The organism is Janthinobacterium sp. LM6 (assembly GCF_002002885.1).
Taxonomy (GTDB): Bacteria; Pseudomonadota; Gammaproteobacteria; order Burkholderiales; family Burkholderiaceae_D; genus Janthinobacterium; species Janthinobacterium kumbetense.
This window is the reverse complement of sequence record NZ_CP019510.1, coordinates 4,464,497-4,579,839: the sequence shown is the minus strand read 5'-3', so window position 1 is coordinate 4,579,839 and position 115,343 is coordinate 4,464,497. Positions and strand designations below refer to the sequence as shown.

Here is a 115,343-nt window from a genome sequence, read left to right as displayed (position 1 = left end):
AATGTCATTCTTTTTCTTTCGTGAAAATCAGCGTTCTTGCAAAAAGCAGAACGCAAAATAGCAACGCCAACCAAAACGAAATGACTCAACTAGAAAGAAATTTCGGCACAAAAGCTTTGCGCCGGGACGGTGTCAGGTGCGACACACAAGGCGGGAGGGCTTTATTAAGCGGCATCCTGTGGATGCGCTAAGGCTTGCGAAGCTGCTAAGTTTGTAGTGCATGTAACTGCGGTGTTGCCATCGCTTCAAGGAAACATATTGCAGCGCACAACGACACTATACCGTATTTGCTGCCGTTTTGCACGGCTTAAATGGGAAGAAACGACAGTCCTACCACGTTTTGATCATGTTTCCTACGTGAAATCAGTAAGAATACGTAGTTTTCTTCCGTTTAATGGAGCATGGCCACGATGTCGGCGGGCAGCGGCGGCGCCTGTCGCGTTTCCCTGGCCAGGTTGATTTGCCGGGCCGCTTGCGCCACGTCGACCAGGTGCCAATTACTCTACTTCGGGATTGACGGCCATCACTTGCGAAAAGCCGCCATCGACGTAGGTAATCTCGCCCGTGATGCCGGAAGCCAGGTCGGACAGCAGGAAGGCGGCCGTGTTGCCCACTTCTTCGATGGTGACGTTGCGCCGCAGCGGGGCGTGTTCGGCCACAAAGCCCAGCAGCTTGCTGAAATCCTTGATGCCGGAAGCGGCCAGGGTCTTGATGGGGCCGGCCGAGATGCCGTTGGCGCGGATGCCGCGCGGGCCCAGCGACTCGGCCAGGTAGCGCACGGACGCTTCCAGCGACGCCTTGGCCAGGCCCATGGTGTTGTAGTAGGGCACGGCGCGCATGGCGCCCAGGTAAGTCAGGGTCAATACGCAGGCGCCCGGATGCAGCAGGGGCAGAGCGGCCTTGGCCATGGCGGGAAAGCTGTAGGCGGAAATGTCGTGCGCGATGCGGAAGCTGTCGCGCGACAGGCCGTCGAGGAAGTCGCCGGCAATCGCTTCGCGCGGCGCGAAGCCGATGGCGTGCACCAGGCCATCCAGGTGTTCCCAGTGGCGTGCCAGGTCGCGGAAGACGGCGCTGATCTGTTCATCGCTGGACACGTCGCAGTCGAAGACCAGTTCGCTGCCGAATTCCGCCGCAAATTCCGTGATGCGCTCCTTGAAGCGTTCGCCCACATACGTGAAGGCGAGGGTGGCGCCTTCGCGGTGGCAAGCCTTGGCGATGCCATAGGCGATGGAACGGTTCGACAGCAAGCCCGTGATGAGGATTTTTTTGCCTTGCAAGAAAGCCATGACGACTCCTGTCTGGGTAGGTGGGCGGGTAAGGCGGATGTGCAACCGGCCGCGACAGCAAGGCTGTGGCGGCCGGTGAGGTAGGTCAATACAGCTCAGGCGATCAGTGGCGGGCCTTGGCGCGACTGTTGCCGCCGCCGCGCTGGATGCGCGGTTTCACCAGGGAAATTGGCGCGGCTTGCACCTTGCCGCCCTTGGCGGCGCGGCGCAGTGCCTTGGCGGCCCGTTCCGGACGGTCCGCTTCCAGCAGCATGGTGGCGCTGTCGGCGATTTCCTGGGTGATGTCCTTGTTCATCGTCGCCGAGGTTTTCGGCACGAGGATGGTGGAACCGGCGCGCAGGCTGGTGCGCTGGGGAATGTTGTTGGCCTGGCGCAGCACGTCGGCCGTGGTGCCGAATTTCGACGCCAGGGTTTCGATGCGTTCGCGCGCATTCGTGATCTTGTGCGTCGTCCAGCTCGACAAGGCATGGCCCCATTGCGCCAGGTTGGTGGTGAACTTGGCAGCGTTTTCCTGTGGCAACAGAATCTTGGTCTTTTCGCCGCCGATGATGACGGGGCGGTTGAATTGCGGATTCAAGGCCTTGAATTCATCCATCGACAGCTCGGCCAGCTGGGCGGCGACGGTGATGTCGATGTCGCTGGTCTTGTCGATGGCCGTGAAGTAGGGCTGGTTGTCGACCACGGGCAGGGTCAGGCCGAACTGGGCCGGATTGGCGATGATGTTCTTGACCGCTTGCAATTTCGGCACGTAGTTGCGCGTTTCGGCCGGCATCAGGTCGGCCAGGCTTTCGAAGTCGGTCGGCTTGCCCAGCGCCTGGTTTTTCTTGATGGCGCGCTGCACCGAGCCTTCGCCCCAGTTGTAGGCGGCCAGGGCCAGTTGCCAGTCGCCAAACATGTCATACAGGCGCTGCAGGTACGTCAGGGCCGCATCGGTCGAGGCCAGCACGCCGCGGCGCTCGTCCTTGAACATGTTTTGCTTGAGGTTGAAATCGCGCCCCGTGGCGGGCACGAATTGCCACATGCCGGCCGCATTGGCGCTGGAGAACGCTTGCGGGTTGAAGGCGGACTCGATGAACGGCAGCAAGGCCAGTTCCGTCGGCATGCCGCGCTTTTCCAGTTCCTGCACCACGTGGAAGATGTAGCGCGAGGCGCGCGCCGTCGTGCGGGCGATGTAGTCGGGGCGGGTGGCATACCAGTTGACGTGGTTGGCCACCAGCTGGTTGTTGATGTCGGGAATCGCATAGCCGCTGCGGATGCGGCCCCAGACGTCGGCTTCGCGCAGCGGATCGGAATTGTCGCTGAGGTTTTTCAGCAGGCGGTCGGTCTTTTGCAGGCGGTTGTCGAGGGTGGGGAGTTTCGCCGTGACCTGGGCGGTCATCGGGATCAGGGCGGGTGCGGCGGCGGCGACTGGCGCGTTATCGCTCTCAACACCGGCTTCGTACGCCTGGCTGAGGGCGGGCGCAAGCGCCAGGGCCAACGCCGCCAGGACGGTAGATTTAAAGGAGTTTTCGTGCATAGTGTTCCATTGTTGTCGTCGGAGAAACATCGGACAGACCCATGATTCAGGTGCGAGTGTACGTATATCCACATGCAGGAGTCAAGAATTATGTCAGCATGATGACAGGAAATAAGCGGCAATAAGCGGGTAACGGCTGAGTTTCCATTCGCAAATGCTGTCATTATTGCAAATTTAATTTGCCCAATGCGTGATTCGGCCGCTGTTATAGCATACATGGCGTAGAGGCTGGCGCAAGCTTGGCAGCCGTCCGGTATGAGACTGCGCAAAGAGTGCGTACAATTTGGCTTTGGCCGGCCATTCGGCTGCCGGCCGCCTTATTGATAGAGAGTCAAGCATATGAACACCCCGCCGCGCCACGACGACGACAACGCCGTCATCATCGACAATACCGTTGCCTGGCTGGAAAAGGCCGTGATCGGCCTGAACCTGTGCCCGTTCGCCAAGGCCGTGCACGTCAAGAAGCAGATCCGCTACGTGGTGTGCGAATCGGGCAATCCCGAAGATTTGCTGGCGCTGCTGATGGACGAGCTGCAAATCCTGGCCGACACGGACCCCGAGCAGATCGACACGACCCTGCTGATCCATCCATATACCCTGAACGATTTCCTCGACTACAACGAGTTTCTCGACGTGGCCGACGCGGCTGTGGAAGACATGCACCTGGCGGGCGAACTGCAGGTGGCCAGTTTCCACCCGAACTACCAGTTTGCCGAGACGTTCGAGGACGACATCAGCAACTACACCAACCGTTCGCCCTACCCGACCCTGCACCTGCTGCGCGAAGACAGCATCGAGCGCGCCGTCGAGGCCTTCCCGGAAGCATCGGAAATTTTCGACAAGAATATTGCCACACTGGAAGCGCTGGGCACCGAAGGCTGGGAAAAACTCGGCTTGCCGAAGGTGTCTTGATGGCGGACAAGGAATTGCCGCTGCGTCCAGACACACCCTGCGTGGCCGTGTGCTCGACGACCTTCGATGAAATCTGCCGCGGCTGCGGCCGCAGCGTGGTGGAAGTGGCCCACTGGGTGTCGATGACGGATGAAGAGAAGGAAGTGGTGTGGGTGCGGATTCTTTCTCAAGGGTATCCGCGCCGGAATACTTGAGTCGACCCAACGGCAACTGCTGGGGTCAGACCCCCTCACATGTCGGCGATGACTTTTGTGTCAACGGCGTTGAGGGTCTGACCCCGGTACTTTTGACGCTAGCGATTAATAGCTGCCAATGAAATCTTTCTTGCCGACTTCGATGCCGTTATGGCGCAGGATGTCGTACGCCGTCGTCGCGTGGAAGAAGAAGTGCGGCAGCGCGTAGTGGAATAGATAGGTCTGGCCCGTGAAGTGCTTGGTCTTTTCGCCGCTGCCGGTGGTGATGGCGCGCGTTTCGCTGCCGTCGATGTCCGCTTGCGGCAGGCTTTCCAGGAAGGCGATGGTTTTCACGATGCGCGCCTTCAGCTCTGCAAAGCTCTGTTCGCTGTCTTCATACGGCGGCACGGCCACGCCGGCCAGGCGCGCGCCGCAGCCCTTGGCGAAGTCGCTGGCGATCTGGATCTGGCGCACGAACGGCAGCATGTCCGGGAACAAACGGAATTGCAGCAGGGCGTTCGGGTCGATTTTCTTGTCTTGCGCGTGCGTTTCCGCCTTGTCCAGGATGGCGGCCAGGCTGCCCAGGATCTGTTTGAAGACGGGGATCGAAGCGGAGTAGATGGAGAAGGTCATGATGGTTCCTCTAGGTAAAGTGGCGCGATGATAGCAAGCTGCGCGCTTTTCTGCTGGCGCCGGCCTGGCGCGCCTGCCCGCGTGTGGTTTTTCAACCCTGTTTATATGACATCAGGTAGCCGCTGGCGCGTGTTTGTTGGTGACTTTCCCCGCTTTTTGCATGCATAATTGCTCCTGATAAAGATTCGTCCCGCCTCGCCACCCGATTCCCCTGTAAAGTCAATGATCGCCCGCCTGATCCCTGTTGCCCTGTTGCCGCATGTTTAATTCACCTTCTCAGCGCCTGCGCGCCAGCCTGCGCGTGCTGTACGGCTCGTCGATCTATGGCGCCTTGCTGCTGGTGGTATTTGGCGGACTGGTCGTGCCCGCCATCTTCGGCAGCTATGTGCTGGTCGGCGTGCATGAGCGCCAGTCGGCGCGCACCAGCCTGAACGAGGCCTTGCAGCGCAATGCCGACATCCTGGCGCTGGGCATGCAGGAGTCGTTGTGGAACATGAATGCGGAATCGGCCCACTCGCTGGTCGAGTCGGTGATGCGGGACCGCTCCGTGCTGCTGGTGAAGGTGCTGGGGCAGGGCGACACGGAATTCATCCGCCTGCAGGCGCCGCAGCGGCCCGTGGGCAATCTGTACCGCGCCGAGCGCGACATCCTCGTGCGCGGCGAACGCATCGGCCACGTCGTCGTCGAAATGGACGATGCGCGCAGCCAGCAGGAGCTGCGCGAAAAGCAGATATCCTATATTTTCGTGCTGGGCGCGCAACTGGCCGTGTCGATGGCGCTGATCGTGCTGTTCCTGAACCGCCGCCTGCTCAAGCCCCTGCGCCGCTTGACGCGCTTTTCCGACCGCCTGTCGCACGGCGATTTCGACACGCCCCTGGCTTCGCACAGCAATGACGAACTGGGTCGCCTGACGGCCCAGCTCGAGCAAATGCGCGCGGCCATCGGCCAGCTGTTCGAGGACGTGGGCCAGCGCGAAGAACGTTTCCGCACCATCGTCACGCAGGTGCCGGGCGCCGTCTTCCGCTACCGGCCAGACGGCCCCATCGATTTCGTCAGCGATGCCATCGAGGAAATTTCCGGCTATTCGGCGCGCCAGTTCATGCGCGGCACCACGCATGCCTGGGCTGACCTGATCTGCCCGGAAGACCGCCGCGAGCACCGCCGCGCCGTGCGCCAGGCGGTGCTTGAGGTGCGGCCGTATGCGCTGGAATACCGCATCGTCGACGCTTTCGGCATCGAACGCTGGGTGGCCGAGAATGGCCAGCCGCAGGCGGGCGAGCAGGGCGTCATCTGGGTCGACGGCATCATTGCCGACATCAGCCAGCGCAAGCACCACGAGATGCGCATCGAAGCGCTGCTGACGGAGCAGAGCGCGATTCTGGACAACGTGATGTTCGGCGTGATGTTCGTGCGCCACCGCCGCATCATTTCCGTCAATCGCCGCTGCGAGGAGCTGTTCGGCTACGACCATGCCGAGATGACGGGCCGTTCGACGTCCATCGTGTTTGCGAGTGCGTATGACTTCGAGGACGCGGGCGAGCGCCAGTATCCGGCGCTGGCCCAGGGCGGCGATTTCAGCGAGGAGCGCCAGTACCAGCGGCGCGACGGCAGCCTGTTCTGGGCGCTGGTCAGCGGTTGCGCGCTCGATCCGCTGCGCCCCAATGAAGGCAGCATCTGGGTGTATGCCGACATCACGGCGCGCAAGGAAGCCGAGGAAAAGCTGCGCCTGTCGGCCACCGTGCTCGAACATATCGCCGACGGCGTGATGGTGGTCGATGCCAGCGGCATCATCGTCACCGTCAATCCCGCCTTCACGCAGATCACCGGCTATGCCGAGACCGAAGCGGTGGGCCGGCACTCGTCGCTGACACGCTCGGCGCGCCACGATGCGGCGTTCTACGAAGCCATGTGGGACGAATTGAAGGCCAGCGGTTTCTGGCGCGGCGAAATCTGGCACCAGCGCAAGAACGGCGAACTGTACCTGGAGTGGCTGACCATCAGCGCCGTGCGCGACACGCACGCCACCACCACGCATTACGTGGGCGTGTTCAGCGACATCACCCTGATCAAGGAATCGCAGGAAAAGCTCGACCACATGGCCCACCACGACCCGCTGACGGCGCTGCCGAACCGGCTGCTGTTCCACGACCGCCTGCAGCACGCCTTGCTGCGCGCCGCGCGCGACCAGGAGCAGCTGGCCGTGCTGTTCATCGACCTGGACCGATTCAAGAACGTCAACGACACCCTGGGCCACCATGTGGGCGACGAATTGCTGCAAAAGGTGGCCGGCCAGCTAGCGGCCCGCCTGCGCGAAGGCGACACCCTGGCGCGCCTGGGCGGCGACGAGTTCATCGTCCTGCTCGAGCGCGTCGACGGCGAATATGGCGCGACGCAGGTGGCGGAAAAGCTGATGACCATGTTCGACCAGCCGTTCACGGTGGCCGACCATGAATTGTTCGTTACCTGCAGCGTAGGCATCAGCCTGTATCCGGACGATGCGCTGGACTTGAACATGCTGATCCGCAATGCCGACGTGGCCATGTACCAGGCCAAGGCGCGCGGGCGCAACGGCTACCGCTTCTATGCGCCGTCGATGACGGGCGAAGGCGTCGAACGGCTGCGCCTGGAAACCTTCTTGCGCCGCTCGCTGGAAAAGAACGAGATGTTCCTGAATTACCAGCCGCAGGTGGAAATCGACACGGGCCGCCTGGTCGGCGTCGAGGCGCTGGTGCGCTGGAACCACCCGGAACTGGGCCTGGTGCCGCCCGTGCGCTTCATTCCGCTGGCCGAGGACAGCGGTTTCATCAACCAGCTGGGCAAATGGGTGCTCGACGAGGCGTGCCGTCAGATGATGCGCTGGCAGGCGCAGGGCTTGCACGTGCCGAAGATGGCCGTCAACCTGTCGGTAAAACAGTTCGAACGGGGCAGCATTGCCGGCATGGTGGCCGATATCTTGAAGGAAACGGGGCTCGAACCGCAGCGGCTGCAGCTGGAAGTGACGGAGTCCGTGATCATGAACACGGGCGACGCCCTGGGCTTCATCAACGATTTGCACGCCATCGGCGTGGGTTTGGCCATCGACGACTTCGGCACCGGCTATTCCTCGCTCGCGTATCTGAAACAGCTGCCCGTGCAGACGCTGAAGATCGACCGCTCCTTCATCAAGGATATCTCGACGGACGTCAACGACGAGGCGATCGCGATTGCCATCATCCAGCTGGGCAAGAGTATGCAATTGTCGGTGATCGCCGAAGGCGTGGAAACGGAAGAGCAGGCCGCCTTCCTGCTGCGCCATGGCTGCAAGCTGGCGCAAGGTTATTTTTATAGCCGTCCGGTGCTGGCACAGGATATGCTGGAGCGCTGGACCGATCCGCTGGATCGACCACTAACTAATTAAAGGGTATCCCATGGCCGGAGAAAAAAACACGTCGCGCCGCCGTTTCCTGCTCGGCGGCCTGGGTCTCGGCGTGGCCGGCGTGGGCGCCCTGGTGCTGGGCTGGGGCGTGCTGCCGCCGCGCCAGCGCCTGCATGGCAGCGCGCCGCTGCCGTTGCGCGATGGCGCCGTGGCCTTGAACGGCTGGCTGGCGATTCAATCAGACGGCACGGTGCTCCTGGCCATGCCGCGCAGCGAGATGGGGCAGGGCGTGCATACGGCCCTGCCGATGCTGGTGGCCGAGGAACTCGACGTGCCTTTGAGCAGCGTCAAGCTGATCCAGGCGCCGATGGATAAAATCTTCGGTAATGTCGCCATGCTCAAGGACAGCCTGCCGTTCCACCCGGACGACCAGGGCCGCCTGAAGGCGCTGGCGCAGTGGACGGTGGCCAAGGCCGCGCGCGAACTGGGCGTGATCGTCACGGGCGGCTCGTCGAGCGTGAAGGATGGCTGGGGGCCCATGCGCGAAGCGGGTGCGTCGGCGCGCGCCATGCTGGTAGGCGCCGCCGCTGCGCAGTGGCAGGTGCCGCCCGCGCAATGCCGCACGGAAAATGGCGCAGTGCTCCACCCGGACGGACGGCGCGCCAGCTACGCCAGCCTGGCGCAGCGCGCCGCCGGCATCGATCCGGGCACGCCCGTGCTTAAATCCCCCAAGGATTTCAAGCTGATCGGCCAGCCGGCGCCGCGCCGCGACACGCCGTCCAAAGTCAATGGCAGCGCGCGTTTCGGCATCGATGCGCGTCCGCCCGGCATGCTGTATGCGGCCCTGCATCTGCCGCCGCGCCTGGGGGATGTTTTGGCCGCGTTCGATGCGGCACCCATACTCGCCATGCCGGGCGTGAAAAAGGTGGTGGACCTGACGCCGCAGCTGCCACAGCGCGGCACGTCGGTCACCTCGTGCGCCGCCGTGGTGGCCGACACCTGGTGGCGCGCGAAACAGGCGGCCGCCGCCTTGCCGACGCAGTGGAGGGCCGGTCCGCAGGCGAACTTGTCCAGCGCCGGCGTGTATGCGGAGTTTGCCCGCCTGCTGGACACCGAAGCGGGTTATGCCTACCACGCCAGCGGCGAGGTGGAGAGTAAAGCCGTGCAGGGTTTGCGCAGTATCAAGGCCGAATACCGCGCGCCCTTCCTCGCGCACGCCGCCATGGAACCCGTCAACTGCACCGCGCAAGTCAAGGATGGCAAGGTGATGCTGTGGATCTCGACGCAGGCGCCCGGCATCGCCGTCGACGTGGCGGCGAAAGTGGCCGGCGTCGATGCGCAGGATGTGACGATCGAGGTGCTGCTGCTCGGCGGCGGTTTCGGCCGCCGCCTGGAAGTGGATATGGTGGCCCAGGCCGTCGCCATCGCGCTGCAGTGCGGCGGCGCGCCCGTGCAGCTGGTGTGGACGCGCGAGCAGGATACGCAGCACGATATGTACCGTCCCGCCGCGCTGGCGCGGTTTGCGGCCCGTCTCGACGAACACGGCCGCATCGCGTCCTGGGACAACAAATCCGTCAGCGGTTCCATCACGCACCAGTTTCTGCAGCGCAATTTCGGCTTGCCCGGCGCGGGGCCGGACAAGACCACGGCCGAAGGCGAATTCGACATGCCGTATGAAATCGCCAACCAGCGCATCGCCCACGTGATCGCCGACAGTGCCGTACCGGTAGGTTATTGGCGGTCCGTGGGGCATTCGCACAATGCATTCTTCAAGGAAAGCTTTATCGACGAACTGGCGCACGCGGCAGGGCAGGACGGCGTCGCCTTCCGCCGCGCCATGCTGGTGCAGCATCCGCGCCACCTGGCCGTGCTCGATGCGGCCGTTGCCAGGGCGGGCAGTCCTCCGCCCGGCCATGCGCATGGCGTGGCCTTGCACCAGTCGTTCGGCAGCATCGTCGCGCAAGTGGCGCAAGTGTCCGTGGAAAATGGCGAAATCCGCGTGCAGCGCGTGGTGTGCGCCATCGATTGCGGCATCGCCGTCAATCCGAACATCATTGCCCAGCAGATGGAGTCGGCCGTGCTGTTCGGCCTGTCCGCGGCGCTGGGCGGCGAAATCACGTTCCAGGAAGGCAAAGTCGAGCAAAGCAACTTCCACGACTATCCCGTGCTGCGCATGGGGCAAACGCCCGAGGTGGAAACCGTCATCATCGCCAGCGCCGAACATCCGGAAGGCGTGGGCGAGCCCGGTACACCGCCGATCGCGCCGGCCGTGGCCAACGCCGTGTTCAGCTTGACGGGGAAACGGCTGCGCAGCCTGCCGCTGCGCCTGGGGTGATGTTTAATCGGCCAGGGTGGCGGCCAGTAAGTGGCGCAGATTGCAGTCGCGCTGCCAGTCGCGCCGCTCCTGCGTGCTGCCGGCCAGCGCCGCCAGTTCCTGCGCGCTGAGCGCCTGCTGCGCCTGCACCATGCGGTGCGCCAGGCCGCCGTCGGGCAGCACGGTGCCGAAGAAGGCCACGTTGTCGTCGTGCTGGATCAGCAGGGTGGGGAAGTTGTCGATGTCGAGGTCGCCCACCACGTCGGCCTGGTCTTCGATGTCGACCCAGACGAAGACGGTGTCCGGGTGGCGCGCGGCCAGTTCCTCGAACGTGGCGCGGTAGCTGCCGCAAGTGCCGCACCACAGCGCGCACAGGCAGGCCACCGTCCAGCGCGGGCCGGCCAGGGCTGCCGCGACGTCGGCGCGGTTATCGGTCGTGAGGGTCAGGCTGTGCATGGTTGTATCTATTCAGTAGGGCGATGGGCGCCGGGCGCCCGATGCGCGTATTCTACCGCGCCCGGCGACGCCAGTCGCGGGAATGCATGAGCTTGTTTATCCGTGTTTTTTGATGCAACGCACCTTTCTGGTGGATAATGCTGGTAATTGCGCGCTGATTACGCTGGTCCATGCTGTTTCCTGGCCCCGCAGCCTGACCCCTCCAGTCTGTTTTCATGCCCTGCCCGGTGTCAGCGCTCCCGCCTTTATTTATTTTTATTATGGAATTAGCCAGCTTATGTTGAGTTACCGCCACGCCTTTCACGCGGGTAATCACGCCGATGTGTTGAAACATTATGTGCAGATTCAGTTGTTGCAATATCTGAATCAAAAAGATACCGCCTATAGTTATATCGATACCCATTCCGGCGCGGGCGTGTATGCGCTCGACGGCGGTTATGCGTCGAAAAATGCCGAGTACGAAACGGGCATCGCGCCCCTGTGGGACCGCACGGACTTGCCGGCCTCGCTGGCCGAGTACATGAAGCTGATCAAGGAAATGAATCCGAGCGGCAAGATGCGCTATTACCCGGGTTCGCCGTACTGCGCCGACAAGGTCAGCCGCGAGCAAGACCGTCTGCGCCTGTTCGAGCTGCATCCTGCCGATGCAAAAATTCTGGCCGACAACTTCCGCAAGGTCGAGGCGCATGCGCTGGCCCAGGGCGAGCGTCCCACCGTGCGCGGCAAGCGCGTCATCATCACCAAGGCGGACGGCTTCCAGAGCCTGAAAGCCCTGCTGCCGCCGCCATCGCGCCGCGCGCTGGTGCTGATCGACCCGCCATACGAAGACAAGATGGATTACCGCAAGGTCAAGGATACCCTGGCCGACGCCCTCGTGCGCTTCCCGTCGGGCATGTATGCCGTCTGGTACCCGGTACTGCAGCGCATGGAATCGCGCCAGTTCGCCGACAAGCTGAAGCAACTGCCCAGCTCGGACTGGCTGCACGTGACCCTGACGGTGAACACCCCGTCGCCGGACGGTTTCGGCTTGCACAGCAGCGGCATGTTCATCCTGAACCCGCCATACACCTTGGAACCGATGTTGCGCGAAGTCATGCCGTACCTCGTGAAAGTATTGGGCCGTGACGATGGCGCCAAGTTCGTGTTGGAAACGGGCAAGGGCGGACAGAAAAATACGGGAACAAGAAGAGTGTAATCCTACTTGTCTTGGTAGGGCTGTAATAAAAAACGCCACGGGTAATTGCCCGTGGCGTTTGTGTTTACTGTCCTAACAGCAAGAACACGGTCGGTTTCTTGTGGAAGTCAGGTGCCTTGCCGGCAGCCAATTGTTTCTTCCACTGTCCGCCATTCCACGTTTGCACGCTTTCCGTGTCCAGGCTCAGGTCGGTGGCGACGCAGATCAGGGTCGATGGCGCGCATTGGGCTACCAGCGCTTCGAGCATGGCGGCGTTGCGGTACGGCGTTTCGATGAACAGCTGGGTCTGCTTTTCATTGCGCGAACGCACTTCCAGTTCCTTGATGCGCTTGGCGCGCAGGGCCGCATCCGTGGGCAGGTAGCCGTTGAAGGCGAAGCTCTGGCCGTTCAAGCCGCTGGCCATCACGGCCAGCAGGATCGACGACGGGCCCACCAGCGGGCGCACTTTAATGCCGTGCTGATGCGCCAGGCGCACCAGGTCGGCGCCGGGGTCGGCCACGGCGGGCACGCCCGCCTCCGACACGAGGCCCGCATCGCGCCCTGCCAGCAGGGGTGCCAGCAAGCCGGCCAGCGCTTGCGCGGGGGTATTCACGTTGAGTTCGGAAATCGTGATTTCCTGCAGCGGCTTGGCCAGCGGATGCTGGTTGCCGATCAATTTCAGGAAGGCGCGCGCCGTCTTGGCGTTTTCCGCAACGAAATAATCGAGCTGCGACGTGATCTGCCGTACTTGCTCCGGAATGATGCGGGACAGCGGGTCGATGGCGCCATCGGACAGGCCGAGGTGGTTGGGGATCAGGTACAGGGTGCCGGTCATATTCTTCTTGTCGGTAATTTAAATGGTGAAAAACGCCACGCCCGCCTTGCGCAGCATGCCGGTGAGGGCGATCAGCGGCAAGCCGGTGAGGGCGGTCGGGTCGGTGCTGTCGATGCGTTCGAGCAGGGCGATGCCCAGGCCTTCGTTCTTGGCGCTGCCGGCGCAGTCGTACGGCTGCTCGATGCGCAGGTAGGCGTCCAGCTCGGCATCGGGCAAGTCGCGCACGGTGACGAGGGTTTGCACATCTTCCACTTGCGCCACAGGCGCCGCCTGGCGCCCGTCCAGCAGGCATAGTGCCGTGTGGAACACGGTCTGGCGCCCGCGCATGGTTTGCAGTTGCAGCAGGGCATTCGCATGGTTGCCGGGCTTGCCGATCTGCGCGCCATCCAGGGTGGCGACCTGGTCGGAGCCGATGACGAGGCTGCCAGGATGGCGGTCGAGCACGGCCTGTGCCTTGGCCTGGGCCAGGCGCAGGGCCGTGGCGCTGGGGCTTTCGCCTGGCAGGGGGCTTTCGTCGAGATCGGGCACGGCGACTTCGAAAGGCAGGCGCAGGCGTTCCAGCAATTCCTTGCGGTAGGTCGAACTCGATGCAAGAATCAAGCGCAATGGGGCGGAAGTTGGTATCATTCGGTAGTAGATGGCGGCCGGCATGGCCGCGCTGGTCGATGTCAGTGGAATTTCACGCAAATTCCAGGGCGCAGAGCCCCTGACTGAGGCTCCATGCGGCATGACGGTGTTAAGGAAGTTGTCATGTTGATGGCAATGATTGCGTCAAAAAAGATGCTTAGCCTTTGACTCCGTGCTAAAAACCCTGTTATTATCGCAGGTTTTCCGGGGAAATTTTCTACCAATGAATGCTTTTGTGATCGACGCCTTTGATTTTTGTCGTATCAGCGGGAGCCGCGAGGGTGTAACTCCTGTCGCTGAAATGACCCGGTTGACCAAGGATTGTGCAGATAATTCCGGCGAGATCGCCTGGAAGATCGTCGGCGGCACCAGCAAGCTGGGCTACCCGCAACTGACCTTGTCGGTCAACGGCACCGTTCAGCTGGTTTGCCAGCGCTGCCTGACTCCGTATGCTTACGCGATAGATTCTTCGACTGTTCTGATGCTGGGCAAGGATGACGAGCACGCGGACGAGATCGAAGAAATCATCAACGATGAATCGATCGACGTGATCGTCGGCAGCCGCAGCATGGATGCCGCGGCCCTGATCGAAGATGAAGCCTTGCTGGCCCTGCCGCAGGTACCCAAACACGACGTCTGCCCCGATACGGCGCAGCTCGATGCTCTCAAGACTGAAAAGAAGTCGCCGTTTGCGGCACTGAAAGACTTGAAGCCAGAATAAGTTAAGAGAATAAGTTAAGTAGTAGTGGTAGTTTGTAGGGGGCCTCAAAAACCGTAGCGAGCGGCCCAATATCGTCTTGAGTAGCGCAAGCGTACGGAAGTACTGAGCGCCGCCGAGGCGATAGTGGGACGCGCAGTAGGTTTGTGAGGTCCCGTTTAGAGAACGTGTCAAACGCGTGTAGTAATCGAGTATGGCAAGTGTAGTGAAATGTAATTGTAATAAACGATGTCGGTCCGGGCTATTTTCGGGTAGTCTTTGCCGCTGGGATACTCGATTCGCATGTATTTGCTAATCGATTGTGCTAAAATTTTAGAACTTATGTATTAGGAGTCATCATGGCAGTTCAACAGAACAAGAAAACCCCTTCCAAGCGCGGCATGCACCGTTCGCACGACTTCCTGGTCGCGCCGCAATTGAGCGTCGAGCCAGTTACCGGCGAAACACACATGCGTCACCATATCAGCCCTAACGGCTTCTATCGTGGCCGTAAAGTGTTGAAGACCAAAAACGACGAGTAATCGACGTTTTTGTTGGGTAAGATGAAAGCGGTGTTGCGTGGTTATTCGGCGTGGCGCCGCTTCTTCTTTTTTATCGGCTGCAATTCATCTTGCGCACCCGTCATTTTGAATCAAGCTTGCTCAGGCGGTGCATGACATGCTGCGCCCTGCATATGCTCCAGTCCGATTCACATCTTGCCGCACGCCCGCAGCGGTATTGAATCAACACAAATGACAATCAAAATTTCTATCGACTGCATGGGCGGAGATCACGGTCCCTCAGTCACTATCCCCGCAGCAATTTCCTTCGTAAAACATGAGCCTGAAGCCGAACTGATCCTTGTTGGATTGGAAGACGTGATCCGTGCCGAACTGAAAAAACATAAAGCCGACACGCATCCGCGCCTGTCGGTATTGCATGCCTCCGAACAAGTTACCATGGACGATCCCCTGGAAGTGGCCCTGCGCCGCAAGAAGGATTCCTCCATGCGCGTGGCCATCGAACAGGTCAAGAACGGCGTGGCGCAAGCCTCCGTTTCCGCCGGTAATACGGCAGCCCTGATGGCCGTGTCGCGCTATGTATTGAAAACCATGTCCGGCGTCGACCGCCCGGCCATCTGCAGCATCTTGCCGAATCAAAAGAACGGCCCCACCTACATGCTGGACCTGGGCGCCAACGTCGATTGCGAACCGCATCACTTGCACCAGTTCGCCATCATGGGTTCCGTGCTCGTGTCCGCCATGGAAGGCATCGCACGCCCCACGATCGGCTTGCTGAACGTGGGCACGGAAGATATCAAGGGCAATGAAGTGGTGAAACTCACCTCGAAGCTGCTGCAGGCCGACCACGAGCGTGGCGCGCTGAACTTCTACGGCAACGTGGAAGGCAACGATATCTTCAAGGGCACGACCGATATCGTCGTCTGCGACGGTTTTGTCGGCAATGTCACCCTGAAAGCCATCGAAGGCCTGGCGCGCTTCATGAAAGACGTGCTCACTTCCGAATTCAAGCGCAATCCGATTACCATGCTGGGCGCGCTGATCGCCCGCGGGGCCCTGAAAGCCATCGGCAACCGCTTGAATCCATCGCGTTACAACGGCGCCAGCCTGCTGGGCTTGCGTGGTCTCGTCTTCAAGAGCCATGGCAGCGCCGATGCCTATTCCTTCGAATGGGCCTTGCGCCGCGCCTTTGATGCGGCAAAAAATGACGTGCAAGCGCACCTGGCCAGCCTGATCGCCGAGCTGATGCCGCGCACGCCAGTACCGGACGAACCTACATCAACAAGCTCTACCATTTAGTGGACGGGTATTTGCATGACTGTTTTTAGCAAAACTTACAGCAAAATTATCGGTACCGGCAGCTACTTGCCGGAGAAGCGCGTCACCAACCAGGATTTGACCGAACAGCTCGCCGCCAAGGGCATCGAGACGTCGGATGAATGGATCGTGTCGCGCAGCGGCATTTCGGCGCGCCATTACGCGGCGCCGTCGCAAAACTCCTCGGACCTGGGCGTGGAAGCGGCCAGGAAGGCCCTGGAAATGGCTGGCCTGAACGGCAACGACCTGGACCTGATCATCGTCGCCAGCTCGACCCCTGATTTCTTCGGCAGCTTCCCCAGCACCGCCTGCATCGTGCAAAACAAGCTGGGCATCACGAACAACTGCGCCGCCGTCGACGTGCAAGCCGTCTGCAGCGGTTTCGTGTATGCGGTGGCCACGGCCGACAGTTTTATCCAGTCGGGCATGCACAAGAACGTGCTGGTGATCGGCGCCGAAGTGTTTTCGCGCATCCTCAATTTCGACGACCGCGGCACTTGCGTGCTGTTCGGCGACGGCGCCGGCGCCATCGTCATGACGGCGTCAAAAGAACCGGGCATCCTGGCTACCAAGCTGCACGCGGACGGCCGCCACTCGAACATCCTCAGCGTGCCGGGCAGCCTGGCTGGCGGCGCGCTGGACGGCAGCGCCTTCCTGTACATGGATGGCCCGGCCGTGTTCAAGCTGGCCGTGTCCGTACTGGAAAAAGTCGCGCACGAAGCCCTGGAACATGCCAACATGACCTCGGACCAGATCGACTGGCTGATCCCGCACCAGGCGAACATCCGCATCATGAACAGCACGGCCAAGAAACTCGGCTTGCCGCTGGACAAGATGGTCGTCACCGTCGACCAGCATGGCAACACCTCGGCCGCCTCGATTCCGCTGGCGCTCGACATCGCCGTGCGCGACGGTCGCGTCAAGAAGGGCGACAACGTCATGATGGAAGGCGTGGGCGGCGGCTTTACCTGGGGCGCCGTGCTGGCGCGCATGTAATCCCGCAATACTATTAAAAAAACGGAGTCACCATGACACAATTTGCATTTGTTTTCCCAGGCCAAGGCTCGCAAGCGATTGCGATGCTCGACGGTTTCGCCGGCAACCCCGTGGTTGCGCAAACCGTCGCCGAAGCGTCGGACGCCCTGCAATTCGACCTGGGCAAGCTGATCGCCGAAGGTCCGAAGGAAGAACTGGACCTGACTACCAACACGCAACCGGTGATGCTGACGGCGGCCGTGGCCTTCTACCGCGCCTGGCTGGCAGCGGGCGGCCCCGTGCCGACGGTCGTGGCCGGTCACAGTCTCGGTGAATACTCGGCGCTGGTCGCCGCCGGCGTCATCTCGTTCAAGGATGCCGTGCCGCTCGTGCGTTTCCGCGCGCAAGCCATGCAGGAAGCCGTACCGGTAGGGCAGGGCACGATGGCTGTCGTGCTGGGCCTGTCGGACGACGACGTGCGCGCCGCCTGTGCGGAAGCAGCGGCGGAAAACCCGGCCCTGGTGGTCGAGCCCGTCAATTTCAATGCACCGGCGCAAGTCGTCATCGCCGGCCACACGGCTGCGGTCGAGCGCGCCTGCGAACTGGCCAAGGCCAAGGGCGCCAAGCGCGCCATGAAGCTGCCCGTCTCCGCGCCATTCCACTCGTCGCTGCTGAAACCCGCATCGGACCGCTTGCGCGAATACATGGCTGGCCTGACGTTCGCCGCGCCGCAGATCGCCCTGATCAACAACGTCGACGTGGCCATCGTCAACGACGTGGCCGGCATCAAGGATGCGCTGGTGCGCCAGGCGGCCAGCCCGGTGCGCTGGGTGGAAACCATGCAAAAGGTTGCCGCGGATGGCATCACGCAAGTGATCGAATGCGGTCCGGGCAAGGTCCTGATGGGCCTGGCCAAGCGCATCGATCCGGTGCTGGTGGGCGACGCCATCGTCGACCAGGCTTCGCTGGAACGCATTTTGACGCAGCTCAAATAAACATCAGATCGCGGCAGGCTGCCTGCCGCGGTTGCTCTTAAGGATACTCATGAATTTAGCAAATCAAGTCGTGCTGGTCACGGGCGCCTCGCGCGGCATCGGCCGCGCCATCGCCACCGAACTGGGCAAGCAGGGCGCTACCGTGGTCGGCACGGCCACCTCGGAAAGCGGCGCACAAGCGATCACCGATTACCTGGCCGCCGAAGGCGTAACGGGCAAGGGCCTGGTCCTGAACGTGACCGATGCGGCGCGCTGCGCGGCCGTCGTCGATGAAGTGCAGAAAACCTACGGCAGCCTGTCGATCCTCGTCAACAATGCGGGCATCACGCAAGACCAGCTGGCCATGCGTATGAAGGATGAAGAGTGGGACAGCGTCATTTCGACGAACCTGTCGGCCGTCGGCCGCCTGTCGCGCGCCGTACTGCGTGGCATGATGAAAGCCAAAACCGGGCGTATCATTAATATTACGTCGGTGGTGGCTTCGTCGGGCAATCCGGGGCAAATGAATTACGCGGCGGCCAAGGCCGGCGTGGAAGGCATGAGCCGCGCGCTGGCGCGCGAAATCGGCAGCCGCAACATTACCGTGAACTGCATCGCCCCGGGTTTCATCGATACCGACATGACCAAGGCCCTGAGCGAAGAGCAGCATGCAGCTCTGTTGACGCAAATTCCCCTGTCCCGCCTGGGCAAACCGGAAGACGTGGCAGCGGCCGTGGCCTTTCTGGCCTCGCCGCAAGCGGCGTATATCACGGGCACGACCCTGCACGTGAACGGCGGAATGTACATGAATTGATGTGAAAGGTAGACAGGGCGGGCGTTTGTGGCATGATTCAACGGTCGTTTTTGTCTATAATCGCATCTTTTAGCAGCAGCTTCGGTTGAATTAGCAGCAGACACCGAAATTAGTATTCGGACGCGCAAACCTGATAAAATGCGCGCACTTTCCGTAACACACACTTTGGAGCCATAACATGTCGGATATCGAACAACGCGTTAAGAAAATCGTCGCTGAGCAACTGGGCGTTGCAGAAGCAGACATCAAAATCGAATCCTCCTTCGTCGACGACCTGGGCGCCGATTCCCTGGACACCGTGGAACTGGTGATGGCCCTGGAAGACGAATTCGAAATGGAAATCCCTGACGAACAAGCTGAAAAAATCACCACCGTGCAACAGGCGATCGACTACGCCACCGCACACGTCAAGGCCTAAGCCTGTCTGACCGACTTCAGGAGAATCGCTTGAGCCGTTCTAAAAACCGTCGTGTTGTTGTCACCGGCCTGGGCTGCGTTTCACCAGTCGGCAATACTATTGCCGAGGCGTGGGGCGCAATCATTGAAGGTAAATCCGGCATTGCCACGATTACCAAGTTTGATGCACAGCCATTCACCACGCATTTTGCCGGTGAAGTCAAAGGTTTCAATATCGAAGAGTACATCTCCGGTAAGGAAGCCCGCCACATGGATACCTTTATCCATTACGGCATGGCTGCAGGCATCCAGGCGATGCAGGATTCCGGCCTGGAAGTGACCGAAGAAAACGCCGAGCGTATCGGCGTGATCATCGGTTCCGGTATCGGCGGCTTGCCGCTGATCGAGGAAACCAAGTCCGAGTACGAAAAGCGCGGTCCGCGCCGTATCTCGCCATTTTTCGTGCCTGCCTCGATCATTAACATGATCTCTGGCAACCTTTCGATCAAATATGGTCTGAAGGGCCCGAACCTGGCGATCGTTACAGCGTGCACCACCGGTTTGCACAGCATCGGTGCCGCAGCGCGCATGATCGAGTACGGCGATGCCGACGTCATGATCGCCGGCGGCGCCGAATCGACCGTGTCGCCGCTGGGCCTGGGCGGTTTCGCCTCGGCACGTGCCTTGTCGACCCGCAACGACGATCCGGCAACGGCATCGCGTCCGTGGGATACCGACCGCGACGGCTTCGTGCTGGGCGAGGGCGCTGGCGTCATGGTGCTGGAAGAGTACGAGCACGCGGTAGCCCGTGGTGCCAAGATCTATGCCGAAGTGCATGGTTTCGGGATGAGCGCAGATGCTTATCACATGACCTCGCCGCTGGAAGATGGTAGCGGCGGCAGCAAATCGGTGATCGCGGCCCTCGACAACGCAGGCTTGAACGCGGATCAGATTCAGTACCTGAACGCGCACGGCACGTCGACCCCGCAAGGCGACGTGGCGGAAGTGATGGGCATCAAGCGCACCTTCGGTGATCACGCCAAGAAACTGGTCGTCAACTCGACCAAGTCGATGACGGGCCATTTGCTGGGCGGCGCGGGCGGTCTGGAAGCGGTGTTTACGGTCCTGGCATTGCACCATCAGGTGTCGCCTCCGACCATCAACATCTTCAACCAGGATCCGGCGTGCGATCTCGATTTCTGTGCCAACACGGCGCGTGATATGAAGATCGATTATGCAGTGAAGAATTCGTTCGGCTTCGGCGGCACGAATGGCACGCTGATTTTCGGTAAAGCGAAATAAGCAGGAACTTTCAAGCGCTCGCTACGGTCAAATCGTAGTGAGCGCTGATTCGCCGCCAACGTTCGTTGGCGGCTGAATTTGCCCGGCATGGTGCCGGCGCGCCTTTTTTTCCCATGAAATATGTCGATCGCGGTAGCGGCTGTCATTCGCACGCCTGTCTGTTTGCGCCTGTTGCAAGCGGTGCTGGGACTGTGCGCCTTGCTGGCCGCCTGGCCCTTGAGCGGTCTCTGGCGCAGTCTGCCCGCGTCCGGCCAGCTGGTGGGCGGCTATGCGCTGGGCTGGAGCGGTGCCTTGCTGAGTGCGGCTGGCGGCGTGTTTTTGCTGGCTTTGCTGCGTCGGCGCAGAAAGCCGCAGGCGCTTGATATTTCGCCGGTCGGGCAGTTGCGGCTGGCGGTATATCTGGAGCATGGCGCGGCGCCGGACGCCGGTGCTGCCGGGCTGGTGCAGCCGGCCGGGCCGGGGCCTGTGGCGGCGCCGGGGCTGCGCCTGTTGCCGGGCTCGACCCTGTGGCCGTCGCTGCTGGTGCTGTGCCTGGCGGATGCCGCCGGACGGCGCACGGCGGTGCTGGTGCAGCGCGGCAGCAGTTGTGCCGCCTTCCGCCCGCTGGCCGTGGCTTGCCGGGCTATCGCGGCGCGGAACAGGGAAGAATAAAAGTGGGACGAACACTGAACTTCTTGCAGCGGGCCAACTCTATATCCATACAGGCGCCCACGCTGCATGACTACAGGGACATCGGGCGTGAGGACAGAGCGCGAGTATGATCAGTTACTGGTCGAGCGGGTGCAGGCTGGCGACAAACGGGCATTCGATGTGCTGGTATCGAAATATCAGCGCCGCTTGATGCGCCTGGTGTCGCGCCTCGTGCATGACCCGGCGGAGGCTGAAGATGTGGTGCAGGAAACCTTTATCAAGGCGTACCGGGCGCTGCGCCATTTTCGCGGCGAGGCCGCCTTTTATACCTGGTTGTATCGCATCGGCATCAATACGGCCAAGAATTATCTCGTCACGCAGGGACGGCGCGCCGCCACATCCAGCGATGCCGACGCCGAGCAGGCGGAGTCTTTCGATGACGGCAATAAATTGCGCGACAACAATACACCCGAATCGGTGCTGGCCAGCAAGCAGATTGCCGCCACCGTCAATGCGGCCATGGATGTGCTGCCCATCGAATTGCGCACGGCCATCGTGCTGCGCGAGATCGAGGGCCTGAGCTATGAAGAAATATCGGAGATCATGGCGTGCCCCATCGGCACCGTGCGCAGCCGGATTTTTCGCGCGCGCGAAGTGATTGCGGAGAAATTGAAACCGTTGTTGGACATGCCGATTGACAAGCGCTGGTAATCTGGAGAGTATGAGGTTGGCATGGCTGCGTCCGGTTTACGCACCGATCCTCTTGAAATGGCAGGACCCATCATGGATACGCATACACGATTGCACGAGACTATTTCCGCGCTGGCCGATGGCGAGCTGGCGGCGAGCGAACTCGAACTGGCGTTTGCCGCCCTCGATACGCCATCGGGACGGCAAGCCTGGGATGCCTATCGCCATATCGGTGAGGTGCTGCGCTCGGAGCAGTACGGCCATGCGCTGAGCGCCCAATTCGATGCGCGCCTGGCCAGCCGCCTGGCCGCGGAGCCGGCACCCGAAGAGTCCGCTGCCCATGCGGAACCGCTGCCGCCGCTTGCCGCCGGCATCGTGCCGCCTGGCGTGGCCGAGCCGCTGGAGGCGGGGCCGCTGGCGCAGCGCTAGCTGGCGCCTCGTCCATCTTATGCCTGGCTTAACCTTCCCGTCGCCCCCTTGACACTGGCCTTCCGTACGATTGACACTGTGCGCAGGCAATATCTTGCTTTTGCGATATATTGTTGCTGCCATGCGCGCTGTCAGGTGGGTTTGTCCCTGGATTTCCGTCATGACGGCCAATCATGCGCGCAGGCAATCGCCTGATCCGCGTTTTGAACCGTTTATATACTCGAAAAGATCCTTTCCATGAAAAAAAACATGTGTGCCGCCAGCAAGTCGTTTTCAGTGAAGACGCTTTCCGCCTTATTGTTCGGTACGGCTGGCGTCTTCCTTGCTCCCACCATGCTGGGCCTGGCGCCGCAGGCGCAGGCCGCCGTGCCGGCCGTGAAGCTGCCTGATTTCTCGGACCTGGTCGATGCCGTCGGCCCGGCCGTGGTGAATATCCGTACCACCGAACGCCTGAAAATGGGCGGCGCCGGGGCTGGCGTGGGTGGTCAGGATGAGCAGGAAATGCAGGAATTCCTGCGCCGCTTCTTTGGCGGCGCCATGCCCGCGCCGCGCCAGCAGGCGCCCCGTGGCGGCCGCCGCGCCGTGCCGCAGGAGCAGGAAGTGCAGCGCGGCGTCGGTTCCGGCTTCATCATTTCGGCCGATGGCTACGTGCTGAGCAATGCCCACGTGGTCGACGGCGCCGACGAAGTGTATGTGACCCTGACGGACAAGCGCGAATTCAAGGCCAAGGTGATCGGTGCCGATGCGCGCACCGACGTGGCCCTGCTGAAAATCGAGGGCGCCAACCTGCCGCGCCTGACCATCGGCGACTCGAACAAGATCCGCGTGGGCGAGTGGGTGATCGCCATCGGCTCGCCATTTAACCTGGAAAATACCGTGACGGCTGGCATTATTTCCGCCAAGTCACGCGATACGGGCGACTACCTGCCGCTGATCCAGAGCGACGTGGCCGTCAACCCCGGCAACTCCGGTGGTCCGCTGATCAATATGCGCGGCGAAGTGATCGGCATCAATTCGCAGATCGCCACCCTGTCCGGCGCCTACAACGGCATTTCGTTTGCCGTGCCCATCGATGAAGCCATGCGCGTGGGCGAGCAGCTGAAAAAGACGGGCAAGGTCGTGCGCGGGCGCATCGGCGTGCAGATCGGCGAAGTGAGCAAGGACGTGGCGGAATCGCTGGGCTTGCCGAACGCCAAGGGCGCGCAGGTATCGATGGTGGAGCCGGGCGGGCCGGCCGACAAGGCGGGCATCAAGCCGGGCGACATCATCCTGAAATTCAACGGCGCCGCGATCGAGCGCTCGTCCGACCTGCCGCGCCTGGTAGGCGGCGCCGCCGTCAACGGCAAATCCACGGTCACCGTCTGGCGCAAGGGCGCGCAGCAGGATATTCCCGTCACCGTCGTCGAGCTGGAAAGCGAGAAAACGGCGAAGAAGGGCGTCAAGGAGCCGGAAGCGCAAGCCGTCAATGCGCTGGGATTGAAAGTCAGCGACGTGCCGGCCGCGAAGAAGCAGGAATTGAAGATCGACGCGGGCGTGCTGGTCGACGATGCCGATGGGGTGGCGGCCCAGGCCGGTCTGCAGCCTGGCGACGTGATCTTGCAATTGAACAACGTTGCCGTGAAAGATGCCAAGCAGTTCAATGCCCTGGTGGCCAAGCTCGATCCGAAAAAGTCGTCGGCCGTGCTGGTGCGCCGCGGCGACGTGGCGCAATTCGTTTCGCTGCGTCCGTCGGCCAGGTAAGTTTCTGATTCACCTGTATCCCGGCTCCGGCCGGGATGCCTTTCCCTTTTCTTCATGCACTTCACCCTCTATTCCCGCAGTTATTGCCATTTATGCCAGGATATGCTCGACGCCTTGCTCCTGCTGCAGCCGCTCGGCAAACCGTTCACGGTGGACGTGATCGACATCGATGCGTCGCCCGACGCCTCGCTGCTGGCCCGTTTCGACGAGCTGGTGCCGGTGCTGTTCGGCGACCTGGCGCAGCCCGAGCTATGCCATTATTTTCTCGATGAAGCAGCGGTACGGCGCTGCCTGATGTAGCTTAAATGGCAATATTGACACTGCATTGCACCATTCTGGTGCTGAAAACAGCCGAAAATGTCGGCTTGGCCCGGTGCCGGCCTCATAAGACGGGCTTTCTACTCTGAAATCCGGTAAAATGGGGAGGTCGAAAAAGCTACTGTCCGAGGCAGCAGCTTCTGTCGCTTCAAAAGCGCTCGCCTGGGCATGCAGATGTCCTGCTCGGAGCGCTTTTTTCATCATGAGTGGGGCGCCTGGTTCTGGCCCTGTTTGGCCCGGACATGATTCCCCTGATTCCTGTTAAAGCAGTGTCGTCAACTTCGCACTTATATTAGTTAATGAACAACATACGCAATTTCTCCATCATCGCCCATATTGACCACGGTAAATCGACCCTGGCTGACCGCATCATTCAATTGTGCGGCGGCTTGTCCGACCGCGAGATGGAGGCGCAGGTGCTCGATTCGATGGATCTGGAGCGCGAGCGCGGCATTACCATCAAGGCGCAAACGGCGGCCCTGCACTACAAGGCGCGCGATGGCCAGATCTACAATCTGAACCTGATCGATACGCCAGGCCACGTCGACTTCAGCTATGAAGTGTCGCGCTCGCTGTCGGCATGCGAAGGCGCGCTGCTGGTCGTTGACGCATCGCAAGGCGTGGAAGCGCAAACCGTGGCCAACTGCTACACGGCGCTGGACCTGGGCGTGGAAGTGGTGCCCGTGCTGAACAAGATCGACTTGCCGAACGCGGATCCTCCGAGCGCCATTGCCGAGATCGAAGACGTGATCGGCATCGACGCGGGCGACGCCGTGCATTGCTCGGCCAAGACGGGCTTCGGCGTGCTGGACGTGCTCGAGCAGCTGATCGTCAAGGTGCCGCCGCCGAAGGGCGACCCCGATGCGCCGCTGCAGGCGCTGATCGTCGACTCCTGGTACGACGCCTATGTGGGCGTGGTCATGCTGGTGCGCGTCATCAACGGCACCCTGAAGCCGAAAGACAAGATCCGCCTGATGGCCACCGATTCGGTGCAGCTGGTGGAAGACATCGGCGTCTTTTCGCCCCGTTCGCAATCCCTGCCGCAGTTGTCGGCCGGCCAGGTGGGCTTCATCATCGCCGGCATCAAGGAATTGAAAGCGGCGAAAGTGGGCGATACCGTCACCCTGGCCAACCGTCCTGCCGCCGCGCCATTGCCTGGCTTCAAGGAAGTGCAGCCGCAAGTGTTCGCCGGCCTGTTCCCCGTGGAAGCGAACCAGTACGACGCGCTGCGCGACTCGCTGGAAAAGCTGAAACTGAACGACGCGGCCCTGATGTACGAGCCGGAAGTGTCGCAGGCGCTGGGCTTCGGCTTCCGCTGCGGCTTCCTGGGCTTGCTGCACATGGAAATCGTGCAGGAACGCCTCGAACGCGAATTCGACATGGACCTGATCACCACGGCACCTACCGTGGTGTACGAAGTGATCCAGCGCGACGGCACCATGATCAACGTCGACAATCCGTCGAAGATGCCCGATCCGTCGCGCATCGAGGAAGTGCGCGAGCCTATCGTCACGGTCAATCTGTACATGCCGCAGGAATACGTGGGTTCCGTGATCACCCTGTGTATCGGCAAGCGCGGCATCCAGATGGACATGAGCTACCACGGCCGCCAGGTCAAGCTCGTGTATGAAATGCCGATGGCCGAGATCGTGCTGGACTTCTTCGACCGTCTGAAATCGACGTCGCGCGGCTATGCCTCAATGGATTACGAGTTCAAGGAATACCGCGCGGCCGACGTGGTCAAGGTCGACATGCTGATCAACAGCGAAAAAGTCGATGCGCTGGCCATCATCGTCCACCGTTCGAACAGCCAGTACCGCGGCCGCCAGGTGGCTGCCAAGATGCGTGAACTGATCCCGCGCCAGATGTTCGACGTGGCGATTCAGGCGACCATCGGCGCGAACATCATTTCACGCGAGAACGTGAAAGCCTTGCGCAAGAACGTGCTGGCCAAGTGCTATGGCGGCGACATCAGCCGCAAGAAGAAATTGCTGGAAAAACAAAAGGCGGGTAAGAAACGCATGAAGCAAGTGGGTTCCGTGGAGATCCCGCAAGAAGCATTCCTGGCAATTTTACAAGTGGACGGTTAATACATGAACCTGCAAGTGATTTTAGGAAATTTCGCTTTAATCCTGTTCGTGCTGATGGTGTTGACGGGCCTGGTCTGGTGCCTGGATGTGTTTTATCTGTCCAAGCAGCGCCGCAAGGCGGCCGACCTTGCCCTGGCCGAGTTCGATGCGCGCCAGTCCAAGCTGGCCGCCGAGGGCATCAAGTCCGATGCGGGCGGCAGCCGCGCCACCATCGAGGCGGCCCTGTTGCGCCAGCCGACCTGGGTCGAATATTCGGGCAGCTTCTTCCCCGTCATCGCCCTGGTGTTCTGCCTGCGCTCGTTCCTGTACGAGCCGTTCAAGATCCCGTCGAGCTCGATGGTGCCGACCTTGCTGGTCGGTGACTTGATCCTGGTCAACAAGTTCACCTATGGCATTCGTTTGCCGATCGTCAACAAGCGCATCATTGAAGTCAACGATCCGCAGCGCGGCGACGTGATGGTGTTCAAGTACCCGAAAGATATGTCGCAAGACTATATCAAGCGCGTGATCGGTGTGCCCGGTGATAAAATCACCTATGAAAACAAGCGTTTGACGGTCAACGGCAAGGAAGTGCAATACACGCCGCTGGACGACTACCTGGACGATGAAAGCACGGTTTACCACAAGCAGCTGGAAGAAAACCTGACGGGCGTGAGCCACCGCATCCTCAACGACGAGCCTGCTCCTACGTTGAACTTGCGCGAAGTCAAGGATTTCCCGCACAAGGAGGCTTGCGACTACAACGAAGACGGTTTCACTTGTGTGGTACCAGCAGGTAACTACTTCATGATGGGCGACAACCGCGACAATAGCGCGGACAGCCGCTACTGGGGCTTCGTGCCGAACGAGAACATCGTCGGCAAGGCTTTCCTGGTGTGGATGAACTTCAGCAATCCGAAACGAGTGGGCGGCATACACTAAGCCGTCCCTATGGCTGCCGCGCCGATTCCCCGCGCGGCGGCCAGCCGAATTACTCAGATGACACAGAAACAACAATGAATCTTCAGTTATTGCAAACCCGTTTAGGCTATACGTTCCAGGATGCTGGCCTGTTGCAGCAAGCCTTGACGCATCGTAGCCACAGCAGTTTGCATAACGAGCGGCTGGAATTCCTCGGCGACTCCATCCTCAACTGCGTGGTCGCTTCCATCCTGTACGAACGCTTCAAGTCCATCGACGAGGGCGACCTGTCGCGCCTGCGCGCGAATCTGGTGAAGCAGCAGTCGCTGTATGAAATCGCGCAAAAGCTGGAACTGTCGCAATTCCTGCGCCTGGGCGAAGGCGAGCTGAAATCGGGCGGTTTCCGCCGTCCGTCCATCCTCGCCGATACCCTGGAAGCCTTGCTGGGCGCGATTTTCCTCGACACGGGCTTCGACGCCGCCAGCACGGTGATCCGCGCCTTCTACATCCCCATCCTCGACTCGGTCGATCCGCAAACCCTGGGCAAGGATGCCAAGACCCTGCTGCAGGAGTTTTTGCAAAGCAAGAAAATTTCGCTGCCACAGTACAACGTGGTGGCCACCCATGGCGCCGCCCACAGCCAGGAATTCGAGATCGAATGCCTGGTGCCGAAATTGAACATCCAGGTCTACGGCCGTGGCGGAAGCCGCCGTGCCGGTGAGCAAGCCGCCGCCAAACTGGCGCTCGACGTGGCCGAGCAGGCGCTGTTGAAGTCGCCTGCAGCCAGCCGCAAGCCGAAACCGCGCGCCGCCCAGCTCAAGCTGGCCGGCATTGCCACCATCCAGAGCGACGACGCGGCAGCCCCTGCTGCCCCGGCGATCGCCGCTCACACTAAACAGAATCGACACTAGCATGACAGCCACCAAAATGCCCGACAACTTCCGCTGCGGCTATATCGCCATCGTGGGCCGCCCGAACGTGGGCAAATCGACCCTGATGAACGTGCTGATCGGCGCGAAGGTCAGCATCACTTCGCGCAAGGCGCAAACCACGCGCCACCGCATCACGGGCATCCAGACGGTGCCGGACGCGCAATTCATCTACGTCGACACGCCCGGCTTCCAGACGCGCCATTCGAACGCGCTGAACAAGACGCTGAACAAGACCGTCACCAACACCCTGATTTCCTCGGACGTGATTTTGTACGTGATCGAGGCGGGTACCTTCGGCCCGGCCGACCAGCAAGTGATGGACCTGCTGCCGAAGGAAGTGCCGTGCATCCTCGTCATCAATAAATCGGACCGCGTCAAGGATAAGGCCGTATTGTTGCCGTTCGCGCAAAAAATTGCCGCCATGCGCGACTTCGCCGCCATCGTGCCTGTTTCGGCCAAGCTGCATTTCCAGCTGGAAGGCTTGCAGAACGAGATCAAGCGTTTCCTGCCGGAAAATCAACCGATCTTTGGACCGGACGACATCACGGACCGCAGCGAAAAATTCCTCGCCTCGGAGATCGTGCGCGAAAAACTCTTCCGCTTCGTGGGCGACGAACTGCCGTACACGAGCACCGTGCTGATCGAGAAATTCGAGCAGGAAGGCGATCTGCGCCGCGTGTTTGCCGCCATCCTGGTCGAGCGCGATACGCACAAGTCCATGATCATCGGCAACAAGGGCGCGCGCCTGAAGGAAGTCTCCACCCAGGCCCGCCTGGACATGGAAAAGCTGTTCGGCGGCCCTGTGTACCTGGAAATCTGGGTCAAGGTCAAATCGGGCTGGGCCGACAACGAGGCGGGCTTGCGCGCCTACGGCTACGAGTAATCCGCAACACGGGGGCGACGCCACACGCATGAGCACCACCACGCCAGCGCTGCACGATCTTGCGCCAGCTTCATCTGCAACTGTAGCAGTCCCCGCGCTGGCGGCCATCGCGCCGCCGGCCGCAGCTCCTGTAACTCCTGCCGCGCCGCGGCGCGGCCGTCCGCCCGCGCGCGACGGACGCATCACGGGCCAGCCAGCCTTCGTGCTGCACAGCTATCCGCATAAAGAAACCAGCCTCATCGTCGACGTGTTTACGCGCGAATACGGCCGCATCGCGCTCGTCGCCAAGGGGGCCAAGCGGCCCCATTCGCAGTTGCGCGGCGTGCTGCAGACGTTTCAGCCGTTGCAGGCGGGCTGGACGGGCAAGTCCGAGCTGCGCATCCTGACGGGCGCGGAATGGGTGGGCGGCATGTTGCCGCTGGAAAAGACCGCCTTGCTGTGCGGCTTTTATCTGAACGAATTGCTGGTCAAATTGCTGGCGCGCGACGATCCGCACCCGGTCCTGTTCGACCACTACGTTGCCACCTTGAATCAACTGGCGCACAATGAGCCGCCGCCCATCGTGTTGCGCAAGTTCGAGCGCGCCCTGCTCAAGGAAACGGGCGTGGCGGCCGACCTGACGTGCTGCACGGGCACGCGCCAGGCCGTCGAGGCGGGGCAGGTGTACGTGGTCGATCCGGAACGGGGGCCGCGCCCGGCGCGCGCCAGCGATGCCTGGCCCAGGATCACGGGCAAGACCCTGCTCGACATGGAGCGCGAAGATTATCTTGACGTGGCCACGCAGGCGCAAAGCAAGCTGCTGATGCGCTTTTTGCTGGCCCATCAACTGGGCGGCGCCACCTTGAATACGCGCCAGATACTGATCGATTTAATGCAGCTGTAGCTGCGGTTTGCAGCACGACAGCACTTTACGGATACCATCACTATGAGCTTTTTGCAGCCTTCCGGCCCCGTCATCGACCTGGGCGTCAATATCGACCACGTGGCCACCTTGCGCAATGCGCGCGGCACCGCCTATCCTGACCCGATCCGCGCGGCCCTGCTGGCGGAACAGGCGGGCGCCGACGCCATTACCCTGCATTTGCGCGAAGACCGCCGCCACATCAAGGATGCGGATGTGATCGCCATCGCCCCGCAATTGCTCACCCGCATGAACCTGGAAGCGGCCGTCACGGCCGAGATGATCGACTTCGCCTGCCGCATCAAGCCGGCGGACGTGTGCCTGGTGCCGGAAAAGCGCACGGAAGTGACGACCGAGGGTGGCCTGGACGTGGTGCGCTACTTCAAGGAAGTGCAGGCGGCCGTGCAGCAGCTGCAAGGCGAGGGCATCCGCGTGAGCCTGTTCATCGATGCCGATGAGCAACAGATCGCCGCCGCCGCCGAGCTCGGTGCGCCCGTGATCGAGCTGCACACGGGGCGTTACGCCGATACGCAAGGCGCCGAGCAGCTGGCTGAACTGGAACGCATCAAGGCCGGCGTGCTGTTCGGCGTGGGCCGCGGCTTGAAGGTCAACGCCGGCCACGGCTTGCATTACACCAACGTGCAAGCGATCGCCGCCATTCCCGATATTGCCGAATTGAACATCGGCCACGCCATCGTCGCGCATGCCGTGTTTGTCGGCTGGGAAAATGCCGTGCGCGAAATGAAGGCCATCATGGTGGCCACGCGCCTGGGCCAAAGGGCCTGACAAGGGAGCTCAGCATGATCTACGGCATCGGTACCGATATCTGCAAGATTCCCCGCATCGAGGCGGCCCTGGCGCGCCACGGCGAGCGTTTCGCGAAAAAGATACTGGGACCGCAGGAGCTGGAAAAATTCCGTGCCCGCAGCGCCAAGAATGCCGTGCGCGGCGTGCGCTTCCTCGCCACGCGCTTCGCGGCCAAAGAGGCGTTTTCCAAGGCCATCGGCCTGGGCTTGCGCATGCCGATGACCTGGCCCGCCGCGCAGATGCTGAACCATCCCAGCGGCAAGCCGATGATCGTCTGCAGCGGCGTGCTGGCCGAGTTCATGGAGCAACACCGGCTGAGCGCGCAAGTGACCATCAGCGATGAAGAAGAATATGCGGTCGCGTTCGTGATCGTGGAACAAGCAGGGTAACTATAAGTGCGCCATAAGTGCGCAATGAGCCAGCAATGACCGAAGCAAGCCCAGAATCTTCCTTGGCGGAAACGCCGCCCGACCCGCGCGCGCAGGTGCTGGCCACCGTCGCCAAGCTGCCGAACTTGCCCGGCGTGTACCGCTATTTCGATGCCGCCGACAAGGTGTTGTACGTCGGCAAGGCGCGCGACCTGAAAAAGCGCGTCTCCAGCTATTTCCAGAAAAACCTGGCCAGTCCCCGCATCGCCATGATGGTCGAGCGCATCGCGCGCCTGGAAACGACCGTCACGCACAGCGAAGCGGAAGCCTTGATCCTGGAAAACAACCTGATCAAGGCGCTGCAGCCGCGCTACAACATCCTGTTCCGCGACGACAAGTCGTATCCGTACCTGAAGATCACCAATGGCGATGCGCCGCGCATGGTGTATTACCGGGGCGCGGTGGACAAGAAAAACCAGTATTTCGGGCCGTTCCCCAGTTCCTGGGCCGTCAAGGAATCGATGCAGATCCTGCAAAAGGTGTTTCTCATCCGCACCTGCGAGGACAGCGTCTACGCGAACCGCACGCGGCCTTGCCTGCTGCACCAGATCGGCCGCTGCAGCGCGCCGTGCGTGGATCTGATCAGCAAGGAAGACTACAAGAACGACGTGGAAAACGCGGCGCGCTTCCTGCGCGGGCGCCAGAGTGAAGTGATGGCCGACCTGGAAAAGAAGATGCACGCCTTTGCCGCCGAGCTGAAATTCGAGCAGGCCGTGGTGGTGCGCAACCAGATCGCCTCGCTGTCGCGCGTGCTGCACCAGCAAAGCATGGAAACGACGGGCGACGCCGACGTCGACATCCTCGCCGTGCTGGTGCAGGGCGGGCGCGCCTGCGTCAACCTGGCCATGGTGCGCGGCGGGCGCCACCTGGGCGACCGCGCCTATTTCCCCAGCCAGCTCAGCGATGCGGCGGCGATTGCCGAGGAACCGATCGAGGTGGAAGTGCTGGCCGCCTTCCTGGCCCAGCACTACACGGAAAAATTCATTCCCGGCACCCTGATCCTGAATATCGAATTCGACCAGCCGGCCCTGATGGTGGCGCTGATGGAGCAGTGCGGCCACCGCATCAACCTGATCTTCCAGCCGCAGGGGCAACGCCGCCAATGGCTTGAGATGGCGCAAAAGGGCGCCGAGATTTCGCTGGCGCGATTGTTGTCCGAGCAGGGCTCGCAGCAGTCGCGCACGCGGGCGCTGGCCGAGGCGCTGCGCCTGGAAACGGAAGACCTCGACAGCCTGCGCGTGGAGTGTTTCGACATCAGCCACACGCAGGGCGAGGCGACGCAGGCGTCGTGCGTCGTGTTCCATCACCATGCCATGCAGAACGGCGAGTATCGGCGCTACAACATCAACGATATCACCCCCGGCGACGATTACGCGGCCATGCGCCAGGTCCTGATGCGCCGCTATGAAAAGGTGGCGAATGGCGATGGCGTGATGCCCGATGTGGTCTTGATCGACGGCGGCAAGGGCCAGATCGAAATGGCGCGCCAGGTGTTCGCCGAGCTGGGACTCGATATCAGCTTGATCGTCGGCGTGGCCAAGGGGGAAGGGCGCAAGGTGGGCCTGGAAACCTTGCTGTTCGTCGATGGCCGCGCGGCGCAGGAGCTGGGCAAGGAATCGGCGGCCCTGATGCTGATCGCGCAGATCCGCGACGAGGCGCACCGCTTCGCCATTACCGGCATGCGCGCCAAGCGGGCCAAGACGCGCCAGACCTCGCGCCTCGAGGAAATCGAAGGCATCGGCGCCAAGCGCCGCCAGAAACTGCTGTCGCGCTTTGGCGGCTTGCGCGGCGTGGTCGACGCCAGCGTCGAAGACCTGATGTCGGTGGAGGGGATTTCCACGCAACTGGCAGAAGAAATCTACAAGCAGCTGCATTGATGAACAGTTGGCCTGGTCCGGCGCTGCGGCAACCGGACTAGGCTAATACCCCGGGGCCATGTAGACTAGTGGCGCTTTCTTCACGCTTTCCTCATGTTCAATTTACCCGTCGGCCGATTGCTCTCTTATGCCTTTTAATATTCCCATCCTTTTGACCTGGCTGCGCGTGGCCCTGATACCGCTCGTCGTCGGCGTGTTTTATTTGCCGCCGTCGATGCTGCTGCATGGCGACCAGAACCTGGTTGCCACCCTGGTCTTCATTGTTGCCGCCGTCACCGACTGGTTCGACGGCTTCCTTGCGCGACGCTGGAACCAGACTTCGGCCTTCGGCGCCTTCCTCGACCCGGTCGCCGACAAGCTGATGGTGGCGGGCGCCTTGCTGGTGCTGGTGCAGCTGGACCGGGTCAATGCCGTGCTGGCCTTCATCATCATCGGCCGCGAAATCACGATTTCCGCGTTGCGCGAATGGATGGCGCAGATCGGCGCCTCGAAATCGGTGGCTGTCAGCTCGATCGGCAAGATCAAGACGGCCGCGCAAATGACGGCCATTCCCTTGCTGCTGTACCACGAAGTGATCTTTGGCGCGATCGATACCCATGTGTGGGGCGAGAAGCTGCTGTGGATCGCCTGCGTGCTGACGGTGTGGTCGATGTTCTATTACTTGCGCCTGGCATGGCCTCTCATCAAGGAAAAGGCGGGAAATTTGCACTAAGAACAGGCAGGCGGCTGCTTTGTGCGGAATATTTTGCAAAAGACCAGATATTGCCCGTTGACAGCCCCTGTAATCCCTCTATAATGCTGGCCTGTTGTTGATGACGCGGGAGTAGCTCAGTTGGTAGAGCGCAACCTTGCCAAGGTTGAGGTCGAGAGTTCGAGACTCTTCTCCCGCTCCAGTTTTCTGGATCGTGTCATAGGTAAAAACAGCAGATGCAGTAAAAAGTAGTACTGGCGATGTAGTAGAGCTTCTGATACAATGTTGTCCACTGCGGGAGTAGCTCAGTTGGTAGAGCGCAACCTTGCCAAGGTTGAGGTCGAGAGTTCGAGACTCTTCTCCCGCTCCAGTGAACACTGGATCAGCAGTAAAGCAGCACTGGTAAACAGTAGCAAAAAGCAGTAAAATAGCGGTTCGTATGCGGGAGTAGCTCAGTTGGTAGAGCGCAACCTTGCCAAGGTTGAGGTCGAGAGTTCGAGACTCTTCTCCCGCTCCAGCGAAAGCTGAAGCAGTACAGCAAGAATGGCAGTAGCAGAAAATAGAAGCTCCAATGCGGGAGTAGCTCAGTTGGTAGAGCGCAACCTTGCCAAGGTTGAGGTCGAGAGTTCGAGACTCTTCTCCCGCTCCAGAATTCTAAAGGGAAGCTAAGCTGGCTTCCTTTTTTTATCCGTCGCGGTAGGTGGCGTGATTAAGCAGTAACCAAGCTCCAATGCGGGAGTAGCTCAGTTGGTAGAGCGCAACCTTGCCAAGGTTGAGGTCGAGAGTTCGAGACTCTTCTCCCGCTCCAGTTTCAAGGCGTGCCGGAAGGCACGTCAAGTAGTACCTCAGGCGAGGTAGCAAAGAGGTTATGCAGCGGCCTGCAAAGCCGTTTAGACGGGTTCGATTCCCGTCCTCGCCTCCAGATAATCAAAGACTTGGCGAATACATCGCTATTTCTTCATCATATCGCGCCTCCCATATGGGAGGTGCCGCCAAGCATTCATCTCGCTGCTTATTGATGTTTCTGTAGCGCCTGAGATGGCGGTTTCATGCATCGATCCAGCAAACGCCGTCCGGCGTATTTCAAATTCATAGTAAAAAAAGCTTTGCCAGCGATGCTGTGGGCGTCCTTCGACGCATTCCAGTAAGCTGATACGTATGCTGCACAGCTGGAAGGTTTGTTGGTGCAAGGTATCGCTCCTTCCAGTGCCCTGGAGTAGACCTCCCCAACGCGCGAGCTGTGGACTGCGCATGAAACTGCCCGATACGCTGCACCCAGCCCTGCTTGCCTGAGTGCCGACTACCTGAACTATGAATGGACGGTAGGCCGGGGCCGGCCCATGAAACGTTTGAGCAATCTGGCGCCTTCGACGATACGCCGTCGAGATGGTGTATGGCCGCCTTGTTTCAACTGGATGATGCGCAAGCATCCGGAAATCATGGCGCAAAATCGACTGCGTCTGCTCAAGCGTGGCCTTCGACATGCGCATGCGTGTATGCTTTCGCGTTACCGCAGCACCCCTCAATATTCTCAAGTAACCCGGTGTTGCACTTGCCGTTCGAAACCGTCCTGCTTGGTCCGGCATTAAACTTCCCATTGAAATTTCAGCGTCAATGACTTATTGGTGGCAGTCGGTTCGCGAGTCCTATCGTGCGAATAGCCAACCGACAGCGACCTTCCGTGGCGCCAGAGGTGACGGTACAGCAGCGAGCGGTGTACTTGCCGTTCCGCCCAAGGCTCCAGACCCGAAACTCCGTCGTCGCTGCGCGCCGCTGCGGTGTTTTGAGCCAGAAGCCGCAGTGAGTCGGTGGGCGTGAAATGCAGCATGCCGAGCCAACGCCAACTGTTGTCGACGAAGGCGGGCCGGCCGAGCGTTCCTTGCACCCAGGCACGATTCCAGCGCGGCTCAAGTTCTACCGCCCATCCGCGCGGCAGTGAAAAACGCAAGCCCAAATCGGCAGTAGCGTTGCCGCCACGGCCGACGCGGTCGGCGTCGACATCGAGCTGACGGCCAAGCGTCACCTCGGCATTGAGCTTAGATAGCCATGGCAACGGAGACGATGCGATGCCAAAGTGCAAAGCCGGCGTGTTGTGAAGCTGTCCCTCGCGATGCGCACGCTGCTGGTCGAAGCCGAGATTTGCCCAGAAGTCAGTCTGGCGCGATGCGCGGAGCGAGATCCCTGGCTGTACTTTACGTTCGATAATTTGGTTTCCATGTTGGCCTAGCGTAGGATCTGACAGTGCGCGAATCTCGTGCAGGCCAAGGTGTGCTTCCACCTCATATAAATCGAGCGACGCTGACTTCAGTTCAAGTCGATGCTGGCCGAGACGGCGATTGATGTTGATTTTGCTCATGACGACACCGGTTTGTGGTACGAAGCCGTTATCGTTAATAAAGCCGGGGCTGCTTGCCTCAAGTAGGAAGTCGTTCCACCAGGCGTCATTGATATGGTTGAATTTGGCTGAAAGGTATGTGCCGCTGCGGGTTGGTCCGCGTGCCGGGGCCGCAGATGCTTGTCCGGCCAAACTGGCGTTGGTTTTGGAATGCATTAACAACCACGCAGCCTGCTGGCCATCGCTGCGCCACTGGCCGTCGAAGCCGGCCACATGGTTTGATCCAGCGAGACCATAGTCGCGCTGTGAGACAAAGGCGCCCAATAGTGTGCCGTCACCGTGCCAGCGCGCGCGCACCAGGCTGGCAAGAGTACGGGACGTCTGGTCAAATTCGGAGGTTTCGTAGGCGCCACCGCGCTGGATGATTCCACCTTCCTGATCTCGCAGGCTCATCGCGGTGGCGTCAGCCTGGGCGGCACGCCAGGTCGCTCGCAGACCCCATTCCGGATCGGCTACCGTGCGTGAATAGAATGCGGCCAAAGGCAGTCCGAGTACGTCGGAGCTTTCCAGAAAAAATCCTCGTTTCTCGGGGAGGCTGAGTGCGATGCGGCTGGCTCCGTTGGAAGTTGGCGCATCGATTTCCACCTGTGAGTAATCGGGATTCAGGGTACCGTTGAAGACCCAGTCGGCGCGGGGCCTGGCGTTAATCTCCAGTCCTAAGCTGGTCTGGCTGGAGCGGTGCAGTCCCTCGTTATTCGCCTCGCGCTTCGAGCGCATGGTCAATTCCGGTTTTATTTCCAGAAAACTTCGGTCGCGCACCGCTAGCACTGTGTTTTCCATGCCGGTGATCTCTTGCAACACAGCGATATGGCTTAAGGCATCGATTGTAAGCGGGGTGCTGGTCAGCAGCAGGGCGCCGGCGTGAGGCACGCTGCGCTCGATCATGGCGCGCCACGTTTTGCCATCGGCGTATGGGAAGCGCAGATTCGACAACGGCCAGCGGATCTCCATGCTGTAGCCGTCGGGAAGACGGTGGACTGCCGCGTCGATAGGAAAATCGGGACCAAGGTCGGTCTCGTCCTCGTCGGCACGATAGATGCCGTCACTCACCACGCCAGCGATATTTACGCGGACAAACTGGGCTGCACGGCCATGACCGGTCGGATCGAGCCAGATGCCGATAAAGTCCTGATCAGTGCTGACCTTATCACGCCGCGCCAGCGAACTTTGCTGCTTCTCTGGCGCATCATCCCAAGCGCGTATGCCGAATACCAAGGCGTCGTCAGTAATAAGCAACTGCACGGTAGTGCGCAACTCTGGCCGCACAGGCCGGCCACTCTCAGGCATAAATTCATGAAAAGTTTCGAACAGAGGCGCACTTTTCCATGCCTCATCGAGCAAGAGCCCATCGATGACCGGCGAGGCAGTTTTAATTAGAAGTGCGTTCAGGTGCGCTGGTTCCTGTTTTTCCCCCTTGGATTGTGCTCCCGCTTCGGCGAAGGCCGCAAAGCTCGAAAAAATAAATGCGTTGATCAGTTTCTTTTTACTGCGGAACGTATTGAAAAAGGAATTCACTATCACCCTTAAGTCTGCATGTAGGCAGGCTGACGACGCCAGCACGAATATTGTTCGGGAGTGTAACCGAAGTTCGGATTTTTGAAAATTACATTGAGGGAAATGTATTTCCTATGCATATTTATCGTTAATTAATAACAATAGCCGTGCGCAAATTTAATTGTCAGAGCCGCATGGTTATATGTGCTAAATAATATTCATGATTTTTTGTTTGCCAGTCCGTGGGTGCCTGAATCAGCGTCAGGTGGTATGTTGCCCACTGCGAGATTTTGTCGTTATATATGGAAATCGACAATGCAACCGGTGATGTTGGCCTTTGCTTCAGTATGGCTGGCATATCGGCGTCTGCCACACGCGTTCCACTTTCAAGTTCAGGAAGAAGCGCTTGGCCACGGCTAATTCCAGCAGTTTCCTTGCGGCTCATGCTATACACGAAACCATAATGCGTCAGCATCTCCTGGTAAAGCGCACTGGCGTATCGGTTGCCCGACCCGTATCAATCCACGCAAGTTAAGCAGAATGTGGAGAGTAAGACCGTCCAATCAGTTAAATGGTATTTGACGCGAGACAGGCTTTGCGCAGCCGGTGGTCTTGCTGAAGTCTCTTTTCTCGACCACCGCAAGGCGACGGGCAATGAAGATTTTTTGAGTGCCATCTGTATTCGGACCAGTTCCGCCACTGTGCCCGGACATTCTGGTTAGACCCGCGCTGCCATGGGCTGTGCGGGGTGGTGCAGTGGATGGCGATCAGTTCGCGCTTGAATTCGCCGTGCGGGGGAGGATGGATCGCGTTGCAGATGGTTGCATGGGACACGGTTTCTCAGCTTGCTGCGACATGGGGGCTGCAGTGCGCGCGCTATTGGCAGGAGTGACCAAAACAAATTGAGCTGATGGAGGCCGGCATCAAGACGTTGTTGGCCGAACGGAAAAGGAGTTTGGCAAAGGATCGAATGGAGGGCAGGTCGTTCCATGGTCATCGCGACGGGTGGTGAAATGTTTGTGGATTCTCGACGTGGCAGTACCTTGCGGCAAAGATGTTGGACTTGGCTCTTGAGAACGGCAAGTATGAAATGAATCATTTAAGTCGTTCTTAATAATTATTATTAGAAACGTGACTATTGGATAGATTTAATGGCGATGTAAAGTGCAAGGAAATAGATGGTGGTGACAATCATTGATATTTCACATGTTGAAAGATGGAAAATAATCTTTACAATGTTGTTTTGTTAAAATAGTATATTGCAAACTTAAGGAGTGGCCGCAGGAGTTTCTATGGATTGAAATTTGTGTGCTCATGGAAATAGCAAAAATTCCGACATTTTGTATTTTTATATTCTGCACAGTTGGTAATTAAAATTACTCTGTTGAAACGTGGTGGCTTAATTGCTTGTCTGTGTTTTTCTGTGGAAAAAAGCGTAGCGTTTATTTCTTCCGTTTGATGCTTGCGTGAGGGGCGATTTGTTGGCAAGTAATTGTCTTCTCAGCCCGCCCTCTCATAGTTATAACTGTCGGTTTCAAATTTCAAGCCCAACACTGGTTTAATTAGCAGTGTTCGTCGAATATGTTAGTAGTGTGATGTGTCAAGTATAGGTAACGAACGGTAGGTGTTCTCGTTGGCAATGTGTTTGTTGCCGGATTGACGTAGCGGTTCTCTCGCGGCGCGATCTGAAAAGGAAGTCGGTATGGCATCCACGCATGAAGTGGAAATTGTCAGGAAAGTCAATGCTTTGCTTGGCGATGCTTTATTTTCGACTGTGCACAACAATCGAGCGGCTGTGGGAGCGATTGCTCTATTTTTGCTGCCGGATATGCACGGGTTTTTGTTTGGTGTCCGCATTGCGGACTGGTAAATAAATTCATAGTGAAGGCTTCATGAGCAGCTCGATACTTCCCCTTTTTCCCATGTCCTCCGCTCAGCAGGATATTATCTTTCACCAACTCCGTCAGCCTGAGGTCCCAATGTACAACATTGGGGGGTATGTCGAGTTCTGCCAAGCGTTGGATGTTCCTCTTTTGACGCAATGTGCTCAAGAGTGCATCAATGGCAGTGCGGGTCTGCACGTACGCCTCCATTTCAATGAGGATGGCGCATGGTTGCGTCAGGTAGCTGATACAGTAGAACTGACGCTGTTCGATGTCTCTCTCGCCCCCGATTCTGAACAGCAAGCACGCAGCCTGCTTGACACGCACTTCGCTCAAGTATTCAAACTTGATACTGGTCCGCTGTTGAGAGTCGGTCTGATCCGCTTGTCGCCTCAACGATACTGGTATTTTACGGTGGCACATCATCTCGTGATCGATGGCTGGGGATACACCAACTTACAACAGAAAATTTTTTCGCTTTACTCGGACCGCGCCTCTGGAACAGAGACGGGGCCAGGTTCCGCTCCAATTGAGGCGCCGATATTGACGCAGCCGCGCAATGGTGCCGAGGCGTTTTGGCGCGCTGAACTGGCGGAACTTCCACCTTTGCTGTTCTTTCCTGGGGTATCGGAGGGAAGCGGTAGCGATGTTGGACGAACCTCGCACCGTATCGAGCGCCCGCTTTCGGCTTCGTGGTTCGAAAAGGGCAAGGAGTCCGGCTCTTTCGGCGGAGGGCTGCCATTCTTCCTTGGAGCGCTCTTTGCCGCCATAGGCGGCCTCTACGGCCATGACGAGATGACGGTTGGTGTACCCATCCACAATAGACGCACGGCGGCAGAGCGAAAGCAGATATCGCTCGCGATGCAGGTTTATCCCACAAAAATTTCGGGACAGCTCGATCAGACGTTTGATGATTTATGTGTCGACATCGCGCGCCGGCTGCGCGGCATATACCGACATACCAATGTGCCTCTTTCCCGCTTGTTTGCCGAGCGGGATGTATCGCATGGTGAGCAACGCGTTGCAATTTTTGACATTATTTTCAACTATCAGAAGCTTGATTTCGACTTTGCCGGTTTGGGGCTGCAAGCATCAACGCATTTTCTGCAGAACGGGTTTGAGCAGACTCCCCTGACGTTTACTGTATGCGACTATGGGGATGCATCAGCTCCACTGTTGCAAATTGATTACCATGTCGGCTACTTTGACCAAGCTGAAGTAGAAGCTTTGGCCGATGTTTACTGCGGCCTGTTGCAGCAGGCGAGCGCTGCTCCTGGGCGGGCGCTCGGGCATTTCGACTTATTGACGTCCAAACACCGTGAGCAGTTGCAACTGTGGCATCCCACCCCCTGTCTCCCGCCCGCGGATAAAACGTTCTGGGCGTGTTTTGCGCAAGAAGCAGAGCGGGCTCCCGGCGAGTTGGCAGTGCAAGCCGGCGAGGTAAAGTTAAGCTATGCAGAGTTGGAAATCCAGGCTAGCTCGCTTGCGGCACGTCTCCAGGCGAGTGGCGTGGTGCGTGGTGATCGTGTTGCGGTGCTACTGGAGCGAAGTGTGGCACTCGTGGTGACTTTTTTGGCGACGTTAAAGGTCGGCGCGGTGTATGTGCCCCTAGACACCGCCTATCCATCGGCTCGGCTGCAACTCCTGCTCGCCGATGCCAACCCACAACTGGTGGTAACGACGAATAACTTGGTGCATTTGGCCGGGCATGCTACCAAAATATTTTTGCTCGACCAGCCAGTTGCTGAGTTTGAAGACGACGTATTGCCACCGGCCGCGAGCTGCCTTCCCAGCGATCCTGCCTACATGATCTACACGTCGGGTTCGACGGGCATGCCTAAGGGCGTTGTAGTAACACATGAAAATGTTGTGAGCTATTTGCATGCTGTGCGTGAGCGCTATAACGTGCAGGCGCCGCTACGTGTGCTTCAGTTTGCCAGCGTTGGTTTCGATATTTTCATCGAAGAGCTTTGTCTGTCACTTTTGTGTGGGGGCAGTCTGCATCTGCGTGACAGTGCTGCCGCGCCAGCGCCGGAGCAGTTGTGGGCAATGATCGAGTCACAGCAAATCTCTGCGCTTTCCTTGCCGACCGCATACTGGCATTTGCTTTGCGACGAGCTTTCCGATGCGCAAGTTTCGATTGCGAGCAGCTTCTTGCGTCTGTGCGTGGTGGGTGGCGAAGCCATGCGAGCAGACGCCGCAAGAGGATGGTTAGCGCGCATGCCAGGTGAGTTGGCACTGTTCAATAGTTATGGGCCGACAGAGGCGACGATCATTGCCTCAGCAGAACGCATCACTGCTGAACCCGCCAGCATGCTGACCATCGGTCTCCCCCTCAACAATACTCGTTGCTATATCGTCGATCGGAAGGGACGCCTGCTGCCGCCAGGTTTCAAAGGTGAATTGTGGATAGGCGGCGCTGGCGTTGCCTGCGGTTACTGGCAGCGTGCGGATTTGAATCAACAGAGTTTCCTCTTCGATCCCTTTAATGCGGAAGCCGGCGCCAGGATCTATCGCAGTGGCGACTTGGTGAGCTGGCGGGGCGATGGCCATATGCTTTTTCACGGACGCATCGATCAGCAAGTCAAAATTTTGGGATTTCGTATCGAAACGGGTGAAATTGCAGCCTCGTTGCGGCAACTGGCGCATGTGCGGGATGCTCATGTGACTGTCCAGGATGGCGCCTTTGGCAAGCAGTTGATTGCCTATGTTGTACTGGACGAACTCGATTGCCCTCTAGCTCAACTGGCAGAACAATTGAAAGAGTTGCTTCCCGAACAAATGGTGCCCAGACTTTATATGGCGTTGCCAGAATTGCCACTCACGCCAAATGGCAAGCTCGATCATAAGGCTTTACGCACCGCTGGCGCCGAGGCGATTCGGTCGGATATATTTGAATCGGCGCGCAATGAAAGCGAGCAGATATTGGCTGAGGAGTGGGGCAATCTGCTTGCAGTTGAGGCCGTCAGTCGTCGAGATAATTTCTTCTCTCTAGGCGGGAACTCCTTGCTCGCGATGCGCCTGGTCAGCCGTTTGCGCGAACGAGGACTAACGACCCGTGTCGAAGATGTGTTCCGTTCGGCGAATTTGGCTGATTTGGCGCAGGCGATGTCCCGTACCGCAGGTAATGAAGTGGCGTCCGGCCCCGTAATTGCTCCCGGTTGCCTGTCGCTCGACAGTGATATGGTGCCTCTAGCGGGCCTTAGCCAAAAAGAAATTGACCAGATTGTCAGCACCGTTCCAGGTGGCAGTGCCAACATTCAGGATATCTATGGTCTCTCGCCGCAACAAAAAGGTTTTCTTTTCGAACATTTGCTCGAGCCTGAAGCCGATCACTACGTGCTTTCCACTATCGTTCGCTTACCATCAGCCAGCCAGCTTGAAACGGTATTGCAGGCCTTGCGTACAGTGATTTGTCGGCAAGATGCGTTGCGCACTTTGTTTCTGTGGGAGGGATTGAACGCACCGGTACAGGTGGTATTGAGAGAAGCAGAACTGGCCGTTTTCCATGCGCCTGAGGGCAATGCGCTGCAGCAACTCCGCCAAAAGGCGCAGCCAGGCAGGATTTGCATTAACCTGCAATCCGCACCACTGCTGCAGGTACATGTGGCATCGGATGGCCCCCAGCAGCCAGTATATTTGCTGTTATTGGCCCACCATATCATCGGAGACCATTCGTCCCAGGACCTACTTGTGGCAGAGGTTCAGCAACTTGTTACACATGCGGGAGTGGAATTGCCTCGGCCTGCGCGTTATCGCGATTTCATTTCATCGCTGTACCACGCAGAGGCAGAAGAGCGCGCTCGCAGTCAGACGTTTTTCGAAGGTTTGCTTGGTGATTTCAACGAGCCTTCGTTGCCGTTTCGCTTGGCAGCCCTACGTAACAAGAAAAGTCGGGCGCCACTCGCCCACCGTGCGTTGGATTCAGAGCTGGCTAAAGCGATCCGAAACCGTTGCCGGCTGGAGGGCGTTACACCAGTGGCTTTATTCCACCTCGTGTGGGCGCTGCTGATTGCAAAGACCTCCGGGAGCACAGATATAGTATTCGGCACGGTATTTTCAGGCCGACTACGCAATGTGCCGGATATAGAGCGCATGTTCGGACCATTGATCAATACTTTGCCTTTCCGCTTGAGGCTGGATGGCATGTCGGTCGAGGATGGGTTGCAGCAGTCGCAAAATCTGCTGCGTCAGCTTATACCCCATGAGCATGCGAATTTGGTCGATACGCAGCGCTGCAGCTGCGTCGCCGCACCGATGCCCCTGTTTACTGCCGCACTCAATTATGTGCATACGCAAAGCGTACCTTCCACGCAATGGGAGGTTGTTGACCAAGTCGAGTTGAACGAATGGAATATCTATCCGCTTAGCCTAACGGTAGAGGACTTAGCGTCAGACTTTTCTCTTTATCTGCAATGTGATCAAGGCGTCGATACCCAGCAGGTACTCGATGCCATGCAAGCCACGCTGGAAGCCTTCCTTTGTGCGATCGAACGATCGCGGGCTACGCCTTTGCTGACAATCGGTGTATTGCCCCAAGCTGAGCGAACGAAGCTGCTTCAAGACGGCCGGGCGACGCTGGTGCCTGCGGAGGCTACGTGCCTGCATCAGGCGTTCGCGCTGCGGGCGGCATCGCAATTGGAGGCGGTGGCGCTGATCGATGGTGAACGGCAGTGGTCTTACGGCGAGTTGGAGCGCGCGGCGAACGGCCTGGCGCAACGCCTGCAGACGGCGGGGGTCATGCCGGGCACGCGGGTCGGACTGTGCCTGGAGCGCTCGGGCGAGGTGGTGGTGGGTATCCTCGCCATTCTCAAGTGCGGCGCCAGCTATGTTCCGCTCGATCCGATCTATCCGGGCGAGCGCATCGCCTTCATGCTGGGCGACGCGGCAATCAGCATCGTGCTGGCGCAGGCGTCCACGCGCCACTTGGTGGCCAAGGGATGCACGGTGTTGTTGCTGGATGACGGCGCCATGCCGGAACCCGACGGCGATTGGGCGCCTGTTGCGGGACATGCGGATGACCAGGCGTACGTGATCTATACCTCGGGTTCGACAGGACAGCCGAAGGGGGTGATGGTATCGCACGCGAATGTGGCGCGTCTGTTCTCCAGTACGGCGCCATGGTATCGCTTCAATGAGCAAGATTGCTGGTGCCTGTTCCATTCCTATGCCTTCGATGTCTCGGTCTGGGAAATTTGGGGCGCGCTGCTGCATGGCGGGCGCCTGGTGGTGGTGCCGCGCGCGGTGGCGCAATCGACGCCGGACTTCTACCAGCTGGTGCGGGACCAGCGAGTGACGGTGCTGAACCAGACGCCGTCGGCGTTCTATGCCTTCAGCGAGCAGGATCAGTTGACGCCGATGTCACTGGCCTTGCGCACGGTGGTGTTTGCCGGCGAGGCATTGGCCCTGGACAAGCTTCAGTCATGGTTCGAGCGACACAGCGACACGGCGCCGGAGCTGGTGAATATGTACGGCATCACGGAAACGACGGTGCACGTGAGTTACCGCCGGATCCGCCAGATCGACGCGCAGCGCAATCTGGGCAGCCTGATCGGTCGTCCCATTCCGGACCTGACGCTGTGGCTGCTCGATGCCTGGGGAGAGCCGGTACCGACCGGCGTGGTGGGCGAGCTGTGCGTGGGAGGCGCTGGCGTGGCAGGCGGCTATCTGAACCGTCCGGAGCTGACGGCGGAGCGCTTCGTGGCGCATCCGGAACTGGGTGCGGGCGAACGGCTGTACCGTTCCGGCGACCTGGCGCGCTACACGCATGACGGCGAGCTTGAATATCTGGGCCGCAGTGACCACCAGGTGAAGATCCGTGGCTTCCGCATCGAGCTGGGTGATATCGAATCGGCCTTGCGCGCCTGTACGGGCGTTGCCGACGCGGTGGTACTGGCCGACAGCTCGCCTGCCGGCACCCGCTTGGTGGCGTATGTGCAGGGTGCGGCTGATGGTTGCGACAGCGCTTCGCTGCGCACCGAACTGGCGGTACGCCTGCCGGACTACATGGTGCCGTCGCTGTACATTTCGGTGACGGTTTGGCCGCTGACAGCGAATGGGAAACTCGATCGCCGTGCACTGCCTGCTCCCGACATGAATGCTGTTACCGATGCAGATTTCGCCGCCCCGGAAGGGGAGGTGGAGAGTACCTTGGCCGCTATCTGGCAAGAGCTGCTTGGAGTGGGGCCCATCAGCCGTCATAGCGATTTCTTCGCATTGGGTGGCCATTCCCTGCTGGCCATGCGCTTGACATCGACCATTCGCGACACCTTCTATATGGACTTTAGCTTGAACAAAATTTTTGAACAAAGCGTATTGCATTTGCAGGCCGGAATGATTGCTACGTTAATTGAAGAAAATGCATTGAGCGTGCGTCTGAGCGCCAATGTTCAGGATACTAGCGAGGGGTTCTGGTTATGAAATTACATGAGTTACTGCAAGCGCTTGAAACGCGAAATATTTCAATTGGCCTCAAGGATGGGCGTCTGTTCATCGGCGCCAGGCCGCAGGAAATCGGTGATGACCTACTTGGAGAGTTACGTCTGCAGCGCGATGCGCTGGAACGGCACTTTGTGGAGCGGGCTGCCAGGGCGGCGCAACAGCTGATCACGGCGCACGTATCGAAGGGTGAATCTTGTCCTCTGTCATCTAGTCAGCAGGGTTTGTGGCTGATTGACCATTTTAATGGTGGCACCAGCACGCAGTACCACATGCCTCAGGTGCTGGAACTGGGCGGCGCGCTGAACCTGGAGCTGTTGCATGCGGCGCTGCTAACAGTGGTGCAGCGGCACGAGGTGCTGCGCACAGTCTACACCAGCGATGCCGGCACGGTGCGGCAGGAGGTGCGCGAGGTAACGGCGTTCGAGTTGCCGGTCGATGAAATCACGCCGCAAGCGCTGGAGCAGGCGGTCGAGGCGGAATGCGCGCGCCCGTTCGCCCTCGACAGTGATCTGCCGCTGCGGGGCCGCGTGTTGCGCTTGTCGGATGAGCGGCATGTGCTGGTGCTGGTGATGCATCACATCGCCTCGGACGGGTGGTCCAGTGCGATTTTGGTGCGCGAGTGCTGCGAGGCTTATGCGGCGCTGGCGCAGGGGCGGACGCCGGTGCTGCCAGCGTTGCCGGTCCAGTACGCGGACTACGCGTACTGGCAGCAGCAGGCGCCGCAGCAGGCTCGCCATGCGCAGCAATTGCGCTACTGGGAAGAAAAGCTGGCTGGCCTGCCGACGGTGCACAGCCTGCCGCTGGACTATCCGCGTCCCACGCAGCAAAGTTTTCGTGGCGGATTGCACCGCAGCCGTCTGGATGCGGAGCTGAGTGCGCGGCTGATGGCGGCGTGCCGCGTACAGGGCGCAACCCTGTTCATGGGCTTGCACGCAGCGTTCAGCGCGCTGCTGTCGCGCTACAGCGGCGCCGGTGATATCGTCATAGGCACGCCGATAGCCAATCGGGAACAGCCAGAGGTGGCCGCGCTGATCGGTTTCTTCGTCAACACCCTGGTGCTGCGGGCGCAGATCGACGGTGAGGGCAGTTTTGCGGATCTGCTGCGCCAATGCAGAGAGACTGGACTGGAGGCGTATGCGCACCAGCAGCTGCCGTTCAATGAATTGGTGGAGGCGCTCAATCCGGCGCGTTCGCTCAGTTATTCGACGCTGTTCCAGGTCATGCTGTCGTTGCAGAATAATGAACAGGAATCGGGCTCGCTGGCTGGAGTGAGCGTGACGCCGATGGAGTCGGCGCAGCGCACGGCGCAGTTCGACCTGACGCTCGATGTAAAGGACGATGGATCAGGCCTGGCCATGTCGTGGATTTATTGCAGCGACCTGTTTGCGCCGGCGACGATCAGGCACCTGGCCGACAGTTTTGTCTGCCTGCTCGACGCGGTATTGGCCGCCCCGGATGCGCCAATGGCCCGATTGTCGCTGATCGACAGAGGCAGCCGTGCGGCGTTGCTCGATGCCGGCCGGGCGACGCTGGTGCCTGCGGAGGCTACGTGCCTGCATCAGGCGTTCGCGCTGCGGGCGGCATCGCAATCGGAGGCGGTGGCGCTGATCGATGGTGAACGGCAGTGGTCTTACGGCGAGTTGGAGCGCGCGGCGAACGGTCTGGCGCAACGCCTGCAGACGGCGGGGGTCATGCCGGGCACGCGGGTCGGGCTGTGCCTGGAGCGCTCGGGCGAGGTGGTGGTGGGTATCCTCGCCATTCTCAAGTGCGGCGCCAGCTATGTTCCGCTCGATCCGATCTATCCGGGCGAGCGCATCGCCTTCATGCTAGGCGACGCGGCAATCAGCATCGTGCTGGCGCAGGCGTCCACGCGCCACTTGGTGGCCAAGGGATGCACGGTGTTGTTGCTGGATGACGGCGCCATGCCGGAACCCGACGGCGATTGGACGCCTGTTGCGGGACATGCGGATGACCAGGCGTACGTGATCTATACCTCGGGTTCGACAGGACAGCCGAAGGGGGTGATGGTATCGCACGCGAATGTGGCGCGCCTGTTCTCCAGTACGGCGCCATGGTATCGCTTCAATGAGCAAGATTGCTGGTGCCTGTTCCATTCCTACGCCTTCGACTTCTCGGTCTGGGAAATTTGGGGCGCGCTGCTGCATGGCGGGCGCCTGGTGGTGGTGCCGCGCGCGGTGGCGCAATCGACGCCGGACTTCTACCAGCTGGTGCGGGACCAGCGAGTGACGGTGCTGAACCAGACGCCGTCGGCGTTCTATGCCTTCAGCGAGCAGGACCAGTTGACGCCGGCGCCGCTGGCGTTGCGCACGGTGGTGTTTGGCGGCGAGGCATTGGCCCTGGACAAGCTGCAGCCGTGGTTCGAGCGACACAGCGACACGGCGCCGGAGCTGGTGAATATGTACGGCATCACGGAAACGACAGTGCACGTGAGTTACCGCCGGATCCGCCAGATCGACGCGCAGCGCAATCTGGGCAGCCTGATCGGTCGTCCCATTCCGGACCTGACGCTGTGGCTGCTCGATGCCTGGGGAGAGCCGGTACCGACCGGCGTGGTGGGCGAGCTGTGCGTGGGAGGCGCTGGCGTGGCAGGCGGCTATCTGAACCGTCCGGAGCTGACGGCGGAGCGCTTCGTGGCGCATCCGGAACTGGGTGCGGGCGAACGGCTGTACCGTTCCGGCGACCTGGCGCGCTACACGCATGACGGCGAGCTTGAATATCTGGGCCGCAGTGACCACCAGGTGAAGATCCGTGGCTTCCGCATCGAACTGGGTGATATCGAATCGGCCTTGCGCGCCTGTACTGGCGTTGCCGACGCGGTGGTACTGGCCGACAGCTCGCCTGCCGGCACCCGCTTGGTGGCGTATGTGCAGGGTGCGGCTGATGGTTGCGACAGCGCTTCGCTGCGCACCGAACTGGCGGTACGTCTGCCTGACTACATGGTGCCGGTAGCATTTGTGGCGGTGGATCACTGGCCCTTGACTGGCAATGGGAAACTCGACAAGGCTGCGCTACCCCGGCCGGAAATGTCGGCTGCGCGTGTCTATGTGGCTCCACGCGGGCAAGTGGAAGAGACCATCGCTCAAGTCTGGTGCACTATCCTGGGTCTGGAGCGGGTGGGACGCGATGAACATTTTTTTGCGCTGGGCGGGCACTCCATGCTGCTGGTGCGCATGACACAGTTGCTGCGTCAACAAGGTTTTCGCCTGGATGCTCGCGCCGTTTATGGCGCCGCCACATTGGCAGATTTAGCATTATTGGTGAGCAATTCGGTCGATCACGTGACAGCCGCGTGCGTCAGCGGAATTCCGGAAGGCTGCACCCACCTTGAGGCGGAAATGGTGCCGCTGTCTGACTTGACCGATGAAGAACTCGCGAGTATAGAACGCGCTGTCGAGGGTGGCGCGGAGGCGATCCAAGATATTTACCCCGTCTCTTCGTTGCAGGCTGGCATGTTATTTCATCACAGCCTGCAAACCGAAGGCGACGCCTATCAGATACGTTCGGTCTATGCCTTCAGCATGCGATCCACGCTCGATCAGTTTGTTGACGCATTGCAAACTGTAGTGGCGCGACACGATATTTTCCGTACTTCCTTCCACTCGACGGGCTTGCGTCAAGCGCAGCAGGTAGTGCAGCGGCGCGCTGTAGTACCCGTCCAAGAACTCGCATTGAGCCAGGGGGACGATCCCTTAGCCGCCTTGTTGGAAGCCACCAATCCTCAGCGGATACGTTTGGATCTGACGCGCGCGCCTCTTCTTAGGCTGCAAGTGACCTACGATTTCGATAATCGTCGGTGGCTACTCGCCATGCTGGACCATCATTTAATTAGCGACAACTACACGCTTCAGTTAATCAGTAATGAAATCGAGGCTGTGATGCTTGGGCGCGCACACGAATTGATGCCAAGCTGGCCGTATCGCCAGTTCATGGAGCAGATTCTGAAGCAGGACACCAGCCAGCAGGAGCTCCATTTCAAAGCACAATTGGCTGACGTGTTCGCTCCGACTGCCCCTTATGGCCTGATGGACATTCTGGGGGAAGGCGACAACCTGCAGGAAGTACGTGCTGTCGTGCCGGCCAGCCTGGCTGCCAGTCTCCGTGAGATGGCCAGTCACTGGCAAGTATCGACAGCCGTCCTCTTCCACGTGGCTTGGGCCTTGGTGGTGGCGCGCACTAGCGGGCATGAGGACGTAGTGTTCGGCACTGTTCTTTCTGGACGCCAAGGCGGATCTGCCGGCATTGAACACGCCATGGGACTGTTCATTAACACACTGCCCTTGCGTGTCGCATTGGACCGGCACAGCGCAGAGGAGGTTGTGACCGAGACAGCTGCTTCTTTGGCGCGATTGTTGTCGCATGAACAGACGGCCCTGGCGCTGGCTCAGCGCTGCAGTGGCATTCCGACCGGCCTGCCGCTATTCACCGCGTTGCTGAATTACCGTCATGTCCGCTTGATCGAGGGGCAGCGCGATCCCGCCGCTGCTGCGCTTTGGGACGGCATCGCCATGCTGCATAGCGAAGAACGCAGCAATTATCCGCTTGGCCTGTCGGTTGACGACCATGGGGACGGGTTCTTGCTAACGTTGCAAGTGCATTGCGAGCTTGATTGCGAGCGTATCCTCGGTTATGTGCAGGCAGCGCTCGCTGGACTCTGTCAGGCTTTAACAGAAGGTGGCAAGAAACCAATGCAGGCCATTGACATTCTTTCCTCGAGCGAGCGTGAGCAATTGCTATATGGCTTCAATTCCCATGTGGCGGATACGCCCCAAGCCGGACTTGTGCATGAAATGTTTGCGCTGCAAGCGCGACTGTCCCCTAATTCGCTGGCCCTCGATGATGGCGAGCGACAACTCACCTTCCATCAATTGGAATTGGAGATGAACTGCTGGGCGCAGGCTTTGCAGGAACGTGGTGTAGGGCCGGAGCGGCTCGTGGCTGTTTTCCTGGAACGGGGTATTGATATGGTGATCGCGATGCTCGCCGTGTTGAAAGCGGGAGGGGCATTTGTACCGATCGATCCACGCTATCCTTCACAGCGCATTGCCAACATGCTTGACGATGTCTCGCCGACCGTCCTGTTTTCCACTTCATCATTGGCGTCGCGTTTGGATCAGTCGGCGTTTCAGGTCCTTGCTATCGATATACCTCTGAACGGGGCGATGGCGATAGCATCCGCACCGGCTGTCGCTGGTGTTGGGCCCCGGTCATTGGCGTATGTTATTTTCACATCAGGATCAACAGGCCGGCCCAAGGGCGTGATGGTGGAACACGGTAGCGTGTGCAATTTGATTGCAGCGCAAGCGTTAGCGTTCGGCGTGGATGGACATAGTCGCGTGCTTCAGTATGCTTCGCCTAGCTTCGATGCCTGCGTTTCAGAAGTCTTCGTCACTCTCTGCAGTGGTGCATCGCTGCACCTCGTAGCGGCGGACGTTGTGCTGGCCGGTCCGTCCTTAGTCGATGTGGTGCATGAACGTCAGATTACGCTCGCGACTATTCCCCCTGCGGTGCTGAGTGCGCTAGATGATCCCGCGCCACTGGCCTGTATACGGACACTTGTCATTGCGGGAGAAGCTGCACCTTCTGGATTGGCGCAGCGCTGGGCGAAAGGACGGCGGCTGATCAATGCTTATGGTCCTACCGAGGCGACTGTATGCGCAAGCATATACGAATGCGAACCTGGCATTGAGGGCGTAGCGCCTATCGGCACGCCGATGGCAAACGTCAAGTTGTATGTGCTGGACGCATTGCTGCAACCGGTGCCACTCGGTGTGGTTGGCGAACTGTATATCGGTGGCGCGGGGGTGGCGCGCGGGTATCTTGGCCAGCCTGAACTGACCGCGGAACGATTCCTCGCTGATCCGTTTTCCGACCTGCCGCAGGCCCGTATGTACCGCACGGGCGATCTTGTCTGCCAGCGTGTCGATGGCAATCTTGATTACATCGGACGCAACGATCAGCAGGTAAAAATCCGAGGCATACGCATCGAATTGGGCGAAATCGCAGAGTGTCTGCGTATACACCCGCAGGTGCTCGATGCGATTGCGGTGATACATCGTTCGACGTCAGGTCAAACTCAATTGCTGGCATATTTCTGCGACCGACCAGGGGTAGCACCGGCGCCGCTTGACGTCTTGCGGATGCACCTGGAGCAGAACCTGGCTGCTGCTTCGCTGCCTGCGGCATTGGTGAGGCTGGCGGCGCTCCCGCTGACGGTTAATGGAAAGTTGGACCGGAGTGCTCTGCCAGCGCCCGAAGATGATGCGTTTGGCGACCGCAGTTACAGTGCTCCGATTTCGCAGACGGAAGAACACATCGTCGCCATCTGGTCTTCATTGTTAGGCGTGTCCAAGATTAGTCGTGATGATAACTTCTTCCAGCTGGGCGGGCATTCGCTGCTAGCTATTGAATTGGTCGCTCACCTACATCAGGCAGGCTTGGAGTGCAGTATTGCTCAGTTGTATAAAACCCCGACGCCGGCAGGAATAGCCGCCAGCTGCGTCTCGCAGGACGCAATGGCGCCGACCGCGCCGACGGCCAGCATCTTGACGGTGTTGAGCCAGCCTGACATGGCACGCATAGAGGCGCAGGTTTCAGGCGGCAGCGCCAATATCAAGGATGTATTTCCTTTGACGGCCTTGCAGGAGGGCATACTTTATCATTCAATCGCTGCAGAGCAAGGTGACGCATACTTGCTGCAAACCTTGCTGGCTTTCGATAATCGCGCTCGCCTCGACGGTTATCTCGACGCCTTGCGCCTGGTGATCGCCAGGCACGATGCCTTGCGTACGGCAGTCTTGTGGGAGGGGATAAACGAGCCTGTCCAAGTTGTGTTGCGCGAAGTTAAGCTGTGCGTGGAGGAGTGGCATGCCGGCAATGTTCCGGATGTGGAAGCCGCACTACGGCAACGCTACGATCCAGGCCATATGCGCCTGAACCTCAACCAAGCCCCGCTTATGCACGCGGCCGCCAGCTTTGACCCCGTCGGCGGACGGTGGTTGCTGGTCTTGTTGTGCCATCACTTGGTACTCGATCACACGACACTGGAAATCGTACTCGATGAGGTCCGCGCTATTCTGCATGGACAGGCGAGCGCGTTGCCCGCGCCGCCATCATATGGTGCCTTGATCAGCGCCACTTTGGAGGCTGCTCAACGCCCTGAGCACATGCATTTCTTTTCAAGTCTGCTAGGTACGTTGACCGAAGCCACTCTGCCATATGGACTCAGTGATATTCAAACGACGGGCAATACCTTGCGCTCTGCCAGTGTCAAGCTGGATAGTGGACGCGTGACGCGGCTGAAGGCCCAGGCTCAGGCGCTAGGAGTCAGTGCAGCAAGCCTGATGCATCTGGCCTGGTCCAGGGTCTTGGCGACGCTGGCTGACCGTAGCGACGTGGTTTTCGGTACGGTCCTGTTTGGCCGGTCGCGTGCCGATGGCGCACGTGCCGTGGGGTTAATGGTTAATACTCTGCCATTCCGGCTTGAACTCGCTGAACTGTCTGTGCGCGATGGCGTATTGGCTAGCCACGCGCTACTCGCGCAATTGATCGAGCGCGAAATGGTGTCATTAAGCAATGCACAGCGTTGCAGCGGTATGTCGGCTCAATCGGCGCTGTTTTCCTCGCTGTTTAACTATCGATATTCTGCGCCGGACAGCAGTGAAACCAATGCGACCGGGCTGGAGGGCGTCACCGCCCTGTCCTCTGCCGAATTCAGCAACTACCCACTGAATACGGATGTAGATGATCACGGTGACACCATGTCGCTGACCGTGCAGATCGTTCAGCCGTTTGACCCCCTGCAGGTAGTGTGCCTGTTTGATACATGCCTGTTGTCTCTGGTCAATGCGCTCGATCTCAGGCCGCAAACGACGTTACTGTCGTTAGATATCATTCCCTCCGCTGAGCGGGCGGTGCTTTTACAGGCAGGAAGTGGCGAAGAGGCGTTCGTTCCCATGCGTGGTTTGCACCATAGTTTTGAAGACTTTGTACGAAGCCAGCCACAAGCGATTGCAGTGCTCGATGGTGAAATTTCACTTAGCTATGAAGATGTGGACAGGCAGGCAAGGCTTATCGCCTCGGCTCTGCGTCGCAACGGTGTCGGCCACGGCGACCGTGTTGGGCTGCATCTCGAACGCTCGTGGCGCGTGCCAGTGGCGATACTGGGCATCCTCAAAGCCGGTGCCTCTTACGTGCCGCTCGACGTCGGTCAACCGCCAGAACGCCTGGCTTTCTATCTCGATGATTCGCGTCCAAGCTGCGTCCTGGTTGACGGCTTGCCCGGTGATTGGGTAGGCATCGTGCCTTGCCTGGATTTTGCGGAGGCCAGCGTCGAGACAGCGGATTCCTTGCTACTTGCAAATGCATGGGAAGGCGCGGAGCGAGCTGGCGACGCTTATGTCGTCTATACATCAGGAACGACAGGCAAACCTAAGGGCGTGGTAGTTGGGCATTACGCGATGCAGCATCGCCTGCTGGGATGGCAGCGCCGGCTTGGCCTGCTCGAGAAGCCGCCGCGCGTAATGCAGATGGCCGGTCTGTCGGTCGATATCTGTTTTGGCGACATGCTCAAAGCGCTGGGCACTGGCGGTGAGTTGGTGATCTGTCCCAATGCACTATTGCTTGACCCCGCCGGCTTATTCGACCTGTTCCAACGCACGCGCGCTTCCTTTGGCGATTTTGTCCCGGCAGTTCTGCGCGAACTGGTCACCTATACCTCTGCCAGAGGCCTGCGGCTGGACTATCTGCAACACATTTTGGTGGGGTCGGAGAGCTGGTATGGAGCCGACTTGAGCGCCCTTCAAACGGTACTTGCTCCCCAAGCAAGAATTTTCAATGCTTATGGTCAAACGGAATCGATCATTGATGTCAGTCTGCAGGATGTGACGGCGCTACAGCTGGCATCAGACAAGGTCGTGCCGATCGGTCGTCCGTTGCCAAATACCCAGATGCTGGTGCTTGATCGCTATGCTGCCGTTCAGCCACTCAATGTGCCTGGCGAGCTGTACATCGGCGGACCTGGACTGGCCAGTGGTTATCTTGACCGCGAAGAGTTGACCGCAGAACGTTTCATTCATGTGAGCGGTGTCGACGGGGTGGTGTACCGAACGGGAGATTTCGCTCGTTTTAATAGTGATGGCACGATGGATTTCCTGGGGCGCGCCGACCAGCAAATCAAGATACGGGGCTTTCGAGTTGAGTTGCAGGAGATCGAAGCGGCGTTGCAATCGATAGAGGGGATTCGAAACGCTGTTGTGGTGCTGTTTGAGCGCAGTCCTGGGGACAGCTTGTTAGTTGCGCATATCGAATGGCCCGGCATTCTGGAGGGAAGTCAAGGACATTTGCGTCAAGCTCTCAAGTCGCTGTTGCCCGAGTACATGGTGCCAGCTTGCCTCATGTTTTGTACGCAGTTGCCGCTGTTACCCAGCGGGAAAGTGGACCGGAAGTCGTTGCCGAATCCCGTATTCGACTTGGCTTCCGGCGACGAGGCAGCGGATACCGAAAGCGAGCAGTTGGTGGCCTCTCTATGGCAGGAGCTGCTGCAACTGGCCGCGCCGCCTGGACGCTATGCCAATTTCTTTGAGCTAGGCGGACATTCATTGTTGGGCGTGCGTTTTGTTACGCGTTGTCGGGAACAACTGGATGTCAATCTTGCGATCAAGGATTTATTTATGCATGCCACGGTCTGGGAAATGGGTGCATGGATTGACTTGAAACGAGCTCTTACATACACGCCAGATGCCGAGTTGTCCGATGCTGTTGGCGACGAGATGACAGTCACCGAGTGGTAAGCCCTGCAGAGGGTGATTTCAGGTGAGATTACTGTTTGATCCATATCAGTAGGCCTGGCATGGATCTCGTCGATGTACATCCGGCTACCAATTAAGAGAATAGACAGAATGAAGTGTGCACTAAGTATTGTTGTTGAATTAAAGCGGCTCTGCGGACGTCGGTATGCGGAAGAGCGGCGATTGGCGGCCAGGCCTGGCGCAATGACACCGGTGATGGGGATTGCTGTCGACACGCAAAAGGAAGCGCAGATTCATTTATTAAGCGCGGCGCAATCCGAGGATATTGTCCCCGGCGAGCGCTCCCTGCCGCGTCCTGCGGGGCCCACCGCGCCGTCGTATGGCCCGCAACGCTTGTACGGGCGTTGCCTATACGGAGGTACTGGTCGACAGCTCGCCTGTCGGCACCGGCCAAATGGCGTACGTGCAGGGGGGCTGGTGGCCGATATAACAACTTAACTGCTGTTTCCCTTCACTATCACGAGTAGAAAGTTTTATGATAAAAGCAATTTTCTTGAAAAACCGATGGACTTTGGTGTTCTGTGGCTTGTTGTGCGCTACATCCGCAGCAACCAATGTGTTGCTGCTCGACTATCTGAATGGACAGGTGAGCTCGACTTCGGCTAGCAATAGTGCCTGGCTGTCTCGTTACCTGCTCGGCGTAGGCGGCTTGTTTATTGTCTCGTTGCTTGCCAGCGCCCTCCTGGTGCGCGTTTCCACCAGTGCGATTGCCGATATCCGTACTCATTTACTAAAAGGTATTTTAGCCACAGAGTATCGCGATATTGAAACAAAGGGTAAGGGGGCTTTGTTGGGAGTGCTCACCGACGATATCGACAACCTTGCCAATGGCTTTAGCGATGCGCCGCAATTCATGATGCATTCAGTCACCATCATCGCTTGCTTTTCATACTTGGCATGGCTTTCTCCTTACGCATTCGCTTGTTTTCTTGTAACCGTGGTATTGGGGGGGGCGCTGACGATGTTTATCTTGCAGCGTGGAAATAGGCAATATGAAAATTATCGCGTGCTGAAAGATGACTATTACGTGCATCTTCATGCCATGTTCGATGGTGCGAAGGAGCTGGCTACAAATATGGCAAGGCGGCGGCATTTTATGCAGGAAGAATTGTTGCCTTCGGTAGGCTTGCTCAAGCGTTCGCAGATCAAATGGGACCTCTATTGGCATCTGGGCCAGAGTTGGACAAGTGTGCTGTTGTTTCTTGCGCTCGGCATTGCCCTTGCTGCAATTGAGTTTTCTCAACCCGCGGTGCAGGGCCTTGCAGTGAGCTTCTTTGTAACTATCACGTTTGTATCGGGGTCGGTCGACTTTGTCGTCAATATTATTTCGACTATGTCAAAGGCGATGGTATCGGCTCGCGTTGTATCGCGCCTTCAATTGACCTTGCCAGATGCGGCTGTTCCTGCGCAAGCGCCTGCATTGCACGCTGACTGGCGTGAAATCAAGTTCGAAAGTGTGTGCTACACGTCCAGCCATGGCGAAGATACCTCCTTTGAAATGGGACCGATCTCGCTCACGGTGCATCGAGGTGAAGTGCTATTCCTTGTCGGAGGAAATGGTAGTGGGAAGTCTACTTTTGCCAAGGTCATCAACGGCTTGTATCAACGCACCTCGGGCGATATCCGTGTCGATGGAAAACTGATCGAATCAAATACCCCGCCTAGCTACAGGTCCCTATTTTCTACTATTTATTCCGATTACTACCTATTCGGATCGGTGCTGGACAACAAGGGGGTGCCTGTCGCTGATGAGCTCGCTAACAAGAAAATTGCGGAGCTCAGCTTGGCTGGCAAGGTAAAGGCCGAAGGCGGGCGGTGGTCTAGCACTGCCTTATCCCAAGGGCAGCGCAAGCGGCTTGCGCTGCTGCAGTGTTGGCTTGACGATGCCTCGGTTTGCGTGCTTGACGAGTGGGCCGCAGATCAAGACCCAGGCTATCGCGCTCATTTCTATGAAGTATTGTTACCCGCGATGCGAGCGCAGGGTAAGACGCTGATCGTCATTAGCCATGACGAGCGTTATTTTCATCATGCTGACCGGGTTTGCAAATTCGATAGTGGTGTGTTGTCGGGCTTGCCGCAACGGGTAGCCATTGAAGTGGACTGAGCTTTTCATTTTCTTGTTTTAACTAATCGAAAATATTATGCCAATTAAACAACTTGTCGATTTACCCAATACGGTACCCGTACACAGCGTTGATCGGATGACGGCTTTTCATTTTTGGCTTCATTGTCGTTTTCGCGACAAGCCATTGCATATTCGCGGCGCTGCATCTGCTTGGAAAGCTACGAAAATGTGGACGCCGTCCTCGCTGAGCGCATTGCTTTCCGATACCGATGTAATCGTAGCCACCTGTAAAGCCGGCGTCTTTGACTATAACGCTAATGCCACAACTGGACTTGTGCATGAGCGCGAAAAGGTTCCATTTTCGGAGGCCGTTGACGCCATTCTGGCCGCAAGCACTCATGGCGAGCATTTTGCGTACATTCAGCAGCATTCCATCGCCGACAAATTCCCTGCGCTGCAGGAGCAGGTTGAGCGACCGGATTGTCTGGATCCGAGCAAGTTCATAAACGAAGTGAACTTGTGGCTAGGTAGCGCTGGATGTTTCAGTCCATTGCATTTCGACGAACTCGATAATTTCCTGGTGCAAGTATCCGGAAGAAAGCATTTGACTCTGTTCGACAAGCGCGACAGCCCGCGACTGTATCCAAACGTGGGGCAGGAGCTGGCCCATTGCAGCATGATCGACCTGCGATATCCGGACCATGCGCGCTTCCCCTTGATGGTTGGTTTGCAGGCCTATGCCATTACGCTTGAACCCGGTGACATGATCTATATCCCGCGCGGATGGTGGCACGCCGTGCACTCGCTCGATACTGCTATCTCAATCAACTATTGGTGGAGCGGTATTTTCGATATCTTGCGACAAGGTCTACAAAGTGTCTGGAGCGCAGAGGGCCGCAAGGAAATTGCCTTGTTCCTCCGCCAACTGACCATGCGGGAGGGAAAATGAACGTGGAATCTGCACCGCACCTGGCAACTCTTCAGCGTCTGCAAAGTGGCGAGGAGCACGCGTTGTTTAGTGTCTTCCAGTTGTATGTCTATGACAGCTCGGTGCGCGACGGTGAGGAGTTGGAGGAAGACGGCCGTTTTGGAATTTGTCCGGATAACATTAGCGCATATGTGCTCGATGCAGATAAAGCTGCCTACTGGATCAAGGTAAACGGGGCACTGGCGGGTTTTGTGGTCACGGAACCGGTGGAGCTGGCTGACGGAACGATCGTTGAAGAATTCGCGGACCTCTTTATTGTGAAGAAGCATCGACGCCGTGGATTGGCGCTCGACGTGGCCAGGCAATTACTGATCGGGCAAGACAAACCCTGGCTAGTTGCCGTCTATCGTGATGATTTTGAGGCGGCCGAATTCTGGAAGAGCGCTTTTGCGCGCCTGCCTTTCAGAGCTGTGCGATCCCATGCTGATCCTTCTTTGCCTCAGTTTCTGTTGTACCTGATTAATGGGTAAGGGAACGGGGACAGTGACATCTCGCTGCCTACCTCAAAGGCAGCTGAGACGATCAGAGGCATGGAGATAGATTGAAGAAAGTATGAAGCCATAAAGTTCCCACAGGAATAGCCATCCATACTGGATCGTGAGGGTTGGTCGCGCGCGTTACCTTGGCGAGAGACTACGGACGGACATTGCTTTACCAAAAAAGTGCAACAGACGATAGCAGCGCTGAATAAGTCTTTCGCTGAGTTTCTGTAAAACACGTATGTATAAAGCGATTTTTGTATTTATAAGAACGTTGTGGAAAAGGAATAAGTATGAGTGAATTAGTTATTTTGGACGAGCATGACCGTGCCGCAGTTCTATCCGCCATGTCGCTTGTTGGAAGCGAATATGGCGAGGATGATTTTTATCAATTCTTCTATCAGTGCTCCCGCATGAACGGGATGCTGCCAACGCGCCTGAGTAAGGCGTTGTTCGATTTCAGGATGGGCCGCAGTGGTTCTGTGTTATTGATCAAAGGTTTGTTGGCGCAGCAGCATATCCCGCCAACGCCGGCTCTGCGCGGCAATACCTGGGATGAAACGACATTAGCTGCGCGTAAGATTATGTGCATTGCGCTCTCTCAATTGGGGCATATTTACAATTTTTTGGGGAAGAAAGACTTCGATTACATTGATGATGTGTTCCCTATTTATAGAGATCGAAATGAGCAGTTGGGCAGCAATCGTGATTTTCTGGAATGGCATGTGGAGGACGGCTTTCATCCTGCTAAAGCAGACCTTGCCGCGCTGTTTTGTCTGCGCGGCGATGCTACGGTGCAAACATATATCTGCAAGGCACAGGACCTCGACTTGGAGGCGAATTTCCGTGCTGAACTCATGAAGAAAAACTTCCTGATACAGGTTGATCCGACTTTTCAGCTAGGCTCCAGCGCCGAAGGGCAATACCGTTGCGCAGTACTCAGCGACGGTGAGGATCCTGAAATTATCTATGATCCCGCCTACATGACTGGCGCCACGCCGGAGGCGCAGGCTGCACTCGAGCATGTGCACGATTGTATTCAAGGGGCCTACCAGAGTATTACCTTGGAACCGGGCGACTTGCTAATCTTTGACAATCGCCGCGTGATGCATGCACGTAGTGCCTATCAGCCCTCTTACGATGGTACTGATCGATGGCTCTTGCGTGGCCTGTTATTGGAAAGCTATTGGAAGACGCGCGAATGCCTGGACCAACTGGCTTTGAAGCCGGATTCCGTAGCTTGGCCTCCTTCCCGTAACACATCGTCTATTGGGCAGATAAGTGGGAGGAAAAGTGCTGAAAACAAGCGTTTTACCCAACAGGTGGCCATATCCGATCACGCTAGTCAGCGGAGCGAAGTTTAATGCGCGGGCAGCAATGGGCGCGACGCCCGCTTGTTTGGGCGTTGCTGCTGTTGGCTATGTTGACGCTTGCGCTGCTTGCGATTTTCTTGGGCATGCGAGGTAGCTTGCCTTTGTTGGATGGGCGAGTGCATGCGGCCGGGTTATCGGCGGACGTACAGATCACACGTGATGTCGATGGTGTTCCGACCGTTAACGCGGAGGATCGAAATGACGGTGCGTATGCAATGGGATTTCTGCATGCGCAAGAGCGCTTTTTTCAGATGGATTTGCTACGTCGCGCTGCGGCAGGCGAATTATCAGCCCTGCTCGGTGCTGATGCGCTGGCCGACGACATGGATCGGCGGCGCTTCCGCTTCCGTACGCGCGCCCAGGCCGCAGTGAATAGCTTAGAACCGGCAGAGCGGCTGATGCTGTCACGTTACGTGTTAGGAGTCAACGAAGGTCTGGCGCGCCTCACGGTAAGGCCATTTGAGTATCTGGCATTGCGCGAGGCACCTAAAGCATGGCTGGCTGAAGATAGTCTGCTGGTCATGTGGGCGATGTACTTGGTGCTTCAGTCCAGTCAGGAGCCGCGCGAGTTCGCGCGCGGTTGGATCAAGGAGAACACGACGGCAGACCAGTTGGCGCTGTTGATGAATGAGAATAGCAATTTCGAAGCGACCTTAGATATGGTGCCGGCGGATATGCAGCTGCCAACAATACCCAAATCCGCACCAGCATGGCTTGGCCGTAGAGGGACTGGCGGAGGTACTGTTCATGTGCCAGCAGTCGGCAGCAATAGCTGGGCGGTGGCTGGTACACGCACTGCTGATGGCCGCGCCATTCTCGCCAACGACATGCATTTAGATCTGGGCCTGCCGAATACCTGGTATCGCGTTGCTATGCGTTATCCAGTCGACGGGGAAATGCGCCGCGTCATAGGATTGACTTTGCCCGGTGTCCCATTGTTTGCGGTGGGAAGCAATGGTTTAGTCGCGTGGGGCATGACGAACAGCTACGGTGACTATCTGGACCTGGTTGAAGTGCGTTCCGATCCGACCGATAAACGCCGTTTCAAGATTGGCGCCACTTGGCATAGTGCTATCGCACACGAGGAATTGATCGAGATCAAAGGTGACGATGCCATTCGGCTAACGGTATTGGAAACGCCATTTGGACCCGTACGTGAACTTGCCGGACGCCATTATGCTGTGCATTGGATAGCTTCGGATCCGCACGCTGTAAATCTACGCCTTTTTCATTTGGAGTCTGCGAAAAATGTCGGAGAAGCCACAGTCTTCGCCGCGAAGGCTGGTATGCCCTCCCAAAACATCACGGTTGTGGATAGTGTGGGGCAGATCGGGTGGAGTATTGCCGGCCCCTTGCCAAAAAGGCTGGCAGTGAATTCTGCCACATATCCCTATATTGATAATGATGGATACGGCTGGACTCAACTGTTGCACAGTGCGGAGTATCCGACGGTAATCAATCCGGTCAACGGCATCCTGTGGAACGCCAATAATCGCCAACTTGCAGGTCCCGACTATGCGAAACTCGGCGACGGCGGTGCCGATTTGGGGGTGCGGGCGCAACGCATTCGCGACAGCCTAACTACTTTGCATCAAGCAAACGAAACCGATGTAATGGCAGTTGCCCTGGATACATCGGCAGGGTATATGGGAGCTTGGCGGGCGCAGGCCCTGTCAGCGTTGCCTGCCTCCGTAACAGCGGGCCACCCGGCACGTGCAGAATTCCGGCGCCTGCTTGAAACGGCGTGGGATAACCGGGCTGAAGCCAATTCTGTAGGGTACCGTTTGACGCGCGCATATTATCAGGCGATTTACGATGAATTATATGGTTATGCCGATGCGCAGATGGCCTCTTTAGTTCCCGGCATGAGTTTTGAAATGGCCAATAGGCGTTGGGGTGAATTAAGTCTGAATCTGTTACGGCGACGGCCAGCAGGATGGCTGGCGCAGGGGCGAAGCTGGGAAAGTGTCGAACTAGCAGCGGTTGATCTGGCGATCCTCCGTCTAAGTGCGCAGGGCGAGACATTAGCTAACTCGACATGGGGAAAGCGAAATCGGCTCGAAATTAGGCATCCCTTAGCAGCAGCCTTGCCATTTGGTTCTTTTTGGCTGGCCGTGCCGGAGGAGGCGGTACCTGGAGATGATGACATGCCTCGCGTCAGTGGACCTAGTTTCGGTCAGTCCGAACGCTTAGTAGTGTCGCCGGGACGGGAAGAGCAAGGTCTGTTTAATATGCCAGGCGGCCAAAGCGGACATCCACTTTCCACCTACTTTCTTGCTGGCCATAAGGACTGGTTGCAGGGAAATTCGCGTTCTTTGTTGCCGGGAAAGACCCATTATCAATTGACGTTGACAACACAATGACGGACGAGCCAAGCATCGCGTACCAACGGTACCTGGTTTGTGGAGCGGATAATTGCGGTGGCAATCGTGGCACGTTGCAGAAAAAAGTTAACTCATAATTTGTCGAGAACGCGGAAACCATGATTTTGGCTACAGAAGATTCGATAATGGAGATTCAGCTTGGTAATGAGACTGCAAAAATATTCTTGATTCATTACGATCCAGCTAGTTTTTCTCAAGAGTCATTTATATCGGAAGCAATCACACTTCCGTCGACAATTGCTAGAAGTGTGGTGAAGCGTCAAGCAGAGTACTTTTATGGCCGTCTGTGTGCCAAGTTTGCGTTGAATGCTTTGAATGTAACGCGCTGTGATGTGGGCACTGGGAGACAGCGTGAACCGGTCTGGCCCGGGCATGTCGTAGGCAGCATCACACACAATCACGAGTTTGCGGCTGCCGTCGCATCGTCGAGTTATGTGTTCAGCGGCATTGGTATCGATATAGAAGGCACCATTGAGCACGAAGCGATAGACGCAGTCCTCGAAATCAGCGTCTCGCCGCGTGAACTTGCCTACTTAAGGACAGGATTGTTCACCTTGTCTTTTGAAGAATTGCTTACCATCGTGTTCTCGGTCAAGGAGAGCTTTTTCAAAGCAGTTTTTTCAGAGGTTGGGCATTATTTTGACTTCGGAGCAGTTACTGTGAAAAACATATGTATTGAAACTATGCAGGTCACGTTCGAGGTTAATCAAATTTTGTCGTCTCGTTTCATGCCTGGAACCAGCTGGATTGCATATTTTCGGTATTTCGATCCTAAGACAGTGCTGACTATTTTCGCATGGTAGAAATATTTGCGGGGAAGAGCTACGGAAGGTTGACAGCTTATCGCTATTTTATTCTTTGACGGCGGTAGAGAATTTCAGCCAATTTCGCAGGGCGCGCTATATAGAACGGTATATGATTTTCAGATGTGCCGTTCGCTTCGCCGCATCGGCCAAGGCTATCAAGATCACTGAAAAACAATGTATGCAAACCCCATCAATACATGGGGTGAAAGATATATTCTTATTATATTCTTGCGCATGAAATGAAATTTATCTTTAGAAAATTATTGCTTACACTTTTGTAGTAATTAGCGTAAGATTGTATTTACAGCAACCGTCGCAAAAAGTTTCACGATGTTGTAGTAGGGAGAAAAAATGGGGTGATATCGGCATGGTCTGTGTCGATTCAATCATATATTTCCGAACTTCACTTTCGTTATAAAAATCCATTCGTATCGAAAAGCACTGTTCTTCGTGCGGAGTCTGCTCGCGCCAATTTTTGAGTAAGCTCGTTTCGATTCTCGTTCATTTTTCCGCATTAGGCGGCTTATTGAGTATTGCTAATAACATATGATCAGTCCAGCAACTACCATATTCCATCTTTCACCCACTCAACAAGACATCATTTTGCAAGAGGTCGAGGCCGTATTGCCCGATCCTGTGTTTGAGTGGGGCGATAAAGGGGAATTGCAGACATCGCCTGAACGCGTGATGGCCGATATTCGGCGTGAATTGCTGCAACTCGGTTCGATTCCAGGCCGGAGCAGTACTTTCTTCGAACCGGGCGGGCAATCTTTGTTTGCGGTGCGCTTTGTCACCCGCTGCCTGGAACGGCTCGACGCCTCTGTTGATCCGGGATATGTGCATGCACTCGACCGCATGGGAAATGGCAGCGCTGGTCGATCCGGGCCTGCAGGCGGTGAACGGGCAGGAGCAACCCGTGGACGACGCGATAACTGTGATGGAATGATAAGCCACTAAGAAAAAGACGGTACTACGCCGCAGCCCCGATACGCACAGCCGCTGAAAAAATCACCATGTCCCTTCCGCAGCCGGGAAGGATATCTATACACTTTTGAAGAGTTATATGAAGAACGCACTGAGTATTGTTACTGAATTGGTTCGCCTGGGTGGACGCGTCTATGTGGAGGATGGCCGCTTGAAGACAGCAGCGCCGCCGGGAGTGATTACCGCGGCGCTCAGTGCGGCAATTCGTGCCCACAAAGAGGAGTTGATGGTGCTTCTTGGCAGCGCGCGCGACGAAGCGCTGAGCCAGGATGCGCCCATCTTGCGCCGCGGGCCCGGACGGGCGCTGTTGTCGCATGGCCAGCAGCGCCTGTGGCTGATCGACCAGATGGGTGACGGGGCGAGCGTGCAATACCATATGCCGACGGTACTCGAACTGCGGGGCGAGTTGAATGTGGCGCTGCTGCAGCAGGCGCTGCTGCTGGTGGTGCAGCGCCATGAAGTGCTGCGCACGACCTATGCCAGCGATGGCGATCAGGCATGGCAGGAAGTGCAGGAAGTGGCCACCTTGGCCCTGCCGGTGCTGGCGGTGGAAGATGAGACGGCACTGGCTGCGGCCATCGAAGCGGAAGTGGGGCGGCCGTTCAATCTGCGCTGCGAGTTGCCATTGCGCGCGCAATTGCTGCGCCTGGCCCCGCAGCGCCATGTGCTGGTGCTGGTGCTGCACCATATTGCGTCGGACGGCTGGTCGGGCGTGATCGCGGTCACGGCATTCTGCGAAGCGTACGCGGCGCTGGTTGAGGACAGGGCGCCGGACTGGCAGGCGCTGCCGGTCCAGTATGCGGACTACGCCCACTGGCAGCGTGCCGCGCCGCAACAGGCGCGCCATGCGCAGCAACTGGTGTACTGGCAGCAGAAGCTGGCCTCCTTGCCGGAAGTGCACAGCCTGCCGCTGGACCATCCGCGTCCGGCGCAGCAGAGCTTCGAGGGTGCGTTGCTGCACAGCCGGCTCGATACGCAAGTGAGCAGCCGGCTGCGCGTGGTGTGCCGCGAACATGGGGCCACGTTGTTCATGGGCCTGCACGCGGCCTTGAGTGCCTTGCTGTCGCGCTATAGCGGCGCCAGCGATATCGTACTCGGCACGCCGGTGGCGAACCGAGAGCAGCCGGAGATCGCCGGCCTGATCGGCTTCTTTGTCAATACGCTGGTGCTGCGCGCCGAGCTGAGCGAGGAGATGAGTTTCAGCGCGCTGTTGCAGCAATGCCGCCAGACCAACCTGGAGGCGTATGCCAACCAGCAGTTGCCGTTTGACCGGCTGGTGGAGGCACTGCAGCCGCAGCGTTCGCTCAGCTATTCGCCGCTCTTCCAGGTGATGCTGTCGTTGCAGAACAATGAAGAAGAAAGCGGTTCGCTGCCCGGCCTGACGGTGTCGTCGCTGGCCACGCAGCATCGTACGGCGCAGTTCGACCTGACGCTTGACGCCGAAGAGGCCGTCGATGGCCTGCAGCTCAGTTGGGAATACAGCACCGACCTGTTCGATGCGGCCACGGTGGCGCGCTTCGCGGCCAGTTTCGCATTCCTGTTGAGCGCAATGCTGGAGCAGCTTGATGCGCCGATCGCCTCTCTTTCCTGCCTGCCGCCGGCAGAGCGATCACGTCTGCTGGCACTGAGCGGCAGGGATCTGGCGGGATCGACATCGCCGCTGCTGCCGGAGCGTTGCGCGCGGGTGGCGCGTCTGCATCCGGACCTGGTCGCCGTGGAAGATGGGGTGACATCGCTGTCGTACGGGGAACTGGAAGCGCGATCGAACCGGCTGGCCCATGCGCTGTTGCAGCGCGGCGTCGGGCGCGACGATTTCGTCGCGTTCTGCGTCGGGCGCAGCGTGCTGCTGCCGGTGGCGGCACTCGGGATCATGAAGGCGGGAGTGGCCTATATTCCGCTGACGGCCGAGGTACCTGCCGCACGCGTTGCCGATATCATCACTGACGCCAAGGTGCGCTGGCTGATCGCTGACGGCGAACAGCGTCATTTGCTCTCGGGATGCGGCGCCACGGTGCTGGACCTGGCCGAGTTGCTGGCTGATGAGACGGTGCCTGACACGGCTCCCGCGCTAGTGCTGCAGCCGCAACAGCTGGCGTATGCGACGTTTACGTCGGGAACAACCGGGCGTCCCAAAGGGGTGATGATCGAGCATGGCGGCCTCGCTGCCATCGGCGCGGCGTGGGACGAGGTCTACCAGTTGGACATGCAGGGCGACCGTTGGCTGCAGATGGCGAACGCCAATTTCGACGTATTTGCGGGGGATTTGGTGCGTACGCTCGGGTTTGGCAATACGCTGGTGATCTGTCCGCGCGCAGTGCTGCTCGATGCGCAGGCGCTGGCCGCCTGGCTGCATGACGAACGCATCACGGCGGCCGAATTCGTGCCGGCGGTGCTGCGCGAGTTATGCACTTATCTGGAAGAGAGTGCGTCAAGCGCGCCCCCGATGCGCTTGGTGGTGGTCGGTTCGGATAGCTGGTATGGGGCCGACCAGGCGCGGGTGCGGGCCGCATTCGGGGTAGCGATACGGCTGATGAATACTTACGGGGTGACGGAAGCGACCATCGACAGCAGCTACCACGAGGGGCAGGAGACCGAGCAGGGAATGGTGCCGATCGGGCGTCCGTTCGCAGGCAGTTGCCTGTATGTGCTCGACGCCGCGTTAGCGCTGGTGGCGCCCGGTGTCAAAGGTGAGCTGTGCATTGGCGGGCCGGGGGTGGCGCGCGGCTATCTGGGCTTGCCGGAACTCAGCGCCGAAAAATTCGTGCGCGACCCTTACAGCCCGTCGGCAGGAGCGCGGCTGTACCGTACGGGCGATCTGGCCCGCATACGCGCTGATGGGGTGATCGAACTGGTCGGGCGAGCGGACAACCAGATCAAGCTGCGCGGATTCAGGATCGAGTTGGGCGAAATCGAAACGGCCCTGCTGCAAATGGCCGGCATACGGCAGGCGGTGGTGACTGTGTACGAATCCCAGGCCGGCGAAAAGCGCCTGGCGGCGTATGTCGTGGCCGACGCACATACATGGTCGGCCGATGCGGTACGCGCGCAGTTGGCCAGCACGCTGCCGGACTATATGGTGCCCACGGCGCTGATGTGCCTCGCGGCCTTGCCGGTAACGTCAAACGGCAAGATCGATCGTAAGGCGCTCCCGGCGCCGACGATCGCGGCCGAACAGGCTTTCGTGGCGCCGGCAACGGCATGCGAACTATGGCTGGCGGATGTGTGGAGCAGTTTGCTCAAGCCAGGCCGGCCGGTGTCGGCCGTGGATAATTTCTTTGCGCTGGGCGGGCATTCGCTGCTGGCCATGCGCGTGATCGCCAAGGTGCGCCAGGAGCGTCAGGCGACCTTGCCGATCGCGGCCGTGTTCGAGGCGCAGACGCTGGCGGCGCTGGCACTGCGCATCGAGCAGGCCGGGCCAGCGGAGGTGCAGCCGATCGTGCGCTATGGCGCCGCCCGGGTGCCGTTGTCGCATGGACAGCAACGCCTGTGGCTGATCGACCAGATGGGCGGCGGGGCGAGCGTGCAATACCATATGCCGATGGCGCTCGAACTGGGAGGCGAGTTGAATGTGGCGCTGCTGCAGCAGGCGCTGCTGCTGGTGGTGCAGCGCCATGAAGTGCTGCGCACGACCTATGCCAGCGATGGCGATCAGGCATGGCAGGAAGTGCAGGAAGTGGCCACCTTGGCCCTGCCGGTGCTGGCGGTGGAAGATGAGACGGCAATGGCGGCGGCCATCGAAGCGGAAGCGGAGCGGCCGTTCAACCTGCGCTGCGAGTTGCCATTGCGGGCGCAATTGCTGCGCCTGGCGCCGCAGCGCCATGTGCTGGTGCTGGTGCTGCACCATATTGCGTCGGACGGCTGGTCGGGCGCGATCGCGGTCGACGAGTGGTGCGAAGCGTACGCGGCGCTGGTTGAGGGCAGGGCGCCGGACTGGCAGGCGCTGCCGGTCCAGTATGCGGACTACGCCCACTGGCAGCGTGCCGCGCCGCAACAGGCGCGCCATGCGCAGCAACTGGTGTACTGGCAGCAGAAGCTGGCCTCCTTGCCGGAAGTGCACAGCCTGCCGCTGGACCATCCGCGTCCGGCGCAGCAGAGCTTCGAGGGTGCGTTGCTGCACAGCCGGCTCGATACGCAAGTGAGCAGCCGGCTGCGCGTGGTGTGCCGCGAACATGGGGCCACGTTGTTCATGGGCCTGCACGCGGCCTTGAGTGCCTTGCTGTCGCGCTATAGCGGCGCCAGCGATATCGTACTCGGCACGCCGGTGGCGAACCGAGAGCAGCCGGAGATCGCCGGCCTGATCGGCTTCTTTGTCAATACGCTGGTGCTGCGCGCCGAGCTGAGCGAGGAGATGAGTTTCAGCGCGCTGTTGCAGCAATGCCGCCAGACCAACCTGGAGGCGTATGCCAACCAGCAGTTGCCGTTTGACCGGCTGGTGGAGGCACTGCAGCCGCAGCGTTCGCTCAGCTATTCGCCGCTCTTCCAGGTGATGCTGTCGTTGCAGAACAATGAAGAAGAAAGCGGTTCGCTGCCCGGCCTGACGGTGTCGTCGCTGGCCACGCAGCATCGCACGGCGCAGTTCGACCTGACGCTTGACGCCGAAGAGGCCGTCGATGGCCTGCAGCTCAGTTGGGAATACAGCACCGACCTGTTCGATGCGGCCACGGTGGCGCGCTTCGCGGCCAGTTTCGCATTCCTGTTGAGCGCAATGCTGGAACAGCTTGATGCGCCGATCGCCTCTCTTTCCTGCCTGCCGCCGGCAGAGCGATCACGTCTGCTGGCACTGAGCGGCAGGGACCTGGCGGGATCGACATCGCCGCTGCTGCCGGAGCGTTGCGCGCGGGTGGCGCGTCTGCATCCGGACCTGGTCGCCGTGGAAGATGGGGTGACATCGCTGTCGTACGGGGAACTGGAAGCGCGATCGAACCGGCTGGCCCATGCGCTGTTGCAGCGCGGCGTCGGGCGCGACGATTTCGTCGCGTTCTGCGTCGGGCGCAGCGTGCTGCTGCCGGTGGCGGCACTCGGGGTCATGAAGGCGGGAGCGGCCTATATTCCGCTGACGGCCGAGGTACCTGCCGCACGCGTTGCCGATATCATCACTGACGCCAAGGTGCGCTGGCTGATCGCTGACGGCGAACAGCGTCATTTGCTCTCGGGATGCGGCGCCACGGTGCTGGACCTGGCCGAGTTGCTGGCTGATGAGACGGTGCCTGACACGGCTCCCGCGCTAGTGCTGCAGCCGCAACAGCTGGCGTATGCGACGTTTACGTCGGGAACAACCGGGCGTCCCAAAGGGGTGATGATCGAGCATGGCGGCCTCGCTGCCATCGGCGCGGCGTGGGACGAGGTCTACCAGTTGGACATGCAGGGCGACCGTTGGCTGCAGATGGCGAACGCCAATTTCGACGTATTTGCGGGGGATTTGGTGCGTACGCTCGGGTTTGGCAATACGCTGGTGATCTGTCCGCGCGCAGTGCTGCTCGATGCGCAGGCGCTGGCCGCCTGGCTGCATGACGAACGCATCACGGCGGCCGAATTCGTGCCGGCGGTGCTGCGCGAGTTATGCACTTATCTGGAAGAGAGTGCGTCAAGCGCGCCCCCGATGCGCTTGGTGGTGGTCGGTTCGGATAGCTGGTATGGGGCCGACCAGGCGCGGGTGCGGGCCGCATTCGGGGTAGCGATACGGCTGATGAATACTTACGGGGTGACGGAAGCGACCATCGACAGCAGCTACCACGAGGGGCAGGAGACCGAGCAGGGAATGGTGCCGATCGGGCGTCCGTTCGCAGGCAGTTGCCTGTATGTGCTCGACGCCGCGTTAGCGCTGGTGGCGCCCGGTGTCAAAGGTGAGCTGTGCATTGGCGGGCCGGGGGTGGCGCGCGGCTATCTGGGCTTGCCGGAACTCAGCGCCGAAAAATTCGTGCGCGACCCTTACAGCCCGTCGGCAGGAGCGCGGCTGTACCGTACGGGCGATCTGGCCCGCATACGTGCTGATGGGGTGATCGAACTGGTCGGGCGAGCGGACAACCAGATCAAGCTGCGCGGATTCAGGATCGAGTTGGGCGAAATCGAAACGGCCCTGCTGCAAATGGCCGGCATACGGCAGGCGGTGGTGACTGTGTACGAATCCCAGGCCGGCGAAAAGCGCCTGGCGGCGTATGTCGTGGCCGACGCACATACATGGTCGGCCGATGCGGTACGCGCGCAGTTGGCCAGCACGCTGCCGGACTATATGGTGCCCACGGCGCTGATGTGCCTCGCGGCCTTGCCGGTAACGTCAAACGGCAAGATCGATCGTAAGGCGCTCCCGGCGCCGACGATCGCGGCCGAACAGGCTTTCGTGGCGCCGGCAACGGCATGCGAACTATGGCTGGCGGATGTGTGGAGCAGTTTGCTCAAGCCAGGCCGGCCGGTGTCGGCCGTGGATAATTTCTTTGCGCTGGGCGGGCATTCGCTGCTGGCCATGCGCGTGATCGCCAAGGTACGCCAGGAGCGTCAGGCGACCTTGCCGATCGCGGCCGTGTTCGAGGCGCAGACGCTGGCGGCGCTGGCACTGCGCATCGAGCAGGCCGGGCCAGCGGAGGCGCAGCCCATCTTGCGCCGCGGACCCGGACGGGCGCCGTTGTCGCATGGCCAGCAACGCCTGTGGCTGATCGACCAGATGGGCGGCGGGGCGAGCGTGCAATACCATATGCCGATGGCGCTCGAACTGGGGGGCGAATTGAATGTGGCGCTGCTGCAGCAGGCGCTGCTGCTGGTGGTGCAGCGCCATGAAGTGCTGCGCACGACCTATGCCAGCGATGGCGATCAGGCATGGCAGGAAGTGCAGGAAGTGGCCACCTTGGCCCTGCCGGTGCTGGCGGTGGAAGATGAGACGGCAATGGCGGCGGCCATCGAAGCGGAAGCGGAGCGGCCGTTCAACCTGCGCTGCGAGTTGCCATTGCGGGCGCAATTGCTGCGCCTGGCGCCGCAGCGCCATGTGCTGGTGCTGGTGCTGCACCATATTGCGTCGGACGGCTGGTCGGGCGCGATCGCGGTCGACGAGTGGTGCGAAGCGTACGCGGCGCTGGTTGAGGGCAGGGCGCCGGACTGGCAGGCGCTGCCGGTCCAGTATGCGGACTACGCCCACTGGCAGCGTGCCGCGCCGCAACAGGCGCGCCATGCGCAGCAACTGGTGTACTGGCAGCAGAAGCTGGCCTCCTTGCCGGAAGTGCACAGCCTGCCGCTGGACCATCCGCGTCCGGCGCAGCAGAGCTTCGAGGGTGCGTTGCTGCACAGCCGGCTCGATACGCAAGTGAGCAGCCGGCTGCGCGTGGTGTGCCGCGAACATGGGGCCACGTTGTTCATGGGCCTGCACGCGGCCTTGAGTGCCTTGCTGTCGCGCTATAGCGGCGCCAGCGATATCGTACTCGGCACGCCGGTGGCGAACCGAGAGCAGCCGGAGATCGCCGGCCTGATCGGCTTCTTTGTCAATACGCTGGTGCTGCGCGCCGAGCTGAGCGAGGAGATGAGTTTCAGCGCGCTGTTGCAGCAATGCCGCCAGACCAACCTGGAGGCGTATGCCAACCAGCAGTTGCCGTTTGACCGGCTGGTGGAGGCACTGCAGCCGCAGCGTTCGCTCAGCTATTCGCCGCTCTTCCAGGTGATGCTGTCGTTGCAGAACAATGAAGAAGAAAGCGGTTCGCTGCCCGGCCTGACGGTGTCGTCGCTGGCCACGCAGCATCGTACGGCGCAGTTCGACCTGACGCTTGACGCCGAAGAGGCCGTCGATGGCCTGCAGCTCAGTTGGGAATACAGCACCGACCTGTTCGATGCGGCCACGGTGGCGCGCTTCGCGGCCAGTTTCGCATTCCTGTTGAGCGCAATGCTGGAGCAGCTTGATGCGCCGATCGCCTCTCTTTCCTGCCTGCCGCCGGCAGAGCGATCACGTCTGCTGGCACTGAGCGGCAGGGATCTGGCGGGATCGACATCGCCGCTGCTGCCGGAGCGTTGCGCGCGGGTGGCGCGTCTGCATCCGGACCTGGTCGCCGTGGAAGATGGGGTGACATCGCTGTCGTACGGGGAACTGGAAGCGCGATCGAACCGGCTGGCCCATGCGCTGTTGCAGCGCGGCGTCGGGCGCGACGATTTCGTCGCGTTCTGCGTCGGGCGCAGCGTGCTGCTGCCGGTGGCGGCACTCGGGATCATGAAGGCGGGAGTGGCCTATATTCCGCTGACGGCCGAGGTACCTGCCGCACGCGTTGCCGATATCATCACTGACGCCAAGGTGCGCTGGCTGATCGCTGACGGCGAACAGCGTCATTTGCTCTCGGGATGCGGCGCCACGGTGCTGGACCTGGCCGAGTTGCTGGCTGATGAGACGGTGCCTGACACGGCTCCCGCGCTAGTGCTGCAGCCGCAACAGCTGGCGTATGCGACGTTTACGTCGGGAACAACCGGGCGTCCCAAAGGGGTGATGATCGAGCATGGCGGCCTCGCTGCCATCGGCGCGGCGTGGGACGAGGTCTACCAGTTGGACATGCAGGGCGACCGTTGGCTGCAGATGGCGAACGCCAATTTCGACGTATTTGCGGGGGATTTGGTGCGTACGCTCGGGTTTGGCAATACGCTGGTGATCTGTCCGCGCGCAGTGCTGCTCGATGCGCAGGCGCTGGCCGCCTGGCTGCATGACGAACGCATCACGGCGGCCGAATTCGTGCCGGCGGTGCTGCGCGAGTTATGCGCTTATCTGGAAGAGAGTGCGTCAAGCGCGCCCCCGATGCGTTTGGTGGTGGTCGGTTCGGATAGCTGGTATGGGGCCGACCAGGCGCGGGTGCGGGCCGCATTCGGGGTAGGGATACGGCTGATGAATACTTACGGGGTGACGGAAGCGACCATCGACAGCAGTTACCACGAGGGGCAGGAGGCCGAGCAGGGAATGGTGCCGATCGGGCGTCCGTTCGCAGGCAGTTGCCTGTATGTGCTCGACGCCGCGTTAGCGCTGGTGGCGCCCGGTGTCAAAGGTGAGCTGTGCATTGGCGGGCCGGGGGTGGCGCGCGGCTATTTGGGCTTGCCGGAACTCAGCGCCGAAAAATTCGTGCGCGACCCTTACAGCCCGTCGGCAGGAGCGCGGCTGTACCGTACGGGCGATCTGGCCCGCATACGCGCTGATGGGGTGATCGAACTGGTCGGGCGAGCGGACAACCAGATCAAGCTGCGCGGATTCAGGATCGAGTTGGGCGAAATCGAAACGGCCCTGCTGCAAATGGCCGGCATACGGCAGGCGGTGGTGACTGTGTACGAATCCCAGGCCGGCGAAAAGCGCCTGGCGGCGTATGTCGTGGCCGACGCGCATACATGGTCGGCCGATGCGGTACGCGCGCAGTTGGCCAGCACGCTGCCGGACTATATGGTGCCCACGGCGCTGATGTGCCTCGCGGCCTTGCCGGTAACGTCAAACGGCAAGATCGATCGTAAGGCGCTCCCGGCGCCGACGATCGCGGCCGAACAGGCTTTCGTGGCGCCGGCAACGGCATGCGAACTATGGCTGGCGGATGTGTGGAGCAGTTTGCTCAAGCCAGGCCGGCCGGTGTCGGCCATGGATAATTTCTTTGCGCTGGGCGGGCACTCGCTGCTGGCCATGCGCGTGATCGCCAAGGTGCGCCAGGAGCGTCAGGCGACCTTGCCGATCGCGGCCGTGTTCGAGGCGCAGACGCTGGCGGCGCTGGCACTGCGCATCGAGCAGGCCGGGCCAGCGGAGGTGCAGCCGATCGTGCGCTATGGCGCCGCCCGGGTGCCGTTGTCGCATGGCCAGCAACGCCTGTGGCTGATCGACCAGATGGGCGGCGGGGCGAGCGTGCAATACCATATGCCGATGGCGCTCGAACTGGGGGGCGAGTTGAATGTGGCGCTGCTGCAGCAGGCGCTGCTGCTGGTGGTGCAGCGCCATGAAGTGCTGCGCACGACCTATGCCAGCGATGGCGATCAGGCATGGCAGGAAGTGCAGGAAGTGGCCACCTTGGCCCTGCCGGTGCTGGCGGTGGAAGATGAGACGGCACTGGCGGCGGCCATCGAAGCGGAAGCGGAGCGGCCGTTCAACCTGCGCTGCGAGTTGCCATTACGCGCGCAATTGCTGCGCCTGGCGCCGCAGCGCCATGTGCTGGTGCTGGTGCTGCACCATATTGCGTCGGACGGCTGGTCGGGCGCGATCGCGGTCGACGAGTGGTGCGAAGCGTACGCGGCGCTGGTTGAGGACAGGGCGCCGGACTGGCAGGCGCTGCCGGTCCAGTATGCAGACTACGCCCACTGGCAGCGTGCCGCGCCGCAACAGGCGCGCCATGCGCAGCAACTGGTGTACTGGCAGCAGAAGCTGGCCTCCTTGCCGGAAGTGCACAGCCTGCCGCTGGACCATCCGCGTCCGGCGCAGCAGAGCTTCGAGGGTGCGCTGCTGCACAGCCGGCTCGATACGCAAGTGAGCAGCCGGCTGCGCGCGGTGTGCCGCGAACACGGGGCCACGTTGTTCATGGGCCTGCACGCGGCCTTGAGCGCCTTGCTGTCGCGCTATAGCGGCGCCAGCGATATTGTGCTCGGCACGCCGGTGGCGAACCGAGAGCAGCCGGAGATCGCCGGCCTGATCGGCTTCTTTGTCAATACGCTGGTGCTGCGCGCCGAGCTGAGCGAGGAGATGAGTTTCAGCGCGCTGTTGCAGCAATGCCGCCAGACCAACCTGGAGGCGTATGCCAACCAGCAGTTGCCGTTTGACCGGCTGGTGGAGGCACTGCAGCCGCAGCGTTCCCTCAGCTATTCGCCGCTCTTCCAGGTGATGCTGTCGTTGCAGAACAATGAAGAAGAAAGCGGTTCGCTGCCCGGCCTGACGGTGTCGTCGCTGGCCACGCAGCAGCGCACGGCGCAGTTCGACCTGATGCTGAACGTGGAAGAGGACGAGGACGGCCTGCAGCTCAGTTGGGAATACAGCACCGACCTGTTCGATGCGGCCACGGTGGCGCGCATGGCGGGCAGTTTCGTCTGTTTGCTGGAAGACGCCCTGGCGAACCCGCAGCGCGCACTCGACACGCTGCTGCTGATGGCGCCTGCCGAACGCGAACGCTTGCTGGAACCAGGGCGGGCGACGCAATCGCCGGCGCCGGCGCAGTGCCTGCACCAGCTATTTGCGGCGCAGGCATTGGCCACGCCGCAGGCGGTGGCCTTGACCGATGGCGAGCGTCACTGGACCTATGCCGAACTGGAGGCAGCATCGAACCAGTTGGCGCACCGCCTGCTGGCGGCGGGCGCGGCGCCCGGCACGCGCATCGGGCTGTGCCTGGAACGCTCGGGCGAAGTGGTGCAGGCGATCCTGGCCATACTTAAATGCGGGGCGGCCTACGTCCCGCTCGACCCGATCTACCCGGCGGAGCGGATCGCCTACATGCTTGACGATGCCGCGGTGACGCTGGTGGTGGCGCAGGTGGCTACGCGAGCAAGCGCCGGCGCCGGCGTGGTGGTGCTGCTTGATGACGCCGCCGATGGCGCCTGGCCAGCGCACGCGCCGCAAGTGGCGATGTCGGCGACCGCGCAGGCATACGTGATCTACACCTCCGGTTCGACCGGCAAGCCGAAAGGCGTCATGGTGTCGCACGCGAACGTGGCGCGGTTGCTGACCAGTACCGAAGGCTGGTTCGGTTTCGGCGCGGCCGATACCTGGTGCCTGTTCCACTCCTACGCCTTCGATTTTTCGGTCTGGGAAATCTGGGGTGCGTTGCTGCACGGCGGACGCCTGGTGGTGGTGCCGCGCGCAGTGGCGCAATCGACGCCGGAGTTTTACCAACTGGTGCACGAGCAGGGCGTGACGGTGCTGAACCAGACGCCGACGGCGTTCTACGCCTTCATGGAAGAAGACCGGCAGGTGCAAGCGCCCCTGGCGCTACGCTGGGTGGTTTTCGGGGGCGAGGCCCTGGCGCTGGACAAGCTGCTGCCATGGTTCGAGCTGCATGCCGACACGGCTCCGCAGCTGGTCAACATGTACGGCATTACCGAGACCACGGTGCACGTGACGTACCGTGCGATCAGCCGGGCCGATGCCCAGGCCAACCGCGGCAGCCTGATCGGCCGTCCGATTCCGGACTTGACGCTATGGCTGCTCGACCGGCACGGGGAACCGGTGCCAACCGGTGTGGTGGGCGAACTGTGTGTCGGCGGTTCGGGGGTGGCTGAAGGTTACCTGAATCGTCCGGAACTGACGGCCGAGCGTTTCGTGCCGCATCCGGCGCTGGCGGCAGGCGAACGTTTGTACCGCTCGGGTGACCTGGCGCGGATGACGGCAGACGGCGAGCTTGAATATCTTGGACGGGGCGACCATCAGGTGAAGATCCGTGGTTTCCGCATCGAACTCGGTGAAATCGAGTCGGCCTTGCGCGGTTGCGAAGGTGTCGACGATGCAGTGGTATTGGCTGGAAAGGGCTCTGCCGGACAGGTCCGCCTGGTTGCCTACGTGCTCAATGCGCAGGCGGCGATCGACAGCACGCCGTTGCGGGCACAGCTTGGCCAGAGCCTGCCCGACTACATGGTGCCGTCGATCTTTACGGCCGTGGCGGCATGGCCGCTGACGGCCAATGGCAAGCTCGACGTGAAGGCGCTGCCTGACGCCCGCGAGAGTTTTCAAGTTGAGTATCTCGCACCCCGCACGGAGCTGGAAGTAAAACTCGCCGCAATTTGGGCTGAGATACTTGAACTGGAACAGGTCTCCGTGACAGCGAACTTCTTTGCGCAGGGTGGTGATTCAATCCGGGCTGTAAGGCTCATTGCACGCTGCGGCCAGGACGGGTTCGCGCTGGCCGTACGCGACCTTTTTGCTTATCAGTCAATCGAACTGATGGCCAATGCGATTTCATCGCGCTCGACTGCAATCACACACGTCGCGGCCGACGCAGGTCCGTTCAGTTTGCTAACGCCGGAGGAGCGAGTGCTCATGGACTTGGCCAGGTATGAAGATGGCTATCCTTTGACGCAGCTTCAGGAGGGGATGGTCTTCCACAACCAGCGAGATGGTGACTATTTGATCATCGACAGCGTGAAGCTAGAACGGCCATGGTCCGAATCAGCATTGCAGGAAGCTTTGACAGGGATGATGGCGCGCCATGAAATATTGCGGACGGTTTTCGACTATGACATCGGCGACCGACCACTGCAACTGGTGTTGCGCGATGCGCCGTTGCCACTGCACGTGCATGATTGGCGTCATCTAGGCGCGACAGAAAGCGAAGCGAAGTTTGCAACTTGGTACGAGTGCCAGGTTGCCAATACTGCCGTTTTCGATGGCAAGGAACCGTTGTGGCGTATCGATGTGCACTGCGTGTCGGATGCTGTTTTCCATTACACGCTCATTCACCACCACGCGATATTGGACGGCTGGAGCGTTTCCTCTTTTAATACAGAGTTGTTCCAACGTTATCTGGAAGTTCAGCGTCTGTTGCCGGAAACCGAAAGGACGTCACTGCCGCCGTATCGGCATTACGTCGCTGAAGAACTTGCAAGCTTAGCCGATCCAAAGGCACGCGCATTCTGGGAGAAAATGATAGCGTCCGCCACCCTGCCAACATGGGAGGCAGGCAAGCGTTTTTCCGCGCAGAGCGCGCATGTTGATCTCTCGACGCGTGGCGAACAGCTTCGCGCACTGTGTGCACGGCTAGGGGTCGCGCCAAGGACAGTATTGCTGGCCGTTTACCTCAAGGTGCTCGCCTTCCTTAACGGAGCCGAATCGATAACCAGCAGCGTCACCGGCCACGGCCGCCTTGAAGTGGCTGGCGCCGATCGCAGCTTGGGCTTGTTTTTGTCAACACTACCGATTTGTACGAGTGTCGACCAATCTAGCTGGTCTGTATTAATCTCGGCCGTCGATAGTGAACTTCAGCAAGCATGGAATTACCGGCATTACCCGGTCTCCCAGCTTCAAAGGGATAGCGGCGTCGATTTATCCGCGGCGTTGTTCAACTACACGGATTTTCATGTGTATGACGGAGTCAATGGCGATGGTATCAGTGGCATGGATACCTTCGAAGTGACAAATTATCGTCTGTTGTGCCACTGGACGCATGATCCACGGCGGGGCCAGTTGAATCTGAGCATCAGCGCCGATGCGGGACTCTATTCCACTGAAGCATTGCAGCGCGTTATGATCAATTTTGAGCGTGCACTTGACGCGGCCCTGATTTACACCGATGAACCTGTTTGGACAGCAAGCCTGATGGCGCCTGCCGAACGCGAACGTTTGCTGGACCTGGGGCGGGCGACGCAATCGCCGGCGCCGTCGCAGTGCCTGCACCAGCTATTTGCGGCGCAGGCATTGGCCACGCCGCAGGCGGTGGCCTTGACCGATGGCGAGCGTCACTGGACCTATGCCGAACTGGAGGCAGCATCGAACCAGTTGGCGCACCGCCTGCTGGCGGCGGGCGCGGCGCCCGGCACGCGCATCGGGCTGTGCCTGGAACGCTCGGGCGAAGTGGTGCAGGCGATCCTGGCCATACTTAAATGCGGGGCGGCCTACGTCCCGCTCGACCCGATCTACCCGGCGGAGCGGATCGCCTACATGCTTGACGATGCCGCGGTGACGCTGGTGGTGGCGCAGGTGGCTACGCGAGCAAGCGCCGGCGCCGGCGTGGTGGTGCTGCTTGATGACGCCGCCGATGGCGCCTGGCCAGCGCACGCGCCGCAAGTGGCGATGTCGGCGACCGCGCAGGCATACGTGATCTACACCTCCGGTTCGACCGGCAAGCCGAAAGGCGTCATGGTGTCGCACGCGAACGTGGCGCGGTTGCTGACCAGTACCGAAGGCTGGTTCGGTTTCGGCGCGGCCGATACCTGGTGCCTGTTCCACTCCTACGCCTTCGATTTTTCGGTCTGGGAAATCTGGGGTGCGTTGCTGCACGGCGGACGCCTGGTGGTGGTGCCGCGCGCAGTGGCGCAATCGACGCCGGAGTTTTACCAACTGGTGCACGAGCAGGGCGTGACGGTGCTGAACCAGACGCCGACGGCGTTCTACGCCTTCATGGAAGAAGACCGGCAGGTGCAAGCGCCCCTGGCGCTACGCTGGGTGGTTTTCGGGGGCGAGGCCCTGGCGCTGGACAAGCTGCTGCCATGGTTCGAGCTGCATGCCGACACGGCTCCGCAGCTGGTCAACATGTACGGCATTACCGAGACCACGGTGCACGTGACGTACCGTGCGATCAGCCGGGCCGATGCCCAGGCCAACCGCGGCAGCCTGATCGGCCGTCCGATTCCGGACTTGACGCTATGGCTGCTCGACCGGCACGGGGAACCGGTGCCAACCGGTGTGGTGGGCGAACTGTGTGTCGGCGGTTCGGGGGTGGCTGAAGGTTACCTGAATCGTCCGGAACTGACGGCCGAGCGTTTCGTGCCGCATCCGGCGCTGGCGGCAGGCGAACGTTTGTACCGCTCGGGTGACCTGGCGCGGATGACGGCAGACGGCGAGCTTGAATATCTTGGACGGGGCGACCATCAGGTGAAGATCCGTGGTTTCCGCATCGAACTCGGTGAAATCGAGTCGGCCTTGCGCGGTTGCGAAGGTGTCGACGATGCAGTGGTATTGGCTGGAAAGGGCTCTGCCGGACAGGTCCGCCTGGTTGCCTACGTGCTCAATGCGCAGGCGGCGATCGACAGCACGCCGTTGCGGGCACAGCTTGGCCAGAGCCTGCCCGACTACATGGTGCCGTCGATCTTTACGGCCGTGGCGGCATGGCCGCTGACGGCCAATGGCAAGCTCGACGTGAAGGCGCTGCCGCAGCCGGAGAGGGACGAGGAACGCGCATACGAGGCGCCGCAGGGCGATGTCGAACAAGAGCTCTCGGACGTATGGACAGCTTTGCTGAAGGTGGATCGCGTGGGCCGGAACGACCACTTCTTTTCAATGGGAGGGGACTCGCTGTTGGCGATGCGATTTGCCAGTCATTGCCGTAAGGCCGGCTTGCCCATTGCGGTGCGTGACATTTTTGTGGCGCCAACGATTCAAATGCTTGCCGTTCGAGTCATCAATTCCCGTGCTGCTGTTACTCAGGAAGAATAAATAGGACTATATTTATATGTCGAAATCAATATTGCTTGGCCGTCGCCGGAGGCTTGTCTTGTGCGCTTTGCTGTGCGCTGGTTCTGCAACAGTCAACGTGCTGTTACTGGACTTCATCAGGAGGCAGATTGCGGGTAAGGGCAATTCTCCGGTTCCGGAATGGATGGTGACGCATTTGATGGACGTTGCCGGCCTGTTCATGGTATTTCTGGTCGCCAGTGCCATGATGGCCATCATTTTCACCGATGCAATCGCTCCAATTCGCACCGCGCTACTACATGGCCTTCTTGCGACCAGGTGTCCAGTGGTTGAAAAAACAGGCCAAGCTGCTTTGCCGGGCGTCGTGCCCGGCGACGCCGAGAACCAGGCCAATGACTTGTCGGATGCGCCACAGTTCCTGATGCATTTCGTAACGGGTATGGTTTGTTTTTCCTACCTTGCTTGGCTGTCCCCTTTTGCCTTCGCATGCTTCCTGGGAACCGTCGTGCTTGGTCTGATGCTGACAACGGACATCCTTCATCTCTGCGCCCGCAAGCATGAAGAATGCCGAGGCTTGAAAGACCGCGACCACAAGCACCTGCATGCATTGTTTGACGCCGCCAAGGAACTTGCAACGCACCTTTCCCGTCGTCGGTATTTTACGAACCGGGAGCTGTTGCCGTCCGTAAACTTGCTCAAGCGCACGCAAATGCGCTACGACCTGTACCGCCATCTGGGCGAAGTCTGGACCAGCGTCGGCCATTCCTTGTTCCGGGAATGGCGCTGGCTGAAATCCAGTGCGCATCTCCGCATGTCGTCAGTCCGGCCATCAGTTACTTTGTCACCATCCCTTTTGTGGCCGGGGCGGCCGGCCTCGCTGTCGGGATGGTGTCCACCATTTCACGGGCAAAAGTGGCGGCACGCGTGATCGCGCGTATGAACATGGATGACGTCTGCACGCCAGCGGCGCTTGAGCAGCGCGGCCAATCGCCGGCGATGTCCGCGATGGCGGCAAATCGGCTTCTATGCCGTCAACATGCCGACTGGCGCACGACAATAATTTTGTAAACAATCCGACGCAGGCCACCTGCTTTGCGTCGCACTTAAGGGAATGACATGACTATGTTAAATGGAATTTTTACGCCTTCTCCACGCCCGCATGCATCGCTGCGTTTATTTTGCCTGCCTTATGCGGGAGGCAGTTCGAGCACCTACTTGAATTGGCAAAAAAATCTCGACGCGCATGTGGAGCTGGTGTGTGTCGAGCCGCCTGGACGCGGCACTCGATTCGATGAGGCGCCCGTCGACCGCGTCGACCGCCTGGTGGAGCTATTGAGCGCTGAAATGCAGTCCTGGCTCGACCGGCCGTTTGGCATCTTTGGACATAGCAACGGCGCGCTTGTCGGTTTTGAGCTTGCTCGCCGGTTGCAGGAGATGGGGAAAAGTCCGGCTATCTTCTTCGCATCGGCCAAGAAGGCGCCATCCCGCTTGGAGGAAGCGCGTTTGCATCTCATGTCCGATGCGGACCTGATTGAGGAGCTGCGAATTAGTGGCGATACGCCAGATGAATTTTTTGAAACGCCCGAGTTGATCGATCTGTTTCTGCCCCCGCTGCGAGCCGACTTTGCGTTGAGCGAAACGTATGTGTATGCACCTGGACCCTTGCTGTCGGGCGAATTGGTGATGCTTTCCGGATCGGACGATGAGACCATGACACGGCAGGACCGTAGCGCGTGGTCGCGCGAATTTAGCGGTGAGCAAAGCTGGTGCGAAATCCCGGGCGGCCACTTCTTTATCGAAGAAAGCCCGAGGCACGTATTTGACGCGCTTAATAAATCGCTATCGGCGTTCCATGTGGCGCCTAATGTCCCCTAATTTTTTGGACAGTCGTATTTTTTGGTAAACTTTGCCACTCGTGGCGCTTTACGGGCTGTAGGTCAAGTTCGAAAAATGCCGAATGTCGACATTCATTGGCTTACGATACATGCCGCTGATGCGCTCGCGGCTGTCGGCCGCGCGCGCGGTGGCCAGTGAATTTGTTGGAGGGAGAGTGGGAATGCAGTTGACGCAACAAGAGCAGTTACTGAAACACAGCCAGGCAGGCTTCGACGCCTACTATGACGCGCTGGGGGCGTCGCTGGTGAGTTTCGTCGAGCGTCTGGGCATCCAGCCCGCGCACGAAGTATTGACGAACGCGGCCGAATACCTGCCGTACATCGATGCGGCCATGCGCACCATCGTCATCCGTGACGAGAGCTGGCAATGGGTGAAAACCATGCTCGGCTACTTTATCGGCGAATACTTCGTGCAAGGCCATGCAGGCTGCTGGTATGTGGAAACGCGGGCGGAATCGCCGCATTTTTGCCGCATTATGGTGGGGGGCTTCGAGCATGGCTTGCCGCCTGACGCAGCCATCGATCCGGAACAGCTGGCGCTCGATTTCCTGGCGCAGGCGGTGCCGCGCGAGCTGGCGAAACTCATTGAGGATGCGCAAGCCAGGCTGTGCTGAATTACCGTCGATAAGGATGCTGGATGAAATGGATGTGCTGTCTGAGGCTGGCGCGCTGGTGCATGCCAGCCATTTCCTTTCTGCTCGTCGGTGCGGTGCCGCCGGCTTTTTCTCAGGCCGGCGGCAATACCGCGTTTGAAACGGATCGCGCATTCGATGCCGGTTCGGGCATCGCGCTCGATGCCGTGACACCCGTGCAGGTCGACAACCTCGCCATGCTCGGCAAGGTATGGGGTTTCCTGAAATACCATCATCCGTTGATCACCGCGGGTGGACGGCAGTGGGACTACGAGCTCTTGCGCATCATGCCCCGCATGCTGGCCGCGCCTGACAGAGCGGCGTGCGATGCCGTGCTGCAGGACTGGATCGCCGGCCTGGGCAAGCTTGCCGGCTGCGACCCATGTGCCGTCCCGGCGCAAGGCGAGCTGCATCTGCGTCCCGCACTGCAATGGCTGGATGATGAGAGCTTGCTGGGCGCCGGCTTGCGCGCCGATCTGCGGCACATTTATCTGCGCCGGCCGGCGTCGGGCAGCCAGTTTTATCTGCGCTTGCACGAGCAGGTGGGCAATCCTGTCTTTGAGCATGAGCCAGCCTATCCGGACCTGATGTTGCCCGATGCCGGCTTTCAGTTGCTGGCCTTGTTTCGCTTCTGGAATATCATCGAATACTGGGCGCCCTACCGCGATATGACAGGCGAAAACTGGGATGACGTCCTGCGCCAGTCGCTGCCGCGCATCGCGCTGGCCAGGGACCGCGCCAGCTATCAGCTGGAAATGATGGCCGTGATCGCGCGCCTGCACGATACCCACACCAATCTGTGGAGTTCGCTGCACGTGCGTCCGCCCGTGGGGCAATGCCAGCTGCCAGTCAAACTCCGCTTCATCGACGATAGCGCCGTGGTGGTGGGCCACCGGGAAGCCGGAGCGGCGACGCGATTGCAGGTCGGCGATGTCATTGCCAGCGTCGATGGCGTGCCGGTGGCGCAACTGGTGACCGCCTGGCGGCCCTACTATGCTGCTTCGAATGAAGCGGCGCGGCTGCGCGACATGGCTGGCAAGCTGACGGCTGGCGCTTGCGGTGAAGCCCGGCTGCAGATACGCCGCGGGCTGGAGGAGGTGGAACTGACGGCGCAGCGCGTGTCAGCCGGGCGGCAAGCGGGTGCGGACACGCATGACAGGGAAGGGAAAACGTTCCAGCGCCTGGGCGACAATATCGCCTACCTCAAGCTGTCGACCCTCAAGCGGGCCGACGTGGCGGCGCAGATGGCGGCGGCGGCGGGCAGCCGCGGCCTGATTATCGATATACGCAATTACCCGAGCGAGTTTGTCGTCTTTGCCCTGGGTGCCTACCTGGTCGACCGGCCCACGGAGTTTGCCCGCTTTACCAAGGGCGACCCTGGCAATCCCGGCGCCTTCCACTGGACCGGGACCGAGGTCTTGCGCCCGCAGGCGCCGCACTATGCGGGCAAGGTCATGCTGCTGGTCGATGAAGTCAGCCAGAGCCGCGCCGAATACACGGCCATGGCCTTGCGCGTGGCGCCGCGCGCGAAGGTGGTCGGCAGCACCACGGCTGGCGCGGATGGCAATAGTTCGCCGTTTTCGCTGCCCGGCGGCTTGAGCACCCTGATCAGCGGCATCGGCATATTTTATCCGGACCGGCGCCCCACGCAGCGCGTGGGCATCATCCCGGATATCGAGGTCAGGCCCACGCTTGCCGGCATACGCGCCGGGCGTGACGAGGTGCTGGAGGCAGCCATTGCCGAGATACGCCGGCAATAGCTGTTCTTGCCGGGGTTGCCGGCTTGCTTAGAACTCTTCCCATTCGCCTTCGGCCGGCGCTGCGGCCTTGCTGCTCTTGCGCGTCACGGGCAGGCGCAGGGTAGGGGCCGTAGCCTGGCGGGCCGGCGCGGCTGCTGCTGCGGCCGGCGCGCTGCGCTGCGCGGTTTTCACGCTGAAACGGTCGGTGGCCGCCGCGTTGGCGTCCAGGCGGAAGACGCTGACCACCTGCGCCAGTTCGCTCGCCTGTTCCTGCATCGCCTCGGCTGCGGCCGAGGCTTCTTCCACCAGGGCTGCATTTTGCTGCGTTACCTGGTCCATTTCGGAAATGGCCTGGTTGACTTGCTCGATGCCCGCGCTCTGTTCTTCGCTGGCGTTGCTGATCTCGCTCATGATGGACGTGACGAAGCCGATGCTTTGCACGATTTCTTCCATCGTCTTGCCGGCCTTGTCGACCAGGTCCGTGCCCACGTCGACTTTTTGCACGGAGTCGTCGATCAAGCCCTTGATTTCTTTTGCCGCCGCTGCCGAGCGTTGCGCCAGGTTGCGTACTTCCGTGGCGACCACGGCAAAGCCGCGACCCTGTTCGCCGGCACGCGCCGCTTCCACTGCCGCGTTCAAGGCCAGGATATTGGTCTGGAAGGCGATGCCGTCGATGACCGAGATAATATCGACGATTTTCTTCGACGAGGTATTGATTTCGCTCATGGTGGCGACCACTTCGGCCACCACGGCGCCGCCGCGGCTGGCGATGCCGGCCGCGTCGCCAGCCAGTTTATTCGCCTGACGCGCGTTGTCCGCGTTTTGCTTGACGGTCGAGGTCAATTCTTCCATCGACGAGGCTGTTTCTTCCAGCGAACTGGCTTGCTGTTCCGTGCGCGACGACAGGTCCTGGTTGCCAGCGGCGATTTCCGCGGAGGCCGTGGCGATGGTGTCGGTGCCGCTGCGCACCTGGCCGACGATGCCGACGAGACTGTCGTTCATGGTTTTCAGGGCATGCATCAGCTGGCCTGTTTCATCGCGGCCTTGCGCCGTGATGACGCTGCTCAAGTCGCCCGCTGCCACGGTTTCCGCCACTTTCACGGCGGCGCGGATGGGGCCGGTGATCGAACGCGTGATCCACCACGCAAAACCGATGCCCATCAGCACGGCCAGCACGCCCATGGTGATCAGGAAGATGCGGGTACCGCTGTAAGCTTCGATGATGCTGGCGCCGACGCCGTCGGCCGCCTTGATCTGCATGCCGGCAAAGCGCTTCACTTCGGCCAGGTAAGCTACGGTGATGGGCGCCACTTCCTTGTCGAACACGATCTTGGCGCCCGCCACGTCGCCGTCGGCCTTCATCTTGAAGGCGCGTGCGCGTGTCGTCACGTAGTCGGTGCGCACCTTGCGCACCACCTTGAACTGCTCGATCACGGCCGGGTTGAGCAAGGACGCGATGATGTCGTCCTGCAGCTTGCTGGAACGCTCCGCATCGACTTTCAAGTCTTCCTCGATCTTGGCGCGCACGACCGGATCGGTGATCTCGAACGAGGCGACGCCGCGCACGCTGTTCAGTTCGATGATCTTCGACCACTCGGCCACCATGCGCTGGTTCTTGATGCTGGTATTGATGAGGCGGTAAGTCAGGTCGCTGGCCGTTTGCATGCGCACGAGGGCGGTGATGGTCAAGGCGGCAAGCAACAGCAATACGACAGCAAAGCCGACGCCAAGGCGGCTGCCGATGTTCAGGTTTTTCATGTAATTCCTAACAGTTTAATAGTCATGATCGCCGCCGCCAGCAGGGGCGGACAGGCGCCGCAAGGCGCAGGGGATCGGGGTCTTCGGGTGCCGCGTGATGGCTGTGCGGCGCGCCACGCTGAGCGTGGCGATGGAGGTAAAGCAAGGGGCATATCGGTCAGGCTGACCGCTGCCCAGCAAGCCGCAAGTATAGCATTGACGCAGGGAAATAGTTTTTCAAAGCAATTTTAATTATTTTTTGACATTGATTTCCTGTTGCTTTTTTACGTCAAGTACCTAGTTAATAAGTACTATCACTTACATTCATCCTTACTTTTACCATCGCCGGCTGATAAAATACTAATGATAATCATTCGTATTAAAACTTCGACCAGGGAATTGTATGCAGCAACAGCGCAAGCCGGGATGTAAACCGATCACCATCGCCGTACTGGGCGCCTTGACCTTGGGCGCCACGCCAATGGCGGCCTGGGCACAGGAAAGCTTGCCCGCCGTCACCGTGACGGCGTCGAAGGACAAGGATGGCTACGTGGCCGCCACCTCCGCCAGCGGCACCAAGACGGAAATGGCCTTGCGCGACGTGCCGCAGACGATCAACGTGGTGCCGGCCGCCGTCATCCGCGACCAGAACGCCATGTCGATCCAGGACATCATGAAGAACATCCCCGGCGTGGGCTTGTCCACGGGCGACGGCCAGCGCGACCAGGTGTTTATCCGCGGTTTCACGGCCATCGGCGACCAGTTCGTCGACGGCTTCCGCGATGACGCGCTGTATTTCCGCGACCTGTCGAATGTGGAGCGCCTGGAAGTGATCAAGGGACCGGCCGCCGTGCTGTACGGCCGCGGTTCCTCGGGCGGCCTGGTGAACCGCATCACGAAGAAACCGGGCGTGGATATCGCGGACGTGGCCCTGAGCCTGACGAACACAAAAGGGCGCCGCGGCGAAGTCGACGTGGGCCGTGTGGGCGAGACGGTGGACTGGCGCGTCACGGGCGCGCGCGAATTGTCCGACAGCTACCGCGACCAGCAATTCATCAACCGTACGGCGCTGGCGCCGTCCGTGGCCATCCGCCTGTCGAGCGCCACCAAGCTGCTGCTGCAGGGCGACTACCTGGAAGACCGCCGCCTGACGGACTTCGGCATCCCGTCCTACCACGGCCGTCCCGTCGCCGTCGATGCGGGCACGTATTACGGCGCGGCGAATGCCCGCGATGCCGACTTCAGCCAGTCGCGCGTGGTGTCCACGGCCGCCACCCTGACGCACAAATTCAGCGATAGCTTGTCGCTGCGCAATGCCTTCCGCTACTACGACTATCACCTGGACCGCAACAACACGAATATTTCCGGCAACGTCAACGAAGTCAAGGGCACGATGAGCCTGGGCCACGCCAAGCTTAACCGCGACGAGAGCGGCTGGTTCAACCAGACTGAACTGACGCAAAAGCTGGTCACGGGCACCTTGCGCCATGAAGTGCTGTACGGCGCCGAATTCGGCAAGCAAAACAAGGATGCGTCGAGCTGGGCTTCGACCGTGGTGGCGACGAATGTATCGATCTTCAACCCCGTCCTGCCGCAGGTCAACCGCAGCAAGCTGGGCGCGCGCAGCGATACCTTCGGTACCTACGACACGGCCGCCGCTTACGTGCAGGACGCCATCAGCTTCAGCGACGAGTGGAAGGCGCTGGCCGGCTTGCGCTACGACCGCTACAAGCAGCAGTCGCGCCTGGCCAATGCGCTTGGCGTGACGACGGCGGATTTGTCGCGCACGGATTCGGCCTACAGCCCCCGCGCCGGCCTCGTCTGGCAACCGGGCGCGACGCAATCGTACTACGCGTCGTGGAGCCGTTCGTTCCAGCCGAGCGGCGAGAACTTTGCCCTGGCTGCCAACAATGCCGACCTGGCGCCGGAAACCACGCGCAACACGGAAGTGGGCGCGAAGTACGACCTGTGGGGCGGCCGCGCGAATGCTACCGTGTCGCTGTTCCGCCTGGAGCGCGACAATATCAAGACCAGCGACCCGATCACGAACCGCATCGTGCCCGTCGGCACGCAGCGCACGGATGGCCTGGAACTGACCTTCAACGCGGACTTGCACGATGGCTGGAAAATGATGGCCGGCTACGCTTACCTGGACGCCACCATCACCGATTCCATCGCCGTCGACCGCAGCGTGAATGCGCCGGGCACGACGACGGCCAGTTCCGTCGCCATCAAGGGCAAGCGCGCCACTTTGACGGCGCGCAATACGGCCAACCTGTGGCTGACGAAAGACCTGGGCCACGGCTTCACGGTGGGCGGCGGCGCGAATGCCGTGGGCAGCCGCTTCGCCAACCCGGGCAACACCGTCGTGCTGCCAGGCTACGTGACGGCCGACGCCATGGCCGCGTACCGCACGGGCCGCTATGAAGTGCAGCTGAACGTCAATAATATCGGCGACACGCGCTACATCGTGTCGGGCCACGGTTCCAGCCCGAACCTGAGCTTGCCGGGCGCGCCGCGCAATGTGGCGCTGACCTTGCGCTACAGCCTGTAATTTGGCCTGGCAGCTCGGCTGCATCCCGAAAAACCCGCTCGCGAGCGGGTTTTTTTCGTGGCTGGGTAGCGCTGTGCAAGCGTGCCGGGCAGGCTGGCATTGTTTAGAGGGAACGTTCGGTATCGTCAAATTAATATTGACTAAAGGCAATTTTTTCCAGCGGACTAAGCCTTGTCAGAGTTTGAGGGGTAAAATACTGTCATACGGCACAGGCATGGTGCTTATATCTTAGTGATATGACACCAGCATGACGCCGTATGACTTTTTATTTACTCACATCATAGAGGTCTGATATGGTTCAGATATCCAGGCGCCAGTTCCTTCGGGTAACTGGCGCCACGATTGCTGGCTCCAGCCTCGCCTTGCTCGGTTTCGCACCGGGACAGGCGATGGCGGAAGTACGGCAATACAAGCTGGCTCGCACGACCGAGACCCGCAATACCTGTCCTTACTGTTCCGTTGGCTGCGGCGTCCTGCTGTATGGTCTGGGCGATGGCGCGAAGAATGCCGTCTCCAGCATCATCCACGTGGAAGGCGATGCCGATCACCCGGTGAACCGCGGCACCCTGTGCCCGAAAGGCGCCAGCCTGGTCGACTTCATCCACAGCCCGAACCGCCTGAAAGTGCCCGAGTACCGCGCACCGGGCGGCACGGAATGGCAACCGATCTCCTGGGATGTGGCGCTCGACAAGATCGCGCGCCTGATGAAGGATGACCGCGACGCCAACCTGATCGAAAAGAATGCCGACGGCAAGACCGTCAACCGCTGGCTCTCCACCGGCATGCTTGCCGCGTCCGCCGGCAGCAACGAGGTCGGGTATCTGACCCACAAGACAGTGCGCAGCATGGGGATGCTGACCTTTGATAATCAGGCGCGTGTATGACACGGACCGACGGTGGCAGGTCTTGCCCCGACGTTTGGCCGTGGCGCGATGACGAATCATTGGGTCGATATCAAGAATGCCGACGTGATCCTGGTCATGGGCGGCAATGCAGCAGAAGCACATCCTTGCGGATTCAAATGGGTAACGGAAGCGAAGGCGCATAACAAGGCCAAGCTGATCGTTGTCGATCCGCGTTTTACCCGTACCGCATCCGTGGCAGATTACTACTGCGCCACGCGTACCGGCACGGATATCGTCTTCCTCGGCGCGATCATCAATTATCTGCTGACGAACGACAAGATCCAGCATGAGTACGTGCGCAACTACACGGACATGCCCTTCATCGTGCGCGAAGACTATGCGTTCGAGGACGGCCTGTTCTCGGGTTTCGACAAGGAAAAAGGCAAGTACACCGACAAGGCCACCTGGGATTACGAGATCGGCGACGACGGCTATGCCAAGGTCGACCCGACCCTGGAACACCCGCGCTGCGTCTACCAGATGATGAAGAAGCACTACGCGCGCTACACGACCGAGATGGTCGAGCGTACGTGCGGCGTGTCGGCCGACAAGTTCCACAAGGTGGCCGAAGCCCTGGCTTCGACCGCCGTGCCGGGACGCGCCGGTACCATCCTGTACGCGCTGGGCTGGACGCACCACTCGACGGGCGCGCAAACCATCCGCACGGGCGCCATGGTGCAGTTGCTGTTGGGTAACATGGGTATCGCCGGCGGCGGCATGAACGCCTTGCGCGGCCACTCGAACATCCAGGGTCTGACCGACCTGGGCCTGATGTCGAACCTGTTGCCAGGCTACATGACCTTGCCGAACGAAGCCGAGCAGGATTTCGATGGCTACATCGCCGCGCGCGCCACCAAGCCGCTGCGGCCGAACCAGCTCAGCTACTGGAGCAATTACCGCAAATTCCACGTCAGCTTCATGAAGACGTGGTGGGGCGATTTTGCCACGGCGGAAAATAACTACGCCTTCGACTACCTGCCGAAACTCGACAAGCCGTATGACTTGATGCAAGCCATCGAGAACATGCACCAAGGCAAGATGACGGGTTATATCTGCCAGGGCTTCAATGTGCTGGCGTCCGCGCCGAACAAGCAGAAGGTCACGGAAGCGCTGTCGAAGCTGAAGTTCCTCGTCATCATGGATCCGCTGGCCGTGGAAACGGGCGAATTCTGGAAGGCGCACGGCCAATACCACGAAGTCGATCCCACCAAGATCATGACGGAAGTGTTCCGCTTGCCGACCAGCTGCTTCGCCGAAGAGCGCGGTTCGCTGGTGAGCTCCTCGCGCGTGCTGCAGTGGCACTGGCAGGCGGCCGAACCGCCGGGCCAGGCGCGCAGCGACCTGGAGATCATGTCGGGCCTGTTCTTGCGCATGCGCAACATGTACAAGAAAGAGGGCGGCAAGTTCCCCGATCCTATCGTCAACCTGACGTGGAATTATGCGCAGCCGCATAACCCGCAGCCGGAAGAAATCGCCCGCGAATTCAACGGCAAGGCACTGGCCGACTTGTACGATCCAAAAGATCCGACCAAGCTGCTGGTGAAGAAGGGCGAGCAGCTGGCCTCGTTTGCGCAATTGCGCGACGACGGCACGACCACCAGCGGTTGCTGGATCTTCGCCGGCAGCTGGACGCAGGCGGGCAACCAGATGGGACGGCGCGACAACAGCGACCCGACCGGCATCGGCCAGACCCTGGGCTGGGCCTGGGCGTGGCCGGCGAACCGCCGCGTGCTGTACAACCGCGCCTCGTGCGACCTGAAAGGCAAGGCCTTCGACCCGACCCGTAAATTGATCGAATGGAATGGCACGAACTGGAGCGGGGCCGATATTCCCGACTTCAAGGTTGACGAACCGCCGGAAAACGGCATGGGTCCGTTCATCATGCTGGGCGAGGGCGTGGCACGCTTCTTTGCGCGCGGCGCCATGGCCGAAGGGCCGTTCCCCGAGCATTACGAGCCGTTCGAAAATCCGCTCGGCTACAACCCCATGCATCCGAAAAACCCGCAGGCGACCAGCAATCCGGCCGCGCGCGTGTTCGCCGATGACCGGAAAATGTTCGGCACGCATGAGGAATACCCGCACGTGGCCACCAGCTACCGCCTGACCGAGCATTTCCATTACTGGACCAAGCATGCGCGGCTGAATGCCATCATCCAGCCGCAGCAATTCGTCGAAATCGGCGAAGAATTGGCCAAGAGCATCGGCGTCGTTGCCGGTGGGGAAGTGCGTGTCAGTTCCAAACGGGGTCACATCATCGCCAAGGCCGTCGTCACCAAGCGCATCAAGGCTTTGATGATCGAGGGCAAGCCGGTGCATACCGTAGGCCTGCCGCTGCACTGGGGCTTTACGGGCGTGGCCAAGCCGGGGTATCTGATCAATACCCTGACGCCGGGCGTGGGGGATGCGAATTCGCAAACGCCGGAATTCAAGTCCTTCCTCGTGAAGGTGGAAAAAGCATGATGGGAGCTCAATAATGGCACTGCAATCCTTAGATATCCGGCGCCTGTCGGCTACCACGGTAACGCCGCCGCAAGGGCGCAGCCCGGTGACGGGCACCGTGGCCAAGTTGATCGATGTGTCGAAATGCATCGGCTGCAAGGCTTGCCAGACGGCGTGCATGGAATGGAACGACTTGCGTGACGAAGTCGGCGAAAACCATGGCACCTATGACAATCCGACGGACCTGACGCCGCAATCGTGGACGGTGATGCGTTTTGCCGAACACGAAAACAACGACGGCAACCTCGAGTGGCTGATCCGCAAGGATGGCTGCATGCACTGCGAGGACCCGGGCTGTTTGAAAGCCTGTCCGGCGCCGGGCGCCATCGTGCAGTACACGAACGGCATCGTGGATTTCCACCAGGAAAACTGCATCGGCTGCGGCTACTGCGTGGCCGGCTGTCCTTTCGACGTGCCCCGCATTTCGAAAAAGGACGACCGCGCCTACAAGTGCACGCTCTGCTCGGACCGCGTCGCCGTGGGCCAGGAACCGGCTTGCGTGAAAACGTGCCCGACGGGCGCCATCGTTTTCGGCACCAAGGAAGACATGAAGGTGCATGCGGAAGAGCGCATCGTCGACCTGAAGTCGCGCGGTTTCGAAAACGCGGGCCTGTACGATCCGCTGGGCGTGGGCGGCACGCACGTGATGTACGTGCTGCACCATGCCGACAAGCCGAAGCTGTATTCGAACTTGCCGGAACGCCCGCGCATCAGCCCGATGGTGGGCTTCTGGAAGGGCTGGTCCAAGCCGCTCGCGGTGGCCGGCATGGCCGCCACGGCCCTGGCAGGCTTCTTCCATTACACGCGTGTCGGTCCGAACGAAGTGAGCAAGGACGAAGAGTACGAAGCGCTGGAAGAGGCCAAGCGCATCCGGGAGGAAGACCATGAGCCACAGTGATCTGCATGATGGAAAGCTGCCCGACAAGGATGGCAATCCCTTGATCGAACGCTACAACCCGAACGAGCGCACGAATCACTGGGTGACCGCCATCACCTTCGTCATGCTGGCGCTGTCCGGCCTGGCCATGTTCCATCCGTCGATGGCGTGGCTGGCGAATCTGTTCGGCGGCGGGCAATGGACGCGCATCCTGCATCCGTTTGCCGGCCTGGTGATGTTCGTCTCGTTCGCGATCCTGGTGGTGCGCTTCTGGCACCACAATAAGTTCGAGGACGGCGACAAGCAGTGGCTGAAACAGATGGACGACGTGCTCAACAACCGCGAAGAAAAGCTTCCGAAGATCGGCAAATACAATGCCGGCCAGAAGATCCTGTTCTTCGTGCTGCTGGCCTGCATGGCGGGCTTGTTGCTGTCGGGCATCGTGATCTGGCGCGCGTACTTCGCGTTCTACTTCCCGATTCCCGTCATCCGCGCGGCCGCCTTGCTGCACGCCGTGTGCGCATTTGGCATCATCTGCGCCATCATCGTGCACATCTACGCGGCGATCTGGGTCAAGGGCTCGATCGGCGCCATGGTGCGCGGCACCGTCACCTACGGCTGGGCGCGCAAGCACCATCCGAAGTGGTTTGAGGCGGTGATGCGCAGTACAAAAGACTAAGTTCTTGCTATTGATGCCACCGGCATTACCCGGGGTCAGTCCCAGGACTGACCCCTTTCTTTTTATCGATTAAAATACTTTCGAAACACAGCCGCATCCGCCGGATGGGCTGGCCAGCTACGCTTGGCCTTTTTTGATGGGAAAACTCCATTGGTACAACGCATTCTTCAGCCAGGCGAAATCGAAGGCCTGGACCACAACGCGATTCCGCGCCTGCTGCTGCCGCAGCCTGACAGCCTGTTCAAGGCGCGCGCCTTGCGCTTGCGCGAATTGGCGCAAGGCAAGATCAAGGGCATCCCCGTCGACGCGGGCATGCAGGGTTACCTGGTGTTGATGGCTGCGCTGGCCGACGCGCAAGCCGCCGTGGTGGGAAAACTGGCGCCCGGCGCCGTGCCTGCCGCCGACCCGGACGCGCTGCGCCGCGCCATCGCCCACCGCATGCCGGTGCTGCCCGTCAGCGGCGCCCGGCCGCCCGTCTGGCGCGACATCTTCGCCAGCCTGCTCGATGAACTGGCCGCCACGGCAGCCAGCCAGCCGGCCCTGTCCGGCGGCCTGACGCAGGTGCTGGCCCAGCTGCGCGCGCTCGATGCGACGGCGCTGGACGCCTGCGCCGATGCCGTGCTCGATGAAAACGGCGACAACCTCAATCCCATGCATGCGCCGTTCGTCGCGGCCGCGCTGCAAATTTTATGGTCGGTGTCGGCCAGCGAACTACGCGCCGCGCGCGTGCCGGACCTGGAAACGGGCACCCTGTGCCCCGTCTGCGGTTCACACCCCGTCGCCAGCGTGATCCGCATCGGCGGCGGGTCGCAGGGCTACCGCTACCTGCACTGCGGCATTTGCGAAAGCGAATGGCATATGGTGCGCGTAAAATGTTCGACCTGCGAACAGAATGGCAAGATCGCCTACCAGGGCCTGGACGCTGCCGATGCGGCGCCGTTCGACCCCGTGACGGCAAAGGACGACAAATTGCCCAACAAGGCGAATGATCCGAAGAAAGTGGCGCGCGCGGAAACCTGCGACGATTGCCATACCTACCGCAAGGTCTTCAACCAGGAACACGATTACAACGTCGAGCCCCTGGCCGACGACCTGGCCAGCCTGATGCTCGACCTGCTGGTGGGCGAAGCCGGCTACCAGCGCGCCAGCGGCAATCCGCTGCTGTGGCTGGGAAAGGGCGACAGCAGCGAGGGCCAGCCAGCATGACGACGGGGCAAACCGTGCGCCTGCCATCGGTAGACCGCATCCTGGGCGACGCGGCTTGCCTGGCCCTGATCGCCGAATACGGCCGCGTGCAGACCCTGGCCTGCGCGCGCGCCGTGCTGGCCGAACTGCGCACCGCCATGCTGGCGGGGGCAGTGTGCGAGGAGGGCGCATCGATCGCCGCCATCGCCGCGCAAATGGCTGAACGCCTGCAGGCGCAGTCGCGCTCGCAGCTGCGCGCCGTGTTCAACCTGACGGGCACCGTGCTGCACACGAACCTGGGCCGCGCGCTGCTGCCCGACGCCGCCGTGCAAGCCGTGGTGGAAGCGCTGCAGTGGCCGATGAACCTGGAATTCGACCTGGAGACGGGCAAGCGGGGCGACCGCGACGACCTGGTCGAGGAATTGCTGCGCGAACTGACGGGGGCCGAAGCGGCCACCATCGTCAACAACAATGCGGCCGCCGTGCTGCTGATGTTGAACACCCTGGCGCAGGGCAAGGAGGTGGTGGTGTCGCGCGGAGAACTGGTGGAAATCGGCGGCGCCTTCCGCATCCCCGACGTGATGACGCGCGCGGGCGCCGTGCTGCGCGAAGTGGGCAGCACCAACCGCACCCACCTGGCCGATTACGCGAACGGCGTGAATGCAGATACGGCCCTCTTGATGAAGGTCCATTGCAGCAATTACGCCATTACCGGCTTTACGAAAAGCGTGGAACTCGACGAACTCGTGCCGCTGGCAGCGCAACACGGCGTGCCGACGGCCGTGGACCTGGGCAGCGGCACCTTGGTTGACCTGGCGCAATACGGTCTGCCGCATGAGACGACGGTGCGCGAAACCATCGAAGCGGGCGCGGACCTGGTCACCTTCAGCGGCGACAAGCTGCTGGGCGGCCCGCAATGCGGCGTCATCGTCGGCCGCGCCGACCTGATCGAGCAAATCAAGCGCAACCCCCTGAAACGCGCGCTGCGGGTCGGCAAGCTGACCCTGGCGGCCCTGGCGCCCGTGCTGCAGCTGTACCGCGCGCCGGACTTGCTGGCCGAACGCCTGACCACCTTGCGCCTGCTGACGCGTCCCGCGGCCGCCATGCGCGCGCAAGCCGAGCAATTGCTGCCGCAGTTGCAGCAGGTGCTGGGAAAATCGTACGCCGTCACGGCTGAAGCGATGAGCAGCCAGATCGGCAGCGGCGCCTTGCCCGTCGACCAGCTGCCCAGCTTTGGCCTGGGCGTCCGCAGCGCGCCAGGCTCGCGCCTGAGCAATCCCCTGGGCGTGCTGGAGCAGCGGCTGCGCGCCTTGCCGCGCCCCGTGATCGGGCGCATCGGGCAAGACACCTTGTGGCTCGATTTGCGCTGCCTGGAAGCGGCGCACGAGACGGCCTTCGTCGCGCAGCTGGCCGAGTTGTCCGCATGATCGTCGGCACCGCAGGCCATATCGACCATGGCAAGACGACGCTCACGCGCGCGCTGACGGGCGTGCACACGGACCGCCTGAAGGAAGAGCAGGCGCGCGGCATCTCGATCGAACTCGGTTACGCTTATCTGCCGCTGGCGGACGGCACGGTGCTGGGCGTGATCGACGTGCCGGGCCACGAAAAATTCATCCGCACCATGGCGTCCGGCGTGACGGGTATCGACTTCGCCCTGCTCGTGGTGGCGGCCGACGACGGCATCATGCCGCAGACGCACGAGCACCTGGCGATTCTGCAGCTGCTGGGCGTGACGCGCGGCGCCGTGGCGCTGACCAAGATCGACCGCGCCGACAGTGCCCGCGTGGCGCAGGTGGAAGCGGACATCGAGGCGCTGCTGGCCGGCACGCCGCTGGCGGGCAGCCCGATTTTTCCCACCGCCGCCAATCGCGACAGCGATGCCGGCGTGGCAGCCCTGCTGGCGCACCTGATGCAGGTGGCGCGCAGCTTGCCGCAACGCGACGAGCGGCGCTTGTTCCGCCTCGGCGTGGACCGCGTGTTCACCTTGTCGGGGCAGGGCACCATCGTCACCGGCACGGCGCTGGCGGGATGCGCGCGCGTGGGCGACATGCTGCAGCTGGCGCCCGGCGGCGCGCCAGCGCGCGTGCGCAGCATCCATGCGCAGAACCGCGCCGCCGAGACGGGCATGGCGGGCCAGCGCCTGGCGCTGAACCTGGCCGGCATCGACCGCGAGCGCATCGAGCGGGGCAACTGGATCGTCGCGCCCGAGCTGGCGCAGTGTTCCGAACGCCTCGACGTGGAACTGACCCTGCTGCCCGACGCCGGCGTGCAACTGAAAGCCTGGTCGCCGCTGCACGTGCACCTGGGCGCCGCGCACCAGCTGGCGCGCGCCGTCATGCTCGATGGCGAGACCCTGTCGCCGGGGCAGACGGGCAGGGTACAGCTGGTGTTCGAGTCCCCCATGCACGGCGTGCCGGGCGACCGCTTCGTCGTGCGCAATGCGCAAGCGACGCAGACGGTGGGCGGCGGCATGGTGCTCGATCCGTTCGGCCCCGCGCGCAAGCGGCGCAGCCCGGCCCGGCTGGCGTGGCTCGATGCGCTGGCCGCGTTCGTCGCGCAGGGCGACTATGCGGCCCTGCTGGCGCAAAGCCCGCTGGGGCTGCGTGTATCGCTGCTGGTGCGCCTGTCCCTGCTGCCGGCGGGAGCCCTCGCGCTGCCGCCCGACACGCGGCGCATCGCCCTGCGCGCCGGCGATGCCCTGCTGCTGGCGCCGCCGGCGTTGCTGGCGCTGGAAGCGCGCGTGCTGGCAGCCCTGGCGGCCTTTCACGCGCACGCGCCCGACGAGGCGGGACCGGAACTGTGGCGCCTGAAACGCATCGTCGACGCCGAGATGGAAGACGCCTTGTGGAGCCACCTGGTCGAAGGCTTGCTGGCGCGCGGCGAGATCCTGGCGCGCGGCGCCAGCCTGCACTTGCCGACGCACAGCGTGGAACTGACGCCGCAGGAGCAGGCGGTGGCCGAACCCTTGCTGGCCGCGCTGGAGCAGGGGCGTGCCGATCCGCCGTGGACGCGCGACCTGGCGCGCGGCTTCGGCCTGGCCGAGGACGATGCTCGCCGGCTGTTGCGCAAACTGGCCAAGGCAGGGCAGATCAGCCAGGTCGTGCACGACCTGTTTTATCACCAGGCGGCGCTGGCCGAACTGGCGCAACTGGTGCGGCAACTGGCGCACAAGGCGGAAGAGGATGCAGGCTTGCCGGCCGGCAATGGCGCCGTGGGCGCGGCCACGTTCCGCGACGCCAGCGGCCTGGGCCGCAAGCGGGCGATCCAGGTCTTGGAATTCTTTGACCGCGTCGGTTATACTCGCCGTGTTGGCAACGGGCATCTATTGCGCCCGCAAGCGCTGTGGTCCTACACCGCGGCCTTGCCCAACAGCTAGCTCAGGCACCGCGGAAAGCACACTCATCCGGTGATGTGGCCGGGCTTCAAACCCGGTGGAGGGCGTCAGACGTTCTCCCGTAGGTTCGACTCCTACTGTTTTCCGCCAGTTATTCTTCCTTCCCCCTGCACGGTGATCGTCCCGGCGTTGGCTTGTTGTCACGTTGCGGAAAATAAATGGTGTTATTGACAATATGCAACGATGCCAGGGTGAGCCGATGGTAACATCGGCTTGTATCCCCTGTGGCAGATGAAAGCAAGCATGAAACAAGCAAGCATGGCGTGGCTGCTGGCAGTGGCGCTGCTGATGCCGGCGCTGGCCGCGGCGGTGGACGTGCGCATCGTCGGCGAGCATTTGCCGCCGTCGAGCATGATGGAAGGCAATGTCGTCGTCGGACGTGAAACGCTCAAGGTGCGCGATATCATGGCGCGCGCTGGTCTTTCCTACAGCATCGAGCTGCTGCCGTGGAAGCGCGCGTACGCGCAGGCGCTGCGCGAAGCCGACACCTGCATCTTTTCCACCAGCCGCACGCAGGAGCGCGAAGCGCAATTTCGCTGGATCGGGCCCCTGAATGAAGCGGAATGGATACTCTACGGCCTGGCCGAACGGCATCTGGCGCTGCGCACACTCGATGATGCGCGCGGCCTGGTGATCGGCACGGTGCTCGGCGACGCGCGCGACGATTACCTGCGCCAGCGCGGCCTGAACGTGGCGCCCGTGACGCAGGAGTGGCTCAATCCGCAAAAGCTGCTGCTCGGACGCATCGACCTGTGGGCCGTCGGCATGGCGGTGGGCAGCAAGCCGTTTGCCGGCAAGGAGTGGGAGGGCAAGGTGGTGCCGCTGCTGACCTTCAACCGCGTGCAGACTTACCTCGCCTGCAACAGGCAGTTGCCCGAGGCGCAAGCCTTGGCCATGCAGCGGGCGGCGGCGGCCATGCGCCGCGACGGCAGCATGGCGCGCGAACATATCCGCTAAGGCCCGCTTCAGCTTTCCAGCCACTGGCGCACGCAGTTGCGCCCTTCGCGCTTGGCCTGGTACAGGGCCTGGTCCGCGTGGCTGTAGGCCGTTTCAAAGGCCGTGCCGGCGCGGTTCCAGCTCAGGCCCACGCTGACGGTGATGGCGCGCGTGATGGGCGCCGCATGGCGCTGGCGGCCGACGCTCTCGCAGATGCGCTGCGCCACCTGCGCCGCGTCGTCGCGCGAGGAAGTGGGCCAGACCACGGAAAACTCTTCGCCGCCGACCCGGCCGATGGCCGTTTCCTGTCCCAATAATCCTTTTAAACAGTCCACCACGGCCTGGATCACGCCATCGCCGGCCGGGTGGCCGAAGTCGTCGTTGACCTGCTTGAACAGATCGATATCGAGCACGATCAGCGCCATGTCGCCCTGCGCCAGGCAGCGCGAGGCGTGGTCGATCACGGCGCCGCGGTTCAGGGCGCCCGTCAGCGGGTCGTGCGTGGCGCGGTATTCGAGCTGGCCGGCCAGGGTTTGCAACTGGCGGTTCAGCAGATGCATGTCGCGCTCGGCGCGGTCGCTGCGGCCGATCAGCCGGCGCGTTTCGCGCATCAGCCGTTCGTAGTGAACGATCAGCTCACCGAGCACGCGCCGCTGCGCCTCGCCGCTGGCGTGAGTATCGGCGTGCATGCGGCGCGCGGCAGCCAGCGCCGCCGCTTCCACGGTGAACAGGTCCGGCTCCAGGCCGGAATCGGAGATGGCGGCGCGCATGCCCTAGCTGCCCTGTACGGGATGGTCGTGGAAGTCCAGCGCCGTAAAGTCCTGCTGCAGCTCCTGGCCGAATTCCAGGATGGTGTCGTCGTCCTCGTCGTGATACCAGTTCAGGCGCACCTGGTTGCCATCGACGGCCGCCTGGTTCAGGGTGTCGAACAGAGTAAACAGCATCTTCGTGCTGGAGCTGTTGAAGTAGGCCAGCGAGACGTTGACGGTGATGGCGCTTTCGCGGCAGCCTTCCAGGTAGGCGCGCACCGCGGCGATCAGCGGGCCATAGAAGGCGGCCGCGTTTTCCGGGTACGACTCGCCCTTGATCGACAGGGTGTGCTGCTCGAAACGGAAGTCGATTTCGGGCGAACTCGGGGTCGCGGCGATGAACAGTGGTGACGGTAATTGCATATGCTTTCCTGAGTCGGCTCTTTCAAATGATGGCTTTGATGCAGAAGATGGTGTGGCCAGGCTCCTGTGGATCCTGGACGAATTCGAATTCCAGCGGCTCGCTGGCGTCGCGTGCCATGGTGAGGAACCCCAGGCCCGCGCCCTTGCTGTCGGACGGGGCTTCCTCGCGCAGGGCTTTCTTGTAGGCGAGGCGGATTTCCTCCATCGTCATGGTGTGCAGCGGCTCCAGCCGGGCGCGGATCTGCGCCACGTTGTCCGTCGAGACGGGGTTGGCGCACAGCAGAAAAAAGCTGTCGCCGCGCGTGCCGATGCAGAACGAGCCGCGCCGCATCTGCTGGTCCAGCTGCGCATCGGGCGTCAGGCTGTCGGCGGAATAATGCATGATGTTTTGCGACATCTCGATGAACGAGGAAAAGATGCGCCGCCGCGTGGGCCCGGCCGCGCCGGCCGTGTCGAGGCGCGCCTTGATGGTTTCGGAAATGGCGCTGACCACGTGCTGCGAGAAATAGCCCACGTAAAAAAAGATGATGTTGCGCTTGCGCGCCACATCCCAAAACTCGTTGAATTCTTCGTACAGCACGTCCGTGCTCCTGGCTAGCCGGTGACCCGGTTTCTTGTTGATAAGGTGGCTCGATGGCGCCAAAACTACAGGCGGAAACAGAAAAAGGTCAGGTCGTCGCGGCGCGGCTGTTTTCCCTGCCAGGCCGCGCTGTCCTGCAGCAGCGCCGCCGCCACGTCGCCGGCGGGAGCGTCGCGTCGCGCCAGCAGCTGTTCGCGCATGCGCCGCTTGCCATAGGCGATGTCGCGCGCGCCGCCGATCTGGTCGAGCAAGCCGTCGGTGGTGAGGAACAGCAGGCTGCCAGCGGGTATGGCCAGCGTCTCGTTGTGCCAGCAGTAGCCGGCCGGCGTGTCGACATAGCCCACGCCCATGCGCGCGCCATCGATGGCGCGCACGGCCTCTTCGCCCGGCGCGACCACGTGCAGCGCCAGTTTCGCCCCCGCGAAACGCAGGCTGGCGCTGGCCGCGTCGTAGCACAGGAAGGCGCAATCCATGCCGTCGTTCGAGCCGGCATGGCCGGCGTGGCCGCTGCCGGCGCCATCCTGCCCCAGCAAGGTCTTGATGGCGCGGCTGACGGCGCCGATCAGGGCGGCCGGATCGCGCGGCCCCAGCTCGCGCAGGGCCTGGCTCAGGGCCGACGAGGCGATCAGGGTCATGAAGGCGCCCGGCACGCCGTGCCCCGTGCAGTCGGCGATGGCGGCGAACCAGCCCCCTTCATGGCGCTCGAAAAAGTAGAAATCGCCGCCGACCACGTCGCGCGGCTGCCATTCCAGGTGCGCGTCGGGCAGGGTGGCGCGCAGTTCCGCATCGGAGGTGCGCAGCAGCGCGCGCTGGATGACGCTGGCGTAATCGATGCTGTGCATGATCTGCCGGTTCTTTTCCGCCTGCATGGTGGCGACCACGTTCATCAGCTGCAAGCCGAAGCCCACGCCGGCCAGCGCGCCGTCCTCGGTGATGATGAAGCCGTCGGCCAGCGCCTTCTCTCCCGCTTCCACGGCGCGGAAGGTGAGGTCTTCGATGCTCATGGCGCCGTCGACGATCAGCGGTTCCTTGTCCATGAAGGCGATGCAGCTTTTCTTGCCGTACACCTCGTGATAAAAGGGCTTGGACATTTGCGACATGAAGATATTGCGGCTGATCAAGCCAATCGGCTTTTGCTGCTCCGTGACGGGCAGGCTCATCATGTCGCGCCGTTCCGTGAACAGTTCCAGTACGGCGAAATTGCTGGCGTCGGCCTGCACGGATTCCGTGGGGATGCACAGATCAGACGCCACGGACGTGCGATAACGGGGAAGATGCAATCGAGAAGCGTTGAACTCCACAGCGGCTACCTTTACATGACGATCGGACCCTTGTTGTCGCGAGAGCAAGGCGACTGACAAACAGGCAATACCATCATGGTAGCCGTGGAATATGACGGCTTGATTACCGGCTTGTCAAAACCGTATGCAAGATGGCTGCATGGCAAGCCATTGCCGGCCCTACAGGCGCCGCGCCAGCGCCTGCGCCTGTTCCAGCCAGCGCGCGCGCTGCGCTTCGGTGGAATCGATCATGGGGCCGAAACTGGCCACCCTGACGGGCTTGACGCCGCAAAATTCCAGCGTCGTCTTGCGCAGCTGGTGGATGCCGGGCATGTGGTAGACCCAGCGGAAATACCAGGGCGGCGTGTCCATCGCCACCAGCAGCTGCGCCGTGCGGCCCTTCAGCAGTTGCGCCGGGAAAGCCTTGCCGGGGCGATACTTGAAGGCAAAGCCGGGCAGGAAGATACGGTCGACAAAGCCCTTCAGCAGGGCCGGTGCGCCGCCCCACCAGATCGGGTAGGCGAATACCAGGTGTTCGGCCCAGCTGATGGCTTCTTGCGCGGCCAGCAAGTCCGGCTCCAGCGGCTGCACCTGGCGGTAGCCTTCATGCAGGTTCTGGTCGAAGTCCAGCTGGCCCAGGCGCAGCTCGCGCACGGTATGGCCCGCGCTGCGGGCGGTGGCGGCATAGGTCTCGGCCAGGGCGGCGCAGAAACTGTCGCTGGACGGGTGGCCGAGGATAATTAAAATGCGCTTTGGTGTAATTTTGCTCATGCTGCAGGCTTTCCGTTAAAGAAGAGCTTGCATGCTAAAGCCTGCCCCTGGGGGCAGAGTCAAGCGGCCTCTTGCAGACGCTGCTGCGCCAGGCAGTCGCGGATTTCCGTGTCGATGTCGGCCAATTGCGCGTCGAGCTGGCGCAGGCGGGCGATATCCTGCTGTATCTGCGCGCGTTTGGCGGCGATGTGCTGCGACAGGGCGGCCCAGTCGGTATCGTCGCCGGCCAGGATGGGCAGCAGTTCGGCCAGGCGGAAGCCCAGGGTCTGCGCCTGGCGTATGAGTTTGACTTGCGCCAGGTCCTGCTGCGTGTAGACGCGGTAGGCGCCGGAACGGCGCACGTCGCCCAGCAAGCCCAGCGCCTCATAGTGGCGCAAGGCCTTGGGCGAGGTGCCCGCCAGGCGCGCGATTTCTCCGATGTACATGCTTCTCCCTTGTTGAGCTGCGGCGCATGCAGTGTAGCGCAGGCGGCTTGCCAGGCGCTACCTTGCGCGCTGCCTCAGGAGGCTTTGCGCGGCGGGACTTTCTTCGCCGTGCATTCGGCACAGGTGCCGTACAGCGACAGCGCATGCTCGTGCAGCACGAAACCCCGCTCGGCGGCGATCTCGTTCTGGCGCAGTTCGATGCCTTCGTCGACGAATTCATCGACCTTGCCGCACCCCGTGCAGACCAGGTGGTCGTGGTGCTGGCCTTCGTTCAGTTCGAAGACGGCGTGGCCCGATTCGAAATGCCGGCGAAACAGGATGCCTGCTTCGGCAAACTGCATCAGCACGCGGTAGATGGTGGCCAGGCCCACGTCGATCTTTTCGGCCAGCAAGAGTTTGTAGACATCGTCCGCACTCAGGTGCTTGATCGTGCCTTCTTGAAACAGCTGCAGAATCCGCAAGCGGGGGATGGTCACTTTCAAGCCCGATTCACGCAGTTCCCTCAATATATCCATGTCTCCCATTCCTTTTTGTAGTCGCTTGAGCGTGGTAGTGCATTATATCGCAAATGATAATCATTACTATTCTCATTTGTATCGTGCGGAGTGGAAATATTATGCTGGCTAGCTGGCCTGCAAACCAGTGACATCGGCGCAAGCTCTGATTGCGTTGCACGCATCTTTCGCTGGAATTGCAAAACCAAGACCGATCTCGCTACACTGTGCAGCAATGAATAACAATGGAGCAGGGGCATGGACCGATTTGATGCAATGCGCATCTTTACGCGCATCGTCGAACTGCGCAGTTTCACGCAAGCCGCGCATGACCTCGGCTACCCGAAGGCGACCGTCACGCATGCGATCAAGCAGCTCGAAGCGCGGCTGCGCGTGCGCCTGCTGCAGCGAACCACGCGGCAAGTGACGCCCACGCCCGATGGCGAGGCGTATTACCAGCGCTGCGCGCGCCTGCTGGCCGACCTGGAAGAAACGGAAGCCGTGTTCAGTTCGGCGGCGCAGCAGCCGGCCGGCAAGCTGCGCATCGACCTGCACGCGACCCTGGCCATGCACTTCGTCATGCCCGTGCTGGACCGGTTCTGCGCCCGCTATCCGCTGATCGAACTGGAAATCGGCATGGGCGACCGCCTCGTCGACCTGGTGCGCGAAGGCGTCGATTGCGTGCTGCGCGTGGGAGAGCTCGGCGACTCGTCGATGGTGGCGCGCCGCGTGGCGCTGCTCGAGCAAGTGACATGCGCCAGCCCCGGGTACCTGGCCGCGCACGGCACACCGGAGAACCTGGCACAACTGGCGGGCCACCGCGCCGTCAATTTCTTTTCCGCCCAGACGGGCAAGGTCTGGCCCTTCGATTTCAAGGTGGACGGCCAGCGCCACAGCGTGGCCTTGCCGGGCACCGTGTCCGTCAATAACGCGGACGCGTATCATGCCTGCTGCCGCGCGGGCCTGGGCCTGATCCAGGCGCCCCGCTATCACCTGGAGCGGGCGCTGGCGGCCGGGGAGCTGGTGGAAGTACTGGCGCACCTGCGGCCCGACCCCTTGCCCGTGTCCGTGCTGTATCCCCATCACCGGCAATTGTCGCCGCGCGTGCGCGTGTTTGCCGACTGGGTCGCCGGCCTGTTTGCCGAGACGGCTTGATTTTGCAATGCCGCATTTTCTTGACCTGGGCAAAGAAAAAAATCCCTCTTTTGATGCCATCTAGCACTATTTGATGTGGATCAAAGTTTTTGTTGCACTGCACTCTTAGACTTCGCAGCGTTACTTAACGACAAAAAGAGGGAACTAGAATGAAGAAGTCCGCAACTGCAGCAGCAATCGTTTTGGCCGCCATCGGCGCATTCGCCGGCAATGCAATGGCGCAGGAAAGCCCATGGCTGGTGCGTGCGCGTGCCGTGCATATCGATCCGGCCAATAAATCCACGCCGGTCTTGGGCGCTGGCGCATCGGACACGATACACGTCAGCAGCAAGACGATTCCTGAAATCGATATTTCGTATTTCTTTACCCCCAATATCGCTGCCGAGCTGATCCTGACGTATCCGCAAAAGCATGACGTCACCCTGGGTGGCAAAGATATCGGCACGTTCAAGCATCTGCCGCCGACCCTGTCGCTGCAATACCACTTCATGCCGGAAAAACAGTTCAGCCCATATGTGGGTGCAGGCGTGAACTACACGAATATTTCGAGCGTGAAACTGCTGGACGGCGCCGGCCGCCTGGAACACGACAGCTGGGGCTTCTCGCTGCAAGCCGGTGTCGATTACAAACTGGATAAAAACTGGTCGCTGAACTTCGATATCAAGAAAGTACAGATCCGCAGCGACGTCTTCGTCGGTGCGGCCAAGGCCAGCGAAGTCAAGATCGACCCTGTCCTGATCGGCGTCGGCGTCGGCTACCGCTTCTAAGCCTGGCATGACAGCGTCCGCACGGCGCGGACAATAAAAAAGGACGGCCTTTGCCGTCCTTTTTACGTTTGGTGCACGCCGTTTATTTTTTCAGCGTCTTTTCCAGCGCCAGCTGGTAATCCGTCTTTTCGTAGCCGGCCAGGTATTTGTTCGTCGCGTCGAGGAAGGCGCGCGAGCGGTAGGCCGCTTCCAGGTCCTTGACCCATGGCTTGGCCTTGTCGGCCGTGCGGATGGCGACCAGGTTGATGTAGCTGTCCGAAATCTTTTCCACGCTCAGGGCCGACGTCAGCTTCATGCCGGCGGCCAGGGCGAAGTTACCGTTGACAAAAGCGAAATCGGCGTCGGCCAGCGAACGTGGCAGCTGCGCCGCTTCCAGCGGCACCAGTTTCAGTTTTTTTGGATTTTCCAGCACGTCGCGCTCGGATGCGCGCAGCGGATCGACGTTCGGTTTCAGCTTGATCCAGCCCATCTTGGCCAGCATCACCAGCGCGCGCGCCTGGTTGGTCGGGTCGTTCGGCATGGTGATGGTGGCACCGTTCTTGACTTCCGCCAGGGTTTTCTGCTTGCCGCCGTACAGGCCGATCGGCATGGTCGGCACGGTGATCAAGGAGCTCAGTGGCAGCTTGTTATCGGTGGCGAACTTGGTCAGGTAGACGATGTGCTGGAACACGTTGGCGTCCAGCGAACCTTCGGCCAGCGCGTAGTTCGGCTGCACGTAGTCGTTGAATTCGACGATCTTGACCTTGTAACCCTGTTTTTCCAGGATAGGCTTGATGCCCAGCTTCAGCTGGTCCGAATACGGGCCGGAGCTGGTGCCGATGACGAGTTCTTTCCGGTCCTTGGCGTGGGCGGCGGTGGCGAAGGCCAGGCTGGCTGCGGCCAGGAGCAGGTTGCGGCGAATGTGGTTCATGCTTTTCCTTGTACTGAAATACTGAATATGAATTAACGTTTGTCGAGGCGCTTGGCGATGCGCGTGCCGGCGAACTGGATGGTTTGCACCAGCACGATCAGGATGGCCACGGTGGCGACCATGATGTCCGTCTCGAAGCGGTAGTAGCCGTAGCGGATGGCCAGGTCGCCGATGCCGCCGCCGCCCACCACGCCGGCCACGGCCGAATACGACAGGAAGCTGATCGACAGCACGGTCAGGGCCAGCACCAGACCGGAGCGCGCTTCCACCAGCAGCACGCGGAAGATGATCTGCATTTCCGAGGCGCCCATGGCGTGCGCCGCCTCGATCACGCCGCGCGGCACTTCGCGCAGGTTCTGTTCCACCAGGCGCGCCAGGTAGGGAATGGCGGCGAACGACAGCGGCACGCTGGCGGCCAGCGGGCCGATCGAGGTGCCCGCGATGATGCGCGTAAACGGCGTCAGGGCGACGAGCAGGATGATGAAGGGGAAGCTGCGCACGGTATTGACCAGCCAGCCGAGTATCGTCGACAGCGGGCGGTTTTCCAGCGACTGGCCTTCCGAGACGAGGAACAGCAAAATGCCCAGCGGGCCGCCGATCAGGATGGCGGCCGTCAGGCCGATGCCCAGCATGGTCATGGTCTGGCCCAGCGCCACCCAGATTTCCGGCAGCAGGTTGATGACGTTATTGATCGATTCTTCAAACATGTGTTGCATCCTTCCATGCGGTGGCTTCAAACGCCTCGGTGCCGTAATAAGCCAGCTCGCGTCCCAGCGCCGTCTTGCGCGGGGTGGCCGTGTCGCTCAAGTCGAATTGTTCGGCGATGGCGCCGCTTTCCACGACGGCGACGCGGTTGCAGATGGCGCCCAGCACCGACAGCTCATGGCTGACGATGACGATGGTCACGCCCAGGCGCGCATTGATGTCGCGCAAGGTGTCGAGCAGGGCGCGCGTCGTTTCCGCGTCCAGCGCGGACGTCGGCTCGTCGCACAGCAGCACGTCCGGGTGGCTGGCCAGAGCGCGGGCAATCGCCACGCGCTGTTTCTGCCCGCCGGACAATTGCGCCGGATAGCTGTGCAGCTTGTCGGACAGGCCGACGAGGGCCAGGCATTCCTCGACGCGGGCGGCGATCTGCTCGCCCTTGGTGGTGCCATGGATTTTCAGCGGAAAGGCGACGTTGTCGAAGACGCTGGCGTTTTGCAGCAGATTGAATTGCTGGAAAATCATGCCGATATTCTGGCGCGCGTCGCGCAGTTCGCCCTTGCTCAAGCTGGTCAATTCGCGCCCGGCCACGGTAATGGTGCCGCTGTCGGGACGTTCGAGCAGGTTAATCAGGCGCAGCAAAGTCGATTTGCCGGCGCCGCTCTTGCCGATCAGGCCGAAAATATCACCGGGATAGACTTCCAGCGTGACCGATTTGACCGCGTGGAATTGTTCGCCCTTGGGCAGCGCGAAGGTCTTGTTTGCGCCATCGATGCGAATCACCGGCGTACGGTGTGGTGTGGTCATGCAGTGTTTCCTTTTTTATTGGACCGTGACAGGCGCGCTTGCAGGGGCCAAATCGCCCAGCCTGTTACGTCGGTTGCGTAGTATACCTCCGATCGTGTTATTACTCCTACGACAGAATCTTGCTTTGAATATGCAAATAATGTCTATATGGGTGTTTGGCGAGAGTAAACGCGGTTTTTGTGCGTTCAGCCGATGGAAAATTCGACGGGAATCGATAATTCCAGCGGCTCCGGCCGTTCCTTGGGGATGCGCGGCAGTGGCGCCGCCCGTTGCAAAGTGTCGAGCGCGGCCTGATCCAGTGCTGCGGAACCGGAACTGCGCTCGATGGCGGCCGCCAGCACCTGGCCGTCGCGGTCGATGCGGCAGCGCAGATACACCACGCCCTGTTCCTGCTTCGCGCGCGACGCCGTCGGATAGCGGCGGAAGCGCTCCATGCGCGCCAAAACCTTGCCTTCCCAGCTCGATACGCCGCTGCGCAGCTCCTGTGGCGCGGGCGGCAGGGCAGGCGAGGGCGGCGCCGCCGCGACGGACGCCGTGGCCGCCGGTGCCGGCGTGACGGGGGCAGGACGCACCTCGGCGACGGCCGCGATGGCCTCGGCTTGCGGCGGCATGGGCGCGGCATCCGGCTGCGGCGGCACGAATTGCGGCAGGGCTGGCGCTGCCTTTTTGGCAAGGGCGCGCGACGGCGCGGCCGCGGCGCTGGCCTGTTCAGCAAGATTCTGCTCCAGAGGGCGGGGCGGGGCGGCGGCCGGCAGGAACAGCAGCATGGCCGGCTGCGCGGAGTCGGGCGCGATGGCCAGCACGGGGGCTGCCGGCGCGCGGTGGTACACGGCCCATCCCAGCAGGGCGCCATGCATGGCGAAGACCGTGGCGATGGTCAGCGGCTTGTGCCAGTCCGCCGGCGGCGTCTTTTCTGCTGCCGGCGCCGGCCCTTCCGGGCGGCGCAGCAGATAGAGGATGACGGCGATTTCCATCGTTGCCACGAGGACGATGACCCACCAGGGCGGATGGCCGAGGCACATGGCGACAAAGCCGATGGCCATGCCCAGGCAAGCGAGCACCTTGCCGCGGCGCGACACGGCGCGGTGTTCGCGCCACTGGCGCAGCGGCGCGCCGAAGCGCGGGTGGTGCAGCAGCCAGTGTTCCAGGCGTGGCGAGGTGCGGCTGAAGCAGGCCAGCGCCAGGATCAGGAAGATCGTCGTCGGCATGACGGGCAGCAGGGCGCCGATCACGCCCAGCGCCACCATCAGCATGCCGGCGGCCGTCCAGGCCCAGCGGCGCAGCCGTGCCGTATGCGCTTCCGCGCCGGCCTGGATTACTGGCTCTTCCATCAGGCGCAAGCCTCCACGTGGCCATGCATGCGCAGGAAGGCGGCGCGCGCGCCGTCGATCACGCGCGTTTCCCCGGCGGTGTCAAGGACAGCCGTATCGAGCACGGAGGTAAACTCGCGCCAGTGGCGCGCGCGCCCGTCCGGGTGGCCGGCCAGGTGGCGCGCGCCATGATGCTCGTCCAGGCCGATCTTGCCGGCCAGTTTATACAGGATGGCCGCGCCCAGCTTCGAGCCTTCGCTCACGTACAGCCAGCCCAGCGCCGTGGCCAGGTCCAGTTGCGCGTCGAACGGCGGCGTGGCCGCATCGGCCGGCAGGACGGTGCCCAGGTCGTGCAGGTCGGCCGCGATGCTGGCGTAGCGGCGGCGCTGTTCCAGGTCCGGCAGCAGGGCGGCCAGCTGCGCGTTGTCGTACAGCGCGTCGACGTCGCGCAGGAACGCGTACTGCGCCTGCAGGAAGCGGGCGTAATTGTTGCGGCTGGAAAACGGCGCGCTGGCCATGATGCGCTGGTCGAGCAAGTCGTGGGTGGCCATGGTATCGGCTTTCAGGCGCTGGCTGCGGGTCGGGACTGCGTTAATCGGAACGGCGTTCAAGGTGCTGGTGCTGTCGCTTGCTGTATGCATGGAATATCTGCTCTCTATTATAAGGATGAATCAAATCAGAAACGTACGCCGAGGGTGACGCGCGCCGTGCGGCCCGGTCCCGGCATCAGGCTCAGGGTCAGCGGATCGAGGTAGTAGCGGTCCGTCAGGTTGTCCAGCGCTACGTCGACGGTGGCGTTGGGCGTGATCTTGTAGCTGGCGAACAGGTCGGCCAGGGTGTAGGCCTGCGTCAGCACCTGCGGCGAGGTGCCCGTCCACGACTGCCACACGGCCTTGTCGTCCTGGCGCGCCAGCGGATGGCCGACGTGCGTCAGGCGCGTGCCGACGGTGAGTTTTTCCTGCAGCCAGCGCGTGCCCAGGGTCAGGTTGGCGCTCAGCTTGGGCTGGATATGGTTGCTCACGTAGGAACTGGAAAAGCCGATGGGCGAGCAGTCGGGCGTGTTCCAGATATCCGATTCCCACTCGCTGGCCTTGCGCAAATAGGCCGCCGTGGCCGCGTCGCAGATCAGGGTCTTGCGGTTCCAGGTGCCGGAAAAGTCGGCAAACACGCTACCCCGGTCATATGACGACTGCAGTTCGATGCCCGAGACGCTGTACTTGTCCGTATTCGCCATCGAGAAATTCTGTGCGTAGGCCGGCAAGTCGGGAATCGGACGGCGCGTGATGTAGCCGTGGGTGACGTTGTCGAAATACGCCACGCGCAGGCGCAGCTTGTCGGCGGCGCTCCATACGCCATCCTTGATCACGCTCACGCCGATCTCGCGGTTGTGGCTGCGCTCGGCGTTCAAGGGCGATGAATACGTGGCCGAGAAGCCTATCGTCGACTCGTACAGGCTGGGCATGCGCAAGCCGCGCGCGTCGCGCAGGAACACGCTGACGCTGTCGGACAGGCGCGCCGTCAGTGCAAACGTGGGTGCAAATCCGTGGTCCTTGCGGCGGATCGGCTTGCTGTAGCTGAACAGGCCGGGGATGGCGTCGCGGTAGACATAGTCATTGCCGCTCCAGTCGGCGACCTGGGAGACGTCCAGCGGCGCCGGCTCGGCGCCGTAGTTTTCCACCATGCCGCCCACCAGCGCGGGATTGGTGGCGGGCGTGAACCGGCCCTGCGCATCCTGGTACCATTTCGCGGCGCCGATCTGATCGCCGTCCTTGTCCCACATGGTGACCCACTGCCAGCCCTGCGGCTGGTATTGCTGCTCCGCGCGGCGGTTGCGGTCGCGCGACTCGAAGCGCTGGAAGCGCCCGCCCGCCTCGACACTCAGCCAGTCGCGCGCCTGCCACTGCAGCGAGGCGAAGGCGCTTTGCTCATGGCGTTTGCCGTTGCGCAGCGTGTGATTGGCGTTCAGGTCGTCGTCGAGGATGCGCACGCTGTCGGCCGGGCCGATATCCTCGTTCTGCAGCGACAGGCCGTAGTCCAGCTTCAGCGCGCCCATGCCGGTGGCGAAGCGCGAGGTATTCGTCAGGTCGGCGCCGACCCTGCGCGCCTGGTTCTTCGCCAGGTACAGCACTTCCACGCATTCCTTGCATTCGTGGTCGCCCGGATTGGTCTTGCCTTCCAGCGGATTGCTGAAGATGTCGCCGTTGCGCGACTTGCTCTGCATGTCCGTCAGCCACAGGTTGGCCTTCAGGTCGATCAGGTTCTGGCTTTCCGGCTTCCACTCGTAGCGCGCCGTCAGCGCGTTGGTGCGCACCTTGCTGGGGTCCCATTGCGGGATGCTGCCGGTGCTGTTGCGGTAGATTTGCGAGGGCATGATTTCGCCATAGCTGCTGTCGAAATAGCGGTAGCCCAGCTCCAGTTTCTGCTCGTGCGGCAGGCGCAGGTTGGCCTTCAGCAGGGCCGAGGTGGTGCGGTTGGCCGTGTTCAGCACTTCGTCGCCTTTCTTGAAGAACTGCGTCACGCCACTGTCGTCGCCCCATTCGTTGAGCAGCTGATAGCGTTCGAAGCCGCGCGTGCCGGCAAAATAATTGCCGATGCTGCGCTGGCTGACGGCGGCCACCAGGTCGTAGTCGTCCTGGCGTGTGGCCACGGCGATGCTGCCAAAGCCGCTGCGCGGGTCGCCCAGCTTGTTGCGGTGCGTGCGCGGCGCGCTGCCGAAATCGTCGGGCGCCGTGACGCTGTTGTCCTGGATGCCGCCGCGCAGGCGCACGCCCGTGCGCTGGCCCGGCCGCAGGATGTCTTCCGGGCGCAGGGTCTGCATGCTGACCATGCCGCCGATGGCGCCCGCGCCTTGCGCCGACAGGTTCGGCCCCTTGTCGATGCGGATGGCGCTGATAAGGTCAGGGTCGATGTAGCTGCGGTCGGCGATGCCCGCGTAGCCGCGGTAGACGGTGGACGATTGCAGGCTGCCGTCGATCAGCACGGGCACGCGGCCCTGGCCCTGCATGCCGCGCACGTTGACGTCGACGGCGCCGCTGTTGCGGCTGTCGCCCACCTGCACGCCGGCCACGCCCTTGAAGATGTCGGCCGGCGAGGTGCCGCGGAAGCGTTCGATCTGCTCGCGCCCGATGTAGGCGGACGATGCGGACGTGACGTAGGGCAGGTCCGCCGGATCCGTGTCGTCCGCCTCGAACGTGCCGCTGCCGCCCTGGCCATTCACGCGCAGGGTGCCGATCTGCACGGCGCCTGCGGCGACGGGGGCGGGCGCGCTGATGATGATGGTCGTGCCGCCTTGCAGCTGCGCCTGCAGGCCGCTGCCGGCCAGCAGCTGGCGCAGCGCCTCGGGCAGCGAATGCCGGCCTTGCAGCGGCGCGCTTTGCCGTCCCTGCGTCAGGCGCGCGTCGGCCAGCAGCACCATGCCGGCCTGGCGCGCCAGTTCGTTCAGCGCGCGGTTCAAGGGCTGCGTCGGGATGTGCCATTCGACCTGCGCCGCCGGCGCGGCGGCGGCATGCACGGCGGGCGTGGCGAAGGCCAGGGCGATGGCCAGGAAGAGGGGAGACAGGCGGGCGTGCAAGGGAGGGCGCGGTGGAGTCATATGCATGTTTTTCCTATGGTGGTGTGGTGATCCTTCATAGTTAAAACGAATGAGTATCATTTACCCTGACGTGCGGATGCATTTTATTTCGCTGCATGTGGAATACATCAGCGGGCGAGAATGTGCAGCTTGCCGTCCTGGCGCAACAGGCGCACGGGCAAGGCCAGGGGCAGGGCGGCGGCAAATTGCGCCGGCAGCTTGGCGTCGAAGCTGCCGTTCAGGCGCAGGCCGGCCAGGGCCGGGTCGTCTAGCACGAGGCCCGAATCGCCATAGCGCTCGAATTCGGCCAGCGCTTCGGCCAGGGTGGCGTCCTCGAAATCGAGGCGCCCGGCACGCCAGTTGCCCACCGCTTGCGCGCTGACCCTGGCCAGCGCTTGCACGCCGTGCGGCGTGACGGTGACCGTGTCGCCCGCCCGCAGCACTGCGGCATGCGCGCCGGCTTCGCTTTCCACGCGCACCGTGCCTTGCGCCACGCTCACCTGTGTCGTGGCGCCCACGTGGCGCACTGAAAAATGCGTGCCCAGTACCGTCGCCGTGGCCGCTCCCGCGATGACCTGGAACGGACGCGCCGGGTCGGCGTGGACATGGAACATGGCCTGGCCGCGCAGCAGGCGCACGCTGCGCCGGTCGCGGTACAGGGCCACGTCGACGGCGCTGCCGCTATCGAGTTCGATGCGGCTGCCGTCGGGCAGGACTTGCGTGGCGAACTGGCCGCGCGCCGTGCTGTAGTCGTGCTGGAAGCCGGGGCGCTGCAGATGGCCGGCCAGCGGCCAGACCAGCAGGCCGCACAGCAGCAGGCAGCCGCCGGCCAGCGCGCCGCGCGGCGGGAAGGAGGCCGCCTGGCGCAGCCGCTGCAACAGCGATGACGGCGTGCCCGCCGCCGGGGCGGGCTGGCTGAAGGCCGCCACGCGCTGCGCCGGCAGGCTGGCCAGCAGCGCATCGGTGCGGGCCAGCGCCTGCCAGGCCTGCTGGTGGCGAGGGTCCGCTTCCAGCCATTGCCGCCATGCCGCCAGTTCGTGCGCGGCCAGGCCCGCGTCGCGGCGCAGCAGCCATTGCGCCGCCAGGAAGTCGATGTCGTCGGCCGTCGTGTCTTGTGATGTCATGTGCTGTTTCATAGCGTATCCCGCTCGGGCAAGCCTTTTTTACAGGCGAGCATGCCGTTGATGATGTGTTTTTCCACCATGTTGACGGAGATACCCATCTGCGCGGCGATCTCGATCTGGCTCAGGCCATCGAACTTGTACAGCGCGAAAGCCTGGCGGCAGCGCGGCGGCAGGGCCTCGATGATGGCCAGCAGGCGTTCCATGGTTTGCCGGTCGTGCAGCCGTTGCTCGGGTTCATCGGCACGCGGCGCGCGCAGCTGCAGGTGCGGCTCGTCGAGCGCGTCATGGGGCCGCCTCTGGCGCAAGCGCTGTTCGTCGATGGCGATGTTTTTCGCCGTGACGTACAGCAGGGCGCGCTGGCCGCTGTCGGGCGCCGCGCCGCTGTGCAGGGAGGGAGCACCGCCTTGCAGGGGAGGTGCGCCGCCGAGCGGCTCGCGCGCCAGGATGCGGGCGTAGGCTTCCTGCACCACGTCCTGTGCCTTGTCGCGGCATCCCGTG

The 115,343-nt window shown here is 61.0% G+C and carries 77 protein-coding genes, 7 tRNA genes and 2 pseudogenes (2 of these 86 running past the window's edge); 59 read left to right on the top strand and 27 right to left on the bottom strand.

What is annotated here, in order from left to right:
* The 3 genes from BZG29_RS20040 to BZG29_RS20030 all read right to left on the bottom strand — a co-directional run.
* A protein-coding gene (locus BZG29_RS20040; protein ID WP_077406752.1) for a DEAD/DEAH box helicase crosses the window boundary here: on the bottom strand, window positions 1-8 show its 5' end (the start). It extends 1,399 nt beyond the left edge of the window; the window shows 8 of its 1,407 coding nt (coding positions 1-8); it begins with the start codon at window positions 6-8; its stop codon lies beyond the left edge, outside the window.
* 489 nt (window positions 9-497) lie between these two features.
* Entirely contained in the window at window positions 498-1,286 is a 789-nt protein-coding gene (gene fabI, locus BZG29_RS20035) for an enoyl-ACP reductase FabI (protein WP_077406749.1), read from the bottom strand.
* A gap of 103 nt (window positions 1,287-1,389) precedes the next feature.
* Entirely contained in the window at window positions 1,390-2,802 is a 1,413-nt protein-coding gene (locus tag BZG29_RS20030) for a transglycosylase SLT domain-containing protein (protein ID WP_034779271.1), read from the bottom strand.
* Window positions 2,803-3,141: 339 nt separating this feature from the next.
* On the opposite strand from BZG29_RS20030, the gene BZG29_RS20025 reads away from it, so the two are divergent.
* Together BZG29_RS20025 and BZG29_RS20020 are read left to right on the top strand one after the other, a co-directional pair.
* Window positions 3,142-3,714, top strand: coding sequence for a DUF1415 domain-containing protein (locus tag BZG29_RS20025; protein ID WP_077406746.1), 573 nt, complete (start codon window positions 3,142-3,144; stop codon window positions 3,712-3,714).
* Entirely contained in the window at window positions 3,714-3,908 is a 195-nt protein-coding gene (locus BZG29_RS20020; protein WP_077406743.1) for a DUF1289 domain-containing protein, read from the top strand. The genes BZG29_RS20025 and BZG29_RS20020 overlap by 1 nt, the downstream gene beginning before the upstream one ends.
* Window positions 3,909-4,013: 105 nt before the next feature.
* On the opposite strand, the gene BZG29_RS20015 is transcribed toward BZG29_RS20020, so the two are convergent.
* On the bottom strand, window positions 4,014-4,520 hold the full coding sequence (locus BZG29_RS20015; protein ID WP_171985073.1) for a DUF1993 family protein: 507 nt from the start codon (window positions 4,518-4,520) through the stop codon (window positions 4,014-4,016).
* Between the two features lie 259 nt (window positions 4,521-4,779).
* Here BZG29_RS20015 and BZG29_RS20010 point away from each other — a divergent pair, with 259 nt between their 5' ends.
* Together BZG29_RS20010 and BZG29_RS20005 are read left to right on the top strand one after the other, a co-directional pair.
* On the top strand, window positions 4,780-7,917 hold the full coding sequence (locus tag BZG29_RS20010) for an EAL domain-containing protein (RefSeq protein ID WP_077406737.1): 3,138 nt from the start codon (window positions 4,780-4,782) through the stop codon (window positions 7,915-7,917).
* A gap of 10 nt (window positions 7,918-7,927) precedes the next feature.
* Window positions 7,928-10,210 (top strand): xanthine dehydrogenase family protein molybdopterin-binding subunit, encoded by a 2,283-nt coding sequence (locus BZG29_RS20005; protein WP_077406734.1) that lies wholly within the window; start codon window positions 7,928-7,930, stop codon window positions 10,208-10,210.
* A 3-nt stretch (window positions 10,211-10,213) separates the two neighbouring features.
* On the opposite strand, the gene BZG29_RS20000 is transcribed toward BZG29_RS20005, so the two are convergent.
* The gene (locus tag BZG29_RS20000; RefSeq protein ID WP_077406731.1) at window positions 10,214-10,645 is read right to left on the bottom strand and encodes a thioredoxin family protein; all 432 of its coding nucleotides are present in this window, start codon (window positions 10,643-10,645) and stop codon (window positions 10,214-10,216) included.
* A 52-nt stretch (window positions 10,646-10,697) separates the two neighbouring features.
* Window positions 10,698-10,979, bottom strand: a complete 282-nt coding sequence (locus tag BZG29_RS28225) for a hypothetical protein (RefSeq protein WP_171984907.1) — start codon at window positions 10,977-10,979, stop codon at window positions 10,698-10,700.
* On the opposite strand from BZG29_RS28225, the gene rlmJ reads away from it, so the two are divergent.
* The gene (rlmJ, locus tag BZG29_RS19995) at window positions 10,923-11,840 is read left to right on the top strand and encodes a 23S rRNA (adenine(2030)-N(6))-methyltransferase RlmJ (RefSeq protein WP_070255356.1); all 918 of its coding nucleotides are present in this window, start codon (window positions 10,923-10,925) and stop codon (window positions 11,838-11,840) included. The genes BZG29_RS28225 and rlmJ overlap by 57 nt on opposite strands.
* 64 nt (window positions 11,841-11,904) lie before the next feature.
* On the opposite strand, the gene BZG29_RS19990 is transcribed toward rlmJ, so the two are convergent.
* Both BZG29_RS19990 and BZG29_RS19985 read right to left on the bottom strand, forming a co-directional pair.
* Entirely contained in the window at window positions 11,905-12,654 is a 750-nt protein-coding gene (locus BZG29_RS19990) for an SAM-dependent methyltransferase (RefSeq protein ID WP_077406727.1), read from the bottom strand.
* Between the two features lie 18 nt (window positions 12,655-12,672).
* Window positions 12,673-13,281: a Maf-like protein gene (locus BZG29_RS19985; protein WP_077409205.1), complete on the bottom strand. Its 609-nt coding sequence runs from the start codon at window positions 13,279-13,281 to the stop codon at window positions 12,673-12,675.
* A gap of 223 nt (window positions 13,282-13,504) precedes the next feature.
* Between BZG29_RS19985 and BZG29_RS19980 the strand changes: the two genes are divergently transcribed.
* The 28 genes from BZG29_RS19980 (at window position 13,505) to BZG29_RS19845 (ending at window position 34,515) form a co-directional block, all read left to right on the top strand.
* A complete protein-coding gene (locus BZG29_RS19980) occupies window positions 13,505-14,002 on the top strand; it encodes a DUF177 domain-containing protein (RefSeq protein WP_077406724.1) in 498 nt (165 codons plus the stop codon).
* Between the two features lie 335 nt (window positions 14,003-14,337).
* Window positions 14,338-14,520 (top strand): 50S ribosomal protein L32, encoded by a 183-nt coding sequence (gene rpmF / locus BZG29_RS19975; RefSeq protein WP_034749653.1) that lies wholly within the window; start codon window positions 14,338-14,340, stop codon window positions 14,518-14,520.
* 210 nt (window positions 14,521-14,730) lie between these two features.
* The gene (plsX, locus tag BZG29_RS19970) at window positions 14,731-15,798 is read left to right on the top strand and encodes a phosphate acyltransferase PlsX (protein ID WP_034779241.1); all 1,068 of its coding nucleotides are present in this window, start codon (window positions 14,731-14,733) and stop codon (window positions 15,796-15,798) included.
* A gap of 15 nt (window positions 15,799-15,813) precedes the next feature.
* Window positions 15,814-16,812 carry a beta-ketoacyl-ACP synthase III gene (locus BZG29_RS19965; protein ID WP_077406720.1) on the top strand — a complete coding sequence of 333 codons (999 nt, stop codon included), beginning with the start codon at window positions 15,814-15,816 and terminating at the stop codon, window positions 16,810-16,812.
* Window positions 16,813-16,844: 32 nt separating this feature from the next.
* Window positions 16,845-17,786: an ACP S-malonyltransferase gene (gene fabD / locus BZG29_RS19960; RefSeq protein ID WP_077406717.1), complete on the top strand. Its 942-nt coding sequence runs from the start codon at window positions 16,845-16,847 to the stop codon at window positions 17,784-17,786.
* A 49-nt stretch (window positions 17,787-17,835) separates the two neighbouring features.
* The gene (gene fabG / locus BZG29_RS19955; protein WP_034749638.1) at window positions 17,836-18,579 is read left to right on the top strand and encodes a 3-oxoacyl-ACP reductase FabG; all 744 of its coding nucleotides are present in this window, start codon (window positions 17,836-17,838) and stop codon (window positions 18,577-18,579) included.
* Window positions 18,580-18,757: 178 nt separating this feature from the next.
* On the top strand, window positions 18,758-18,997 hold the full coding sequence (acpP, locus tag BZG29_RS19950) for an acyl carrier protein (protein WP_008449912.1): 240 nt from the start codon (window positions 18,758-18,760) through the stop codon (window positions 18,995-18,997).
* Between the two features lie 29 nt (window positions 18,998-19,026).
* On the top strand, window positions 19,027-20,277 hold the full coding sequence (gene fabF / locus BZG29_RS19945; RefSeq protein WP_077406713.1) for a beta-ketoacyl-ACP synthase II: 1,251 nt from the start codon (window positions 19,027-19,029) through the stop codon (window positions 20,275-20,277).
* A gap of 120 nt (window positions 20,278-20,397) precedes the next feature.
* Window positions 20,398-20,928 carry a hypothetical protein gene (locus BZG29_RS19940; RefSeq protein WP_077406710.1) on the top strand — a complete coding sequence of 177 codons (531 nt, stop codon included), beginning with the start codon at window positions 20,398-20,400 and terminating at the stop codon, window positions 20,926-20,928.
* Between the two features lie 66 nt (window positions 20,929-20,994).
* Entirely contained in the window at window positions 20,995-21,618 is a 624-nt protein-coding gene (rpoE, locus tag BZG29_RS19935) for an RNA polymerase sigma factor RpoE (RefSeq protein ID WP_171985072.1), read from the top strand.
* Window positions 21,619-21,690: 72 nt separating this feature from the next.
* Window positions 21,691-22,026, top strand: a complete 336-nt coding sequence (locus tag BZG29_RS19930) for a sigma-E factor negative regulatory protein (protein ID WP_077406705.1) — start codon at window positions 21,691-21,693, stop codon at window positions 22,024-22,026.
* Window positions 22,027-22,263: 237 nt separating this feature from the next.
* Window positions 22,264-23,766 (top strand): DegQ family serine endoprotease, encoded by a 1,503-nt coding sequence (locus BZG29_RS19925; RefSeq protein WP_077406702.1) that lies wholly within the window; start codon window positions 22,264-22,266, stop codon window positions 23,764-23,766.
* Window positions 23,767-23,868: 102 nt separating this feature from the next.
* On the top strand, window positions 23,869-24,066 hold the full coding sequence (locus BZG29_RS19920) for a glutaredoxin family protein (protein ID WP_366928667.1): 198 nt from the start codon (window positions 23,869-23,871) through the stop codon (window positions 24,064-24,066).
* A gap of 317 nt (window positions 24,067-24,383) precedes the next feature.
* The gene (gene lepA, locus BZG29_RS19915) at window positions 24,384-26,174 is read left to right on the top strand and encodes a translation elongation factor 4 (protein WP_034749621.1); all 1,791 of its coding nucleotides are present in this window, start codon (window positions 24,384-24,386) and stop codon (window positions 26,172-26,174) included.
* Between the two features lie 3 nt (window positions 26,175-26,177).
* Window positions 26,178-27,095, top strand: coding sequence for a signal peptidase I (gene lepB, locus BZG29_RS19910; protein ID WP_077406696.1), 918 nt, complete (start codon window positions 26,178-26,180; stop codon window positions 27,093-27,095).
* A gap of 74 nt (window positions 27,096-27,169) precedes the next feature.
* Window positions 27,170-27,985, top strand: coding sequence for a ribonuclease III (rnc, locus tag BZG29_RS19905; RefSeq protein WP_077406693.1), 816 nt, complete (start codon window positions 27,170-27,172; stop codon window positions 27,983-27,985).
* Window position 27,986: 1 nt separating this feature from the next.
* Window positions 27,987-28,889: a GTPase Era gene (gene era, locus BZG29_RS19900; protein WP_034749612.1), complete on the top strand. Its 903-nt coding sequence runs from the start codon at window positions 27,987-27,989 to the stop codon at window positions 28,887-28,889.
* Window positions 28,890-28,917: 28 nt separating this feature from the next.
* Entirely contained in the window at window positions 28,918-29,772 is an 855-nt protein-coding gene (recO, locus tag BZG29_RS19895) for a DNA repair protein RecO (protein ID WP_077406689.1), read from the top strand.
* Between the two features lie 42 nt (window positions 29,773-29,814).
* Window positions 29,815-30,576: a pyridoxine 5'-phosphate synthase gene (gene pdxJ / locus BZG29_RS19890; RefSeq protein WP_077406686.1), complete on the top strand. Its 762-nt coding sequence runs from the start codon at window positions 29,815-29,817 to the stop codon at window positions 30,574-30,576.
* Between the two features lie 14 nt (window positions 30,577-30,590).
* Window positions 30,591-30,986 carry a holo-ACP synthase gene (gene acpS, locus BZG29_RS19885; RefSeq protein WP_077406683.1) on the top strand — a complete coding sequence of 132 codons (396 nt, stop codon included), beginning with the start codon at window positions 30,591-30,593 and terminating at the stop codon, window positions 30,984-30,986.
* 35 nt (window positions 30,987-31,021) lie between these two features.
* On the top strand, window positions 31,022-32,902 hold the full coding sequence (gene uvrC / locus BZG29_RS19880) for an excinuclease ABC subunit UvrC (protein WP_077406680.1): 1,881 nt from the start codon (window positions 31,022-31,024) through the stop codon (window positions 32,900-32,902).
* 127 nt (window positions 32,903-33,029) lie between these two features.
* On the top strand, window positions 33,030-33,614 hold the full coding sequence (gene pgsA, locus BZG29_RS19875) for a CDP-diacylglycerol--glycerol-3-phosphate 3-phosphatidyltransferase (protein WP_034749601.1): 585 nt from the start codon (window positions 33,030-33,032) through the stop codon (window positions 33,612-33,614).
* 105 nt (window positions 33,615-33,719) lie between these two features.
* Window positions 33,720-33,795 (top strand) — tRNA-Gly (locus BZG29_RS19870).
* 92 nt (window positions 33,796-33,887) lie between these two features.
* Window positions 33,888-33,963 (top strand) — tRNA-Gly (locus BZG29_RS19865).
* 71 nt (window positions 33,964-34,034) lie between these two features.
* A tRNA-Gly gene (locus BZG29_RS19860) sits at window positions 34,035-34,110 on the top strand.
* A 56-nt stretch (window positions 34,111-34,166) separates the two neighbouring features.
* Window positions 34,167-34,242: transfer RNA gene (locus tag BZG29_RS19855), tRNA-Gly, on the top strand.
* 83 nt (window positions 34,243-34,325) lie between these two features.
* Window positions 34,326-34,401 (top strand) — tRNA-Gly (locus BZG29_RS19850).
* Between the two features lie 40 nt (window positions 34,402-34,441).
* A tRNA-Cys gene (locus BZG29_RS19845) sits at window positions 34,442-34,515 on the top strand.
* Between the two features lie 663 nt (window positions 34,516-35,178).
* Here the strand turns inward: BZG29_RS19845 and BZG29_RS19840 are convergent.
* Both BZG29_RS19840 and BZG29_RS28585 read right to left on the bottom strand, forming a co-directional pair.
* Window positions 35,179-37,503 carry a hypothetical protein gene (locus BZG29_RS19840; RefSeq protein WP_216350319.1) on the bottom strand — a complete coding sequence of 775 codons (2,325 nt, stop codon included), beginning with the start codon at window positions 37,501-37,503 and terminating at the stop codon, window positions 35,179-35,181.
* A 281-nt stretch (window positions 37,504-37,784) separates the two neighbouring features.
* Window positions 37,785-37,990 (bottom strand): annotated as a pseudogene (locus tag BZG29_RS28585) (IS3 family transposase); the annotation flags it as partial.
* A 1,194-nt stretch (window positions 37,991-39,184) separates the two neighbouring features.
* Here BZG29_RS28585 and BZG29_RS28220 point away from each other — a divergent pair.
* The 15 genes from BZG29_RS28220 to BZG29_RS19765 all read left to right on the top strand — a co-directional run bounded on the left by BZG29_RS28220 (window position 39,185) and on the right by BZG29_RS19765 (window position 85,029).
* Window positions 39,185-39,352, top strand: a complete 168-nt coding sequence (locus BZG29_RS28220; RefSeq protein WP_171985071.1) for a hypothetical protein — start codon at window positions 39,185-39,187, stop codon at window positions 39,350-39,352.
* A gap of 22 nt (window positions 39,353-39,374) precedes the next feature.
* A complete protein-coding gene (locus tag BZG29_RS19835) occupies window positions 39,375-45,785 on the top strand; it encodes a non-ribosomal peptide synthetase (protein WP_077406677.1) in 6,411 nt (2,136 codons plus the stop codon).
* On the top strand, window positions 45,782-55,615 hold the full coding sequence (locus tag BZG29_RS19830) for a non-ribosomal peptide synthetase (protein ID WP_077406674.1): 9,834 nt from the start codon (window positions 45,782-45,784) through the stop codon (window positions 55,613-55,615). Before BZG29_RS19835 ends, BZG29_RS19830 begins: the two co-directional genes overlap by 4 nt.
* A 493-nt stretch (window positions 55,616-56,108) precedes the next feature.
* Complete coding sequence (locus BZG29_RS19825) at window positions 56,109-57,737, top strand: cyclic peptide export ABC transporter (RefSeq protein ID WP_077406671.1); 1,629 nt, start codon at window positions 56,109-56,111, stop codon at window positions 57,735-57,737.
* Between the two features lie 37 nt (window positions 57,738-57,774).
* On the top strand, window positions 57,775-58,647 hold the full coding sequence (locus tag BZG29_RS19820) for a cupin-like domain-containing protein (protein WP_077406668.1): 873 nt from the start codon (window positions 57,775-57,777) through the stop codon (window positions 58,645-58,647).
* Window positions 58,644-59,156, top strand: a complete 513-nt coding sequence (locus BZG29_RS19815) for a hypothetical protein (RefSeq protein ID WP_077406665.1) — start codon at window positions 58,644-58,646, stop codon at window positions 59,154-59,156. Before BZG29_RS19820 ends, BZG29_RS19815 begins: the two co-directional genes overlap by 4 nt.
* A 302-nt stretch (window positions 59,157-59,458) precedes the next feature.
* On the top strand, window positions 59,459-60,529 hold the full coding sequence (locus tag BZG29_RS19810) for a TauD/TfdA family dioxygenase (protein ID WP_077406662.1): 1,071 nt from the start codon (window positions 59,459-59,461) through the stop codon (window positions 60,527-60,529).
* A gap of 56 nt (window positions 60,530-60,585) precedes the next feature.
* Entirely contained in the window at window positions 60,586-62,901 is a 2,316-nt protein-coding gene (locus tag BZG29_RS19805; protein WP_253192909.1) for a penicillin acylase family protein, read from the top strand.
* A 119-nt stretch (window positions 62,902-63,020) separates the two neighbouring features.
* Window positions 63,021-63,725 (top strand): 4'-phosphopantetheinyl transferase, encoded by a 705-nt coding sequence (locus BZG29_RS19800; protein ID WP_077406656.1) that lies wholly within the window; start codon window positions 63,021-63,023, stop codon window positions 63,723-63,725.
* A gap of 549 nt (window positions 63,726-64,274) precedes the next feature.
* Window positions 64,275-64,685 carry a hypothetical protein gene (locus BZG29_RS27910; protein ID WP_150131007.1) on the top strand — a complete coding sequence of 137 codons (411 nt, stop codon included), beginning with the start codon at window positions 64,275-64,277 and terminating at the stop codon, window positions 64,683-64,685.
* A 106-nt stretch (window positions 64,686-64,791) separates the two neighbouring features.
* Window positions 64,792-80,763: a non-ribosomal peptide synthetase gene (locus tag BZG29_RS19790; protein WP_077406650.1), complete on the top strand. Its 15,972-nt coding sequence runs from the start codon at window positions 64,792-64,794 to the stop codon at window positions 80,761-80,763.
* A gap of 58 nt (window positions 80,764-80,821) precedes the next feature.
* Window positions 80,822-81,670: a hypothetical protein gene (locus tag BZG29_RS27905; RefSeq protein WP_150131006.1), complete on the top strand. Its 849-nt coding sequence runs from the start codon at window positions 80,822-80,824 to the stop codon at window positions 81,668-81,670.
* A 188-nt stretch (window positions 81,671-81,858) separates the two neighbouring features.
* Entirely contained in the window at window positions 81,859-82,617 is a 759-nt protein-coding gene (locus tag BZG29_RS19775) for an alpha/beta fold hydrolase (protein ID WP_077406641.1), read from the top strand.
* Between the two features lie 181 nt (window positions 82,618-82,798).
* Window positions 82,799-83,251 carry a hypothetical protein gene (locus BZG29_RS19770; RefSeq protein WP_077406638.1) on the top strand — a complete coding sequence of 151 codons (453 nt, stop codon included), beginning with the start codon at window positions 82,799-82,801 and terminating at the stop codon, window positions 83,249-83,251.
* 62 nt (window positions 83,252-83,313) lie between these two features.
* A complete protein-coding gene (locus tag BZG29_RS19765; protein ID WP_171985070.1) occupies window positions 83,314-85,029 on the top strand; it encodes a S41 family peptidase in 1,716 nt (571 codons plus the stop codon).
* A gap of 27 nt (window positions 85,030-85,056) precedes the next feature.
* Here the strand turns inward: BZG29_RS19765 and BZG29_RS19760 are convergent, their stop codons facing one another.
* The gene (locus BZG29_RS19760; protein ID WP_077406633.1) at window positions 85,057-86,766 is read right to left on the bottom strand and encodes a methyl-accepting chemotaxis protein; all 1,710 of its coding nucleotides are present in this window, start codon (window positions 86,764-86,766) and stop codon (window positions 85,057-85,059) included.
* A 382-nt stretch (window positions 86,767-87,148) separates the two neighbouring features.
* Here BZG29_RS19760 and BZG29_RS19755 point away from each other — a divergent pair, with 382 nt between their 5' ends.
* From BZG29_RS19755 to BZG29_RS19715, 9 genes are all read left to right on the top strand, one after another.
* Complete coding sequence (locus BZG29_RS19755) at window positions 87,149-89,299, top strand: TonB-dependent siderophore receptor (protein WP_077406630.1); 2,151 nt, start codon at window positions 87,149-87,151, stop codon at window positions 89,297-89,299.
* Window positions 89,300-89,592: 293 nt separating this feature from the next.
* Window positions 89,593-92,664 carry a formate dehydrogenase-N subunit alpha gene (gene fdnG, locus BZG29_RS19750; RefSeq protein WP_077406627.1) on the top strand — a complete coding sequence of 1,024 codons (3,072 nt, stop codon included), beginning with the start codon at window positions 89,593-89,595 and terminating at the stop codon, window positions 92,662-92,664.
* Between the two features lie 13 nt (window positions 92,665-92,677).
* A complete protein-coding gene (gene fdxH, locus BZG29_RS19745) occupies window positions 92,678-93,601 on the top strand; it encodes a formate dehydrogenase subunit beta (RefSeq protein WP_077406624.1) in 924 nt (307 codons plus the stop codon).
* Window positions 93,588-94,259, top strand: a complete 672-nt coding sequence (locus BZG29_RS19740) for a formate dehydrogenase subunit gamma (RefSeq protein ID WP_077406621.1) — start codon at window positions 93,588-93,590, stop codon at window positions 94,257-94,259. Before fdxH ends, BZG29_RS19740 begins: the two co-directional genes overlap by 14 nt.
* A gap of 150 nt (window positions 94,260-94,409) precedes the next feature.
* Window positions 94,410-95,465, top strand: coding sequence for a formate dehydrogenase accessory protein FdhE (gene fdhE / locus BZG29_RS19735; protein WP_077406619.1), 1,056 nt, complete (start codon window positions 94,410-94,412; stop codon window positions 95,463-95,465).
* On the top strand, window positions 95,462-96,871 hold the full coding sequence (gene selA / locus BZG29_RS19730) for an L-seryl-tRNA(Sec) selenium transferase (RefSeq protein WP_077406616.1): 1,410 nt from the start codon (window positions 95,462-95,464) through the stop codon (window positions 96,869-96,871). Before fdhE ends, selA begins: the two co-directional genes overlap by 4 nt.
* Window positions 96,868-98,823 carry a selenocysteine-specific translation elongation factor gene (selB, locus tag BZG29_RS19725; protein ID WP_077406613.1) on the top strand — a complete coding sequence of 652 codons (1,956 nt, stop codon included), beginning with the start codon at window positions 96,868-96,870 and terminating at the stop codon, window positions 98,821-98,823. The genes selA and selB overlap by 4 nt, the downstream gene beginning before the upstream one ends.
* Window positions 98,824-98,835: 12 nt before the next feature.
* A tRNA-Sec gene (locus BZG29_RS19720) sits at window positions 98,836-98,931 on the top strand.
* A gap of 153 nt (window positions 98,932-99,084) precedes the next feature.
* Window positions 99,085-99,798: a transporter substrate-binding domain-containing protein gene (locus tag BZG29_RS19715; protein WP_253192659.1), complete on the top strand. Its 714-nt coding sequence runs from the start codon at window positions 99,085-99,087 to the stop codon at window positions 99,796-99,798.
* Window positions 99,799-99,806: 8 nt separating this feature from the next.
* On the opposite strand, the gene BZG29_RS19710 is transcribed toward BZG29_RS19715, so the two are convergent.
* The 7 genes from BZG29_RS19710 to fur form a co-directional block, all read right to left on the bottom strand.
* A complete protein-coding gene (locus BZG29_RS19710) occupies window positions 99,807-100,547 on the bottom strand; it encodes a GGDEF domain-containing protein (protein ID WP_077406610.1) in 741 nt (246 codons plus the stop codon).
* A gap of 3 nt (window positions 100,548-100,550) precedes the next feature.
* A complete protein-coding gene (locus BZG29_RS19705) occupies window positions 100,551-100,949 on the bottom strand; it encodes a DUF1987 domain-containing protein (protein WP_077406607.1) in 399 nt (132 codons plus the stop codon).
* Window positions 100,950-100,971: 22 nt separating this feature from the next.
* On the bottom strand, window positions 100,972-101,529 hold the full coding sequence (locus BZG29_RS19700; RefSeq protein ID WP_070222302.1) for a SiaB family protein kinase: 558 nt from the start codon (window positions 101,527-101,529) through the stop codon (window positions 100,972-100,974).
* Window positions 101,530-101,594: 65 nt separating this feature from the next.
* Window positions 101,595-102,749: a SpoIIE family protein phosphatase gene (locus tag BZG29_RS19695; protein ID WP_077409203.1), complete on the bottom strand. Its 1,155-nt coding sequence runs from the start codon at window positions 102,747-102,749 to the stop codon at window positions 101,595-101,597.
* A gap of 240 nt (window positions 102,750-102,989) precedes the next feature.
* On the bottom strand, window positions 102,990-103,580 hold the full coding sequence (locus BZG29_RS19690; protein WP_077406604.1) for an NAD(P)H-dependent oxidoreductase: 591 nt from the start codon (window positions 103,578-103,580) through the stop codon (window positions 102,990-102,992).
* Window positions 103,581-103,639: 59 nt separating this feature from the next.
* Entirely contained in the window at window positions 103,640-104,005 is a 366-nt protein-coding gene (locus BZG29_RS19685; RefSeq protein ID WP_077406601.1) for a MerR family transcriptional regulator, read from the bottom strand.
* Between the two features lie 74 nt (window positions 104,006-104,079).
* Window positions 104,080-104,520 carry a ferric iron uptake transcriptional regulator gene (fur, locus tag BZG29_RS19680; RefSeq protein ID WP_034756687.1) on the bottom strand — a complete coding sequence of 147 codons (441 nt, stop codon included), beginning with the start codon at window positions 104,518-104,520 and terminating at the stop codon, window positions 104,080-104,082.
* A 237-nt stretch (window positions 104,521-104,757) separates the two neighbouring features.
* Between fur and BZG29_RS19675 the strand changes: the two genes are divergently transcribed.
* Entirely contained in the window at window positions 104,758-105,654 is an 897-nt protein-coding gene (locus BZG29_RS19675) for a LysR family transcriptional regulator (RefSeq protein WP_077406598.1), read from the top strand.
* Between the two features lie 149 nt (window positions 105,655-105,803).
* Window positions 105,804-106,421, top strand: a complete 618-nt coding sequence (locus tag BZG29_RS19670) for an OmpW family outer membrane protein (protein WP_077406595.1) — start codon at window positions 105,804-105,806, stop codon at window positions 106,419-106,421.
* Window positions 106,422-106,503: 82 nt separating this feature from the next.
* On the opposite strand, the gene BZG29_RS19665 is transcribed toward BZG29_RS19670, so the two are convergent.
* From BZG29_RS19665 to BZG29_RS19630, 9 genes and pseudogenes are all read right to left on the bottom strand, one after another.
* Window positions 106,504-107,331 (bottom strand): MetQ/NlpA family ABC transporter substrate-binding protein, encoded by an 828-nt coding sequence (locus tag BZG29_RS19665; RefSeq protein ID WP_077406592.1) that lies wholly within the window; start codon window positions 107,329-107,331, stop codon window positions 106,504-106,506.
* A 32-nt stretch (window positions 107,332-107,363) separates the two neighbouring features.
* Complete coding sequence (locus tag BZG29_RS19660) at window positions 107,364-108,038, bottom strand: methionine ABC transporter permease (protein ID WP_046683994.1); 675 nt, start codon at window positions 108,036-108,038, stop codon at window positions 107,364-107,366.
* Window positions 108,031-108,840, bottom strand: coding sequence for a methionine ABC transporter ATP-binding protein (locus tag BZG29_RS19655; protein ID WP_077406589.1), 810 nt, complete (start codon window positions 108,838-108,840; stop codon window positions 108,031-108,033). Before BZG29_RS19655 ends, BZG29_RS19660 begins: the two co-directional genes overlap by 8 nt.
* Window positions 108,841-109,025: 185 nt before the next feature.
* The gene (locus tag BZG29_RS28580) at window positions 109,026-109,274 is read right to left on the bottom strand and encodes an energy transducer TonB (protein ID WP_253192908.1); all 249 of its coding nucleotides are present in this window, start codon (window positions 109,272-109,274) and stop codon (window positions 109,026-109,028) included.
* 549 nt (window positions 109,275-109,823) lie between these two features.
* Window positions 109,824-110,087: pseudogene (locus BZG29_RS28575) on the bottom strand (YbaN family protein); the annotation flags it as partial.
* A gap of 83 nt (window positions 110,088-110,170) precedes the next feature.
* Entirely contained in the window at window positions 110,171-110,791 is a 621-nt protein-coding gene (locus BZG29_RS19645; RefSeq protein ID WP_150131005.1) for a biliverdin-producing heme oxygenase, read from the bottom strand.
* A gap of 35 nt (window positions 110,792-110,826) precedes the next feature.
* A complete protein-coding gene (locus BZG29_RS19640; protein ID WP_171985068.1) occupies window positions 110,827-113,748 on the bottom strand; it encodes a TonB-dependent receptor in 2,922 nt (973 codons plus the stop codon).
* A gap of 101 nt (window positions 113,749-113,849) precedes the next feature.
* Complete coding sequence (locus BZG29_RS19635) at window positions 113,850-114,845, bottom strand: FecR domain-containing protein (protein WP_171985067.1); 996 nt, start codon at window positions 114,843-114,845, stop codon at window positions 113,850-113,852.
* A gap of 8 nt (window positions 114,846-114,853) precedes the next feature.
* Window positions 114,854-115,343, bottom strand: the 3' portion of a protein-coding gene (locus tag BZG29_RS19630; protein ID WP_077406580.1) for a sigma-70 family RNA polymerase sigma factor. 47 nt of this gene lie beyond the right edge of the window; 490 of the gene's 537 nt are visible here — the last part of the coding sequence; its start codon lies beyond the right edge, outside the window; its stop codon occupies window positions 114,854-114,856.

Excerpts from the sequence above, each read along its gene's own strand:
- BZG29_RS19925 (WP_077406702.1), top strand. The coding sequence starts at position 22,264 with ATGAAAAAAAACATGTGTGCCGCCAGCAAGTCGTTTTCAGTGAAGACG.
- pdxJ (WP_077406686.1), top strand. The coding sequence starts at position 29,815 with ATGAGCTTTTTGCAGCCTTCCGGCCCCGTCATCGACCTGGGCGTCAAT.
- BZG29_RS19940 (WP_077406710.1), top strand. The coding sequence starts at position 20,398 with ATGTCGATCGCGGTAGCGGCTGTCATTCGCACGCCTGTCTGTTTGCGC.
- rpmF (WP_034749653.1), top strand. The coding sequence starts at position 14,338 with ATGGCAGTTCAACAGAACAAGAAAACCCCTTCCAAGCGCGGCATGCAC.
- BZG29_RS19645 (WP_150131005.1), bottom strand. The coding sequence starts at position 110,791 with ATGCATACAGCAAGCGACAGCACCAGCACCTTGAACGCCGTTCCGATT.
- BZG29_RS19715 (WP_253192659.1), top strand. The coding sequence starts at position 99,085 with ATGAAACAAGCAAGCATGGCGTGGCTGCTGGCAGTGGCGCTGCTGATG.
- BZG29_RS19810 (WP_077406662.1), top strand. The coding sequence starts at position 59,459 with ATGAGTGAATTAGTTATTTTGGACGAGCATGACCGTGCCGCAGTTCTA.
- BZG29_RS28225 (WP_171984907.1), bottom strand. The coding sequence starts at position 10,979 with ATGTTTCAACACATCGGCGTGATTACCCGCGTGAAAGGCGTGGCGGTA.
- BZG29_RS20030 (WP_034779271.1), bottom strand. The coding sequence starts at position 2,802 with ATGCACGAAAACTCCTTTAAATCTACCGTCCTGGCGGCGTTGGCCCTG.
- lepB (WP_077406696.1), top strand. The coding sequence starts at position 26,178 with ATGAACCTGCAAGTGATTTTAGGAAATTTCGCTTTAATCCTGTTCGTG.
- BZG29_RS19775 (WP_077406641.1), top strand. The coding sequence starts at position 81,859 with ATGACTATGTTAAATGGAATTTTTACGCCTTCTCCACGCCCGCATGCA.
- pgsA (WP_034749601.1), top strand. The coding sequence starts at position 33,030 with ATGCCTTTTAATATTCCCATCCTTTTGACCTGGCTGCGCGTGGCCCTG.
- BZG29_RS19770 (WP_077406638.1), top strand. The coding sequence starts at position 82,799 with ATGCAGTTGACGCAACAAGAGCAGTTACTGAAACACAGCCAGGCAGGC.
- rnc (WP_077406693.1), top strand. The coding sequence starts at position 27,170 with ATGAATCTTCAGTTATTGCAAACCCGTTTAGGCTATACGTTCCAGGAT.
- BZG29_RS19660 (WP_046683994.1), bottom strand. The coding sequence starts at position 108,038 with ATGTTTGAAGAATCGATCAATAACGTCATCAACCTGCTGCCGGAAATC.
- BZG29_RS19690 (WP_077406604.1), bottom strand. The coding sequence starts at position 103,580 with ATGAGCAAAATTACACCAAAGCGCATTTTAATTATCCTCGGCCACCCG.
- fdxH (WP_077406624.1), top strand. The coding sequence starts at position 92,678 with ATGGCACTGCAATCCTTAGATATCCGGCGCCTGTCGGCTACCACGGTA.
- BZG29_RS20025 (WP_077406746.1), top strand. The coding sequence starts at position 3,142 with ATGAACACCCCGCCGCGCCACGACGACGACAACGCCGTCATCATCGAC.
- BZG29_RS19765 (WP_171985070.1), top strand. The coding sequence starts at position 83,314 with ATGCCAGCCATTTCCTTTCTGCTCGTCGGTGCGGTGCCGCCGGCTTTT.
- BZG29_RS19825 (WP_077406671.1), top strand. The coding sequence starts at position 56,109 with ATGATAAAAGCAATTTTCTTGAAAAACCGATGGACTTTGGTGTTCTGT.
- BZG29_RS19930 (WP_077406705.1), top strand. The coding sequence starts at position 21,691 with ATGGATACGCATACACGATTGCACGAGACTATTTCCGCGCTGGCCGAT.
- era (WP_034749612.1), top strand. The coding sequence starts at position 27,987 with ATGACAGCCACCAAAATGCCCGACAACTTCCGCTGCGGCTATATCGCC.
- BZG29_RS19640 (WP_171985068.1), bottom strand. The coding sequence starts at position 113,748 with ATGCATATGACTCCACCGCGCCCTCCCTTGCACGCCCGCCTGTCTCCC.
- BZG29_RS20010 (WP_077406737.1), top strand. The coding sequence starts at position 4,780 with ATGTTTAATTCACCTTCTCAGCGCCTGCGCGCCAGCCTGCGCGTGCTG.
- BZG29_RS19830 (WP_077406674.1), top strand. The coding sequence starts at position 45,782 with ATGAAATTACATGAGTTACTGCAAGCGCTTGAAACGCGAAATATTTCA.
- BZG29_RS19655 (WP_077406589.1), bottom strand. The coding sequence starts at position 108,840 with ATGACCACACCACACCGTACGCCGGTGATTCGCATCGATGGCGCAAAC.
- acpS (WP_077406683.1), top strand. The coding sequence starts at position 30,591 with ATGATCTACGGCATCGGTACCGATATCTGCAAGATTCCCCGCATCGAG.
- BZG29_RS19755 (WP_077406630.1), top strand. The coding sequence starts at position 87,149 with ATGCAGCAACAGCGCAAGCCGGGATGTAAACCGATCACCATCGCCGTA.
- BZG29_RS20015 (WP_171985073.1), bottom strand. The coding sequence starts at position 4,520 with ATGACCTTCTCCATCTACTCCGCTTCGATCCCCGTCTTCAAACAGATC.
- fur (WP_034756687.1), bottom strand. The coding sequence starts at position 104,520 with ATGGATATATTGAGGGAACTGCGTGAATCGGGCTTGAAAGTGACCATC.
- BZG29_RS19920 (WP_366928667.1), top strand. The coding sequence starts at position 23,869 with ATGCTCGACGCCTTGCTCCTGCTGCAGCCGCTCGGCAAACCGTTCACG.
- rlmJ (WP_070255356.1), top strand. The coding sequence starts at position 10,923 with ATGTTGAGTTACCGCCACGCCTTTCACGCGGGTAATCACGCCGATGTG.
- rpoE (WP_171985072.1), top strand. The coding sequence starts at position 20,995 with ATGACTACAGGGACATCGGGCGTGAGGACAGAGCGCGAGTATGATCAG.
- fabD (WP_077406717.1), top strand. The coding sequence starts at position 16,845 with ATGACACAATTTGCATTTGTTTTCCCAGGCCAAGGCTCGCAAGCGATT.
- lepA (WP_034749621.1), top strand. The coding sequence starts at position 24,384 with ATGAACAACATACGCAATTTCTCCATCATCGCCCATATTGACCACGGT.
- BZG29_RS19675 (WP_077406598.1), top strand. The coding sequence starts at position 104,758 with ATGGACCGATTTGATGCAATGCGCATCTTTACGCGCATCGTCGAACTG.
- BZG29_RS28220 (WP_171985071.1), top strand. The coding sequence starts at position 39,185 with ATGGCATCCACGCATGAAGTGGAAATTGTCAGGAAAGTCAATGCTTTG.
- fabG (WP_034749638.1), top strand. The coding sequence starts at position 17,836 with ATGAATTTAGCAAATCAAGTCGTGCTGGTCACGGGCGCCTCGCGCGGC.
- recO (WP_077406689.1), top strand. The coding sequence starts at position 28,918 with ATGAGCACCACCACGCCAGCGCTGCACGATCTTGCGCCAGCTTCATCT.
- BZG29_RS19820 (WP_077406668.1), top strand. The coding sequence starts at position 57,775 with ATGCCAATTAAACAACTTGTCGATTTACCCAATACGGTACCCGTACAC.
- BZG29_RS19805 (WP_253192909.1), top strand. The coding sequence starts at position 60,586 with ATGTTGACGCTTGCGCTGCTTGCGATTTTCTTGGGCATGCGAGGTAGC.
- BZG29_RS20000 (WP_077406731.1), bottom strand. The coding sequence starts at position 10,645 with ATGCACAGCCTGACCCTCACGACCGATAACCGCGCCGACGTCGCGGCA.
- BZG29_RS19790 (WP_077406650.1), top strand. The coding sequence starts at position 64,792 with ATGAAGAACGCACTGAGTATTGTTACTGAATTGGTTCGCCTGGGTGGA.
- BZG29_RS19835 (WP_077406677.1), top strand. The coding sequence starts at position 39,375 with ATGAGCAGCTCGATACTTCCCCTTTTTCCCATGTCCTCCGCTCAGCAG.
- BZG29_RS19635 (WP_171985067.1), bottom strand. The coding sequence starts at position 114,845 with ATGACATCACAAGACACGACGGCCGACGACATCGACTTCCTGGCGGCG.
- BZG29_RS19760 (WP_077406633.1), bottom strand. The coding sequence starts at position 86,766 with ATGAAAAACCTGAACATCGGCAGCCGCCTTGGCGTCGGCTTTGCTGTC.
- BZG29_RS19705 (WP_077406607.1), bottom strand. The coding sequence starts at position 100,949 with ATGCAATTACCGTCACCACTGTTCATCGCCGCGACCCCGAGTTCGCCC.
- BZG29_RS19990 (WP_077406727.1), bottom strand. The coding sequence starts at position 12,654 with ATGACCGGCACCCTGTACCTGATCCCCAACCACCTCGGCCTGTCCGAT.
- BZG29_RS19710 (WP_077406610.1), bottom strand. The coding sequence starts at position 100,547 with ATGCGCGCCGCCATCTCCGATTCCGGCCTGGAGCCGGACCTGTTCACC.
- BZG29_RS19685 (WP_077406601.1), bottom strand. The coding sequence starts at position 104,005 with ATGTACATCGGAGAAATCGCGCGCCTGGCGGGCACCTCGCCCAAGGCC.
- BZG29_RS19740 (WP_077406621.1), top strand. The coding sequence starts at position 93,588 with ATGAGCCACAGTGATCTGCATGATGGAAAGCTGCCCGACAAGGATGGC.
- fabI (WP_077406749.1), bottom strand. The coding sequence starts at position 1,286 with ATGGCTTTCTTGCAAGGCAAAAAAATCCTCATCACGGGCTTGCTGTCG.
- uvrC (WP_077406680.1), top strand. The coding sequence starts at position 31,022 with ATGACCGAAGCAAGCCCAGAATCTTCCTTGGCGGAAACGCCGCCCGAC.
- BZG29_RS19965 (WP_077406720.1), top strand. The coding sequence starts at position 15,814 with ATGACTGTTTTTAGCAAAACTTACAGCAAAATTATCGGTACCGGCAGC.
- BZG29_RS19665 (WP_077406592.1), bottom strand. The coding sequence starts at position 107,331 with ATGAACCACATTCGCCGCAACCTGCTCCTGGCCGCAGCCAGCCTGGCC.
- BZG29_RS19985 (WP_077409205.1), bottom strand. The coding sequence starts at position 13,281 with ATGATACCAACTTCCGCCCCATTGCGCTTGATTCTTGCATCGAGTTCG.
- plsX (WP_034779241.1), top strand. The coding sequence starts at position 14,731 with ATGACAATCAAAATTTCTATCGACTGCATGGGCGGAGATCACGGTCCC.
- BZG29_RS20005 (WP_077406734.1), top strand. The coding sequence starts at position 7,928 with ATGGCCGGAGAAAAAAACACGTCGCGCCGCCGTTTCCTGCTCGGCGGC.
- selB (WP_077406613.1), top strand. The coding sequence starts at position 96,868 with ATGATCGTCGGCACCGCAGGCCATATCGACCATGGCAAGACGACGCTC.
- BZG29_RS19815 (WP_077406665.1), top strand. The coding sequence starts at position 58,644 with ATGAACGTGGAATCTGCACCGCACCTGGCAACTCTTCAGCGTCTGCAA.
- BZG29_RS27910 (WP_150131007.1), top strand. The coding sequence starts at position 64,275 with ATGATCAGTCCAGCAACTACCATATTCCATCTTTCACCCACTCAACAA.
- BZG29_RS19980 (WP_077406724.1), top strand. The coding sequence starts at position 13,505 with ATGAATGCTTTTGTGATCGACGCCTTTGATTTTTGTCGTATCAGCGGG.
- acpP (WP_008449912.1), top strand. The coding sequence starts at position 18,758 with ATGTCGGATATCGAACAACGCGTTAAGAAAATCGTCGCTGAGCAACTG.
- BZG29_RS19800 (WP_077406656.1), top strand. The coding sequence starts at position 63,021 with ATGATTTTGGCTACAGAAGATTCGATAATGGAGATTCAGCTTGGTAAT.
- selA (WP_077406616.1), top strand. The coding sequence starts at position 95,462 with ATGACGACGGGGCAAACCGTGCGCCTGCCATCGGTAGACCGCATCCTG.
- BZG29_RS19670 (WP_077406595.1), top strand. The coding sequence starts at position 105,804 with ATGAAGAAGTCCGCAACTGCAGCAGCAATCGTTTTGGCCGCCATCGGC.
- BZG29_RS20020 (WP_077406743.1), top strand. The coding sequence starts at position 3,714 with ATGGCGGACAAGGAATTGCCGCTGCGTCCAGACACACCCTGCGTGGCC.
- BZG29_RS28580 (WP_253192908.1), bottom strand. The coding sequence starts at position 109,274 with ATGGAGCGCTTCCGCCGCTATCCGACGGCGTCGCGCGCGAAGCAGGAA.